The 112,869-nt window shown below is 60.7% G+C and carries 108 protein-coding genes (1 of these 108 only partly in view); 69 read left to right on the top strand and 39 right to left on the bottom strand.

The annotated features are described in order from the left end of the window. Positions 1–275: 275 nt before the first annotated feature. A complete protein-coding gene (locus tag ACSHXH_RS06680) occupies positions 276–1,412 on the bottom strand; it encodes a hypothetical protein (RefSeq protein WP_435671006.1) in 1,137 nt (378 codons plus the stop codon). Then, the gene (locus tag ACSHXH_RS06685) at positions 1,400–2,470 is read right to left on the bottom strand and encodes a hypothetical protein (RefSeq protein ID WP_435671007.1); all 1,071 of its coding nucleotides are present in this window, start codon (positions 2,468–2,470) and stop codon (positions 1,400–1,402) included. Before ACSHXH_RS06685 ends, ACSHXH_RS06680 begins: the two co-directional genes overlap by 13 nt. A gap of 1,071 nt (positions 2,471–3,541) precedes the next feature. Here ACSHXH_RS06685 and ACSHXH_RS06690 point away from each other — a divergent pair. Further along, the gene (locus ACSHXH_RS06690) at positions 3,542–6,334 is read left to right on the top strand and encodes a glutamine-synthetase adenylyltransferase (protein ID WP_435671008.1); all 2,793 of its coding nucleotides are present in this window, start codon (positions 3,542–3,544) and stop codon (positions 6,332–6,334) included. A 3-nt stretch (positions 6,335–6,337) separates the two neighbouring features. Continuing rightward, positions 6,338–6,601 (top strand): hypothetical protein, encoded by a 264-nt coding sequence (locus ACSHXH_RS06695; RefSeq protein WP_435671009.1) that lies wholly within the window; start codon positions 6,338–6,340, stop codon positions 6,599–6,601. Between the two features lie 25 nt (positions 6,602–6,626). On the opposite strand, the gene ACSHXH_RS06700 is transcribed toward ACSHXH_RS06695, so the two are convergent. From ACSHXH_RS06700 to ACSHXH_RS06735, 8 genes are all read right to left on the bottom strand, one after another. Next, the gene (locus tag ACSHXH_RS06700; protein WP_435671010.1) at positions 6,627–7,040 is read right to left on the bottom strand and encodes a universal stress protein; all 414 of its coding nucleotides are present in this window, start codon (positions 7,038–7,040) and stop codon (positions 6,627–6,629) included. A 37-nt stretch (positions 7,041–7,077) separates the two neighbouring features. Then, a complete protein-coding gene (locus tag ACSHXH_RS06705; RefSeq protein WP_435671011.1) occupies positions 7,078–8,058 on the bottom strand; it encodes a zinc-dependent alcohol dehydrogenase in 981 nt (326 codons plus the stop codon). Beyond that, positions 8,055–8,816, bottom strand: coding sequence for an SDR family NAD(P)-dependent oxidoreductase (locus ACSHXH_RS06710; protein ID WP_435671012.1), 762 nt, complete (start codon positions 8,814–8,816; stop codon positions 8,055–8,057). The genes ACSHXH_RS06705 and ACSHXH_RS06710 overlap by 4 nt, the downstream gene beginning before the upstream one ends. Continuing rightward, the gene (gene hisD, locus ACSHXH_RS06715) at positions 8,809–10,116 is read right to left on the bottom strand and encodes a histidinol dehydrogenase (RefSeq protein ID WP_435671013.1); all 1,308 of its coding nucleotides are present in this window, start codon (positions 10,114–10,116) and stop codon (positions 8,809–8,811) included. The genes ACSHXH_RS06710 and hisD overlap by 8 nt, the downstream gene beginning before the upstream one ends. A gap of 12 nt (positions 10,117–10,128) precedes the next feature. Further along, on the bottom strand, positions 10,129–11,457 hold the full coding sequence (locus ACSHXH_RS06720; protein ID WP_435671014.1) for a TRAP transporter large permease: 1,329 nt from the start codon (positions 11,455–11,457) through the stop codon (positions 10,129–10,131). A gap of 12 nt (positions 11,458–11,469) precedes the next feature. Continuing rightward, entirely contained in the window at positions 11,470–11,982 is a 513-nt protein-coding gene (locus ACSHXH_RS06725; protein ID WP_435671015.1) for a TRAP transporter small permease, read from the bottom strand. Between the two features lie 110 nt (positions 11,983–12,092). Continuing rightward, complete coding sequence (locus ACSHXH_RS06730) at positions 12,093–13,241, bottom strand: TRAP transporter substrate-binding protein (protein WP_435671016.1); 1,149 nt, start codon at positions 13,239–13,241, stop codon at positions 12,093–12,095. A 21-nt stretch (positions 13,242–13,262) separates the two neighbouring features. Next, positions 13,263–13,448, bottom strand: coding sequence for a hypothetical protein (locus ACSHXH_RS06735; protein WP_435671017.1), 186 nt, complete (start codon positions 13,446–13,448; stop codon positions 13,263–13,265). 157 nt (positions 13,449–13,605) lie between these two features. On the opposite strand from ACSHXH_RS06735, the gene ACSHXH_RS06740 reads away from it, so the two are divergent. Next, the gene (locus tag ACSHXH_RS06740) at positions 13,606–14,634 is read left to right on the top strand and encodes a LacI family DNA-binding transcriptional regulator (protein WP_435671018.1); all 1,029 of its coding nucleotides are present in this window, start codon (positions 13,606–13,608) and stop codon (positions 14,632–14,634) included. 5 nt (positions 14,635–14,639) lie between these two features. On the opposite strand, the gene ACSHXH_RS06745 is transcribed toward ACSHXH_RS06740, so the two are convergent. Continuing rightward, complete coding sequence (locus ACSHXH_RS06745; RefSeq protein WP_435671019.1) at positions 14,640–15,401, bottom strand: DeoR/GlpR family DNA-binding transcription regulator; 762 nt, start codon at positions 15,399–15,401, stop codon at positions 14,640–14,642. Positions 15,402–15,641: 240 nt separating this feature from the next. Here ACSHXH_RS06745 and glpD point away from each other — a divergent pair, with 240 nt between their 5' ends. The 8 genes from glpD to glpK all read left to right on the top strand — a co-directional run bounded on the left by glpD (position 15,642) and on the right by glpK (position 24,993). Beyond that, positions 15,642–17,237 carry a glycerol-3-phosphate dehydrogenase gene (gene glpD / locus ACSHXH_RS06750; RefSeq protein ID WP_435671020.1) on the top strand — a complete coding sequence of 532 codons (1,596 nt, stop codon included), beginning with the start codon at positions 15,642–15,644 and terminating at the stop codon, positions 17,235–17,237. A 10-nt stretch (positions 17,238–17,247) separates the two neighbouring features. Then, positions 17,248–18,336 carry an ABC transporter ATP-binding protein gene (locus ACSHXH_RS06755; RefSeq protein WP_435671021.1) on the top strand — a complete coding sequence of 363 codons (1,089 nt, stop codon included), beginning with the start codon at positions 17,248–17,250 and terminating at the stop codon, positions 18,334–18,336. A 10-nt stretch (positions 18,337–18,346) separates the two neighbouring features. Then, positions 18,347–19,444, top strand: coding sequence for an ABC transporter ATP-binding protein (locus ACSHXH_RS06760; protein WP_435671022.1), 1,098 nt, complete (start codon positions 18,347–18,349; stop codon positions 19,442–19,444). Beyond that, complete coding sequence (locus ACSHXH_RS06765) at positions 19,444–20,313, top strand: carbohydrate ABC transporter permease (protein ID WP_435671023.1); 870 nt, start codon at positions 19,444–19,446, stop codon at positions 20,311–20,313. The genes ACSHXH_RS06760 and ACSHXH_RS06765 overlap by 1 nt, the downstream gene beginning before the upstream one ends. Before the next feature lie 4 nt (positions 20,314–20,317). Continuing rightward, positions 20,318–21,184, top strand: a complete 867-nt coding sequence (locus ACSHXH_RS06770; protein WP_435671024.1) for a carbohydrate ABC transporter permease — start codon at positions 20,318–20,320, stop codon at positions 21,182–21,184. Positions 21,185–21,305: 121 nt separating this feature from the next. Beyond that, a complete protein-coding gene (locus ACSHXH_RS06775; protein ID WP_435671025.1) occupies positions 21,306–21,587 on the top strand; it encodes a DUF2160 domain-containing protein in 282 nt (93 codons plus the stop codon). A gap of 75 nt (positions 21,588–21,662) precedes the next feature. Then, positions 21,663–23,375 carry an ABC transporter substrate-binding protein gene (locus ACSHXH_RS06780; protein WP_435671026.1) on the top strand — a complete coding sequence of 571 codons (1,713 nt, stop codon included), beginning with the start codon at positions 21,663–21,665 and terminating at the stop codon, positions 23,373–23,375. A 127-nt stretch (positions 23,376–23,502) separates the two neighbouring features. Further along, positions 23,503–24,993: a glycerol kinase GlpK gene (gene glpK / locus ACSHXH_RS06785; protein WP_435671027.1), complete on the top strand. Its 1,491-nt coding sequence runs from the start codon at positions 23,503–23,505 to the stop codon at positions 24,991–24,993. A gap of 60 nt (positions 24,994–25,053) precedes the next feature. On the opposite strand, the gene ACSHXH_RS06790 is transcribed toward glpK, so the two are convergent. Next, the gene (locus tag ACSHXH_RS06790) at positions 25,054–26,043 is read right to left on the bottom strand and encodes an NAD(P)H-quinone oxidoreductase (RefSeq protein ID WP_435671028.1); all 990 of its coding nucleotides are present in this window, start codon (positions 26,041–26,043) and stop codon (positions 25,054–25,056) included. Positions 26,044–26,270: 227 nt separating this feature from the next. On the opposite strand from ACSHXH_RS06790, the gene ACSHXH_RS06795 reads away from it, so the two are divergent. Next, a complete protein-coding gene (locus tag ACSHXH_RS06795) occupies positions 26,271–27,560 on the top strand; it encodes an O-acetylhomoserine aminocarboxypropyltransferase/cysteine synthase family protein (RefSeq protein ID WP_435671029.1) in 1,290 nt (429 codons plus the stop codon). Between the two features lie 75 nt (positions 27,561–27,635). Here ACSHXH_RS06795 and ACSHXH_RS06800 read toward each other — a convergent pair whose 3' ends face one another. Continuing rightward, the gene (locus tag ACSHXH_RS06800; protein ID WP_435671030.1) at positions 27,636–28,328 is read right to left on the bottom strand and encodes a metal-dependent hydrolase; all 693 of its coding nucleotides are present in this window, start codon (positions 28,326–28,328) and stop codon (positions 27,636–27,638) included. 138 nt (positions 28,329–28,466) lie between these two features. Here ACSHXH_RS06800 and bchE point away from each other — a divergent pair, with 138 nt between their 5' ends. After that, positions 28,467–30,131 (top strand): magnesium-protoporphyrin IX monomethyl ester anaerobic oxidative cyclase, encoded by a 1,665-nt coding sequence (gene bchE / locus ACSHXH_RS06805; RefSeq protein ID WP_435671031.1) that lies wholly within the window; start codon positions 28,467–28,469, stop codon positions 30,129–30,131. A 4-nt stretch (positions 30,132–30,135) separates the two neighbouring features. Next, positions 30,136–30,714 carry a bacteriochlorophyll 4-vinyl reductase gene (gene bchJ, locus ACSHXH_RS06810; protein ID WP_435671032.1) on the top strand — a complete coding sequence of 193 codons (579 nt, stop codon included), beginning with the start codon at positions 30,136–30,138 and terminating at the stop codon, positions 30,712–30,714. 57 nt (positions 30,715–30,771) lie between these two features. Here bchJ and ACSHXH_RS06815 read toward each other — a convergent pair whose 3' ends face one another. The 6 genes from ACSHXH_RS06815 to ACSHXH_RS06840 form a co-directional block, all read right to left on the bottom strand. After that, positions 30,772–31,476 (bottom strand): aspartate/glutamate racemase family protein, encoded by a 705-nt coding sequence (locus ACSHXH_RS06815; RefSeq protein ID WP_435671033.1) that lies wholly within the window; start codon positions 31,474–31,476, stop codon positions 30,772–30,774. After that, positions 31,473–32,510 (bottom strand): ABC transporter ATP-binding protein, encoded by a 1,038-nt coding sequence (locus ACSHXH_RS06820; RefSeq protein WP_435671034.1) that lies wholly within the window; start codon positions 32,508–32,510, stop codon positions 31,473–31,475. Before ACSHXH_RS06820 ends, ACSHXH_RS06815 begins: the two co-directional genes overlap by 4 nt. Continuing rightward, entirely contained in the window at positions 32,507–33,481 is a 975-nt protein-coding gene (locus ACSHXH_RS06825; RefSeq protein ID WP_435671035.1) for an ABC transporter ATP-binding protein, read from the bottom strand. Before ACSHXH_RS06825 ends, ACSHXH_RS06820 begins: the two co-directional genes overlap by 4 nt. Then, complete coding sequence (locus ACSHXH_RS06830) at positions 33,478–34,365, bottom strand: ABC transporter permease (RefSeq protein ID WP_435671036.1); 888 nt, start codon at positions 34,363–34,365, stop codon at positions 33,478–33,480. The genes ACSHXH_RS06825 and ACSHXH_RS06830 overlap by 4 nt, the downstream gene beginning before the upstream one ends. A 2-nt stretch (positions 34,366–34,367) precedes the next feature. Further along, entirely contained in the window at positions 34,368–35,321 is a 954-nt protein-coding gene (locus tag ACSHXH_RS06835) for an ABC transporter permease (protein WP_435671037.1), read from the bottom strand. Between the two features lie 63 nt (positions 35,322–35,384). After that, positions 35,385–37,037: an ABC transporter substrate-binding protein gene (locus ACSHXH_RS06840; RefSeq protein WP_435671038.1), complete on the bottom strand. Its 1,653-nt coding sequence runs from the start codon at positions 37,035–37,037 to the stop codon at positions 35,385–35,387. A gap of 287 nt (positions 37,038–37,324) precedes the next feature. Here ACSHXH_RS06840 and ACSHXH_RS06845 point away from each other — a divergent pair, with 287 nt between their 5' ends. Next, positions 37,325–38,035, top strand: a complete 711-nt coding sequence (locus tag ACSHXH_RS06845; protein ID WP_435671039.1) for a GntR family transcriptional regulator — start codon at positions 37,325–37,327, stop codon at positions 38,033–38,035. A gap of 119 nt (positions 38,036–38,154) precedes the next feature. Here the strand turns inward: ACSHXH_RS06845 and ACSHXH_RS06850 are convergent, their stop codons facing one another. Next, entirely contained in the window at positions 38,155–39,381 is a 1,227-nt protein-coding gene (locus ACSHXH_RS06850) for a Hint domain-containing protein (protein WP_435671040.1), read from the bottom strand. A 203-nt stretch (positions 39,382–39,584) separates the two neighbouring features. Here ACSHXH_RS06850 and gatC point away from each other — a divergent pair, with 203 nt between their 5' ends. Genes gatC through ACSHXH_RS06870 form a run of 4 tightly spaced genes read left to right on the top strand, consistent with a single transcriptional unit; the run spans position 39,585 to position 42,751 of the window. Next, positions 39,585–39,872: an Asp-tRNA(Asn)/Glu-tRNA(Gln) amidotransferase subunit GatC gene (gene gatC, locus ACSHXH_RS06855; protein ID WP_435671041.1), complete on the top strand. Its 288-nt coding sequence runs from the start codon at positions 39,585–39,587 to the stop codon at positions 39,870–39,872. Continuing rightward, positions 39,872–41,356: an Asp-tRNA(Asn)/Glu-tRNA(Gln) amidotransferase subunit GatA gene (gene gatA / locus ACSHXH_RS06860; RefSeq protein WP_435671042.1), complete on the top strand. Its 1,485-nt coding sequence runs from the start codon at positions 39,872–39,874 to the stop codon at positions 41,354–41,356. Before gatC ends, gatA begins: the two co-directional genes overlap by 1 nt. Positions 41,357–41,378: 22 nt before the next feature. Beyond that, positions 41,379–42,092, top strand: coding sequence for a hypothetical protein (locus tag ACSHXH_RS06865; RefSeq protein WP_435671043.1), 714 nt, complete (start codon positions 41,379–41,381; stop codon positions 42,090–42,092). Then, positions 42,056–42,751: an N-acetylmuramoyl-L-alanine amidase gene (locus ACSHXH_RS06870; RefSeq protein ID WP_435671044.1), complete on the top strand. Its 696-nt coding sequence runs from the start codon at positions 42,056–42,058 to the stop codon at positions 42,749–42,751. The genes ACSHXH_RS06865 and ACSHXH_RS06870 overlap by 37 nt, the downstream gene beginning before the upstream one ends. A gap of 95 nt (positions 42,752–42,846) precedes the next feature. Here ACSHXH_RS06870 and ACSHXH_RS06875 read toward each other — a convergent pair whose 3' ends face one another. Together ACSHXH_RS06875 and ACSHXH_RS06880 are read right to left on the bottom strand one after the other, a co-directional pair. Further along, positions 42,847–44,244 (bottom strand): helix-turn-helix domain-containing protein, encoded by a 1,398-nt coding sequence (locus tag ACSHXH_RS06875; protein ID WP_435671045.1) that lies wholly within the window; start codon positions 44,242–44,244, stop codon positions 42,847–42,849. Between the two features lie 53 nt (positions 44,245–44,297). Further along, the gene (locus ACSHXH_RS06880; RefSeq protein ID WP_435671046.1) at positions 44,298–45,527 is read right to left on the bottom strand and encodes a multidrug effflux MFS transporter; all 1,230 of its coding nucleotides are present in this window, start codon (positions 45,525–45,527) and stop codon (positions 44,298–44,300) included. 184 nt (positions 45,528–45,711) lie between these two features. Between ACSHXH_RS06880 and ACSHXH_RS06885 the strand changes: the two genes are divergently transcribed. The 7 genes from ACSHXH_RS06885 to ACSHXH_RS06915 all read left to right on the top strand — a co-directional run bounded on the left by ACSHXH_RS06885 (position 45,712) and on the right by ACSHXH_RS06915 (position 52,077). Then, the gene (locus ACSHXH_RS06885) at positions 45,712–47,244 is read left to right on the top strand and encodes an acyl-CoA carboxylase subunit beta (protein WP_435671047.1); all 1,533 of its coding nucleotides are present in this window, start codon (positions 45,712–45,714) and stop codon (positions 47,242–47,244) included. 48 nt (positions 47,245–47,292) lie between these two features. Then, the gene (locus ACSHXH_RS06890; protein ID WP_435671048.1) at positions 47,293–47,700 is read left to right on the top strand and encodes a DUF6497 family protein; all 408 of its coding nucleotides are present in this window, start codon (positions 47,293–47,295) and stop codon (positions 47,698–47,700) included. A 220-nt stretch (positions 47,701–47,920) separates the two neighbouring features. After that, positions 47,921–48,067, top strand: coding sequence for a hypothetical protein (locus ACSHXH_RS06895; RefSeq protein WP_435671049.1), 147 nt, complete (start codon positions 47,921–47,923; stop codon positions 48,065–48,067). Between the two features lie 63 nt (positions 48,068–48,130). Further along, a complete protein-coding gene (locus ACSHXH_RS06900) occupies positions 48,131–48,490 on the top strand; it encodes a hypothetical protein (protein WP_435671050.1) in 360 nt (119 codons plus the stop codon). Positions 48,491–48,827: 337 nt separating this feature from the next. Continuing rightward, on the top strand, positions 48,828–49,043 hold the full coding sequence (locus tag ACSHXH_RS06905; protein WP_435671051.1) for a hypothetical protein: 216 nt from the start codon (positions 48,828–48,830) through the stop codon (positions 49,041–49,043). 126 nt (positions 49,044–49,169) lie between these two features. Further along, a complete protein-coding gene (locus ACSHXH_RS06910; protein ID WP_435671052.1) occupies positions 49,170–51,170 on the top strand; it encodes an acetyl-CoA carboxylase biotin carboxylase subunit in 2,001 nt (666 codons plus the stop codon). Between the two features lie 28 nt (positions 51,171–51,198). Further along, the gene (locus ACSHXH_RS06915) at positions 51,199–52,077 is read left to right on the top strand and encodes a restriction endonuclease (RefSeq protein ID WP_435671053.1); all 879 of its coding nucleotides are present in this window, start codon (positions 51,199–51,201) and stop codon (positions 52,075–52,077) included. 37 nt (positions 52,078–52,114) lie between these two features. On the opposite strand, the gene ACSHXH_RS06920 is transcribed toward ACSHXH_RS06915, so the two are convergent. After that, positions 52,115–52,588, bottom strand: coding sequence for a DUF4174 domain-containing protein (locus tag ACSHXH_RS06920; RefSeq protein ID WP_435671054.1), 474 nt, complete (start codon positions 52,586–52,588; stop codon positions 52,115–52,117). A gap of 195 nt (positions 52,589–52,783) precedes the next feature. Between ACSHXH_RS06920 and scpA the strand changes: the two genes are divergently transcribed. The 6 genes from scpA to ACSHXH_RS06950 all read left to right on the top strand — a co-directional run bounded on the left by scpA (position 52,784) and on the right by ACSHXH_RS06950 (position 58,269). Further along, on the top strand, positions 52,784–54,913 hold the full coding sequence (scpA, locus tag ACSHXH_RS06925; protein WP_435671055.1) for a methylmalonyl-CoA mutase: 2,130 nt from the start codon (positions 52,784–52,786) through the stop codon (positions 54,911–54,913). Between the two features lie 74 nt (positions 54,914–54,987). Continuing rightward, positions 54,988–55,602: a VOC family protein gene (locus ACSHXH_RS06930; RefSeq protein WP_435671056.1), complete on the top strand. Its 615-nt coding sequence runs from the start codon at positions 54,988–54,990 to the stop codon at positions 55,600–55,602. Continuing rightward, on the top strand, positions 55,599–56,078 hold the full coding sequence (locus ACSHXH_RS06935) for an N-acetyltransferase family protein (RefSeq protein WP_435671057.1): 480 nt from the start codon (positions 55,599–55,601) through the stop codon (positions 56,076–56,078). Before ACSHXH_RS06930 ends, ACSHXH_RS06935 begins: the two co-directional genes overlap by 4 nt. A gap of 42 nt (positions 56,079–56,120) precedes the next feature. Beyond that, entirely contained in the window at positions 56,121–56,804 is a 684-nt protein-coding gene (locus ACSHXH_RS06940) for a TerB family tellurite resistance protein (RefSeq protein ID WP_435671058.1), read from the top strand. A 20-nt stretch (positions 56,805–56,824) separates the two neighbouring features. Beyond that, a complete protein-coding gene (locus ACSHXH_RS06945; RefSeq protein WP_435671313.1) occupies positions 56,825–57,856 on the top strand; it encodes an endonuclease/exonuclease/phosphatase family protein in 1,032 nt (343 codons plus the stop codon). A gap of 35 nt (positions 57,857–57,891) precedes the next feature. Continuing rightward, positions 57,892–58,269 carry a hypothetical protein gene (locus ACSHXH_RS06950; RefSeq protein WP_435671059.1) on the top strand — a complete coding sequence of 126 codons (378 nt, stop codon included), beginning with the start codon at positions 57,892–57,894 and terminating at the stop codon, positions 58,267–58,269. A gap of 3 nt (positions 58,270–58,272) precedes the next feature. On the opposite strand, the gene ACSHXH_RS06955 is transcribed toward ACSHXH_RS06950, so the two are convergent. The 4 genes from ACSHXH_RS06955 to ACSHXH_RS06970 all read right to left on the bottom strand — a co-directional run bounded on the left by ACSHXH_RS06955 (position 58,273) and on the right by ACSHXH_RS06970 (position 63,378). Further along, the gene (locus ACSHXH_RS06955; protein ID WP_435671060.1) at positions 58,273–59,325 is read right to left on the bottom strand and encodes a YeeE/YedE family protein; all 1,053 of its coding nucleotides are present in this window, start codon (positions 59,323–59,325) and stop codon (positions 58,273–58,275) included. A 226-nt stretch (positions 59,326–59,551) separates the two neighbouring features. Further along, positions 59,552–60,526: an ABC transporter permease gene (locus ACSHXH_RS06960; RefSeq protein WP_435671061.1), complete on the bottom strand. Its 975-nt coding sequence runs from the start codon at positions 60,524–60,526 to the stop codon at positions 59,552–59,554. Then, positions 60,519–61,556, bottom strand: coding sequence for an ABC transporter permease (locus ACSHXH_RS06965; RefSeq protein WP_435671062.1), 1,038 nt, complete (start codon positions 61,554–61,556; stop codon positions 60,519–60,521). Before ACSHXH_RS06965 ends, ACSHXH_RS06960 begins: the two co-directional genes overlap by 8 nt. A gap of 115 nt (positions 61,557–61,671) precedes the next feature. Then, positions 61,672–63,378, bottom strand: a complete 1,707-nt coding sequence (locus ACSHXH_RS06970; RefSeq protein ID WP_435671063.1) for a peptide ABC transporter substrate-binding protein — start codon at positions 63,376–63,378, stop codon at positions 61,672–61,674. A 269-nt stretch (positions 63,379–63,647) separates the two neighbouring features. On the opposite strand from ACSHXH_RS06970, the gene ACSHXH_RS06975 reads away from it, so the two are divergent. The 4 genes from ACSHXH_RS06975 to ACSHXH_RS06990 all read left to right on the top strand — a co-directional run bounded on the left by ACSHXH_RS06975 (position 63,648) and on the right by ACSHXH_RS06990 (position 68,859). After that, positions 63,648–65,468, top strand: a complete 1,821-nt coding sequence (locus ACSHXH_RS06975) for an ABC transporter ATP-binding protein (protein WP_435671064.1) — start codon at positions 63,648–63,650, stop codon at positions 65,466–65,468. A gap of 8 nt (positions 65,469–65,476) precedes the next feature. Continuing rightward, complete coding sequence (locus tag ACSHXH_RS06980) at positions 65,477–66,412, top strand: endonuclease/exonuclease/phosphatase family protein (RefSeq protein ID WP_435671065.1); 936 nt, start codon at positions 65,477–65,479, stop codon at positions 66,410–66,412. Between the two features lie 4 nt (positions 66,413–66,416). Further along, the gene (gene argE / locus ACSHXH_RS06985) at positions 66,417–67,583 is read left to right on the top strand and encodes an acetylornithine deacetylase (RefSeq protein ID WP_435671066.1); all 1,167 of its coding nucleotides are present in this window, start codon (positions 66,417–66,419) and stop codon (positions 67,581–67,583) included. Between the two features lie 112 nt (positions 67,584–67,695). Then, positions 67,696–68,859 (top strand): M20 aminoacylase family protein, encoded by a 1,164-nt coding sequence (locus ACSHXH_RS06990; RefSeq protein ID WP_435671067.1) that lies wholly within the window; start codon positions 67,696–67,698, stop codon positions 68,857–68,859. Between the two features lie 59 nt (positions 68,860–68,918). On the opposite strand, the gene rsgA is transcribed toward ACSHXH_RS06990, so the two are convergent. Then, on the bottom strand, positions 68,919–69,956 hold the full coding sequence (rsgA, locus tag ACSHXH_RS06995) for a ribosome small subunit-dependent GTPase A (protein ID WP_435671068.1): 1,038 nt from the start codon (positions 69,954–69,956) through the stop codon (positions 68,919–68,921). 217 nt (positions 69,957–70,173) lie between these two features. Between rsgA and ACSHXH_RS07000 the strand changes: the two genes are divergently transcribed. The 23 genes from ACSHXH_RS07000 (at position 70,174) to cysE (ending at position 89,964) form a co-directional block, all read left to right on the top strand. After that, the gene (locus ACSHXH_RS07000; RefSeq protein WP_435671069.1) at positions 70,174–70,992 is read left to right on the top strand and encodes a glycosyl transferase; all 819 of its coding nucleotides are present in this window, start codon (positions 70,174–70,176) and stop codon (positions 70,990–70,992) included. Between the two features lie 194 nt (positions 70,993–71,186). Then, complete coding sequence (fabF, locus tag ACSHXH_RS07005) at positions 71,187–72,449, top strand: beta-ketoacyl-ACP synthase II (protein ID WP_435671070.1); 1,263 nt, start codon at positions 71,187–71,189, stop codon at positions 72,447–72,449. A 3-nt stretch (positions 72,450–72,452) separates the two neighbouring features. Continuing rightward, complete coding sequence (gene mltG, locus ACSHXH_RS07010) at positions 72,453–73,613, top strand: endolytic transglycosylase MltG (RefSeq protein ID WP_435671071.1); 1,161 nt, start codon at positions 72,453–72,455, stop codon at positions 73,611–73,613. A 37-nt stretch (positions 73,614–73,650) separates the two neighbouring features. After that, entirely contained in the window at positions 73,651–74,388 is a 738-nt protein-coding gene (locus ACSHXH_RS07015) for a sulfite exporter TauE/SafE family protein (protein ID WP_435671072.1), read from the top strand. Between the two features lie 249 nt (positions 74,389–74,637). Then, positions 74,638–74,985 (top strand): hypothetical protein, encoded by a 348-nt coding sequence (locus ACSHXH_RS07020; RefSeq protein WP_435671073.1) that lies wholly within the window; start codon positions 74,638–74,640, stop codon positions 74,983–74,985. After that, positions 74,903–76,270, top strand: coding sequence for a DNA-packaging protein (locus tag ACSHXH_RS07025; protein WP_435671074.1), 1,368 nt, complete (start codon positions 74,903–74,905; stop codon positions 76,268–76,270). Before ACSHXH_RS07020 ends, ACSHXH_RS07025 begins: the two co-directional genes overlap by 83 nt. Before the next feature lie 262 nt (positions 76,271–76,532). Continuing rightward, positions 76,533–77,708 carry a phage portal protein gene (locus ACSHXH_RS07030; protein WP_435671314.1) on the top strand — a complete coding sequence of 392 codons (1,176 nt, stop codon included), beginning with the start codon at positions 76,533–76,535 and terminating at the stop codon, positions 77,706–77,708. Next, a complete protein-coding gene (locus ACSHXH_RS07035; protein WP_435671075.1) occupies positions 77,701–77,928 on the top strand; it encodes a GTA head formation protein, RCAP_rcc01685 family in 228 nt (75 codons plus the stop codon). Before ACSHXH_RS07030 ends, ACSHXH_RS07035 begins: the two co-directional genes overlap by 8 nt. 11 nt (positions 77,929–77,939) lie before the next feature. Beyond that, the gene (locus ACSHXH_RS07040) at positions 77,940–78,482 is read left to right on the top strand and encodes an HK97 family phage prohead protease (protein ID WP_435671076.1); all 543 of its coding nucleotides are present in this window, start codon (positions 77,940–77,942) and stop codon (positions 78,480–78,482) included. Positions 78,483–78,511: 29 nt separating this feature from the next. Beyond that, entirely contained in the window at positions 78,512–79,693 is a 1,182-nt protein-coding gene (locus ACSHXH_RS07045) for a phage major capsid protein (RefSeq protein ID WP_435671077.1), read from the top strand. Between the two features lie 166 nt (positions 79,694–79,859). Then, positions 79,860–80,453 (top strand): head-tail connector protein, encoded by a 594-nt coding sequence (locus ACSHXH_RS07050; protein ID WP_435671078.1) that lies wholly within the window; start codon positions 79,860–79,862, stop codon positions 80,451–80,453. Next, positions 80,450–80,785, top strand: coding sequence for a head-tail adaptor protein (locus ACSHXH_RS07055; RefSeq protein ID WP_435671079.1), 336 nt, complete (start codon positions 80,450–80,452; stop codon positions 80,783–80,785). The genes ACSHXH_RS07050 and ACSHXH_RS07055 overlap by 4 nt, the downstream gene beginning before the upstream one ends. After that, positions 80,782–81,192: a DUF3168 domain-containing protein gene (locus ACSHXH_RS07060; RefSeq protein ID WP_435671080.1), complete on the top strand. Its 411-nt coding sequence runs from the start codon at positions 80,782–80,784 to the stop codon at positions 81,190–81,192. The genes ACSHXH_RS07055 and ACSHXH_RS07060 overlap by 4 nt, the downstream gene beginning before the upstream one ends. A gap of 34 nt (positions 81,193–81,226) precedes the next feature. Further along, on the top strand, positions 81,227–81,643 hold the full coding sequence (locus ACSHXH_RS07065; RefSeq protein ID WP_435671081.1) for a phage major tail protein, TP901-1 family: 417 nt from the start codon (positions 81,227–81,229) through the stop codon (positions 81,641–81,643). Positions 81,644–81,646: 3 nt separating this feature from the next. Continuing rightward, a complete protein-coding gene (locus tag ACSHXH_RS07070; protein WP_435671082.1) occupies positions 81,647–81,967 on the top strand; it encodes a gene transfer agent family protein in 321 nt (106 codons plus the stop codon). Further along, on the top strand, positions 81,964–82,173 hold the full coding sequence (locus ACSHXH_RS07075; RefSeq protein WP_435671083.1) for a rcc01693 family protein: 210 nt from the start codon (positions 81,964–81,966) through the stop codon (positions 82,171–82,173). Before ACSHXH_RS07070 ends, ACSHXH_RS07075 begins: the two co-directional genes overlap by 4 nt. Continuing rightward, entirely contained in the window at positions 82,166–82,816 is a 651-nt protein-coding gene (locus ACSHXH_RS07080) for a phage tail tape measure protein (protein WP_435671084.1), read from the top strand. Before ACSHXH_RS07075 ends, ACSHXH_RS07080 begins: the two co-directional genes overlap by 8 nt. A gap of 12 nt (positions 82,817–82,828) precedes the next feature. Continuing rightward, complete coding sequence (locus ACSHXH_RS07085; RefSeq protein WP_435671085.1) at positions 82,829–83,461, top strand: phage distal tail protein, Rcc01695 family; 633 nt, start codon at positions 82,829–82,831, stop codon at positions 83,459–83,461. Further along, a complete protein-coding gene (locus ACSHXH_RS07090; protein ID WP_435671086.1) occupies positions 83,461–84,348 on the top strand; it encodes a DUF2163 domain-containing protein in 888 nt (295 codons plus the stop codon). The genes ACSHXH_RS07085 and ACSHXH_RS07090 overlap by 1 nt, the downstream gene beginning before the upstream one ends. Further along, positions 84,345–84,788 (top strand): peptidase, encoded by a 444-nt coding sequence (locus ACSHXH_RS07095; protein WP_435671087.1) that lies wholly within the window; start codon positions 84,345–84,347, stop codon positions 84,786–84,788. Before ACSHXH_RS07090 ends, ACSHXH_RS07095 begins: the two co-directional genes overlap by 4 nt. 5 nt (positions 84,789–84,793) lie before the next feature. Beyond that, on the top strand, positions 84,794–88,750 hold the full coding sequence (locus tag ACSHXH_RS07100) for a baseplate multidomain protein megatron (protein WP_435671088.1): 3,957 nt from the start codon (positions 84,794–84,796) through the stop codon (positions 88,748–88,750). Continuing rightward, entirely contained in the window at positions 88,747–89,142 is a 396-nt protein-coding gene (locus tag ACSHXH_RS07105; RefSeq protein ID WP_435671089.1) for a DUF7742 family protein, read from the top strand. The genes ACSHXH_RS07100 and ACSHXH_RS07105 overlap by 4 nt, the downstream gene beginning before the upstream one ends. A 12-nt stretch (positions 89,143–89,154) precedes the next feature. Then, positions 89,155–89,964, top strand: coding sequence for a serine O-acetyltransferase (gene cysE / locus ACSHXH_RS07110; RefSeq protein ID WP_435671090.1), 810 nt, complete (start codon positions 89,155–89,157; stop codon positions 89,962–89,964). Positions 89,965–90,084: 120 nt separating this feature from the next. Here the strand turns inward: cysE and ACSHXH_RS07115 are convergent, their stop codons facing one another. The 3 genes from ACSHXH_RS07115 to pdhA all read right to left on the bottom strand — a co-directional run bounded on the left by ACSHXH_RS07115 (position 90,085) and on the right by pdhA (position 93,827). After that, positions 90,085–91,365, bottom strand: coding sequence for a pyruvate dehydrogenase complex dihydrolipoamide acetyltransferase (locus ACSHXH_RS07115; protein WP_435671091.1), 1,281 nt, complete (start codon positions 91,363–91,365; stop codon positions 90,085–90,087). An 84-nt stretch (positions 91,366–91,449) separates the two neighbouring features. Then, positions 91,450–92,814 carry a pyruvate dehydrogenase complex E1 component subunit beta gene (locus ACSHXH_RS07120; protein ID WP_435671092.1) on the bottom strand — a complete coding sequence of 455 codons (1,365 nt, stop codon included), beginning with the start codon at positions 92,812–92,814 and terminating at the stop codon, positions 91,450–91,452. Continuing rightward, entirely contained in the window at positions 92,814–93,827 is a 1,014-nt protein-coding gene (pdhA, locus tag ACSHXH_RS07125) for a pyruvate dehydrogenase (acetyl-transferring) E1 component subunit alpha (RefSeq protein WP_435671093.1), read from the bottom strand. The genes ACSHXH_RS07120 and pdhA overlap by 1 nt, the downstream gene beginning before the upstream one ends. Before the next feature lie 300 nt (positions 93,828–94,127). Between pdhA and ACSHXH_RS07130 the strand changes: the two genes are divergently transcribed. Further along, positions 94,128–95,915: a type I secretion protein gene (locus ACSHXH_RS07130; protein ID WP_435671094.1), complete on the top strand. Its 1,788-nt coding sequence runs from the start codon at positions 94,128–94,130 to the stop codon at positions 95,913–95,915. A 28-nt stretch (positions 95,916–95,943) separates the two neighbouring features. Here the strand turns inward: ACSHXH_RS07130 and ACSHXH_RS07135 are convergent, their stop codons facing one another. Beyond that, complete coding sequence (locus ACSHXH_RS07135) at positions 95,944–96,246, bottom strand: FtsB family cell division protein (RefSeq protein ID WP_435671095.1); 303 nt, start codon at positions 96,244–96,246, stop codon at positions 95,944–95,946. A gap of 145 nt (positions 96,247–96,391) precedes the next feature. Continuing rightward, positions 96,392–97,567, bottom strand: coding sequence for a phosphoglycerate kinase (locus tag ACSHXH_RS07140; RefSeq protein ID WP_435671096.1), 1,176 nt, complete (start codon positions 97,565–97,567; stop codon positions 96,392–96,394). 124 nt (positions 97,568–97,691) lie between these two features. Here ACSHXH_RS07140 and ACSHXH_RS07145 point away from each other — a divergent pair, with 124 nt between their 5' ends. The 3 genes from ACSHXH_RS07145 (at position 97,692) to ACSHXH_RS07155 (ending at position 99,949) form a co-directional block, all read left to right on the top strand. Continuing rightward, positions 97,692–98,198 (top strand): peptidylprolyl isomerase, encoded by a 507-nt coding sequence (locus ACSHXH_RS07145; RefSeq protein ID WP_435671097.1) that lies wholly within the window; start codon positions 97,692–97,694, stop codon positions 98,196–98,198. After that, positions 98,191–98,739: a peptidylprolyl isomerase gene (locus ACSHXH_RS07150; RefSeq protein WP_435671098.1), complete on the top strand. Its 549-nt coding sequence runs from the start codon at positions 98,191–98,193 to the stop codon at positions 98,737–98,739. Before ACSHXH_RS07145 ends, ACSHXH_RS07150 begins: the two co-directional genes overlap by 8 nt. A 238-nt stretch (positions 98,740–98,977) precedes the next feature. Continuing rightward, positions 98,978–99,949: a DUF3179 domain-containing protein gene (locus ACSHXH_RS07155; RefSeq protein ID WP_435671099.1), complete on the top strand. Its 972-nt coding sequence runs from the start codon at positions 98,978–98,980 to the stop codon at positions 99,947–99,949. Here ACSHXH_RS07155 and ACSHXH_RS07160 read toward each other — a convergent pair. Together ACSHXH_RS07160 and tyrS are read right to left on the bottom strand one after the other, a co-directional pair. Next, positions 99,907–100,770, bottom strand: coding sequence for a GNAT family N-acetyltransferase (locus ACSHXH_RS07160; protein ID WP_435671100.1), 864 nt, complete (start codon positions 100,768–100,770; stop codon positions 99,907–99,909). The genes ACSHXH_RS07155 and ACSHXH_RS07160 overlap by 43 nt on opposite strands. Positions 100,771–100,852: 82 nt before the next feature. Beyond that, complete coding sequence (gene tyrS, locus ACSHXH_RS07165) at positions 100,853–102,103, bottom strand: tyrosine--tRNA ligase (protein ID WP_435671101.1); 1,251 nt, start codon at positions 102,101–102,103, stop codon at positions 100,853–100,855. Between the two features lie 97 nt (positions 102,104–102,200). Between tyrS and ACSHXH_RS07170 the strand changes: the two genes are divergently transcribed. Next, a complete protein-coding gene (locus ACSHXH_RS07170; protein ID WP_435671315.1) occupies positions 102,201–103,253 on the top strand; it encodes an anhydro-N-acetylmuramic acid kinase in 1,053 nt (350 codons plus the stop codon). 309 nt (positions 103,254–103,562) lie between these two features. Here ACSHXH_RS07170 and moaA read toward each other — a convergent pair whose 3' ends face one another. Further along, positions 103,563–104,567: a GTP 3',8-cyclase MoaA gene (gene moaA / locus ACSHXH_RS07175; RefSeq protein ID WP_435671102.1), complete on the bottom strand. Its 1,005-nt coding sequence runs from the start codon at positions 104,565–104,567 to the stop codon at positions 103,563–103,565. Between the two features lie 80 nt (positions 104,568–104,647). Between moaA and ACSHXH_RS07180 the strand changes: the two genes are divergently transcribed. Next, positions 104,648–105,133 (top strand): hypothetical protein, encoded by a 486-nt coding sequence (locus tag ACSHXH_RS07180; RefSeq protein ID WP_435671103.1) that lies wholly within the window; start codon positions 104,648–104,650, stop codon positions 105,131–105,133. On the opposite strand, the gene ACSHXH_RS07185 is transcribed toward ACSHXH_RS07180, so the two are convergent. The 3 genes from ACSHXH_RS07185 to glmU are packed head-to-tail and all read right to left on the bottom strand — an operon-like array spanning position 105,122 to position 108,973. After that, a complete protein-coding gene (locus tag ACSHXH_RS07185; protein ID WP_435671104.1) occupies positions 105,122–105,805 on the bottom strand; it encodes a DNA alkylation repair protein in 684 nt (227 codons plus the stop codon). The two genes, ACSHXH_RS07180 and ACSHXH_RS07185, sit on opposite strands and share 12 nt — an antisense overlap. Then, positions 105,802–107,619 carry a glutamine--fructose-6-phosphate transaminase (isomerizing) gene (gene glmS / locus ACSHXH_RS07190; RefSeq protein ID WP_435671105.1) on the bottom strand — a complete coding sequence of 606 codons (1,818 nt, stop codon included), beginning with the start codon at positions 107,617–107,619 and terminating at the stop codon, positions 105,802–105,804. The genes ACSHXH_RS07185 and glmS overlap by 4 nt, the downstream gene beginning before the upstream one ends. Before the next feature lie 4 nt (positions 107,620–107,623). Next, positions 107,624–108,973: a bifunctional UDP-N-acetylglucosamine diphosphorylase/glucosamine-1-phosphate N-acetyltransferase GlmU gene (gene glmU, locus ACSHXH_RS07195; RefSeq protein WP_435671106.1), complete on the bottom strand. Its 1,350-nt coding sequence runs from the start codon at positions 108,971–108,973 to the stop codon at positions 107,624–107,626. Between the two features lie 105 nt (positions 108,974–109,078). On the opposite strand from glmU, the gene ACSHXH_RS07200 reads away from it, so the two are divergent. The 4 genes from ACSHXH_RS07200 to ACSHXH_RS07215 all read left to right on the top strand — a co-directional run. Next, entirely contained in the window at positions 109,079–109,741 is a 663-nt protein-coding gene (locus ACSHXH_RS07200) for an HAD-IA family hydrolase (RefSeq protein ID WP_435671107.1), read from the top strand. Between the two features lie 178 nt (positions 109,742–109,919). After that, entirely contained in the window at positions 109,920–111,083 is a 1,164-nt protein-coding gene (locus ACSHXH_RS07205) for an isovaleryl-CoA dehydrogenase (protein WP_435671108.1), read from the top strand. Between the two features lie 101 nt (positions 111,084–111,184). Next, a complete protein-coding gene (locus tag ACSHXH_RS07210) occupies positions 111,185–111,484 on the top strand; it encodes a hypothetical protein (protein WP_435671109.1) in 300 nt (99 codons plus the stop codon). Then, positions 111,481–112,869 carry the 5' portion of an AMP-binding protein gene (locus tag ACSHXH_RS07215; RefSeq protein ID WP_435671110.1) on the top strand. 174 nt of this gene lie beyond the right edge of the window, so 1,389 of the gene's 1,563 nt are visible here — the first part of the coding sequence; its start codon is at positions 111,481–111,483; the stop codon falls past the right edge of the window. Before ACSHXH_RS07210 ends, ACSHXH_RS07215 begins: the two co-directional genes overlap by 4 nt.

The raw sequence follows: 112,869 nt of genomic DNA on the forward strand, positions 1-112,869 counted from the left end.
GCGTTACTTGGGCGTGGAACTTGAAGATGCGTTGAGTATCGCTGAACGGATCGACATCTAAACCAAGGTGGCGGGCGGCTTGTGCCGTTCGCCATCCAGAAGCGGCCCTACAGAAACGATAATCGTTCGGCGGCACAGAGCCCATTGTACCGAATGCTGCGTGTGGCATGAATGTCCGCTTCGGCGACCGACGCACACGCCAGTTGATCCCGGCCTCACGCGTCGTCGGTGTTGTTGGACTAGAGGCTTGAGGCGACTTCGAACAGGATTGTAATCTACTCAATTTCCGAGCTTGAGGTGGTTTGATCTACATCTTCGAGTCTTGGTTGAACGTAATCGCTCTTTCGTATTGTTAGCACGCCTGCAACGGGTGTGGTCGGGTCTCCCCAATAATCTACACCCCTGTCATTCGCGGAACGAATAGCGATTGCGGTCGGATCAAAAGCATGAACAGATACCGCCCAGAGTTCGCAACTTAAAGAACGAAATCCGCTTGTCCGGGTCTCAGGGAAAGCGCAAGCTTCGCTATCGTAATACTCATCTGAGCTCAAAAGGCGTCCAAAGTCATAGAGGAATGTTGCTTCGCTAGACTTGACGAAATTCAAATATCCAAAGCGATCATACAACATAACGATACGCTGGAATGGCCGCTCAGCTGAGAGCGTTGCCCGTCCGTTTGAAATACGGCCTTCGGAGTCTGAATCTGTTTCCACTAGTCTAGGTTCAATCACACGGTAGCCCACCTGAACCATGTCATTGCAACTATCAAATGTCTCAGCGAACCTAGTCGGATTGGCGCCGGATGCCAAATCCACAAAGTCCAATCCTTCTTGGTACCGGTAGTTTGCGCTTTGTTGATACGTTATTGTAAAAAGAAATGGGATTTGACCATTGTAGGGGCCCCATCCACGCCCAGTCCTCTTTCGGTGTTCATCGATATCGTCAAAACAAAAAACTGCATTTAGGTTAGGGGCAGCAAAAACACCTTGTGTCATCTGCCCATCCTCCTTGCGTAAACCAGCTAATCGAGCCTCACCTGCTACCTCGGAAAAGCCAAATGGGATTAAGGCAATCACGTCGGGATCGCTACTGAGGAACTGCCAAGCTTCCTCAATACTTGGCGTCACAACGCGGCTCTGCTCCGTGCCTGCATCAAGGGTTACATAATCTGGTGAAAGGTCTTCATAGGCATCCCGTAATATGTCATCCATCTCATGAATTTGATATACAAAGTTCTCCCGGTTAAAACGCAAAGCTGAATAGTCGAATGCTCTTTCCGTGTCTTCGGGTACGTCAGCAAACCTGCTATGTTTTACCCAAAACGAGTTCAGCCCCATGTGCTCGGACCAGCTTTCAGCCAGACCAACAACTGGCATCAATAACAGAAAGATAGAAACACTTATTGCACGCATTCTGCTCCGCCTTTTCTAGCCGTGATGACGATCTCCAACTCATATCCACCTTCGGGTATCACACCGGAGTCCGTGTTTGCTCGTAGAAGTACAAAACCAGCCTCGCGCCCACGAAGCGCCTCCTGAACAACACAAGTTACGTTCTCGACAAAACCTCCTTGCGGGATTGGTATCTTATGAGAGGCCCCGACCACAAGAAATAAGGCCACCTCGCCGCTGGTGAAAGCTTCCCTGAAAAGACCAGAGCTATTCGGGATCAACTCGATTTCAATGTTCTGGTTTCTGTTTGCATAAAACCGATTCCGAATATTCGAGTCCTCAGCATATACTGTTGATCCGTCACTGTCTTTGACAACTATGCCATCTCGTATCAGTTGCCGGCGTTGATAGGAAAGTTGAAGTGTGTAGAGGGCGTCAACCTGCTGAGTTACGGTTCCCGAAAGCGCAGAAACCGACGGAGGGTCGAGCAAAACCTCCAAGAGTTTCTCATCTGAAAAGCGGTCTAGAATTTCCTGAGCCCTAGTATCATCGCGATTAAGCAAACCTAGGATTACTTCCTTTTGAAATCTCTCTTGGAAATCGCTACGTGCAAACAATGTATCCAATTCAGCATTGTCGAATGGGTTGAGCGCGCCGTCCAGTATAGGTTTGTTCTGAAAGGCACTAATGATGTTATCGGCGACCTGTTGGCGATCATCTGCGAGAGATAAGACCACCTGTTCACGGAACCATGCATCGTTCTCGGGTAACTCAATCCGATCTTGCATTCTGGAGAATAGCCAGGGTTCAATCCTCGCCTCCCAAAGCAACAGCCCGATAAAACCACTGACCACCCAAACAAAAGCGATTGCAGCAAGAAGATCCTTGCCGGTGTCCATGAAGTCTTTGAACCGATTGGATGAGCTCGGTGCTAGATCCAGGGCGGGTTCAGGGCTTGATTGGACCGGGGCAGGCTCATTCGAAACGTTACCAGAAGTTTCCTCTGAGCCATCTGTCAACTGTTCGTCTAAATTTTCTCCTTGGTGCCTTTCACCGTTTTGAACACCATCGTTTTTCACTGGAGTTTGCGCCATTGGACAAATCACCTCAACAATAATCTAAGATTTAGTCGTGTACCCAAATGGGTGCGTTTAGTCTACGACCCGACCGCCTGAAATTCGAAACCAATAGAATTCAGTATAACCTACACCTGCTAGTTGTAAATTGGCCGCAAAACCCTTTGCCAACATCATTGTCCTTTCTCGCCTATCCGTCAATGAATGGGTCAGTTGCAGACAAGGAGTGGCATCCTGCGCTCTCATGAGAGTTTTAAATCTTCTCGACACGACTGGACTACACCGCTGGCGCGGGAGGATCAAAATTTGTAGCCTGCACAGGTGCTGGAGTTGGTCCGCCGAACCGAACATTTGAACCCAGATTGCATAGAGAAACGGTCATTAGGTCATCCGCAGCGAACGGCAGTTTTGTCCCGCGTCTTGTTTGTCTGAATGGAATGCAGCGAAAGGACGGTCTCGGTTCCAGCCAGAACAACGCCCATGAATGACCGCATTGGCGACACTCGCTGCGTTGCAACAACACATGTGCCGCGACAGCGAGAAAATGCTGCTTCAGCGACGTCCGAAAAATGAATGTCTCAAAAGTCCCGCACATCTGCCATCTGCACCGGATGTGACCGCACGCATGGTTTCACACTTGTTAACGCGGGGTACGACATACCCCCGCCCACGATGCGCATCGAGCGGGAAGGGTCACTCCCATGCCGCGACACATGAACTGATTGTCTCTTGTGCCCCGCAACGGGGCGACCGCGAGAAACCGGTTTCACAAAGGCCCAAACGGGCACAGGTCACGGGGGACACCCCGGCAGATAAGCAGACGGTCAGGCCCACAAGGGCGGCGCCGCTTTTTCGAACGTTATCCGGTCATCTTCGGGCTTGACCTGAGGACCTCCAGCCAGACAGATCCTCGGGTCAAGCCCGAGGATGATGGTGCTGCATGCCGACCATCTCCCCTGTCACCCCAAAAGGATACCGCGTGGCCAGATGCGCCACACCCGACCGGGTCCACCGGCGCGGGATAAACGCGCATTCCCATTGCACTTTCCGCAAACACATGGCCATCATCCGGCCATGACGTTCGCCACTCGCATCACCCGCCTACCGCACGCCTATGACCCTGATCAGGGGGCCGACGCGCTGTCCGCAGCGCCTTGGGCCACCGCCGATGTTGCGCGGCTGATCGGTGGGGCAGGCGGGTGCAGCCCGTACCTCAAGACATTGGTCGAAAAAGAGGGCGCGTGGCTCGAAACCGCGTTGGACGGCCCCGAGGCCGCCTTGCTGAGTGAACATGTCGCCCTGCGCGGCACCGCAGCGGATGTGTTGCCGTCGCGGTTGCGGCAGGCCAAGCGGCGTGTGGCGCTGCTGACGGGGCTCGCTGATCTGGCCGGGGTCTGGCCGCTGGAAACCGTCACGCAAGCGCTGACCGATTTTGCCGATCTGTCGGTGCATCTGGCCCTGCGCGCCACCATCGGTGCCGAGATCAAACGCGGCAAGCTGCCCGGCCAGACCGAGGCCGATGCAGAACAGGCGGGCGGCATGGTGGCACTGGCGATGGGCAAGATGGGCGCGGGCGAGCTGAATTACAGCTCGGATGTGGACCTGATCTGCCTGTTTGACGAAACCCGCTTTGATCCCGACGACTATCACGATGCCCGCGCCAGCCTGGTCCGGGCCACCCGCAAGATGTGCGCGATGCTGAGCGATCTAACCGGCGAAGGCTATGTGTTTCGCACCGATCTGCGCCTGCGTCCCGATCCGTCGGTGACGCCTGTGTGCCTCGCCATGGAAGCGGCGGAACGGTATTACGAAAGCCTTGGGCGCACATGGGAACGTGCCGCCTATATCAAGGCACGCGCCTGTGCGGGCGACATCAAGGCGGGTGAGCGGTTCCTCAAGACGCTTACGCCATTTGTCTGGCGCAAGCATCTGGATTTCGCCGCCATCCAGGACGCGCATGACATGGTGCAGCGCATCCGCGATCACAAAGGTCTGGGCGGTGCGATCACCTTGCCGGGCCACAACATGAAGCTTGGGCGCGGTGGCATCCGCGAGATCGAGTTCTTCACCCAGACCCGACAGATAATAGCGGGTGGGCGCGATCCTGACCTGCGGGTGCGCGGCACGGTGCCGGGGCTGGCAGTGCTCGCCGACAAGGGCTGGGTGCCGCAGGACGTGGCCCAAACGCTGACAGATCACTACCGCGCCCACCGCGAGGTTGAACACCGGGTGCAGATGCTCCGCGATGCGCAGACCCATGACCTGCCGCAATCCGAAGACGGGTTTGACCGGCTGGCGGCATTCATGGGCACCGATCGCGCTGCGCTTCAGCGGACCTTGCGGGACCGGCTCGAAGAGGTGCACACCCTGACCGAAGGTTTCTTTGGCGGGGACACGGGCCGCGACGGCGGGGCACAGGTGCCGGACGAATTGACCCATTCCGAGATTGTAAGCCGCTGGCGTACCTATCCCGCGCTGCGGTCGGCGCGGGGCAGCGGGATCTTTGAACGCTTGCAGCCCGAGATCCTCGGGCGGTTGGCCAAAACCTCGCACCCGATGGATGCGCTGGGCGCGTTTGACGGGTTCCTCAGCGGCCTGCCCGCCGGGGTGCAGGTGTTTTCGCTGTTCGAGGCCAATCCGCAATTGATTGATCTGCTGATCGACATTGTCGGCGTGTCGCCAGAGCTTGCACGCTACCTGTCGCGCAATGCATCGGTGTTTGACGCGGTGATCGGCGGTGATTTCTTTGCGGATTGGCCAGGGCAAGACGCCTTGCGCGCCGCGCTGGCAGACCTGCTCGCCCGCGAAGGCGACTATGAGAACAAGCTCAACACCGCGCGGCGCTGGGGCAAGGAATGGCATTTCCGTATTGGCGTGCATCTGCTGCGCGGGTTGATCGGCGCGGAAGAGGCAGGCGCGCAATATGCCGATCTGGCCGATGCCACGTTGGGCGCGCTCGCCCCAGAGGTGCAGGCCGAATTCGCGCACAAGCATGGCCCCTGTCCGGGGCGTGGCGCGGTTGTGGTGGGCATGGGCAGCCTAGGGTCGCGGCGGTTGCATTCGCAATCCGATCTGGACCTGATCGTGATCTACGATCCGGGCGACGCCGAGATGTCCGAAGGCCGCCGCCCCTTGCCGACGCGCCCCTATTACGCGCGACTGACCCAAGCGCTGATCACCGCGGTGACCGCCCCGATGGCCGAGGGCCGCATCTACGAGATCGACATGCGCCTGCGCCCCTCGGGCAATCAGGGGCCGGTGGCGACAAGCCTGACCGCATTCCAAAGCTACCAACAGTCTGATGCGTGGGTGTGGGAACATCTGGCCCTGACCCGCGCGCGCTGTGTTGCGGGGCCGGGCGGCTTGATGCGCGACATGACACAGGTGCAGGCGGATGTGCTGGCCATGCCGCGCGAACGGGATACGGTGTTGCGCGAAGTGGCGGTGATGCGCAGCCGCATCGCCGCTGCCAAGGGCGAAGGCAACCCGTGGGATGCCAAGCTGGGGCAGGGGCGCTTGCAGGACATCGAACTGGTGGCGCAGGCGGCTGCGGTGCTGGCGGGGCAAAAGCTGGGAACCGTGCCGGACGCGTTGGCCCATGGGGCGGCGTGTGGATGGTTGTCAGACGCAGAGGCCGAGGTGCTGACCGAGGCGTACCGCCTGTGCTGGTCGCTTCAGATCGGATCACGGTTGATTTCGGAAACCACCATCACGCCCGAGCGTGACACCAGTGCGGCATCGGAATTCCTGTGCCGGATCACCGGCACGGCCAGCATTGACGCGCTGAAAGACAAGCTTGAGGCGCGGACCACCCACGCCGCCAAAGTGATCACGGCGGTGTTGCCGGATGTGACAGAAAAGGACTGAGCCATGCGCAAAGGGGATGCCACCGACCCAAAGGGCCTGATCGCGGAAGCCTACAAGATCGACGGGATCACTTATGAAGAATGTCGGTCAATCTTTCTGGACTGGGCGCTGGCGGTGCCAGTGGATGCCGACAGCATCGCGCTGATCAACGTGTTGCTGGCGCGTCACCCGGTTGCGGACCACCCCATGACCCAAGTGCTGACCGAAGGGCTGACCGCCGCATCTGCGCCGAAACGCCGAGGCGGATGGAAAGGGCGGCGCAGCTAGCGCCGGTCCTCAGTACCGGCAGACCTCAGTCCGCGTTGCGATGGACATGCACGGCGCAGGGGGCGTGACGCACCACCCGCGCAGCCGTTGACCCCAGAAAGAAATCCCGCAGGCCCGGTTTGTGCGACCCGATCACGATACATTCAACCCCGTGATCCTTGGCATAATCAAGGATGGTGCGTGATGAGTGGCCTTTGACCAGCGCGGGCGTCACCCCCTCCATCCCGTCCAGCTTTTCATGCAAGCGTTTTTGGGCGGTCTCATAGCCCGCCCTGACAACGTCCTCGTCCAGATAGGCGCTCACCGTGCCTTGCGGGGCCTCGTAGACATGCAGCGCGATGATCTCTCCGCCGGGAGAACACAGGGTTCGTGCAACGCCCAGCGTTTGCGGCGAGATGTCATGGTCAAGCGCCATCGGGACAAGGATTTTTGCGTACATCAGGGGGCTCCGTTCGAGGGGGCGGCGCGTGCGTATCCTAGGTCCATGGGGTCAGGATGATCTTGGGTGTGGCCACCTTGCCGCCGCGCAGATCGACAAAGGCCTCCGCCCCGTCGGCCAATGCCCGCGTCTGGAACCAGTCCAAAGGCCCAAGCCGTCCGTCATAGATGGCCTGTGCGGTATCGCGGAAATCCTGCGCGGTATAGGTATAGGTGCCGATAAAGGTGATCTCTTGCAGCGTCATGCGCCGCACATCCAGCCCGCCCATGTCTTCGCCCAAGCCCACATGGCCGATCACCCCGCCGGGCAGGGTATGCGCGGAGGCGGTGGCACGGGTCGCAGCATAGCCGACTGCGTCGATCACCATCGGAAAGGCCCCGCTGGCGTCGGCCACGGCGTCTTCGCCGCAGGCATCGGTCAGGAAGGCACGGCGCGCCGGGTTGGGTTCGACAATCGTCACCTCGGCCACGCCCATCGCCTTGAGAGCGAGCGACGCCGCAAGTCCTATGGCCCCGCCGCCTAGCACAAGCGCGCGGCGCTCCATCGACGGGTGCAGGGCAGCAAGCACCAACCGCGCTGTGTGCCAACTCACAGCCAGCGGTTCGGCCAGCGACGCCTTGTCAAGCGGGACACCGTCCGGAACGGCCACAAGGTTTGCTGCGGGCATCGACACGAATTGCGCAAACGCCCCTTCGCGGGGGGGCAGGGAAATGATCTGCCGCTCGGGACACAAGTTTTCGCGGCCGCTGGTACAGGCGTGGCAGGTGCCGCAGGGCACCAGTGGATTGATCGTCACGCGTTGCCCGTCCATCGGGCCGCCCTGAACCACGCCAGCCGCCTCGTGCCCAAGGATCAGCGGCGCGGGGCGGCGCGCGTCATGGCCGAGATAGGCATGCATGTCTGACCCGCAGATGCCCACTGCCTCGATACGGACCAGATGTTCGCCGTCACGTGCGCGGATGTCGGGCAAATCCCGATACACAAGCGTTTCGACACCTTCGTAAACCAAAGCCTTCATTTCGCGGTAAATCCTCCATCCACCATGAGAACCTGACCTGTCACATAAGTTGATGCATTCGAACACAGAAAAAGGATCGGCCCGTCGATATCTTCCACCGTTCCGTTGCGCCCGATGCAGGTCTGGGCGGCGTTGCGTGCCGCGCGGTCAGGATCGGCAAACACCGCCTGCGTCAGTTCGGTGGGAAAGAACCCCGGACCGATCGCGTTGGCGGTGATCCCGTCGCGCGACCAGGCTTCGGCCATGGCACGGGTGACTTGCGCGATCCCGGCTTTTGTCGCGCCATAAGCGATGCCGCCGGGAAAGGCGCGGGTGGTTTGCAGCGACGCAAAGCTGACGATGCGGCCCCAGCCTTTGGCTTTCATCGCAGGCACCAGCGCCTGCGACAGGAAAAACGGTGCTGACAGGTTAAGCGCAAGCGTCGCGTCCCAGCCCTCGGGTGTCACGTCATCCGCCGCTTGCCGCGTGTTGATCCCTGCCGCGTGGACCACGATGTCCGGTGCGCCGAACGGGGTTGAGACCGCCGCAACCAATGCAGGCAATGCGTCACGGTCGGCCACGTCGCCCACCACATAGGCTGATCCCGCGCCGATCTCGGCACACAGGTCGCACAGTGGGTCTTGTCGACGCGCAAGACCCACAACTTGCGCGCCGGCGGCAGCAAGGGTGATGGCCGCGCGGCGGCCAAGACCCGAACTGGCCCCGGTCACCAAGGCGACCCGACCTGTCAGGTCGAACATTCCTTTCGTGTCAGCCATCTGCGGTCAGGTCGAAATTCACACCCGGAAAGTATTTGGCCAGACGCACATCCGCCGAACGGGCGTGGCCTTCCATGCCTTCGAGCCGCGAAATTCGCGCCGTGGCCTCGGCAACCGCCTTTGACCCTTCGCGTGTGGCGCGCTGCCATGTGACAATCTTCATGTATTTGTGCACCGACAGCCCGCCCGTATAGCTGGCCGCGCCCGAGGTGGGCAGGACGTGGTTCGTGCCCGTTGCCTTGTCACCATAAGACACGGTGGTTTCCTCGCCCAGAAACAGCGAGCCGTAGCAGGTCAAGCGGTCCAGCCACCATTCCAGATCCTCTGCCTGAACGGTCAGGTGTTCGGGGGCGTATGCGTCGGAACAGGCGGCCATTTCCTCGCGGTCGGAACAGATGATCACCTCGGCATAGTCGCGCCATGCGGCGGCGGCGTTTTGGCTGTTCAGCTCGGGCAGATCGTCGATCAGGCCGGGGACCATGTCCATCACCTTGACCGCAAGATCGCGGTCATCGGTCACCAGCCACACGGGCGAATTATAGCCGTGCTCGGCTTGGCTCACGAGGTCGGTGGCCACGATGAACGGATCGGCGCTGCTGTCGGCGAGGATCAAGCTGTCGGTGGGACCGGCGATCATGTCGATGCCGACGCGGCCAAACAGGATGCGCTTGGCCTCGGCAACGAATTGATTGCCGGGGCCGACAAGGATGTTGGCCTTGGGCAGATCGAACAGACCAAAGGTCATCGCGGCCACACCCTGCACCCCGCCCATCGCCATGATCTTGTCCGCCCCGCAGATATGCGCGGCATAGACAATTGCCGGGGCCACGCCGACATCCGGGCGGGGCGGCGAACAGGCGGTGATGTGACGGCATCCTGCTACCTTGGCGGTTGTCACGGTCATGATGGCAGAGGCGATATGGCTGTAACGCCCGCCGGGCACATAGCAGCCCGCCGCATCCACCGGGATCGCCTTTTGGCCGGCAATCATGCCCGGCACGATCTCGATCTCGACATCTGACACGGTGGCCTTTTGCGCCTCGGCAAAGCGTTTGACGTTGTCATGGGCAAATTCGATATCGCGCTTGAGCTTTTCGGGCACAAGCGCGCTGGCCGCCGCGATGTCTTCGGCGGTCAGCATCACATTGCCGTCGTACTTGTCGAACTTCCGGGCGTACTCCATCGCTGTGGCATCACCACCTGCCTCGATATCGGCAAGGATGGTCTTGACCGTCTCATGTACTTCGGAGGCGTCCGATTTCGCGGTCAAGGTCGCTTTCTTGAGGTATTCACGTGTCATCTTCAGGAAGTCCTACTTGTAGATGTCGGGCAAGAGCGTGGTGGACACCGCTGGCACATAGGCAATCAGCAGAACCACAACGAACATGCCAAGAACAAAGGGTATGGCGCGGGCGGCGATCTTGAGGATGGACTCTCCGGTGATGCCGGAGACCACGAACAGGTTAAGCCCAAGTGGTGGTGTGATAAAACCCACACCAAGTGCTGTGATCATCATGATGCAAAACTGGATCTCATTCATACCGATATTGTCGGCGAGTGGCTTAAGAATAGGCGCTAGGATAACGATATTGGGCGTTGTTTCCATCACGCAACCTGCGGCGATCAGAATGGCGATCATCAACAGGATCAGCACCCACGGCTCGTCCGTCAGGCCGGTCACGGCGGTGACAAACCCTTGGGGCACGCCCATGATTGCCAGCGCTTCGGCCAAGGGGGCGGAAAACGCGATAATGGGCAGGATCACACCGTTGACCTTGGCCGAGCTGACCAGCATCGCCGGAAAATCTGCAAAGCTCAGCGTGCGCATCAAAAAGCCCATGATGATGGTCACGACAACGGCTGTGGCACCGGCTTCGGTCGGGGTCAGACGGCCCGAAAAGATGCCGTAAAAGATGATCCCCGGTACGATGAACGCGTACCAGCCGGACTTGAGCGCTGCCGCCAGATTTGAGACATATTCGCCCATCGAAATGTTGCCGCCGCCTTCGTAGCCGTGGATGCGGTTGACGATGATGTTTGTCACAAGGATCGACACCAGAATGGCCAGACCGGGGATCAGCGCCGCAAGAAACAGCGTTGAGGCGGAGATGCCCAGCACAAGGCCGATGATGATATAGGCGATCGAGGGCGGGATCAGGATGCCCGTGCAGGCTCCCGCCGCGACCAATGCGCAGGCATAGGGGCGCGGATAGCCCGATTCGACCAGCCGTGCGATGGTCATACGGCCCACCGCAGCGGCGCCTGCCGCGTCAGAGCCCGAGATGGCCGCGAACATGCCGCAGACCAGCACCGTGGCCGATCCGAACCCGCCCTTGGCAAATTGGGTGAGGGCCTCTGCCACGTCCAGAAACTTGCGCGACAGCCCGGTGCGCACCAGCACGTCACCCGTCAGAATAAACAGCGGCACCGCCGTCAGCGCAAACGCGTCGATCCCGGTGAACAGCTTTTCGCCCACAAGGCTGAGTGGCAGGTCGCCGGACATCACCAGCATGGTGATTGCAGAGGTGCCAATCGCGGCCCAGACGGGCACTGCAAGCGCGATAAGCCCGACGAAGATCAGAACCGGAAGGTAGAAATCCCACCCAAGTTCGACCGTTTGGTTCATGGTTTGCCAAAGCATTCGACCGGCTCCTTAATCAAACAGCTTGTCGCCTTCGTAGACGGGGGTGCCGTCTCGAAGAGAGCGCAGGTCGCGCAGCAAAGATTGTGTCAGTCGCCACATCATCAGGGCAAAGCCCAAGGGCACTGCCATCAGAAACCAGACGTTCGAGATGCGCAGACCGTGGGTCACAGACCCGAACTTCCACGACACATGGACCGTTTCAAGCGACCAGTAGAGCGCGATGATGGCCACGCCAAACATCACGATATCGCCGAAGATATACAGCAGTGCCTTGGCGCGCGGCCCAAGGTAATGCATCACCACGTCGATGCGGATATGGGCGCGATCCTTGACTGCGGCTGCCGCCCCGACCCAGGCCAGGTAGATGAACGAATAGCGCACGATTTCTTCGCCCCAGATCGACGAGTACGAAAAAATCTCGCGGCGCAGAACTTCGATGGCCATTGTGGCGACCAGCATCACGTAGAACACAAGCAGCAGCCAGCGCTCGGCATCTTGATCGATGCGCTTCCAGATGGACATGGCGCGTCCTTTCGAGGGGCACAGGTGGGGTCAGCCCGCAGGAATGCGCGCGACAGGTGCCGGAACGGTGGGAAAGGGGCGGGCGCCGGATGTGACGCCCGCCAATGACGTCACGCGTCGTGGACGTAGTATTTGCCCTGCGTGCCTGCGGCTTCTTCCATCTTGGCAAAGGCGTCCATTGACCCGGCAAGCTCGAGCTTGAACTCGTCCCATTCGGGGCGCTGGTAGCCACCGGCCTCTTGCCATTCGCCAAGTTGATCCTGGCTGAGCGAATGGAATTCGACACCGGCCTTGGCCAACTCGGCCATGGCATAGGCGCGGGCAGACGGAACCTTGGCAAGGTTCTGATGTGCGGTCATCTCGGAGCCCCACATGATGCCCTCCTGAACGTCGGCGGGCATGGAGTTGAACCATTCGAGGTTGCACGAGTAGACCTGGCTGTCTGGCACGGCCTGCGTGAAGGTGACGTGGCTCAGGATATCCTTGAAGCCAAACACATAGAGCGCGCCCACGGACGGATCGAGCGCATCTGCCACGCCCTGCTTGATCGCAGAGGGAGTTTCGCCCCATGCCACAGGCGTCGGGTTCGCGCCAACCATGCGGTAATATTGCTGAAGCATCTTCGAGCCCGGCACGCGGAATTTCACGCCGCTCAGGTCGCTTGGGCTGAGCACCGCACCGGCGCCGCCTTTGCGCACAGCCACGACGCGGGGGTCAATGTTGACGTAGAACAGCGGCTTGAACCCGTTTGCTTCGACCTTGGGGTGAACTTCGGTGTTCCAGAACTCGGACGTGACAAGGTTGGTGAAGCGTTGGTTCGATCCGCACAGATACGGCATGTTGATCAGGTCAACGGTTGCTGCAAACGGCGCGAAGTTGGCCAGAGAATGCTGCGCTGCCTGAATGGTGCCACCCTGAACCGCCTGAACAAGTGCGCCGCCCGCGCCAAGCTGCCCGCCGGGGGCCAGTTTGACATAGACTTTGCCATTGGTGGCGTTCTGGATGTTTTCCTTGAGATCGAGCTGCATGATCGGATAGCTGCGCGATGCCCCAAGAATGTAGGCCGTTGCGATCACCATCGTGTGCTCGGCGGCATTTTCGCGGTCACGCTCTTCGTTGGCGGTTTGGGCTGCGGCCTCGGAGGACCACAAAAGCCCACCGGCACCCGCCACCATCGCGGCGGTAAACCCGCCCGTGCTCATCAGTTTCAGAAAATTACGACGCGTCGCGGATGCGCGCTCCTTGTGTTCGTCAGTCATATTGTCTCCTCCCAATTGACCCTAGCTGCCGTCTTTGTTCTTTCGGTCAGCCTCTTTTCGCAGAATGGCAACGACGAACAGGATCGACGCCGCAAACAGAACCAACATCTCCCCGACATCAGACAGCACGGCCGCATTTGCAAAAGCCCCCAGCGCGACATTGGCGAAATAGACGACAAAGACGATGGCGGATGCTGCAAGAAACATGACGAACCCCTGAAATCATGCTGATTCTGATGTGAGTGTAAGCGCTTACATTCGAATCTTGCAAGCGCTTACATTTTGCGGCTTCATATTCTATATCTGCCGTACGACAGGCGGTCTTCAGTGGCGGCCATTCCGGTCGCGCAACGAAAGGGTGTCAATGTCTGACCTGCGATCCGTTCCAACCTTGGATGACGTGGCCCGCACGGCTGGCGTGTCCACGGCGACCGTGTCGCGCTGCCTGAATTCGCCCGAACGGGTTGTGGAACAGACCCGCAAGCGCGTGATGCGCGCGGTGGAGCAGCTTGGCTATACTCCGAATTTCGGGGCTCGGGTGATGGCGGCGAAACGCACCTTCACCATTGGCGCGATCATCCCGACGATGGAAAACGCGATTTTTGCGCGCGGCCTGCAAGCCTTTCAAGAGGCGCTGCACGCGCGGGGCTACACGCTGCTTGTGGCCAGTTCCGCCTACCAGCCGCAGATCGAGGAAGAGCAGATCAAGGCGCTTGTGGCGCGCGGGGCGGACGGGTTGTTGCTGATCGGGCAGGACCGCGATCCGGCGGTCTATGAGTACCTGCGCGCCCGTGCGATCCCGGTTTTGTCAGCATGGGTGTACATGGCTGACAGCGATCGTCCGACCGTGGGGTTCAACAACCGTCAGGCCATGCGCAGTCTCGCCCAGCACGTGATTGACTACGGCCATCGCAGGATTGGGGTGATCTCGGGGATCATGCAGGGCAATGATCGCGCGTCCGAGCGGGTGGCCGGTCTGCGCGACGCGATGCGCGACAACGGGCTGGATGCAGACAAGGCGCGCGTGATCGAAACACCGTACGCGGTAGAGGCGGGTGCTTTGGCGTTCCAAAGTCTGATGCAGGTGCCAACCCCGCCCAGCGTGATCATGTGCGGCAATGACGTGCTGGCGGTGGGGGCGTTGCGCGGGGCGCAGGATATGGGGGTGTCGGTGCCTCAGGACGTGTCGATCACCGGGTTTGACGATATCGAACTGGCGCGCATCGTGACGCCGCAGATCACCACCGTGCATGTGCCGCACCGCGAGATGGGTCGCCGGGCTGCCGCCGCGCTGATCGACATGGTGGAAAAGCGCAGCACCGGCGTGTCGGTGGAATTGGATGTCAGTGTGCAGATCAGGGGGTCGTTGAAAGACCTGACCGCCAAGCGTTAGCCGCGTTAGGGCGCGATCACCACTTCCGTGTCCCATGCTGCGCATTTGGCGGGCAGATCGGTGGGCAGGGATGCGTCTGTGAACAGGGTATCAATCGCCGACAACGACGCGATGCGTGCAGGTGCGTTGCGTTTGAGTTTGGACGCATCGGCCACCAAAAAGGTCTTGCGCGATTGCTGAAGGATCGCCTGACTGACCCCGACCTCCTGAATGTCGAAATCAAGCAGATCGCCGTCCCGGTCGAGCGCGGAACAGCCGATGATCGCCAGGTCGAACTTGAATTGCAGGATGGTTTCGGTGGCCAGCTTGCCCACCAGACCGCCATCCGCCCGGCGCAGGTTGCCGCCGGTGACCACAACTTCGCACTCCTGCGTTTCGGCCAGGATGTTGGCGATGTTCATATTGTTGGTGACCACAAGCATGTTGCGGTGTTTGCGCAGCTCGCGTGCCACCGCTTCGGTGCTGGTGCCGATATTGAGAAACAGCGAGATGTTGTTGGGGATGCGCGCGGCGCAGGCTTTGGCCATTGCCGCTTTGGCCCCGGCATTCAGGACGCGGCGTTCCTCGTAGCCGATATTGCTGGTGCTGGAGGGCAGCATCGCGCCGCCATGCACGCGTTCCAGCCGCCCGTCTTCGGCCAGTTCCGACAGATCGCGCCGAATGGTCTGAAGCGTGACACCAAAATGCTGCGCCAGACCTTCGACCGTGACCTTGCCGTCCTTGCGCGCGATTTCCAGGATGTCACGGTGGCGAAAGGCGTGGGACATGGGTGGTCTCGTCAGGTTTGGTGTCGGGATGTGCGACGGTGATTCCGCTGCGTCAACCGGGGCATTCCCCCGGTTCCAAGATCATAACGGTGACATGGTGTGAATTCCTACTGCCAATTTCCGTTTGAATTCATGTGGATAGGAAAAAGCGAATATTAACGAAAAAAATCGCCTTGCGCCAAACGCTGCTGATCCGCATACATTGCGCAGAGTTTCGTGACCAAGGGGAGGTGGTGCGCGGTGATCGACAGACCCGTCGAACCAGTAGATCTTTTCATCATCGGCGGCGGCATCAATGGATGTGGCATCGCCCGTGATGCGGCGGGCCGTGGCCTGTCTGTGACGTTGGCCGAAATGAACGATCTGGCGTCTGCGACGTCTTCGGCGTCAACCAAGCTGTTTCACGGCGGTCTGCGCTATCTTGAATATTTCGAATTCCGGTTGGTGCGCGAAGCGTTGGTGGAACGCGAAGTGCTATTGCGCGCAATGCCGCACATCAGCTGGCCGATGCGATTTGTTTTGCCTTATCATAAGGATATGCGTTTCGAATCCGACACGCCGACATCCCGCTTGCTCAGCTATGTGATGCCATGGATGAAGGGGCGCAGACCGGCATGGCTAATCCGCCTTGGGCTGTTTCTTTATGACAATCTGGGTGGTCGCAAGATCCTGCCCGGCACAACGACCCTTGATCTGGTCGGAACGCCCGAAGGTGCGCCGCTGGAGGACCGTTTTGCGCGGGCTTATGAATATTCCGATTGCTGGATCGAGGATTCCCGCCTCGTCATCCTGAACGCCCGCGACGCCGAGGCGCGCGGTGCCGCGATCCTGCCGCGCACGAAGGTGGTGTCTGCCGCGCGCGAGGGGGACCTGTGGCGCGTGGAAACGCACAATTCCGAAAATGGCGAGACGCGCATCCATCATGCCAAGATGCTGGTGAATGCTGGCGGACCGTGGGTTGGAGATATCATCCAGACCAAGGTGCGGCTCAATTCGACCGAGGGCGTGCGGCTGGTGCGTGGATCACATATCGTGACCCGCAAGATCTATGATCATGATAAATGCTACTTCTTTCAGGGCACCGATGGGCGGATCATCTTCGCAATTCCCTATGAAGGCGATTTCACCCTGATTGGTACAACTGATGCCGAACATGACGACCCGTCCAAACCGCCGGTCTGCACGCCGGAAGAGCAGTCCTATCTTTTGGACTTTGCAAACCAGTATTTCCGCGAAACGCTGAGCGATGCCGATGTGGTCTGGACCTATTCCGGCGTTCGGCCGCTGTATGATGACGGCGCCAGCAGTGCCACCGCTGCCACCCGCGATTACACCCTAAAGGTCGATGCCAATGGCGGCGCGCCGGTGCTCAATATCTTTGGCGGCAAGATCACCACCTACCGGCGCCTGGCCGAAAGCGCGCTTGAGCAGATCGCGGACCATCTTCCCAACGCCACAGGCCCGTGGACCGCGGGCGTCACGCTGCCCGGTGGGGATTTTGCAGTGGACGGGTTCGAGGCGCTGGTGTCCGATCTGCAAGACCAGTTTGCTTTCCTGAACGCGTTTTGGGCGCACCGGCTTGTGCGCGCCTACGGGACAGAAGCCGTGTCTGTCCTTGGTACCGCGCGCGAGGCCAAGGATCTGGGACAGGATTTCGGCGCGACTTTGACCGAGGCAGAGGTGCTTTGGTTGATGACACATGAATACGCCTACACTGCCGAAGATGTCGTGTGGCGCCGCAACAAGCTTGGCCTGCGGCTAAGCCCGGAACAAATCACGACGTTGGACACATGGATGGCTGCGCAACGGCAGGCCATGTCCAAGGCCGCAGAATAGGGGGCAGGGCATGACACTGGAACTCAAAGGTGTGTCCAAACTGGTCGAAGGGCAGACACATATCTACCCGACAGACCTGACACTTGAAAAGGGCACGATGAACGTGCTGTTGGGGCCGACCCAGTCGGGCAAGACGTCGCTCATGCGGTTGATGGCGGGGCTTGATGTGCCGGCAACGGGCCAGATCATCTGGCAGGGCAAGGATGTCACGGGCCAGCGCGTGCAGGATCGCAAGGTGGCGATGGTGTACCAGCAGTTCATCAACTATCCGTCGATGACAGTCTATGACAACATCGCATCGCCGATGAAACTTATGGGGATCGACCGGGCCGAGATTGACCGGCGCGTGCGCGAAACCGCCGATTTGATGAAGTTGTCGCCGATGCTCGATCGCAAGCCGCTGGAATTGTCCGGTGGTCAGCAACAGCGCTGCGCCCTGGCGCGGGCCCTGGTCAAGAATGCGGGGCTTGTCCTGCTGGATGAACCGCTGGCCAACCTTGATTACAAGCTGCGCGAAGAATTGCGGATCGAGATCCCCAAGATATTCGAAGAATCCGGGTCGATCTTTGTCTACGCCACAACCGAACCTGAAGAGGCGTTGCTGTTGGGCGGTAACACGGCCACGCTTTGGGAAGGTCGGGTGACGCAATTTGGCCTGACGCCCGAAGTGTATCGCCAGCCGGTCGATGCGACCACGGCGCGGGTGTTTAGTGATCCGCCGATGAATTTCCTGTCAGTGTCCAAGTCGGGCACCCTGCTGACCTTTGGGGATGGTCAAAGCATAACGGCCATTGGGCGTTTGGCGGACCTGCCGGATGGCAGCTACACTGCCGGGTTCCGCCCCAATCATCTTGAGATCGGCCAGCATGCCGCCGACGCCATGCCGTTCACGACGCGTCTGACGGTGACTGAATTGACCGGGTCCGAGACCTTTGTGCATCTGGACCATCACGGCCAGCGTTGGGTTGGTCTGATCCACGGGGTGCACAATCTGGCACTGGGCGAAGACCTGACCGTGTGGCTTGATCCACGGCATGTCTATGTCTTTGACGAACAGGGCAAAATGATCGCGCCCGCGCCTTACGCGCTGGCGGCTTGAGGGGGCGGATATGGCAAAGATCACACTCGACAATCTGGCACATTCCTATCTGCCCACGCCCAAATCCGAGGACGATTTCGCCCTCAAGGAACTGAACCACGATTGGGATGATGGCGCGGCCTATGCGCTTCTTGGCGCGTCGGGCTGTGGGAAATCCACGCTGCTCAACATCATTTCGGGGCTGTTGCACCCAAGCCAGGGCCGCATCCTGTTTGATGGGCAAGACGTGACCCACGCGCCCACGGCCGAACGCAACATCGCGCAGGTGTTCCAGTTCCCGGTGGTATACGACACGATGACGGTGCAGGACAATCTGGCCTTTCCGCTGCGCAATCGCGGCCATGACGAAGCCTATGTCGCCGCCCGCGTTCAGGAAATCGCCAAGATGATTGGCATGGAAGACATGCTGCGCAAAAAGGCGCGCGGTTTGACGGCGGATGCCAAGCAGAAGATTTCGTTGGGCCGCGGCATGGTGCGCAAGGACGTGAACGCGCTTTTGTTCGATGAGCCGCTGACCGTGATCGACCCGCATATGAAATGGGAATTGCGCACGCAGTTGAAATCGCTGCACCACGAATTTGGGCATACCATGATCTATGTGACCCATGACCAGACCGAAGCGCTGACCTTTGCCGACAAGGTGGTGGTGATGTATGACGGGCGCGTTGTGCAGATCGGCACCCCGGAAGAGCTGTTTGAGCGGCCAGAGCACACCTTTGTGGGCTATTTCATCGGCTCGCCGGGCATGAATGTGCTGCCGGTCGATGTGCAAGGAGCCATGGCCCATATCGGGGGCGCAGCCATTCCGTTGTCCGGTGGGTACGGCGCACCCAGTGGCAAGGTCGAGCTTGGTATCCGTCCAGAATTTGTGCGCTTGAGTGCAACAGACGGTCTGCCTGTCAAGGTCAAGCGGATCGAAGATGTGGGCCGTCACAAGATCATCCGTCTTGATTTTTTTGGTCATGATATCAATGCGATATCTGGCGAAGATGATGTGGTGACGGCGGATATGACCCATGTCAGTTTTGATCCGGCCCAAGCCAATATCTATGTCAACGACTGGCGCGTCGCACCCGATCAATCGCACCCGGTTGAGGAGGCCGCCTGATGGAAAAGACAGTCAATCAAAAGGCATGGTTCCTTGTCCTGCCGGTTCTGATCCTTGTCGCGTTCTCTGCGGTGATCCCGCTGATGACCGTGGTCAACTACTCGGTGCAGGACACGTTCGGCAACAACCAGTTCTTCTGGACTGGGCTCGAATGGTTCGAAGAAATGCTCAACGATGATCGCATCTGGGGTGCGTTTGGACGGCAATTGATGTTCTCGGGCATCATTCTGCTGATCCAGATCCCCTTGGGCGTGTTTGTCGCGCTCAACATGCCGAAAAGCGGGTTCTGGGCCAGCTTCTGCCTTGTCTTCATGTCGCTGCCGTTGCTGATCCCGTGGAACGTGGTGGGCACAATCTGGCAGGTGTTCGGGCGCGTCGATATCGGCCTTCTGGGCTACACGCTGGCGGCCTTGGGCATTGATTACAACTACACAAGCGATCCGTTTGCGGCGTGGGTGACGATCATTGTCATGGATGTCTGGCATTGGACGTCGCTGGTGGCGCTGCTGGCCTATGCCGGCCTGCAATCGATCCCGGACGCCTATTATCAGGCTGCCAAGATCGATCAGGCGTCGCGCTGGAAGGTGTTCCGTTTCATCGAGCTGCCAAAGATGATGGGCGTGCTGATGATCGCCATTCTGTTGCGTTTTATGGACAGTTTCATGATCTACACAGAGCCGTTTGTTGTCACCGGCGGTGGTCCCGGCAGCACCACGACGCTGTTGTCCATTGACCTTGTGAAGATGGCCTTGGGTCAGTTCGACCTCGGACCGGCGGCGGCGTTCTCGATCATGTATTTCCTCGTGATCCTGCTGATTTCGTGGGTGTTCTACACCGTTATGATCAACCTTGATAAGCGGGATGGCTGAACCGATGACAGACACAACCACCAGCAACCCTCCCGCCGCTATAACGGCAGGTACCACCAAGCGACGCATTAAGGTGAATGGGTCGGCCATCGTGATGGGCCTTTACCTGCTGTTCCTGATGCTGCCGATCTACTGGCTTCTGAACATGAGTCTGAAGACCAATACTGAGATCCTGAATTCGTTCACGCTGTGGCCGAATGATGTGACGCTGGACAATTACCGCACGATCCTGACGGACCCGAGCTGGTACATGGGTTACGTTAACTCGCTGATCTATGTGGTTATGAACACGGTGATTTCCTTGGCCGTGGCCTTGCCTGCGGCCTACGCGTTCAGCCGCTACAGCTTTATGGGTGACAAGCACCTGTTCTTTTGGTTGTTGACCAACCGCATGGCGCCGCCCGCCGTTTTCGCGCTGCCTTTCTTTCAACTGTATTCCTCGGTTGGGTTGTTCGACACCCATATCGCGGTCGCCTTGGCACACTGCCTGTTCAACGTGCCGCTGGCGGTGTGGATCCTCGAAGGCTTCATGCGCGGCGTGCCGAAAGAGATCGATGAGACCGCGTATCTGGACGGCTACAGCTTTGGCCGCTTTTTCACGCGGATTTTCATGCCACTGATTTCAAGCGGCATCGGGGTTGCGGCGTTCTTTTGCTTCATGTTCTCGTGGGTGGAACTGCTGCTTTCGCGGACGCTGACGACTGTTGACGCCAAGCCCATCGCGGCGATCATGACCCGTACCCAAGGCGCATCGGGAATCGACTGGGGCGTTCTGGCGGCAGCGGGTATCCTGACCATCGTGCCGGGCGCTTTGGTGATCTACTTTGTCCGCAACTACATCGCCAAGGGCTTTGCCCTGGGGAGGGTGTGATGCAAGGGCTTGTTAACCATCCCCACGTCATCCTTGGGCGCGACCCAAGAACCTCTGGCCGCCGAGATCCTTGGGTCGGGCCAGGTGATGGCGCACTCTTGACCAATCGGAGGACTGACTGATGGACCTTTCATGGATGGCATGGACATGGCCGACCGCGATTTTCTTCATGGTCATCGCCAGCTTGTTGATCACCTTTACGATCCTTGCGATCAAATTCCCCGAGACACCGCGCACCGGTATCTTGCGGATCGAGACGACACGCGGGGACCGGCTGTTCATCACGCTTTTGGGCAGTGCCTTTATCAACCTTGCGTGGCTTGGCCTCGTGGGGGCGGAATTCCAGCCTTATGCCCTGATTGTCTGCGCGATTTACGCCGCAGCGGTGTTTCGCTGGGTCTGACGACATACCCCGGTCGTGTCCCGTTTGCGGGGCAGGGCCATTTCATCCAAGTTCTCAATAATTGGGAGGAACCACATGAACTTGAACCTTAAATCCTCAACGGCGGCATTGCTGATCCTTGCGGGTCCGGCCTTTGCCGACATGGACGCAGCACGCGCGTTCCTGGATACGGAGATCGGCGACATGTCATCGATCGACCGTGCCGCGCAAGAAGCCGAAATGCAGTTCTTCATTGACGCAGCCACGCCATTCCAGGGCATGGAGATCAAGGTGGTCTCGGAAACGATCACCACGCATGAATACGAAAGCCAGGTGCTTGCGCCTGCATTCGAGGCCATCACCGGCATCAAGGTCACCCACGACCTGATCGGCGAAGGCGACGTTGTTGAAAAGCTGCAAACTCAGATGCAGTCGGGCGAAAACATCTATGACGCTTATATCAACGACTCGGACCTGATCGGCACCCATTGGCGCTATCAGCAGGTGCGCAACCTGACCGACTGGATGGCGGGCGAAGGCGCAGATGTGACCCTGCCGACGCTGGATCTGGCGGATTTCATCGGCCTCAGCTTCACCACGGGCCCTGATGGCAAGGTCTACCAGCTTCCGACGCAGCAGTTCGCAAACCTGTATTGGTTCCGCTACGATTGGTTCAACGACGAAAAGAACAAGGCCGATTTCGAAGCACAGTTCGGCTACGAGCTGGGTGTTCCGGTCAACTGGGCGGCATATGAAGATATTGCGGAGTTCTTTACCGGCCGTGACCTAAGCCATATGGGCGTCGATGGCGATGTCTTTGGCAACATGGACTACGGCAAGAAAGACCCAAGCCTTGGCTGGCGCTACACCGACGCGTGGATGTCCATGGCGGGGATGGGCGACGTGGGTGAACCCAACGGCCTTCCGGTCGATGAATGGGGCATCCGGGTGAACGAGAACTCGCAGCCAACCGGCTCTTGTGTGGCCCGTGGTGGTGCGACCAACGCGCCGGCCGCCGTCTATGCTGTGACCAAGGCGATCGAATGGCTTGAGAAATACACGCCCCCAGCCGCTGCGGGTATGACCTTCTCTGAGGCGGGCCCGATCCCGGCGCAGGGCAATATCGCCCAGCAGATGTTCTGGTACACCGCGTTTACAGCCGACACGGTCAAGCCCGGTCTGCCGGTGATGAACGAAGACGGCACACCAAAGTGGCGCATGGCCCCCAGCCCGCATGGCGTTTACTGGAAAGAAGGCCAGAAGGTCGGCTACCAGGATGCTGGCAGCTGGACGCTGATGGAAAGCACTCCGGTAGACCGCGCCAAGGCGGCGTGGCTCTATGCACAGTTCGTTACGTCCAAGACCGTGGATGTGAAGAAATCCCATGTGGGTCTGACCTTCATCCGCGAATCCACCGTGCAGCACGAAAGCTTCACAGAGCGTGCGGATAAACTGGGTGGTCTGGTCGAATTCTACCGTTCGCCCGCGCGCGTTCAGTGGTCGCCGACAGGCACGAACGTGCCGGATTACCCCAAGCTGGCGCAGCTGTGGTGGCAGAACATCGGTGATGCAATGTCCGGTGCAAAGACCCCGCAAGAAGCGCTGGATGCGCTTTGTGCCGATCAGGAACGCGTGCTTGAGCGTCTTGAGCGTGCAGGCGTTCAGGGTGATCTTGGCCCAGTTCTCAACGAAGAGCGGGATGCGCAGTACTGGTTCGACCAGCCCGGCGCGCCGTTTGCCAAGCTTGAGAATGAGGACGAAGAGCCCAAGACCGTCTCTTATGACGAGCTGATCAAGTCCTGGCAGTAAGCTGCCTTACGATCGGGGCGCGGTCACCGCGCCCCGGTATTCGTTTGCCCCTTTCCCATTTGATCCTTTTCCACCGTCCTGAAACAGTGGGCGGACAGAACACGTCACCACAGGAGGCCCGCCGCACATGACCCATATTCTTGCCATCGACCAAGGCACGACATCGACGCGCGCTATCCTGTTTGACGAAACCCTGACCGCCATCGCTTCGGCGCAGGAAGAATTCGACCAGCATTACCCCAACAGTGGTTGGGTTGAACACGATCCGTCAGACCTCTGGTCCACGACCGCTGAAACCTGTCGTGCCGCGATTGAAAAAGCGGGCGTTGGTGCTGACAGCATCGCCGCCATCGGCATCACCAATCAGCGCGAAACGACGCTGGTCTGGGATCGCAAGACCGGCAAGCCGGTCTTCAACGCGATTGTCTGGCAGGACCGCCGCACCTCGGATGTGTGCAAGGCGCTCAAGGCCGACGGGTTTGAAGAGGTTGTGACCGACCGCACCGGGCTTTTGCTCGACCCGTATTTCAGCAGCACCAAACTGGCGTGGATTCTTGACAATGTGGACGGCGTGCGTGCCCGTGCCGAGGCCGGAGAGCTGGCCTTTGGCACCGTCGACACATGGCTGGTGTGGAACCTCACAGGTGGGCGCGTGCATGTCACCGACGCCACCAATGCGGCGCGTACCATGCTGTATGACATTCGCAAGGGCCGCTGGTCCAAGACGATCTGCGACAAGCTGGGCATCCCGATGTCCTTGCTTCCGCAAGTCAAGGATTGCGCCGCCGATTTCGGCGAGACGCGTGCTGATCTTTTTGGCCGTGCCGTCCCGATCTGCGGCATTGCCGGGGATCAGCAGGCGGCAACCGTGGGTCAGGCGTGTTTTAAGCCGGGGATGATGAAATCCACCTATGGCACCGGGTGTTTCGCGCTGTTGAACACAGGCGACACGCCGGTGCGGTCCAACAACAGGTTGCTGACCACCATCGCCTATCAGCTTGATGGCAAACCGACCTACGCGCTGGAAGGGTCGATCTTCATTGCGGGGGCCGTGGTGCAGTGGTTGCGCGATGGGCTCAAGATCATCCGCGAGGCGAAAGAAACGCAACCGCTGGCGGAAAAGGCCGATCCGATGCAAGAGGTGGTGCTTGTTCCGGCCTTCACCGGGCTTGGCGCACCCTATTGGAACGCCGAATGTCGCGGCGCGATTTTTGGCCTGACCCGCAATTCGGGACCAGAGGAATTTGCCCGCGCGGCCTTGGAAAGCGTGGGCTACCAGACGCGCGATTTGCTTGAGGCGATGAAGGCGGATTGGTCCGGTCAGTCGGAAACCGCGCTGCGGGTTGATGGCGGGATGAGCGCGTCGGACTGGACGATGCAATTCCTGTCCGACATCATTGATGCCCCTGTTGAGCGGCCCCGCGTGCTGGAAACAACCGCAATGGGCGTGGCCTGGCTTGCGGGCTACAAGGCAGGTGTGCTGCCAGACATGGAGGCCTTTGCGGCGCAATGGGCCGCCGATGCGCGGTTCGAGCCGGACATGGCTGCCAATCTGCGGACGCGCAAATACGGCGCTTGGAACCGGGCGGTTGAGGCGACAATCGGGTTTGCAGGCTAACACGCCGCGTCGATACGGGTAACGGACGGGCAAGGACTTTCGAAAGCCCTTGCGCGCGCGTTACCCAACCTTCAGCACGATCTTTCCGATATGGGTGGACCCTTCCATCCGGGCATGTGCCTTGGCGGCGTCTACAAGCGCAAATTCGCTGTCCATCACCGGCGCGATGCGACCTGATGCCAGATGTGGCCAGACCTCGGCCTCGAGGTCGCTGGCGATGGCGGCTTTGGCGGCAACAGACTGGGGGCGCAGGGTTGATCCGGTCAGGGTCAGCCGCCGGGTCATCATCTGGGTGAAATTCATCTCGACCTTGGGGCCTTGCAGGAAGGCGATTTGCACCAGCCGCCCGTCATCGGCAAGCGTCTTGACGTTGCGCGGCAGGTAATCGCCACCCACCATGTCGAGGATCACATTGGCACCGCCCATCGCGCGCATCGCGTCCACGAAATCCACGTCGCGGTAGTTCCATGCCTTTTCCGCCCCGAGCCCAACACATGCCGCGCATTTGTCTTCGGACCCGGCTGTCGTGAACACCCGCGCCCCGCGCAAGGACGCCAGTTGGATCGCCGTCGTGCCAATGCCCGACGATCCACCATGCACCAAAAACCGCTCTCCGGCCTGCAAGCCACCGCGTTTGAAAACATTTGACCAAACGGTAAAATATGTCTCGCAGAGCGCCGCGGCCTGATCCATCGGCATGCCTGCGGGCACGGGCAAGGCATGGTCGGCAAAGGTGGTGACGTATTCCGCATAGCCGCCGCCGGGCAACAGCGCTGTGACCGCATCGCCCACCTGCCAGCGCGACACGCCGGGCCCCACTGCGGCCACGGTGCCAGCGGCCTCAAGGCCGGGCAGGGGCGACGCACCCGCAGGAGGGTTGTACATCCCGGCGCGTTGCAGCGCATCGGGGCGGTTGACGCCTGCATAGGCGACCTTGATCAGGATTTCCCCGGCCATCGGCGCGGGCACCGGAACGGTGACGGGCTGCAACACCTCGGGTCCGCCATGGGTGGTGATTTCGACAGCGGTCATTGAGGCGGGAAGGGTCATGGCGGTGCGGTCTCCTGTCTGTTTTCTACCCCATGTGGCGCAGAATGTTGCCCCGCTGCAAGCCTGCTGAAACAGAGTTTCGCCTGCGCGTCGGAAAACGGAAACCTGTTCCATATGGGGCGATGCGAGGCCAAGGCGCTGTTCTTTCCCACAGACGGCCTGTTGTGAGCGCCCCCGCGATGGCCTAATCCTGTACGCAATCAGACAGTCCAATGGGGGAGACAACCATGACAGACGGACCCGACTACGGTTTTGACACGCTCCAGATCCACGCAGGCGCACGGCCTGACCCGGCCACGGGCGCGCGGCAGGTGCCGATCTACCAGACCACCGCCTATGTGTTCCGCGATGCCGATCACGCGGCGGCTTTGTTCAATCTTCAGGAAGTGGGCTACATCTATTCGCGCCTGACCAACCCGACCGTCGCGGCCTTGCAGGAACGCATGGCGACGCTTGAGGGCGGTGTGGGGGCGGTCTGCTGTTCCTCGGGTCACGCAGCGCAGATCATGGCGCTGTTCCCGCTGATGGGGCCGGGCAAGAACGTGGTTGCGTCCACGCGGCTTTACGGCGGCACGGTCACTCAGTTCAGCCAGACGATCAAACGCTTTGGCTGGTCCGCGACCTTTGTCGATTTCGACGATCTTGACGCGGTCAAGGCGGCGATCAACGACGACACCCGCGCGGTGTTCTGCGAATCCATTGCCAACCCGGGCGGCTATATCACCGATCTGGACTCGATTTCTGCCATTTCCGATGCGGCGGGTATTCCGCTTATCGTGGACAACACATCGGCCACACCGTATCTGTGCCGCCCGATCGAACATGGTGCCACGTTGGTGGTGCATTCGATGACCAAGTACCTGACGGGCAATGGCACCGTCACGGGTGGCGTGGTGATCGACAGCGGCAAGTTCGACTGGACCGCGAACGACAAGTTCCCGTCGCTGAGCGCACCCGAACCTGCCTATCACGGTTTGAAATTTGCCGAGACCTTTGGGCCTTTGGCGTTCACCTTCCACGGCATCGCCATTGGTCTGCGCGACCTGGGCATGACGCTCAACCCGCAGGCGGCGCATTACACGCTGATGGGGATCGAGACGCTGAGCCTGCGGATGCAGAAGCATGTCGAGAACGCGATGGAGGTGTCGTCCTGGCTGCAAACCCATGATGCGGTTGAGGCAGTGACCTATGCCGGTCTGCCGTCCTCGCCCTATAACCACCGGGTCGAGAAAATCTGCCCCAAGGGGGCAGGCGGGTTGTTCACGGTCAAGCTCAAGGGCGGCTATGACGCCTGTGTGAAGTTCGTGGATTCGCTTGAGATTTTCAGCCATGTGGCCAACCTTGGAGACACGCGCAGCCTTGTGATCCACTCGGCCTCGACCACGCACCGTCAACTGACCCCCGAGCAGCAGGAAGCGGCAGGGGCCGGGCCCAGTGTTGTGCGCATTTCCATCGGGATCGAAGACCCCAAGGACCTGATCGCCGATCTGAACAAGGCGCTGAACGCGACGCTGTAACACGGTCCTTCGACGGACCGTCAGCGGTTTCGAAAACGCATCCCAAGCCCGGTCGAACGGGCTTGGGCACGGGCGTCAGAGAGTGATCGGCACCATCACCTGCGGTTCGATCACATCCACGCCCGGCACCCCCTCTGCCAAGACCTGCGCCGATTGCTCCAGCAGCGGAAACGTGCGGTAGTGACACGGGATCACAGTCGTGAAATTGAAATACCGCTTGGCCGCATAGGCCGCCCCGGCCATGTCCATCGTGAAATGGCCCCCCGCCGACAGGATGCCGATATCGGGTTTGTGGTAATCGCCGATCCACTCCATGTCGGCCATGATCGTGGTATCGCCAGACAGGTAGATCGTATGGCCGTCGCCTTTGACGATGTAGCCGATCTCGGCCCCCATATAGACAGGCGCCCCCTCCACCACGATCGACGAGGAGTGAGACGCGGGCACCATCGTGACTGACACGGAGCCCAAAGCCAGCGTGCCGCCCTTGTTAAAGGCCGCGCCCTCGACCGCGCCTTGGCTGAACAGGTATTGCGCCAGTTCATAGATCGCGCTGACCGGAGCACCGGTTTTCTGCGAAATGCCCACCACATCGGTGGTGTGGTCAAAATGGCCATGCGTCACGAGGATCTGTGTTGCCCCGGCGATGGCGGCGTCATGGTCCTGACCCTCCATCATGGGATTTCCGTTCAGCCATGGGTCAACCAGCAGCACCTGATCGCCAATTTCGATGCGGAACGATCCGTGTCCAAGCCAAATGATGTTCATCGGTAAACTCCCTTGTTGTTCGCTCAAAGGCTAGCACAGGCGGCGCGTGGAGAAAGGGGCGACAGTGTTTTGATCCATGTCAACAAACTCTGACACACTTAGTGTCAGGATGGGTTTACACATACGGAGAGAGTCGCCATGCGCATTTTGTTTGTCCACCCGAATTACCGCTCTGGCGGGGCCGAGATTGCTGGTACCTGGCCGCCGGCATGGGTGGCTTACCTGTCGGGCCATCTTCGGCAGGCGGGGTTTGACGACATCCACTTTATCGACGCGATGACTGACAACATTGACGATGCCGATCTGGCCCGCCGGATGGAAGAGATCAAGCCCGATGTGGTGGGCGTGACTGCGATCACCCCGTCAATCTATCGCGCCGAAGATGTGCTCAAGGTCGCAAGCGAGGTGGTGCCAGATGCGGTGCGAATGCTGGGCGGCGTGCACGCAACCTTCATGTTCAAGCAAGTTTTGTCCGAGGCCCCGTGGGTCGATGTGATCGTGCGAGGCGAGGGCGAAGAGATCTGCACCGCACTGATGCTTGCGATCGAGGATGGGCGCTGGCCTGCCGACAAACACAAGATCAAGGGTCTGGCGTTTCAGGACGGGGACCAGATCATCGCAACTCCGGCGGCAAGCACGGTCAAGGATCTGAGCAAGATCAAGCCGGACTGGACCGTGTTGGAATGGTCGAAATACATCTACATCCCGCTGGGCACACGGGTGGCGATCCCGAACCTTGCGCGTGGCTGTCCGTTCACCTGTTCGTTCTGTTCGCAGTGGAAATTCTGGCGCGATTATCGCGTGCGCGATCCGAAGGACGTGGTCGACGAGATCGAGGATCTGGTGAACAATCACGGGGTCGGGTTCTTCATTCTGGCCGACGAAGAACCCACCATCAACAAGAAGAAATTCGTGGCCTTCTGTCAGGAATTGATCGACCGGGGCCTGCCCGACAAGGTCAAGTGGGGCATCAACACCCGCGTGACCGACATCTACCGTGACCGCGATCTGCTGAAATTCTACCGCAAGGCGGGGCTGGTGCATGTGAGCCTTGGCACCGAGGCGGCGGCGCAGATGAAGCTGGATATCTTCAACAAGGAAACCCGCGTCGAGGAAAACAAGGAAGCGATCCGCCTTTTGCGCGAGGCTGACATTCTGGTCGAGGCGCAGTTCATTGTCGGGCTGGACAACGAAACCCCCGAGACGCTGGAAGAGACCTACCAGATGGCGTGGGATTGGCAGCCCGATCTGGCGAACTGGTCGATGTATACGCCGTGGCCGTTTACCCCCTTGTTCCAGGAGTTGAAAGACAAGGTCGAAGTCTTTGATTTCAGTCGCTATAATTTTGTGACCCCGATCATGAAGCCCGCCGCGATGGAGCGGGGGGAGCTGCTTGATGGCGTGATGAACAACTACCGGCGTTTCTACATGAAAAAGGCGTTGTTCCACTATCCGTGGCGCGGCACTGGCTTCCGGCGGCGGTATCTGCTCGGCTGTCTTTATGCCTTCCTTAAAGCAGGGGTGGGCCGGACGTTCTATGATTTGGGCAAGGTGGGCTATACTGGACCGCAATCCAAGAACAAGCTGGATTTCCATTTCGACGAGACCCGAACCATCGCCGAGGCGCAGATGGAGGATTGGGAAGGCTCTGCCGACAAGGCCGCAGCGGCCAAGGAACGCCGTGAGGCTGTGAAGGCGCAGATGAAGGAACGCTCGGCCACCCGGACGCAGGACTTCAAGATACCCAACGGGGCCGAAGTCAAAGCCTGCGGAGGCGGATCGCAGCAAATGGAGGACGTCTGAGGACGTGCAACAAGGGGCCGTCATCGGCCCCAATGCCATCCTGCAACTCTTGCCGCAGATTGCCCGGATCGGCGGGGAGGCACGGGTGGCGCAGATGCTTGCCGAGGCGGGTGTGTTCGAGGTGCCGGACGGCACACAGATGATCCCCGAGGGCGACGCAATGCGCCTGCATCAGGTCTTGCGCCGTGACGAACCCGACATGGCGCCGGAACTTGCTTCTGAGGCGGGGCGCGCGACGGCGGATTATATCCTCGCGCATCGCATCCCGAAACCGGCGCAACTGGTACTCAAGGCGTTGCCGGCACCTTTGGCGGCACGCGTGCTGTCCGGGGCCATCGCCAAACACGCCTGGACTTTTGCAGGATCAGGCGTGTTCCGCGTGCTCTCGCCCTGGTGCTTTGAAATCGCGCAGAACCCCATCGTGCGTGGCGAACACAGCGCGACACCGCTCTGCCATTGGCACGCCGCGGTTTTTGCACGGCTCTATCAGGTCTTGGTGCACAAACGGGTCACATGCTTTGAGGCAAGCTGTTGCGCGGTCTCAAACGCAGAGGCCTGTCGCTTTGTTCTGCGGATCAGCTGAGCCCGCCTGGATCGGAACACGTCGCGCACCCGCCCGCAAAGGGCCTGTTCAGTCATGTCATGGGCATTCTGCGTAGGCAGGCCGTTCAGTGGGACGTGCGCGCGCGGATACGACCATCAGACACATATGCGCTGCTGCTACAACCGGATCAATGACATGGGTCGGGACGGACGGTGTCAGCTGTGATGCAATGGCTGTCATGCCCCCACATCCCAGCACGATGCTTTGATGCGGATCTGTCTTCAGTACCGCGTCAATCGTGGTGAGCACGCGCGACACGCTGTCGGTTCCTGAGTTCAGATCAAGCACTGGCACACCGGAGGGATGAACGCCATTGCATCTGTTCCCAAAGCCCATGGCGCGGATGTTGTCAGCGATCACCGGCACCGACACGGCCAAGGTGGTGACAACGCTAAACCGCTCTGAGGCAAGGCTGGCAGCGATGCAGCCGGCTTCTCCAAGTCCAATCACCGGGGCCGCGTGGCGTGCGCGCAAGTCATTCAAGCCGGTGTCGTCAAAGCATCCGACAACAATCGCATCCGCGCCCTCGGACAGGGCTGTGTCAAACAGGCCAAACAGGCCGGGAAGACAGTCTGCTGCATCTTTGGGCCCTTGTATCGAGACAGGTCCACGCGTGTTTGTCAGCCCCTCGACCTTGGCCAAATGGCCCACGGCAATTTGCGCCGCAGTCACCATTTCATCGGTCATGCTTTGCGTGGCGTTTGGGTTGAGGATGGTGATCCTGATCGGGTGCTGGCTCACTCCAGTCCATCCTTTTTGTGCGTCTCGGTGCCCGCACGGGTGCCGCCCGTTCGAGTTGCATGAACGCAGCGCGCCCATCGGCGTCCACCATCGGACCACACAGGAACAGGACTAGCGGCGCAGAGGTCTTCGGCATGTGCGCAGCGCGGGGCAAAGGCACAGCCTTCGGGCAATGCGCTGAGCGCCGGGGGGGCGCCCGGAACGGCATCAAGCCGGGTGCCGGGAACGGCACCAACAAGGTTGGCGGCAAGCAATCCGCGCGAATAGGGGTGGCGCGCATCCCGAATGATATCCGCGACCGATCCAGTCTCAACAAAGCTGCCTGCATACATCACCGCCAGTCGGTCCGACACCTCGACCGCGACGCCGATATCATGGGTGACAAAGATGACGCCCATACCCATCTCTTGCTGCAATTCTCGCAGCAAAAGCAGGATCTGGATTTGCACCGTGGCATCCAGTGCCGTTGTTGGTTCATCAGCCAGCAACAGCTTGGGCCGACAGGCCAGCGCCAGTGCAATCATCGCGCGCTGACGCATGCCGCCGGACATTTCATGCGGATAGTTTGCCAACCGCCGCTTGGCCGAGGGAATGCGCACAAGCTCAAGCATTTCGAGCGCGCGCGCCATGGCATCGTGTTTGCTCGCACCTTCGTGGCGCATCACCGTTTCCGCAATCTGGTGACCAATGGTGTAGACCGGATCAAGCGCGAGTGACGGGTCCTGAAAGATCATCGAAACGACTCCGCCCCGATGATCCGCAAGCGCTCTGCCGCTAAGGCTCAGAACGTCCTGCCCATCGACGTCCACCGCGCCGGTGATGCGTGTCTTTCTCTCTGGTAAAAGGCGGAGCAATGTCTTGAGCGTGACGCTTTTGCCTGACCCGCTTTCCCCGAGGATGCCCAACACTTCGCCAGACGCGAGATCAAAGCTGACACTGTTGACCGCATGTACGGGCGGTGTGCCTGCAAAGCGCACGGATAGATCGCGGACACTGACCAGCGGTGCATTTTGCGCAGATTGGGACACGTTCATGCCACCCTCTCTTGGGCACGATTGAGGTGACAGGCCGCCATGTGATCTGATCCGATAGCATGCTGAAAGGGCACCTGCGCGGCGCAAGGGCCGAAGGCCTGCGCACATCTGGTATGAAACCGGCATCCCGGCGGTGGATCGATCGGATTGGGCGGGTCACCTGCAAGCGGGGCTTCCATCGTGCGTTTGTCCGGGTCAAGCGATGGCATCGCGGCCAAAAGGGCTTCGGTGTAGGGATGACGCGGAGCGGTGTAGAGACTTTCTGCCGGTCCGATCTCGGCCACTTCGCCCAGATACATGACCATCACCCGGTCCGAGATGTGCCGCACCACATTCAGATCATGGCTGATAAAGACATATGTCAGGCCGCGTTCGCGGCGCAGGTCCATCAGCAGGTTCAGCACTTGCGCCTCGACCGATTTGTCCAGCGCCGATACCGCCTCGTCCAGCACGATCACCTGTGGATCAAAGGCCAAAGCCCGCGCGATGTTGACCCGCTGGCGCTGGCCACCGGACAGCTCATGGGCATAGCGCCCACCGAAACGCGCCGGATCAAGGCCAACGCGCTCCAGCAGGTCTTGGGCTTTGCGGGTTGCATCCCGCCCCGACATGCCATGCACCGTTGGCCCAAAGGCGATGGCATCAATCATCGTCATACGCGGGTTGAGCGACGCAAAACTGTCCTGAAACACCATCTGTACTTGGCGGCGAAATTCCTTGAGCGACAGTTCGAAGCCAACCACCTTGCCATTGAACCGCACGCTGCCGGTGTCGGGCTTGAGCAACTGCACCAGCAAGCGGGCAGTGGTCGACTTGCCACAGCCGCTTTCCCCGACAACGCCAAGCGTCTCGCCCGCTGCCAACTCAAAGCTCACATCGTCCACGGCGCGCACGACCTTGCGTTTTGGGCCAAAACCACCAGCGTCGAAGTGTTTGACAAGGTTATGAGCAGACAGGATCGGGGCAGTCATTGTTTGACATCCATGGCAGAGCGCAGCCCGTCGCTGAGCATGTTGAAGGAAATCGAGGTCATGAAAATCATCACGCCGGGCAGTGCCGCCAGCCAAGGCTGTACGTAGATAGCATTGCGCAACGTATTGAGCATCAAGCCCCATTCGGCATTTGGCGGACTGACCCCAAGACCGAGGAAGGACAGGCCCGCAGCCAAAATCATCGACACCGAAATCAGGCTGGTGGCATAGACAAAGATCGGCCCCAGCACATTGCCCAGCACATGCTCGCGCACGATTTGCAGGCTTGATGCCCCGCTGGCCTGTGCAGCTTCGATGTATTCCAGCTTGCGCACTGACGTGGTGACGCTCTCTGCGACACGCGCAATCGGCGGAATGAACACCACCGTGAGCGACAGCAACCCGTTCAGGATACCCGCCCCCAAAGCGCCGGAAATCGCAATGGCGAGAAGCACCGAAGGAAAGGCATAGAGCACGTCGAGTGTGCGCATGGTGATCGTATTGACCCACCCGCCCAGGTAGCCTGCCGCGATCCCGATGGTCGATCCGATGGCAAAAGCGATCAACACAGGCACGACGCCCATGAACAGTGACAGGCGCGCGCCATAGATCAACCGGCTGAGCATATCGCGGCCCAGTTCGTCCGCGCCAAGCAGGTAGCCTTCGGTGCCGATGGGGGACAAGCGTTTGAGCATGGTGCCTTGAAGCGGATCGGCAGGTGCGACCCACGGCGCAAAGACTGCCATCAACACAAGGCCAGCCGCGACAAGCCCGGCGCAGACCGCAACCTTGTCGCGCAGGAACCGCCCCCAAACCGCACGCCAATAGCCGTGGGATTTTTCAATTGTTGCAAGCGGGACAATGGTTTCGGCAGTGACAGCCATGTTCAGCCCCTTTGCAGACGTGGGTCGAGGGACGTTTGCGCGACATCCACCATGAGATTCAGAATGACGAAGAACATGGCAAGCACGAGGATGGTGCCCTGCAACAAGGGCAGGTCGCGTTGAAAGATCGCCTGTCCCAACAGAAACCCGGTTCCCGGCCATGAAAACACCGTCTCGATCAAGATCGACCCACCGAGCAGGTAGCCCAGTTGCAGGCCCATCACGGCCAAAGCCGTCGGCGCGGCGTTCTTGACGACATGGGCCAGCACGCCGCGATCCAGAAGCCCTTTGGCCTGAAGGCCGGTCACAAATTCCTGTTGCAGGATGTCAGCCACAAGCGCGCGCACGGTACGGGCGACAATACCCATGGGAATGACTGACATCGTCACAGCGGGCAGGATTAGGTATTGCATGTGTTCCCAGTCCCAAACCCATTGGCTTGATCCTCCGGGGCCGGCACCTGTGGCAGGCAACCAGCCAAGTTCGACAGAGAAGATAATGACCATCACCATGCCCAGCCAGTAATGCGGGACCGAAACGCCGATGACGGCGATCGCGGTCGCCAGCTTGTCAATCCAGCTATCGCGGAAGTAACCCGCAACAAATCCAAAAAGACTGCCCAGAGTGAATCCGATGATCGTGGCTGTTATGGCAAGGACCAGAGTGTTGCCGACGGCATTAAAGACTTCGGCCACAACGGGGCGTCCGGTGGCAATGGAATTGCCCAGATCCCCCTGCAAGGCCAAACCAAGCCAGCGAAAAAATTGCTCGGGATAGGATTTGTCAAATCCATAGATCGCCATCATTTGTTCTTGCAATTCGACCGACGCATCCGGCGGCAGGATCGAGACAAGCGGATCACCCGGTGAGATATGCACCAGCGCAAAGCACACCAGCGATACGCCCAGCATGATCGGCAGCGTGTAAAGTATTCTGCGAAGAACAAAGAGAAGCATCAGGGATGTGCCTTTTGACGGTGAGGCCGCCGCTATGAGGCGACCTCATTGATGTGATGCAGGTCAGTCCGCAACAGTCATTGGCGCAATGTCGATGAACCAGTTCTTGGGCTGGGTGACATTGCCAACGCGTGATGCCATGGCACGTGGGCCGACATCGTGGGCGATCCAGACAAACGGGGCTTCCTCGACGATGCGAGTGTGCAACCGCGCCAGTGCCGCATCACGGTCCGCATCTGCAAACGACGTGCGGGCATCGGCGATCAGAGCATCGAATTCGTCATTGCCGAACAGGCCCCAGTTGTTGGACACAGGCGGGAAGGTTTCGGTCGATACGAAACGGACCATGGCAAAGAACGGGTCCATCGTTGCGAAAGAGACGTTGATCGCATGCGCGCCGCGCGCGCTTTCGTCTGCGGCACCCTTGCGCCAGTTTGTGAACACGGTGTTCCACTCCAGCACGTCCAGTTCGACGTCAAAGAAACAGTCCGCCAGTGATTGCTGCACATATTCGTTCATCGTGACTGGCTGCATCTGGCCAGAACCAGAGGCAGAGGTCTGAACCTTGACCTGCACGGGATTGTCTGAGGAAAAACCAGCCTCAAGCATGAGCGCGCGTGCGGTATCGGGATCATAGCGGATATCAAAGGACGGGTTGCCCCACCATGGGTGGCCCGGCTCGACCGAGCCTTTGGGGATGCCCATGTAGCCACCCAGCAGAACCTGAAGCTCTTCGCGGTTCACACACAGGTTGGCCGCGTGGCGGACGCGTTTGTCGAGCCAGGGCGATCCTTCATGGAACGACAATTGCCAAGGCCACACATGCGGCTGCGGGTTGGAATAGATCACGTTGCCTTCGGACTGAATGCGCGGGATTGCGTCGGGTGCTGGTGCTTCGATCCAATCGACCTGACCGGACAGCAATGCGGCTGTACGGGCATTCGCATCGGGCAGGGGCACCAGAACAACCCGGTCGATTGTCGGTGTGCGTGCAGGATCCCAATAGTCTTCGTTCTTGATCATCTCGAAGCGTTCGCGCGGAACCAGCAGATCGCCCTCGAACGGGCCTGTACCCGACGGATCGGCTGCGAAAGCTGTCCATGCTGCTGCGGCTCGCTCTTTGGGATCGGTGATCGAAGCATCGACAGCGTCGTAGAGCGCCTGCCAATGGGTTGGCGACGCCATGAACAGCATTGTCATGTTCAGTGGCAGAAAGCTGTCGGGTTGTGTGGTGGTCAGTTCGACTGTCAGATCGTCAATTGCACGGGCAGAGGCCAGAGTCGGCATGCGCGACTTGGTGGCACCCACCTGATCCGGTGCGAAATGCGGCGCGGCTTCGTCGAGAACTTTCTGCACGTTCCAGACCACTGCGTCAGCAGTAAAAGGCGATCCATCGTGGAAGGTCACGCCGTCACGCAGCGTGAAGGTCCATTTTGTTGTGTCGTCAGGGTTCACTTCCCACGAGGTCGCAAGGCCGGGAACAATTCCGCTGGCTTCGGTTTCAGATGACAGATCCCAATGGGTCAAAGCGTCGTACATCGGGATGCCCGTGAACCGGTTCCCTTCAAAGCCTTGGTCGGGTTGGCCCGAGGTGCGCGGGATATCCGCGGCTGTCATGCCGATGGTCAATTTTTTTTCTGCCCATGCAGGGCTTGCGGCCAGAAGCGCGGTCATCAATGCGACCGCTGTAGACCGGGATAGAGCTGTCTTTTTCATTCTCATTTCTCCTGTTGCACTTGTGGGTCCAGCTTGTTGGGCAGCGTAACCCTTGCTGTGAGGGTGCGATTTGGAGGGTTTTCGTCGATTGATTCGGGTAATTTTGTATACAATCTGGTCAATAAATGTTGACAAAAGCCTACTTTTTGGCCACAATGAAGGGGCTTAGTCTAATTTATTTGCAGATCGGTTGCTGGGCTTGCAGACCGCGCTGACAATTGCGATATCGCCTCGCCAATGTGGGCAAAGGGATTCAGTAGATTGTATGCAACTTTGAGCCGTTCAAAATGAGTATAGCGCGCAAACACACCGTCTCGCCCGAGAGTGCCAAATCTGATGGTTTGCAAAACCCCGTCTATATCGGCATCGAACAGGCCATTCTGGAACATCGCATCCCACCCGGTATGCGCCTTGCAGAAAACGACCTTGCGGATGTGTACGGCGTGTCGCGGACGATTGTTCGCGCAGGGCTTCAGGCGCTGGCACAGGCACATCTTGTGACCTTGCGCCCAAATCGGGGTGCCAGCGTTGCCAATCCGAGCCCCCGGCAAGCCCGCGAAGTCTTTGAAGCCCGCGAATTGCTAGAGCCACGATCGGCACGCGAAGCCGCGTTGAACGCAAAGCCAAAAGACATCGCCGACCTGCGTCTCCACACAAGGGCCGAGCATGACGCCATTCGTGACAACGCATCCGGTCGCGCGCTGCGTCTGTCTGGCCTGTTCCATGTGAAGGTTGCAGAGATCGCAAATCAGCAGACCATCGCCGAGTTTATTGAAAGCCTCGTCTCAAGGTCGTCGCTGATTATCGGGTTGTATTGGACAAGGACAAGCATGCGGTGCGACGAAGACTGCCACAAAGCGCTTGTTGATGCCATCGAACGCAATGATCCCGATGAGGCAGAAGAGTTGATGCGCAGCCACTTGGTAGAGATCCACGCTGGTTTGCATTTTGGCGCGACCGACAAAGACCATAAAACCTTGAAAGATATGCTTGGTTAGCAAGATGTCAGTTTTGGTTTTTCCAGCGTACCGTCGTCGCAGGGTTTGTCACGTTTGATGTGTACCGTGCGGAAGAACGCTCTGCTGTGATTTGAACCTGTCTCTTTGGTGGCTTCTGGTCAAAGACAGGCGGCGTCCTGTAGCGCCAGCCAATTGCGGGCACCGGCGAAAAGGCTCACTGTGCCCTGACCGTTCTTGGTCTTGCGAAACGCCAGTTTTCGCGCCTTCGCCCCGGCGACCAAAAGGCGGGCAGGCGCGGCTGCAATCAGACGCAGGCCGGAACAGAGTGCATCAGATGGCGCGTCGATTTTGTTTTGCGCCAACTCTTCCAACGTTTTGAGCGCCTCGTCACCGGGCAGCAGGCTTTCGGCCGCATAGCCGTTTGCGTTCAGAATGTGATGTGCCTCCAGCAGGATGTGAAAGTAACGTACAGGCTCGGACGGGAGCAGGCAGGTGGCGTCGGCGGTGTCCAAAATGTCCTTGGCGGGGATCAGCACCGCGTCGCAGCCAAACATCCGCGCGACGATCTTGCCTGACACCAACACCCGGTGTTGCCGCGACACGCAGAGCGGCGGATGCCCGTTGACCGGGCGCAGCCGGATTGGGCGCAGGTTGGGGTGGCTGTCCATGTCCTCGGGCGCGACAAGGGTCGAAAACACCCATGCGATGGGCTGCAACCCGCTGTCCAGCGTCTGCACAAGTTCCCCAGCGCGCAGGTTTTCGACCGCACGAAACCCCGATGCGGTTTCAATCAGCGTGCCTTCCGCAAAACAGATCAGCGATCCCGGTGTCGGTGTGGCGGAATTCGTAAATCCGGCCCCAAGGCGCTGAAGCGAAATCCCATCAATGTCATTGCCAAAATTCTCGCCGCTGCCCGACCGGGTTGCGGTTGACGAAAACCCGGAAAACCCCGACGCGGTGGTTGGGTCGAGCAACGGGTCACCATTATAGGTGGCTTGAATGTACTGGTCGTTGGAGGGATCGTAGATGACAACATTGTCACCGGGGTTGTTCAGAACGTTGCTGCCGTAATTGGCGTTAAATGCAAGATTGTTGCCTGTCACCGGGGGCAGGCTGCCACCGGGTTGCACATCGCGGACCACAACAGCAACCGCACCAGCCTGAAGGATCGTGCCCGGCGGAAAAGTAAACCAGTTGTCGCGCCCTTGATCCCAAAGCTCGAGCCCCGAAATGTCGATGGCGGACCCGGAAAAGTTGATCAATTCCACGAATTCATCACCGCCCGTCGCGGATCCGTTGCCGTCCGTGTCAAAGTTATGCGTGGCGCCGTTGGGATCGACCAGAAATTCGTTGATCGCAATACCGCCGAGGAGCGTGTCTGGCATGCTTTCAGTGCACCAATAAAACTATCATCACGGGTCGAGAATTAAGTTTGCGACAAAAATGTGGCGGATTTTGGGCAAAGCGCGTCGCCGATGTGCGTGGCCCCGCAGGACACCATGCTGTGACACCGCAATGACTTGCACGCTCTGGCCTGCCTCGGTAAACGCTGCCCAAAGATCAACGCGCATTTAGGGGACACCCAACCATGTCCATCGACATCGAAACCGCCGCCCGCGTGGCCAAACTTGCACGCATCCGCGTCGAAACGGATGCGCTGCCTGCGCTGGCTCAGGAATTCAGCACCATCCTCGGCTTTATCGAGCAGTTGAACGAGGTCGATGTGGACGGCGTAGAACCCATGGTCAGCGTTGAACCGATGCGGCTCAAGCGGCGTCAGGACGTGATCACCGATGGCGGCATGCAGGACAAGGTTCTGGCCAATGCGCCCGACGCCCGCGAGGGTTTTTTCGCTGTGCCGAAGGTGGTGGAATAATGACCGATCTGACCAAGCTTAAAATCTCCGAGGCCCGCGATGCGCTGCGCAAGGGCGATGTGACCAGCGTTGATCTGACCCAAGCCTGCCTGACCGCCATCGACGGCGCTGATGCGCTGGGGGCGTTTGTGCATAAGACACCGGATGTGGCGCTGGCGCAGGCCACAGCTGCCGATGCGCGGATCAAGGCGGGGGACGCACCGGATCTGTGCGGCATTCCGCTGGGTATCAAAGATCTGTTCTGCACCAAGGGCGTGCCGTCGCAGGCTGCCAGCGCGATCCTGAACGGGTTCAAGCCGGAATATGAAAGCACAGTCACCAGCCAGCTCTTTGGCGCGGGCGCGGTCATGCTCGGAAAGCTCAACATGGACGAGTTCGCCATGGGGTCGTCGAACGAGACCTCGACCTATGGCAACGCAATCAACCCTTGGAGGCGCGCGGCCGATGATACGGCGCTGACACCGGGCGGGTCGTCGGGCGGATCTGCGTCGGCTGTTGCGGCAGACCTGTGCCTCGCTGCCACTGGCACCGATACCGGCGGGTCCATCCGCCAGCCTGCGGCGTTCACTGGCATCACTGGGATCAAGCCGACCTACGGGCGCTGTTCGCGCTGGGGCATCGTGGCCTTCGCCTCCAGCCTCGATCAGGCGGGACCGATGACCAAAGACGTGCGCGACGCCGCCATCATGCTCGAAGCGATGTGCGGCCACGATCCCAAGGACAGCACCAGCGCCGATTTGGCCGTGCCGAATTTTGAGGCGATGCTGACCGGCGACATTCGTGGCAAGACCATCGGCATCCCGCGCGAATACCGCATGGACGGCATGCCCGACGCGATCGAGGCGCTTTGGGCCGAGGGTCGCCGCATGCTCGAAGACGCAGGCGCCGTGATCAAGGACATAAGCCTGCCGCATACCAAATACGCGCTGCCCGCCTATTATGTGATCGCCCCCGCCGAGGCGTCCAGCAACCTCGCGCGCTATGACGGCGTGCGCTACGGCCACCGCGCGAAACTGGCGCAGGGCGATGGCATCACCGAGATGTACGAGAAAACCCGCGCCGAAGGCTTCGGCCCCGAGGTGCAGCGCCGCGTGATGGTGGGCACCTATGTGCTGTCAGCAGGGTTCTACGACGCCTATTACAACCGCGCCCGCAAGGTGCGCACGCTGATCAAAAAAGACTTCGAAGATGTCTTTGCCCAAGGTATCGATGCGATCCTGACACCGGCCACGCCCTCGGCCGCGTTCGAACTGGGCAAGGACGTGTCTGATCCGGTGGAAATGTATCTTAATGATATCTTTACCGTGACGGTGAACCTGGCCGGGCTGCCGGGCATCTCGGTGCCCACCGGCGTTGATGCGCAGGGTTTGCCGCTGGGTCTGCAATTGATTGGACGTCCTTGGGAAGAGGGGGATTTGCTGAATACCGCTTATGCCCTTGAACAGGCCGCCGGGTTTGTGGCGAAACCGGCCCAATGGTGGTAAATCGCGCCAAATGAGGCAGGATATGACACAAAGACATTTGTATTTCCGCACACTGGCCGGGGGCGTTGCACTGCTTGCGCTGACCGCCTGCGCCAGCAACATTCCCGACAGCGCGCAAGGCGTCGGGTTCGACCGCTACGACACCTACCAGCAACGCCGCGATGCGGTGCTTGAAGGGCGCGCAGCCCCTGCCACGATAAGCGCTCCGCCCTCCGTTTCGGGTGCGCCTTTGTCCGCGACCGGTCCGCTGGATCAGGCCGCGCTTGACGCCCGTCTTAGCAATTCCGGCGTTGATCCGGTCAATGCCTCGCCCAGCAATCCCGCACCGCAGATCGTTGAAAACGCGGCCGGAATTTCTGCCGAGAACGACTTTGACGCGGTGTCCAACACGCGCTCCATCGAAGGCGATGCGGCGCTGATTGCGCAGAACCGCGCGCGCTACCAGATCATTCAACCCGAGGCGCTGCCAACGCGCCCCGGCAGCAATGCGCCCAATATCGTGGCCTATGCGTTGCAGACGACGAACCCCAAAGGTGCACCGATCTATCGCCGGTCGTCCTTTGCCTCCGAGAACCGCCACCTGCGCAACTGCGCGGCGTTCACCTCGGCGGATCTGGCGCAGGAAGAATTCCTTGCCAATGGCGGCCCAGAGCGGGACCGCCAGACCCTTGATCCCGATGGCGACGGGTTTGCCTGCGCGTGGGATCCGGCACCGTTCCGGGCGGTGCGCAACTGACGCCCCTTTGGCATCCGTCGCCCAATTGCGGACCGCGCCGGGATGGGGCGCGGCCTGACCTCATCGTCCTGCACTATACCGCAATGGACTGCGCCCTAAAGGCGCGCGACTGGCTGTGCGCCACGGAGGCACAGGTCTCTGCACATTATGTTCTGGGCCCCGATGGCACCGTTTGGCAACTGGTCGCGGAAGATGCCCGCGCATGGCATGCGGGGGCAGGGGCGTGGGGGCCGGTCACGGATGTGAACTCCCGCTCTATCGGAATCGAGATCGCCAATACCGGCAGCACACCTTTCGCCGCCAAACAGATGGACACGCTCGAAACGCTTGTCGCGGGTATCATGGACCGTCACACCATCCCGCCGGAACGAGTGATCGGCCATTCCGACATGGCTCCGGGTCGCAAGATTGACCCCGGCGCAAAGTTCGACTGGCAACGCCTTGCACGGCAGGGCCTTGCCATCTGGCCTGATGCCAAGGGCGACGGTGATTTTGAGGCAAACGCCAGGCTTTTCGGCTACACCGCAGCCGTCCCGCTAGACACTCTGCTGCACGCCGTTCGCCTCCGGTTCCGACCGGGCGCCAAAGGCCCGCTCGATAACACGGACCGCGCGATCATGGCCAACCTCGCGCACCGCTGGCCGGTCTCGCAGGTCTAGGTTTCTTTGGGCTTAAAATACCTCGGGGTCTGGGGCAGAGCCCCAGCGGTTCCGTCCACGGCAACACATGATGCGTCACCGCATCGTGACCGTACTCACGTCAATTCGTAGGGCAAGATTCCACGCCGATGCGTCTGGATCGTCAGCTTTCGCTCCAAAGGTGGAACCGACCGCTGGTGGCAGTTCGACCGCTCGCAGATGCGGCAGGAAATCCCGATTGGCTCAAACGCGCCGTCGCGGTTCAAATCCAACCCGTCCGCATACACCAGCGCGCCAGCGTGCTTCACCTCGCATCCCAGCGCAATCGCGTAACGCCGGACAGGCGCGCCGAAATGCCCGCCGGTTTTGGACACGTCCCGCGCCAGTGAAATATAGCGCACCCCGTCGGGTGTTTCAGCCAATTGCCGCAGGAACCGGCCCGGCGTCTCGAAGGCGCTGTGCACATTCCACAACGGACAGGCCCCGCCAAACCGCGCAAACTGAAGCCGTGTGGCCGAGTGGCGTTTGGTGATCGTGCCCGCCTGATCGACCCGTACAAAGAAAAACGGAATGCCCTTGGCCCCGGGGCGTTGCAGCGTCGACAGCCTGTGCGCGACCTGCTCAATCGACGCGCCAAAGCGCCGCGCCATCAGTTCAAGATCGTGCCGCGTGTCCTTGGCCGCTTGCAGGAATTGGCCATAGGGCATGACAGCGGCCCCGGCAAAGTAATTGGCCAGCCCCAGCCGCGCGATATCGCGGGCGGCGTCGGACTGAAACCGCGCCAGATCCAGCGTCGCGTCCAGCAGCTTGGCCTGCCGGGTCAGTGCCAGTTGCAGCATCATCTGAAAGGTCTGCGTCTCGGGGGCGGCCAGCGACGACAGGGTCAGTTCCTGACGCAATTCGTCAAAGCGGCGCAGGTCGGGCACATTGGCAAAGCGCACATGCAGCCCTTCGGCCTCCAGCCCGCGAATGGCGGCGCGGACGCGGTCGGTGCCGGTGAGCTTGGTGGCGACCCGTTCGGCGGCTTTGTCCACGGCGTCGATGTAATTGTCGCAATAATGGAAGAAATCGCGGACCTCTTCCCAGGGCGAGGGCTGCAATTGCGCGCCTTCGCGGCCCAACGCTTCGTCCAGAGAGGCCAGCCGCTCATGTGTCTGGCGGTACGCGCGGTGCAGTTCGAGAAACGCGCGTGCAAGGCCGGGCGCGTTTGATGCGGTCAGGCGCAGGTCCGCGACGGGCGGGGCGGCATCGGCAAAGACCGGATCGGCCAGCGCCTCGCGCATGTCCGAGATCATGCGTTCCGCGTCACCCTGACCCAGTTCGGTCACGTCAACGCCGAATTCCTGCGCCAACGCCAGAACAACGGTTGTGGACAGCGGGCGCTTGTTGTTTTCCATCTGGTTCAGATAAGGCAGGGACACGCCCATCTTGGTCGAGAAATCGCGCTGGGTGATGCCCAGCCGCGTGCGGATCTCGCGCAGCTTTGCACCGGCGTAAAGTTTCTGAGTGGGCATTGCATCCTCATTGCTTTGCAGCTTTGCAGCCGGTCAGCTTTGAGTTTGCAAATTCATCCGGCGCTGTCCAGCCCCGCAAGCCGCTCAGAGCGCCAGATCACCATCTGGATCGCAAGGATCGCGCAGACCGCCGTGGCCAGCATGATCCACAAAAGCGGCCACGCGCCCGTGCCGGGCACCAGCAACGCCCCCGCGAGCGCCGACAGGGCGGCACCGCCCCCCAGCATGATTGACCCGCCCAGCCCCGATGCGGTGCCTGCCAGATGCGGACGCACCGACAGCATACCAGCGGTGGCATTGGGGATGGTCATTCCGTTGCCAAGGCCCACGAATGTCATGAAGCCAAAGAAGGTCCATTCTGTGCCAAAGCCCAGCCAGAACACCAGCATCGACAGCACAATCCCGGTGCAGTTGATGAAGGTGCCGACCAGAACCATCCGGTTCACGCCGATCCGTGCGGAATAGCGTCCCGAGATGAAGTTGCCCAGGAAGTACCCGATGGCCGGAGCACCGAAGAAAAAGCCAAGCACCGCGGGTGACATGCCGAACACCTCGGTGCCGACATATGGCGCGCCGCCGAGATAGGCAAAGAACGCACCCGACGACATGGCCGAGGCGGTGGCATAGCCCCAAAAGCGCGGGCTGGTCAAAAGCTCGGGATATTGGGCGAATTGCTGGCGCAGTGTCAGGCCGCTCACCGCAGCGGTTTCGCCAAGATCGGACCAGGTGAGCCAGAACAGGCCAAAGCCAAGGATCAACAGCAGCCAGAAATTCGCCTGCCAGCCGAAATACTGATCCAGCACGCCGCCAAAAGCCGGGCCGATCATCGGCACCACGGCCATGCCCATCGTGACATAACCGATCATCGACGCGGCCTGATCTTGGGGGACGCAATCGCGCACCACCGCGCGGCTGAGCACCATCGCGGTCACGATCACCGCCTGTGCCATGCGAAAGCCAAGAAAGGTGTAGATGTCAGGCGCATAGATGCAGCCCAGCGTGGCCAGACAAAACCCCGCGATCCCCCACAGGATCACCGGGCGGCGCCCCATCTTGTCCGAGATCGGACCGATCACCAGTTGCAGCACCGCGTTCACCGCCAGATAGACCGCGACGGACAGTTGCATCAGCCAGTATTCGGTCTGGAAATAGGCCGTCATGTTTGGCAGAGACGGCAGGAAGATGTTCATCACCAATGCCGAAAGCCCTGCGAGCAGGATCAGTGTGACAATATGTGGCGGTGTTGAGCGGTCCAGAAATCGGACCTTGGAGGCATAACTCATTCTCAATCGCTACGCCTGTGGTTGAGGAATGTCCATATTCCGATATGTAGCGATACAATTTGCGGATTTGCAGGTTTGCAATTTGCAATCAAGCCGATTTTCATAGTTTGCAAATTTGCTGATTAAGGCTTGAGGTGACGCGGCGTCGCAGTATGTTCCGCGCAAAGCGATAAAGGGACGGTCCATGAAAGATATTCTGCAAGAGTTGGAAACCCGCCGCGCCGATGCCCGCTTGGGTGGCGGGCAGAAACGCATCGACGCGCAGCATTCGCGCGGCAAGCTGACCGCGCGCGAACGGGTTGAACTGCTTCTCGATGAGGGCAGCTTTGAAGAATATGACATGTTTGTGACCCATCGCTGCACCGATTTTGGGATGGAAAAGAACCGCCCGGCAGGCGACGGCGTTGTCACCGGGTGGGGCACGATCAATGGCCGCATGGTGTATGTGTTCAGCCAGGATTTCACCGTTCTGGGCGGGTCAGTGTCGGCCACCCACGCGATGAAAATCTGCAAGATCATGGATATGGCGATGCAGAACGGCGCGCCGGTGATCGGTATCAACGATTCCGGTGGTGCGCGCATTCAGGAAGGCGTCGACAGCCTTGCCGGTTACGGCGAGGTGTTCCAGCGCAATATCATGGCATCGGGTGTGGTTCCGCAGATCAGTGTGATCATGGGGCCGTGCGCGGGTGGCGCGGTGTATTCACCGGCGATGACCGACTTTATCTTCATGGTCAAAGATTCCAGCTACATGTTCGTGACTGGCCCGGACGTGGTCAAGACAGTGACCAATGAACAGGTCACCGCCGAGGAACTGGGCGGCGCCACAACCCACACGCGCAAGTCCTCTGTCGCCGATGGTGCGTTCGAGAACGACGTCGAAGCCCTGGCCGAAGTGCGCCGTCTGGTGGATTTCCTGCCGCTCAACAACCGTCAGAAACCGCCGGTACGGCCGTTCTTTGATGATGTGGACCGCGTGGAACATTCGCTCGACACGCTGGTGCCAGAGAACGCCAACACGCCCTATGACATGAAAGAGCTGATCTGGAAGCTTGCCGACGAAGGCGATTTCTACGAGATTCAGGAAGATTTCGCCAAGAATATCATCACCGGGTTTATCCGGCTTGAAGGCCAGACCGTGGGTGTCGTGGCGAACCAGCCGATGGTTCTGGCCGGCGTTCTGGATATCGACAGCGCCCGCAAGGCCGCGCGCTTTGTGCGGTTCTGCGATTGCTATGACATCCCGATCCTGACGCTGGTGGACGTGCCGGGCTTCCTGCCTGGAACGTCACAGGAATATAATGGCGTGATCAAGCACGGGGCAAAGCTGCTCTTTGCTTATGGTGAGGCGACGGTGCCGAAAGTGACGGTCATCACCCGCAAAAGCTATGGCGGGGCCTATGTGGTTATGGCGTCCAAACATCTGCGGGCGGATGTGAACTATGCTTGGCCCACCGCCGAGATTGCGGTGATGGGGGCCAAGGGTGCCACCGAGATCATCCACCGTGCCGATCTTGGGGATGCAGACAAGATCGCGGCCCATGCGGCGGAATATGAAGACCGGTTTGCCAACCCTTTCGTGGCGGCAGAGCGGGGCTTTATCGACGAAGTGATCCAGCCGCGCAGCACGCGCAAACGGGTCGCGCGGGCGTTCGCTGCGCTTCGTTCGAAGAAGCAGGAAATGCCGTGGAAGAAGCACGACAATATTCCGCTTTAACCACGGCAACGGTGCGTGCGAGCACGCACCTGACAGAGGAGGTCATCAGTGGCGACGGGAGGAGCAGGGCAGTTTGTCTGGATCGGCGCATGCGTGTTTCTGGCAAAGTCTGTGGGCGCTTCTGATGACCTTCTTTCCGTTCCTTCGGGCCAGCCTGTGACGTTTCAGGAAATGATCTGGGACCAGCCGGGGGATGGGTTGGTGTACCGGTTCCGTTTTGTTGCGCCCGAGATCGGGTCGGCGGGGCGGGAGTACGAGGATGTCGAGGCGGATATGCAGTATCTGTGCGAGCGTTTTGCAATACCGCGGGTTGCGGTGACAGGGCCTCAGCCGAACCAGATTGTCATTTCGCTTGGGCAAGAAGAGACCGAATTCGGCGTCGCCAATGACGGCGTCATCCAGTTTTTCGAGGCGTATCGCATCGAAGACGAGACCTGCATCTTGGAGTTTTTCTGATGCGTCCACAATATGTTGCGGCCTCTTGTTCACCTCGTGAACGGTTTGAGTCTTTTGCGTCACAGCGCGGGTATGTGTTGGGGTGTGGATATCTTTTTAATCCTGAGTTGGGGTATTCTGACGCCGACTGCACCCAAGCAGTCATTACCTCGAACCGAGGACAGGCAGGACCATCAACAGGTCTTGTTGGGTCCTTTTTTGAACCTGACAGGAGAACAAGATGTCCAAGAGCATCAAGCTTCTTGCCGCAGTCGGCCTTTTCGCAGTGCTTTCCGCATGTGCGCAAAAGCAGGCTGAAGAAGAGTTCGTCATTATCGACCCAGAGCCGATCAGTCACGAGCCCATGCATAGCGGCAAATACAAGTAAACTTGAAATGGGGCGGACCGAGGCGTCCGCCCCCTTTTCCCGCCTGCGTCGCGGGGCAGTCCCATGCTGAAGCATCGCGGCTTTCCGGGCCGTCTTCCGGGCACCGATTTCCAATTTGTCATTCGCAGGGCCAATCCCAAGGGCATCACGCCCCTGACCAAGCGCGAGCGCTACCGTGACCGGCGTCCGCCCGACAAGCGGGCCGATGTGGCATTCATGGCGGCGCTTTGGGTGCATTTCGGGGATGCCCCGTTCGAGCGGGGCAACCTGGATGCAGGGCGGCTCAGCTGGCTGTTTGGCCGCGAGGTGCTGCCCTATGACGATCCGTTTGATCCCGAAAGCTACGAGTCGCTGCTGATCATCAATGAGCAGGTGGCGCGGGCATCGTTCCCCGAAGCCTTTGACGACGGAGAATGGGCGTGATGCCGCTTGTTCCATGTCAAAATGCGCGGGAAAAAGCCGATACCATGGGTTGTGCTCTGGCTTTGATTGACAGGCCTGACGATTGTGAGACACTTGGAATGTTCCTAGTGACTTGGCGCTGGCAGATTGCGCCATTTGTTCACCGTTACCCTTCCCCTGCCGGACGTCTTGGTCACACCCCATGCCAAGCGTCCGGTTTTTTCTGTTCAGAATCAGAGTTTTACAAGAAGAAGCAAGGAATTGCTCAAACCGGTTCCCGTGCGGGCTCGGGCTGGCATCGTGGGGCAATTCGAGGTGTTACTCTTGGTCAGGCAATGACCCTTACAGGAGTAGACACATGGACATGCACAAAATCAAACCGGGTATCGCGGGGGCCTTTGTTGCGCTGCTTGGCCTGTCGGCCTGTGGGGACACGCTGGGCGAGCAAGCGCTTCTGGGCGGTGCGGCCGGCGCTGGTGCAGCCGTTGCAACCGGGGGCGATCCGCTCACCGGGGCGGCGGTTGGCGGCGCGGCCAACGTTGCCTATTGCCAGACCTACCCGGATCGCTGCTGACCTTTCAGCACGACCATTGACTGTTAAGATTTCGACCGTTCGGGCGTTGCGCCCGGGCGGTCTTTTTCATGCCATCGCTGCGGGATGTGTCCCCGGCCAAGATAAGAACGACGGAAAGGGACTGATATGTTCGACAAGATCCTGATTGCCAACCGGGGCGAAATCGCCTGCCGGGTCATCAAGACAGCCCGCAAGATGGGTATCAAGACCGTGGCAATCTATTCGGATGCCGACAAGAACGCCTTGCATGTCGAAATGGCGGACGAGGCGGTGCATATCGGTCCGCCGCCTGCCAACCAATCTTATATCGTCATCGACAAGGTGATGGACGCCGTGCGTCAGTCCGGCGCGCAGGCGGTGCATCCGGGGTATGGGTTCCTGTCCGAGAACCCGAAATTCGCACAGGCGCTTGAGGCGGAAGGCGTGGCATTTGTCGGCCCGCCTGTTGGCGCGATCGAAAAGATGGGGGACAAGATCACCTCAAAGAAGATCGCGCAGGAAGCGGGTGTTTCGACAGTGCCCGGCTATATGGGGTTGATCGAAGACGCTGACGAAGCGGTCAAGATCTCGCAACAGGTCGGCTATCCGGTGATGCTCAAGGCGTCCGCCGGGGGCGGCGGCAAGGGCATGCGGATTGCATGGAACGATGCCGAAGCGCGCGAAGGGTTCCAAAGCTCCAAGAACGAAGCGGCCAACAGCTTTGGGGATGACCGGATTTTCATCGAAAAATTCGTCACCCAACCGCGCCATATCGAAATTCAGGTGCTCTGCGATGCGCATGGCAACGGAATTTACCTGAACGAGCGGGAATGCTCGATCCAGCGCCGCAACCAGAAGGTTGTGGAAGAAGCACCAAGCCCGTTTCTGGATGAGGCGACCCGCAAGGCGATGGGCGAACAATCCGTCGCTTTGGCCAAAGCCGTTGGATACACCAGCGCGGGTACGGTGGAATTCATCGTCGATGGCGACCGGAATTTCTATTTCCTTGAGATGAACACCCGCTTGCAGGTGGAACACCCTGTGACCGAGCTGATCACCGGTGTTGACCTGGTGGAACAGATGATCCGCGTCGCCAATGGGGAGCCGCTGACGATCACGCAGGCGGATGTTAAGATCAATGGCTGGGCGATTGAAAACCGTTTGTATGCCGAAGACCCGTATCGCGGCTTCCTGCCGTCTATAGGCCGCCTGACGCGCTACCGTCCGCCTGCCGAAGGCCCCTTGGGCGCAGGCATCGTGCGCAACGACACCGGCGTGTTCGAAGGCGGTGAGATCAGCATGTATTACGACCCGATGATCGCCAAGCTGTGCACATGGGCGCCGACACGCGCCGAGGCGATCGAGGTGATGCGCAACGCGCTCGACAGTTTTGAGGTCGAAGGCATCGGTCACAATTTGCCCTTCGTGGCGGCAGTGATGGACCATCCCAAGTTCATCGCCGGTGAAATGACCACGGCGTTCATCGAAGAGGAATATCCCGACGGCTTTGAGGGCGTGACGCTGGGTGAAGAGGCGCTCAAGCGGGTGGCGGCGGCGGCGGCTGCGATGAACCGTGTGGCCGAGATCCGGCGTGCACGTATATCGGGCACGCTTGACAATCACGAACGCCATGTGGGCGATGTGTGGAACGTGGCGCTTCAGGGCCAGGATTTCGATGTCACCATCGCTGCTGACCATGACGGCTCTACCGTGCGGTTCGACGATGGATCGGACTTGCGTGTCAGCGGCAACTGGACGCCCGGTGACCAACTGGCGCATATGACGATCAACGGCGATCCACTGGTGATGAAGGTCGGCAAGGTGTCGGGCGGGTTCCAAATCCGCACACGCGGCGCGGCGCTCAAGGTGCATGTCCGCACCCCGCGTCAGGCCGAGCTGGCCCGCAAGATGCCCGAGAAAGTCCCTGCCGATACCTCCAAGCTGCTGCTGTGTCCGATGCCGGGTCTGATCGTGAAGGTCGATGTGGCCGAGGGCGACGAAGTGCAGGAAGGGCAGGCGCTGTGCACTGTCGAGGCGATGAAAATGGAAAACATCCTGCGCGCCGAACGCAAAGGCACCGTATCCAAGATCAATGCTGCCGCAGGCGACAGCCTTGCCGTGGACGACGTGATCATGGAGTTCGAATAGGGCGATGGTCCCAGACTTCCAATCCTTGATGCGGCCAGTTCTTGAACTGGCCGCATGCGGCGAGACAAAGGTGTCGGACGCTGTCAAAGAGCTGTCCGATGCGTTTGAACTCACGGAGTCGGAAAGAGAAGAACTCTTGCCAAGCGGCAAACAGACCAAAATGGCGAACCGCGTGCATTGGGCGCGGACCTACCTCAAGCAGGCTGGGTTACTGAAAAGTCCACGCAGAGGGCACTTCGAAATTACGCCCGTGGGCAAAGATGTGCTCGCAACCGCAAAAGAAGACATCAACACGAAATTTCTTCACCAGTTTTCTGAATTTCAGGACTTCCAGAACCGGAGTTCCCAGACGCGTGAACCATCCGCCGACGACAGCACTGAAACTGACATGACTACTCCTGATGAAGTTCTCAGGTCAGCACACACAAAGATCACCGCTGCTTTGGCGGATGATCTGCTGGATCGCCTGCGCGAAAGTGAGCCAAAGTTCTTTGAAGACGTGATTGTACGTCTTCTTTTGGCAATGGGTTACGGCTATGGTTCCGGGTCGGGTGAAGTCATTGGCATGTCGGGCGACGACGGTGTCGATGGTGTCATCAATCTCGACCGTCTGGGTGTTGATCAGGTCTATATTCAAGCCAAACGCTACGCAGCGCAGAATACTGTCGGGAGTGGAGCGATCCGCGATTTCTACGGTGCTTTGGGCATGAAGGACGTCACGAAGGGCATTTTCGTGACGACATCCAGCTTTTCACCGTCCGCGAGACAAACGGCCGAAAAACTGGGCGCGCGAATTGTTCTTGTGGACGGTGTTCAACTGGCAAACCTGATGATCGCTCATGAGATTGGCTGCCGGGTCACCGAGACCTTCAAGATTGCTACATTGGAAGAGAGTTTCTTCGAATGAATGTGGCTCTATCCCATATCAGTCATATCGAAATGGCCTATCCCCGTGGCAACCCGTCTGTCCGGTCTTCGATCTCTTGTTGCCGGGTGGGCATCTTGTCGATGACGCGGCTGATTTCGCGGACGCTCCAGGGTAGCGGTTTGCGTTGCTTGATGCCACCGTCCTTGTCGATCACGGCCAGCATGAACCCGCGTGGGCGCAGGGCAAGCCGGGCCGCAGAGCGTGCGGCGGGGTCGGTGTCGGTGATGATCACCACATCGCGCAGGTCCAGCGCGTTGAGATCGCCCAGCAAGTACTGCATCTGTTGCACGTATCGCGGATCAGCCGGGCTATCGGCAAACACGAGGATCGGACGCTTGATCCAGAGGAACTCCTCAAGCGTCACGTCTTGCGCGGACCGGATCATGTCGATTGACAGATCGTCTACGGTTGCGCCGCTGTCTTGTGCCAGTCCCGAAACGGGAGAGCTGAGCATCAGGGCGGCCAACATCACGGGTAAAAGTTTGTTCATGCTACGAAACATAGGGCGCGCGATGCCCAATGCGAAGGTGCGAAACGGACTGACTTGCAAAAAAGTGACTGCTGCATTTTTGCCGGGGGGGCCTGCGCCGCAGAACATCCCGGTTTGCGGCACCAGACCCTCACCGCTGGTGGGTGCGTTCCGACAGGGCGCGACACGGGCGAAGACAAAAGGATACCAGATACAATGACAGCCAAGAAAGACACATGGCGCGCTTTGGCCGAGAAGGAACTTCGGGGCAAACCGCTGGATGCGCTGACATGGAAGACCCTTGAGGGGATCGAGGTGCAGCCGCTTTACACCGAAGAGGATGTGAAAGACCTGCCGCATCTGGGCACCATCCCCGGTGAGGCGCCATTCACGCGCGGGGTGAAGGCGACGATGTATGCGGGGCGTCCCTGGACGATCCGGCAATATGCCGGCTTCTCAACCGCCGAGGATTCGAACGCGTTTTACCGCAAGAACCTTGCTGCTGGTCAGCAGGGGGTGTCGGTTGCCTTCGATCTGGCGACGCATCGCGGTTATGACAGCGATCACGAGCGCGTGGTGGGCGATGTTGGCAAGGCGGGTGTGGCGATTGACAGCGTCGAGGACATGAAGATCCTTTTCGACGGTATCCCTTTGGACAAGGTGTCGGTGTCCATGACGATGAACGGCGCAGTCATTCCGATCTTGGCCAGTTTTATTGTCGCGGGCGAAGAGCAGGGCGTCGATCGCGCGCTGCTGTCGGGGACGATTCAGAACGACATCCTCAAGGAATTCATGGTGCGCAATACCTATGTGTACCCACCCGAGCCGTCGATGCGGATCATCGCCGATATCATTGAATACACATCGGACCAGATGCCGAAATTCAACTCGATTTCGATCTCCGGCTACCACATGCAAGAGGCAGGCGCGAACCTTGTGCAAGAGCTGGCCTACACGCTGGCGGACGGCAAGGAATACGTCAAAACTGCGATGGATCGCGGGATGGATGTGGACAAATTTGCTGGGCGCTTGTCGTTTTTCTTTGCCATCGGCAAGAACTTCTTCATGGAAGCGGCCAAGCTGCGTGCGGCACGGATGCTGTGGCACCGGATCATGACCGAAGTGGGCGCAAAGGATCCCAAGTCCAAGATGCTGCGCACCCATTGCCAGACCTCTGGTGTGAGCCTTGCGGAGCAAGACCCCTATAACAACGTGATCCGCACTGCCTATGAGGCGATGTCGGCGGTTCTGGGCGGCACGCAATCGCTGCACACCAACGCGCTGGACGAAGCGATTGCCTTGCCAACCGAGTTTTCGGCCCGGATCGCACGCAACACACAGTTGATTTTGCAGGAAGAAACCGGCGTGACCAAGGTGGTCGATCCATTGGCCGGGTCGTATTATGTGGAAAAGCTGACCCATGATCTGGCCGAAGAGGCATGGAAACTTATCGTCGAAGTTGACGAAATGGGTGGCATGACCAAGGCGGTGGCCTCTGGCATGCCCAAGCTGCGGATCGAGGAAACAGCGGCCATGCGGCAAGCCCTGATCGACCGGGGCGAAGATGTGATTGTCGGGGTCAACAAGTACCGTCTGGCCAAGGAAGACCCGATCGACATTCTGGATGTGGACAACGTCAAGGTGCGTCTGTCGCAGATTGCCCGGCTCGAAAGCATCCGCGCGACCCGTGATCAGGCGGCGTGTGATGCCGCTTTGGCGGAACTGGAACGACGGGCCGCAGAGGGTGGCAATCTCTTGGAGGCTGCGGTTGAAGCCTCGCGCGCACGGGCCTCAGTGGGGGAAATCAGCATGGCGATGGAAAAAGTGTTTGGCCGTCACCGGGCCGAAGTGAAAACCCTGGCAGGTGTTTACGGTGCCGCATACGAGGGCGATGAAGGCTTCGCCGCCATTCAGCGCTCGGTCGAGGCGTTTGCCGAAGACGAAGGCCGCCGTCCGCGCATGTTGGTGGTCAAGATGGGGCAGGACGGCCATGATCGGGGAGCCAAGGTCATCGCCACGGCCTTTGCCGATATCGGCTTTGACGTGGATGTCGGCCCGCTGTTCCAGACCCCGGCTGAAGCGGCGCAGGACGCCATCGACAATGATGTGCATGTGATCGGGATCTCGTCACAGGCGGCGGGTCACAAAACGCTGGCCCCGCAACTGGTGCAAGAGCTCAAGGCGCAGGGGGCGGGCGATATTCTGGTGATCTGCGGCGGGGTGATCCCGCAGCAGGATTATCAGTTCCTTTATGATGCAGGGGTCAAGGCGATCTTTGGTCCAGGCACCAATATCCCCGAAGCGGCGCAGGATATCTTGCGCCTTATCCGCGAAGCGCGCAGTTAAGGGCTGCGGATGCGTCACCGCATCCGCGATTTTCCGGTGACGGATAATCCTCCGCGCCTTGCAAGGAGACTGAGATGTTCGAACTGGATCACATCGCGGTGGCGGGCCAGACGCTCGAGGACGCGGTTGCCCATAGTGAGGCGGCCTTCGGTGTGCCTTTGGGCACAGGCGGGCAGCACACGCATTATGCCACGCATAATCGACTTCTGGGGCTGGCGGACGGGCTTTACTTTGAAGCCATCGCGCCTGATCCGTCGCAGCCGAAACCAGCCTATCCGCGTTGGTTTGGCTTGGATGATTTCGCCGGTCCTGCACGGCTGAACAAATGGATTTTGCGTTGTGACGACATTGCCGCAGCACACGCCATGTTCCCCGAAGCGGGCGTGCCGGTCCATCTGACGCGGGGCGCGATCAGCTGGAGCATGCTGGTGCCCGAAGACGGGCGTTTGCCGTTTGGCGGGCAATTCCCGGCGATCATCCAGTGGCACACCGACACGCCTCCGGGGCATACGTTGGCCGGGGCGGGTCTGCGGCTCGAGGCGCTGACGCTCTCTGGCCCGGATATGACCGACCTGCGTGCGCGGTTATTGCCGGTGTTCCAAGACGCCCGTGTGCAGTTTGACACGGCCCCCGATAGGGGAATGCAGGCGGTGTTGCGGTCGGATCGCGGCGTGCATGTCCTGAAATGATCCTCCGCCAAGCCTGCGCTGCGGATGCCGAGCCGCTGGGGGGGATCATGAACGAGGTGATCGACCACACCACGATCACCTTTACGACGGAGCGTAAAACCGTTGATGGCGTGCGCACCGATATCATGTCGCGGGGGCCTGCATTTCAGGTGGTCGAGATACAGGGCGTTGCCGCGGGATACGCAAGCTATGCCCCGTTCCGTTCTGGTCCGGGGTATGCGCGCACCATGGAACATTCCATCGCGCTGGCCGCCTCTGCGCGGGGCAGCGGTGTCGGACGGGCGCTGATGCACGCCTTGGAATCCGAGGCGCGCAAGGCAGGGGTGCATGCGCTGTGGGCTGGGGTGAGTGGTGAAAATCCGGCGGGCCGGTCGTTTCATGCGGCGCTTGGCTTTGTCGAGATTGCAACTCTGCCCGAGGTGGGTTTCAAGTTCGATCGTTGGATCGACCTTGTTTTAATGCAGAAAAAGCTCTGATGCCGCACTGACAAAATTCAGGTTTTGCGGTAACATGCACCCATGTCGATTTGGTCACGCATCGCGGACGCTGTCTCGGCCCTTGCCTCGGGGGAAGGGCTGGCAGCGGTGTTCGACAGGTTGCGTACGCCGCCTGAACGCACAGTGGCCTTTACCATCGCGGTCATCGCGCTGTCGGCCAAGATGGCCAAGGCGGATGGCTTGGTGACGCGGGACGAGGTCATGGCCTTTCGTGAGGTGTTCCACATTCCGCCCGAAGACGAGGCCGGTGCGGCACGGGTGTTCAACCTCGCACGGCAGGATGTCGCCGGGTTCGAGGACTACGCCAAGCGCATCCACACGATGTTCGGGCCGGATCAGGGTACGTTGTGCGACCTGATGGAGGGGCTGTTCCACATTGCGATGGCGGATGGCACCTATCATCCGGGCGAAGACGCGTTTCTGCTGCGCGTGGCCGAGATTTTTGATCTGCCGGATGGATCGTTCCGCCGGTTGAAATCGCGCTTTGTGCCGGATGCGGACCGCGATCCGTTTGAGGTTCTGGGCGTTGATCCCGGCATGTCCCTGACCGAGATACGCGCGGCCTGGCGGCAATTGGTGCGCGAAAGCCACCCGGACCGGATGATTGCGCGGGGTGTGCCCGAAGAAGCGGTCAAACTGTCGGAGCGCAGGCTTATCGACATCAACCGCGCGTGGGACGAGATCGCGGCGCGCGAACACGCCTGATGCCGGGAAACGCGGCCCCGATGAGGATTGCCACCTACAATGTCGAATGGTTCGACGCGTTGTTTGATGACACGGGGCGGCTCGTGTCTGACGGGTCGTGGTCGGCGCGCCATGACGTGACCAAAGCCATGCAGACCGACGCCTTGGGCATCGTGTTCACGGCGCTGGATGCCGATGTGGTCATGGTGATCGAAGCGCCGGACACCAGCCGCAACCGCGATACGGTGCGCGCGCTGGAAAGCTTTGCAGCGGCGTTCGGTCTGCGGACGCGTCGCGCGGTCATGGGCTTTGCCAACGACACCCAGCAGGAAATCGCGTTGATGTACGACCCCGATCTGGTGTCGGCGGTGCATGATCCCAAAGGGCAGGCCCCGGTGCCTGGTGCGCCCAAACTGGCCGGAGCGCCGCGCTTTGACGGAACCTTTCGGATTGATCTGGATATCGACGCGACCGAGGATCGCGTGGTGTTCTCCAAGCCGCCTCTTGAGGTGGCTTTGACGGTGCGTGCGACCGGGCAGGTGATCCGCCTCATCGGGGCGCATCTGAAATCCAAAGCGCCGCATGGCGCGACGAACCGTGACGCGGTGATGCGTCTGTCCATCGCCAACCGGCGCAAGCAATTGGCCCAGGCGATCTGGCTGCGCGCGCGGGTTGAGGACCATCTCATTGCGGGTGATCCGGTCATCGTGATGGGCGATCTGAACGATGGTCCCGGTCTGGACGAATATGAAAACCTGTTCGGGCGCAGTTCGGTCGAGATCATTCTGGGCGAGGGCGACCGCGTGCTTTACGATCCTCACGCGTCGCAGGCCCTGTTGCGGCGGATTGGACCACAGCCCAGCACGGCGCGGTTCTATATCCCACAGCAGGAACGGTTTTTGCAGGCGCTGCTGGATTATGTGATGATGTCACCCGATCTGCGGTCCAAGGCACAGAAATGGCGGATTTGGCATCCGTTCGATGATCCGGTCTGTTGGCGCACACCCGAATTGCGCGAGGCGCTGTTGACCGCCTCGGATCATTTTCCGGTGACGCTTGAGATTGGTCTCTAGGTGAAATCTCCGGCGCGACTTCTTATGTTGACGGCATGAAACAGATAACCACACTCGCACCGGCGACGGTGCTGGCCCTGGTCCTGACCACGTCTGGCGCATGGGCGCAGGAGGATCGGGGCACGCGCCTTATGGAAGAGGGCGCAAAGCTGTTCTTTCGCGGGCTCATGGACGAGATGGAACCCGCGCTTCGGGAATTGGAAGGCTTGGCGCAGGACCTTGAGCCTGCGCTGCGCAGCTTTGCTGACGAGATGGGCCCGGCGTTGCGCGATCTGATGGAGCAGGTGGACGATTGGTCGGCCTTTGAACCGCCCGTTGTGTTGCCGAACGGGGATATCCTGCTCAGGCGTAAACCGGACTCTGCCGCCCCCGACGCGTTGCCCGCGCCGGAAGACGGCGAGATTGATCTTTGACGGTTACTCGGCCGGTTGGGCGTAGGCGCTTTGGCGTGACGGCTTGAGCGCTGCATTGGTCAAAAGCGCACCACCTGCAATGGACAGGATCGTCAACAGGGCTGCGATGGACAGGGTGGGCATACCCGCCAGACCGGCCCCCACGGTGCAGCCGCCCGCCAGCACGCCGCCAATGCCCATCAGTACCGCCCCACCTGCATAGCGCCCGGTTTCGGACGGGGCGTGGAATGACTGCCATTGGAAGCTGCCAAAGACGAGGGATGACACCAGCGCGCCGATCAGCACCCCGCCAATCAAGCCAACGCCGAAATTGGCGGGGATCGAGGTGGACGCCACTGTCCAGAACAATGTGTCGGCATAGGGCGATGTGAAGGACAGGCTTTGCAGCGCGACAGGGTCAAAATCGTCAAACAGGACAAACCCTGTTCCGATCCAGCCCGCCGGGACCAAAGCGCCCAAAAGAGCCGCCAGGATCAGCGTCGATGCGCGGTTGCCTGACCGAACCGCGATGGCGAACGCGGCCAGCGCAATCACCAGCGACCAGACCAGCGCGCCGCCGGGCAGGGCGGCCAGTGAGACGGTGTCGCCAAGCGGCACTGTGACCGATCCAAGCGATGTGCGCAAAGGGGCCAGCACACCCTTGAGCGTCGCATGGGCGGTGATCGCAAACACCATCAGCACAAACACAGCTCGCAGGTTGCCGCTGGCCGACAGAACGGTCAGGCGGGATACACAGCCGCGCGTCAGCACCATGCCCGCGCCGAACATCAGGCCGCCTGCGACGATGGCAAGGATGGGAAGGTCGGACGCCCAAAACCGGTGATCGTCAAAGCTGATGAGACCGGACATGACGCCTGCCTGCGTGCCAAGGACAGCAACGGCCAATGCTGTCAGCCAGACGCCCATGGCCTGTTTGCGGTCGTCTCCGACAAGGCCGCGACGAAAGCAGAATTTGGTGCGCTCGGCCAAAAGACCGAAGGCTGCGCCCAGGATCAGCGCAAGACCAACTGCCACTTGTGGTGCGGTGTAGGTGTCAAAGCCAAGGGATTCGAACATGGGGCGCTCCTTCCGTCTGTTGTGGGTCAGATGGAGGGAAAGTGTTCCTCAGGCAAGGCTTAGTCAGGTGCTTTGGCGTGGTTTTTCCGGGAAGGTTTCCACGGTTGGCGCTCTTTCACGGAACGATGTTCTTGATTGGCGAGGATTGCTGTTTGTGCGTTCGGGCATGGCCCATCCGGCCATGCCAATCGGTCTTATTTCGCAAACCTGCACCCGGACAGGTGGTTCAACGCCCGCGGATGCGCGGATCAAGCGCGTCGCGCAGGCCGTCGCCGAGATAGTTCACCGACAGCACCGTCAGCGATATCGCGATCCCCGGCAGCAGCACCCGTTCCGGGAATTGCTGCATCCGCTGCACCGCATCGGCGAGCATCTTGCCCCATGTCGGGAAATCCGACGGAAACCCGACACCCAGAAAGCTCAGCGCGCTTTCGGTGATGATCGCGGTGGCAAGGCCCAGCGTGGCCGACACCATGATCGGCGACAGCACGTTGGGCAGCAGGTGGCGCTGAATGATGCGGAAGGGCGTGGTGCCGATGGACCGCGCGGCAAGGATGAATTCGCGTTCCTTGAGCGCCAGGATATCGCCGCGCACGATGCGGGCGGTGGGCATCCAGCTTGTGATGGCGATGATGCCGACGATCAGGACGAACATGCCGCCCTCGGGGCCGAACGCTTCGCGCAGGGGTTGGCGGAACAGGGTTACGGCAACCAGCAGCAGGGGCAGGATCGGCAGCGACAGGAACAGGTCCGTCAGGCGCATGAGCAGTCCGTCAAGTTTACGGGCGAACCCGGCCAGCACGCCAACGGTGGTGCCGATCACAAGGCTGAGCACCATCGCGGCCCAGCCCACAGCCATAGAGGCACGCCCGCCGGACAGGATTTGCGCCAGCTGGTCGCGTCCAAGCTGGTCGGTGCCAAAGGGGCGGTTCCACGCGGTTTTGGCGCTTGCATCCCAAAGGGCGGTCCAGATCGGGCGCATGTCCTTGTTTCGGATATCGAGCTTTTGCGGATCGACCTGCCAGATCCACGGACCAACGATCACGGCCAGCGTGATAAAGAGCAAGAAGCCTCCGCCGAACATCGCGCCTTTGTGTTTGCGGAACTGGTCCCACACGTCGCGCCATTGGCTGCGCGGGGGCTCAAGCGGGCCTGTATCGGCCAACGCGGCGATTGGGGTGGCTTGTACGGGCTCAGTCATAGCGGATCCTCGGGTCGAGAAGGCCGTAGAGGATATCGGCGATCAGGTTAAAGAGGACGATCAAAACAGCGAAGATGAAGGTCAGGGTCATCACCATCGGCAGGTCATTGGCAAACAGCGCCGTGATCAGCAATTGTCCGATCCCGTTCACCTTGAACACGTTCTCGGTGATGATGGCCCCGCCAAAGATCGATGGCACGTTGAGCGCGATCACGGTGATGACCGGGATCATGGAATTTCGCAGGACGTGGACGGACACCACGACGGCTTCGCTTAACCCCTTGGCGCGTGCGGTGCGGACGTAATCCTGATTGAGGTTGTCCAGCATGGAGGCGCGCATGTAGCGGCTGATTTGTGCGGTGGTCTGTAGCGCCAGAACCATCACTGGCAGGATCATCTGTTGCAGCTGGAGTTTGAAGTTGGCCCAGGAATCGACGACAAGCGTGGTGTCATAGATCGACGGGAACCAGCCAAGCTGTACCGAGAAGATCACGATCAAAAGCGGGCCGGTGAAGAACGGCGGGATCGAAAAGCCGATCATCGTGATAAACGTACCGGACTGGTCGAAGATCGAATACTGACGGTAGGCGGAATAAATGCCGATGGGCAACGCGATCAGGATGCCCACGATATAGGCCATACCCACCACCCAAAGCGTCTGCGGAATCCGCTGGATGACGATGTCCATCACCGGCGAGCGGGTCTGCCACGAGATTACGCGCAATTCGCCTTGGTAAAGCTGTGTGTCGGGCAACCAGCCCAGCAGGCTGCTGGACGTGGTCAGCCAGTCGATGAACACTTTGGGTTCAAGCCAGAAGACCTGAACCAGCCATTTCCAGTATTGCACCAGGGGCGGTTCGCCCACGCCAAGCGCTTGGCGCATCTTTTCCTTGACCTCGGGTGGGACGGTCAGGGGCACCTGCGCCATCGGATCTCCGGGGGCGAGTTGCAGCAGCATGAAAATGACAAAACTGATGAACAAAAGCGTCGGAACGGCAAGCACAAGTCGTCGGACGGCGAAGGTCAGCATCGTGTGGCGCCTCGGGTCATGAGTTTCGGTGAAACAGGGATGCGGGCCGTTTTGCCCACCCTAAAAAACCGCTTGGAAAGGGTGGGCATTGCTGCCCACCCCAAGTCTGTCCAGATCAGTTGGACGCGGTGCGGTGCCAGTCAGCGACGTTCCACAATTCGCTGTCCCAAACGTTCAGGACCACCCCGCCAAGCGTGTTGGCATGTGCCGACAGACGACCCCGGTGCACCAGCGGGATCATACCGCCGTTGTCGGTGATCATCGCGCTGAGTTCGCGGCCAATACGCTGACGATCCGCCATATCAGCGGTTGCGCTCAGCTCTGCGTGCAGGGCATCGAACTCGGGCATGCAGAAGCGCGAGATGTTTTCGCCCTGCCACTGGGTTTCAGGACGCGGAGCCTTGTCGCACAGACCGTTGCCCAGATAAGATTGCGGGTCCGTGCCGTTGAAGGTGTTGGCGTACATCTGCACGTCGGCATAGAATTTCTGGAACGTGTCCGGGCTGCCCGCATCGCCGCCAAAGAACACCGACGAATCCACGTTGCGCAGTTCGACTTCCATGCCGATCTGTTCCCACCATTCCTTGATCAGCGCTTGGAAATCCTGACGGACGGCGTTGGTCGAGGATTGGTAGAGGATCGAAAGCGGCATACCGTTATGTTCGCGCACGCCGTCGCCGTCCGTGTCAACGATGCCAGCCGCATCCAGCATCGCCTTGGCACCTTCGATGTCTTGGGTTTCACAGCCTTCGAATGTGGACGCAAACGCCTCGGGGGCAGGGACCCAGGAACAGCCGACTTTGCCCGCCTGGCCATAGCCGATTTCCACCAGAAGCGGACGGTCGATGGCCATGGACATGGCTTTGTAGACCGCCGGTTCTTTCAGGAACGGATGCGGATGCAGCGCCGTGGACCGTTCGCCTTCGGGCAGGCTTGGGTCGGCATAGGTCTGGTTGATCATGATGCGCTCAAGCAGCGGGCCAAAGCCTGCAACGGCCACGCCTTTGCCGCCCGCTTCCATTGCTGCAATCACGTCGGGCGCAAGCTGAAGGTTCCAGGCGTAGTCGAATTCGCCTGTTTCCATTACCGCCTGACCGGCTGCACGCGCATCGCCGCCCCCTTTGAATGTCACAGATGCAAAGGCGGGTTTCGCCGGGTCGCGGTAGTTCGGGTTCGCCGACATGGTGATCACGTCGTTCGGTTTGAATTCATCGACCACAAACGGGCCGGTGCCGATGGGGTTGAAGTTCTGTTCGGTGCATGTGGACGCCGCCGCGCCAAGGCAATCGGCGAACTGGGCGGCCTGAAGGATCGGGCTTTCACCGCCCACAAACGGGCCATACGGGTTCGGGGTCGGGCCTGCAAAGGTCACGACGACGGTCAGGTCGTCGGGCGTTTCAACGCTGGTGACGCCTTCGAACTTTGTGACCTGCGCGCAGCCGCCTTCGGGGTGGGTGCAATATTCATGAGTGAACGCCACATCAGCCGATGTGAACGGCGTGCCATCGGACCATGTCAGGCCGGGCGTGATGTTCCAGGTGATGGTTGTCAGGTCTTCGCTGACGCCACCATTGGCAACGGTCGGTATCTCGGTGACAAGCCACGGAACAAGATCGCCTTGCTCGTTGTAGCGCGCCAGAGGCTCGATGATCATCGAGGCCGCTTCCACGTCCTTCGTGCCGCCCGACAAAAAGGCGTTCAGGATTGAGGGCGCTTGCCAATAGATGATTTTGACTTCGCCGTCCGCGCCGCGCTCTGCAAAGGCGGCAGGCGCAAGGGCCACGGCCGCGGCTGCACCCATCAATAGGGTTGTAAGTTTCATAACTCTCTCCTTGTTGGACACAGTTTTTCTGTGTCGTCTTTGTTGGCAGGAAATAGGAGCATTCGGTCTCTGTCTTGTTCAAGCATGGTCGCCAGACGTTCGGAAATGACAAAACGCAAGTAGTTTTCCCCCTAATATGCGCATCGAAACAGCTTTTGCGCAAAATGCAAGTCCCGTGGGAGCGTTGGTAGGGCTAACGTCCAGTCAGCGTTTGACTCTGGCCCAACTGTGGTTAGCGTTTCATCAACGCCAGCAAAAGGACAGCGCCTATGCCCGATGGGAGCATCGCCAAAATCGAAAACCTGCGGGTCGAATTCCAGACCAAGTCGGGGACCGTGGTGGGGGTCGAGGATGTGTCGTTCGACATCAATCCGGGCGAGACCGTGTGCGTGGTTGGCGAATCCGGATCTGGCAAATCAGTGTCGTCGCTCGCGTTGATGCGGCTGATCGAATATGGCGGTGGCGACATCGCCGGGGGACGGTTGATCTTTGATCGCAAGGACGAGGGCAAAATTGATCTGACCACGACTGATCAGGATCTGATGCGCACGATTCGCGGCAATGAGATCGGGATGATTTTTCAGGAACCGATGACCGCGCTCAATCCGGTGTTTACCGTGGGCAAGCAGCTTACCGAAGGGTTGCGCCTGCATAAGGGCATGACACGCGCACAGGCCGAAGTGCGCGCGCTTGAGCTGATGACGCAGGTGCGCATTCCGGAACCCGAACGGCGTCTCAAGCAGTATCCGCATGAATTGTCCGGTGGGATGCGGCAGCGCGTGGTGATTGCGATGGCCTTGGCCTGTGAGCCACGCCTGTTGATCGCGGACGAACCCACGACCGCCCTCGATGTGACCATTCAGGCGGAAATTCTCGCACTGATGGACCGGCTCAAGCGCGAAACCGGCACTGCGGTGATGTTCATCACCCACGACATGGCGGTGGTGGCGCAAATGGCCGACCGTGTGGTCGTGATGTTCCGGGGCAACAAGGTCGAGGAAGGCACGGTCGAGGAGATCTTTGAGAACCCGCAGCACCCCTACACCAAGGCGCTGTTGGCGGCGGTGCCCAAGCTGGGCGAGATGACGGGCACTGACCTGCCACGCCCCATGCGACTTTTGGGCAAGGACGGCTCCGACGTGCCGCCGATCACCGGATCGGATGAGGTGCTGCTTGAGGTCAAACACCTGACCACGCGGTTCGAGGTCAAGGGCGGGTTCTTTCGCCGCACGGTGGCCAATGTGCATGCGGTCGAGGACCTGTCCTTCACCGTAAACAAGGGCCAGACCCTGAGTCTGGTGGGCGAATCCGGCTGTGGCAAATCCACGGCGGGCCGGTCGATCCTGCGGCTGGTGGAACCGATGCAAGGCAGCATTTTCCTTGGTGGCAAAGATATCATGGCACTCAGTCAGAGCGAGCTGCGCGAGGCGCGGCGCGACATGCAGATGGTGTTCCAAGACCCGTTTGCATCGCTCAATCCGCAGATGCAGTTGTCGGATCAGGTGTCTGAACCGATGCGCAATTTCGGCATGGGATCAAATGCCGACATGCAGAAACGCGTCGAGATGCTGTTTGACCGGGTGGAACTGCCGCGCAGCTTCATGCAGCGCTATCCGCACGAACTGTCAGGGGGACAGCGGCAGCGGATCGCGATTGCGCGTGCGCTCGCACTGAACCCCAAGCTGATCGTGTCGGACGAGGCGGTGTCGGCGCTCGATGTGTCGGTGCAGGCGCAGGTGCTTAACCTGATGCTCGAATTGCAGGCAGAGCTGGGGATTTCGTTCCTGTTTATCAGCCATGACATGGCGGTGGTGGAACGGGTCAGCCATCATGTGGGAGTGATGTATCTGGGCCGAATCGTTGAGCTGGGTCCACGCCGCGCGGTGTTCGAAAACCCGCAGCATCCCTATACGCAGGCGCTCATGAAGGCGGTGCCGATTGCCGATCCAAGGCGGCGCAAATCCGAGAAGGATCTGAACTTCAAACCGATTCCATCGCCGATCCACGGGCTTGAGTATGAGGCTGCCCCGTCGGAATACCGCGAGGTGTCGCCCGGTCACAAAGTGCTGATCACCGACAGCGGCTACTGATCCGTGTCATGAGGCGCGTGTTCCTCTGGCTGCTGCGTGGGTCGATGACCCTTTTGGCACTGCTGACCTTGGTGGCCTGCGCGCTGCATGTGACCAACAGCGACAGCACGGCAGAGGTGCCCGCGCCGGACGCGACCGCCCTTCGGATTGCCACCTACAACGTGCACTACATTGTCCTGAGCGCGCAAACCGGTGCGTGGTCGGTTGGGGATTGGGAGCGGCGCAAGGGGCCTTTGGACAGCGCGTTCAGGGCGTTACAGGCCGACATTGTCGCGTTTCAGGAAATGGAAAGCTGGTCGCGCGGATCGGACGGGTCGGTGAACCTCGCGCGGGATCATCTTGCGGATCAGAACCCGGAGTATGGGATCGCGGCCACCGGGGATTGGCGTGTGTTTCCGACGACGCAGCCCTTGTTCTATCTGAAGGATCGGCTGCAACCACTTGATCAGGGATGGTTTTTCTTTTCCAACACGCCGGATGTGATCTATTCGCGCACCTTTAACGGGTCGTTTTCGGCGTTTGCCTCTTGGGTCCAGTTTGAAGATCGCAGAACGGGCGACAGGTTCCGTGTGGCGAATGTGCATTTTGAATATTCCAGCCGGTCGAACCGGCTAAAATCCGCCGCGCTTGTGCGGGATCGTATCAAACCGTGGATCGACGCAGGCGAGACGGTGTTTCTGGTGGGCGATCTGAATGCGCTGCACGGGGCGCAGACGATGGACATCCTGGAAGAAAGTGGTGTCACCTTTGACCGTATTCCGGGCGCGACCTATCACTTGAACAGAGGCGTGCATCTTATTGGCGCGATTGACCATTTGGGCCGCTCACCCAGCGTGACGCTGAAGGGCGGGCCGGTGGTGGTGCAACAGAGGTTTGACGGCGCGTGGCCGTCGGACCATCATCCTGTCTATGCCGATTACCGTCTGCCCTCAGCTGCAAAGTGAACCCATGCAAAATCGCCTGACCCCGCGCGCCATTCTTGACCACTTGGTAAAATTTCCGACGGTCAGCCATGACACCAACCTGCCTTTGATCGACTGGGTCGCGGGGTATCTGGCCGAACATGGCGTGCACAGCCACCGGCATATCAAAGCGGATGATCCGACGAAGGCGGGGCTGTTTGCCCATGTCGGGCCTTTGGCCGATGGTGGCGTGGTGTTGTCGGGTCACACGGATGTGGTGCCGGTCGAGGGGCAGCCCTGGACCAGTGATCCCTTCACTGTGACCGAACGGGACGGCAGGTTATACGGGCGTGGCACCACCGACATGAAAGGGTTTGATGCGCTGGCCATCTGGGCGCTGGTCGAGGCGCACCATCGCGGCGTGACCCGGCCCATGCAGATCGCGCTAAGCTATGACGAAGAAATCGGTTGCACCGGCGCGCCGCCGTTGATCGAGGCGATGCAGGGGGTGGTGCCGCGCGCCGACACGGTGATCGTGGGGGAACCGACCATGCTGAAGGCGGTGACCGGACACAAGGGCAGCGTCAGCTACACCCTTCACGTTCATGGGTTTGAGGTGCATTCTTCGGTTCTTCACACTGGCGTCAGCGCGATCATGTATGGGGCCAAACTGATCGAATGGGCCAACAGGGTGAATGACGAAAGTGCCGCCGCGACGCCCGCGCCGGTCGCTGCGATGTTTGATCCGCCCTATACAAATGTGCATGTCGGCGTGATCCAAGGCAGCACCGCGCATAACATCACGGCAAAGGATTGCGAGCTGGTCATGACGATCCGCGTCGTTCCCGGTGAATCGCTGGAGGACTGGGACACCAGCCTGCGCGCCGCTGTGGCCGAGGTCGAGGCGCAAATGCAGGCCGTTCGTCCAGAGACATGGATTGAGGTCACGCCGAACTCTGCCTTGCCTCCGTTCAAGTCAGACGATGCAGGCAGCGCCGAGACGCTTGTACGCCAGTTGACCGGGGATAACGGCACGCAATACGTGTCCTACGGCACCGAGGCGAGCCATTTCCAAATCGCGGGCTACTCCGTTGTGGTTTGCGGCCCCGGTGACATTGCGGTGGCGCATCAGCCCGATGAATACATCACCGTGGCGCAGTTCACCGAAGGACAGGCGTTTATGGAGCGTCTTCTGACGCACCTTTCGGCGTAGGTGGCCTGTGCGCAAAAGGCGCGATGCGCTTTGATCGCCCCTTGAAGCCTGCGGCGCTCTGCGCCACGTTCGAGGCCAGAGACATCATGACATCAACACGAGGATGACCCCCATGCCGGTCAAGAACCGCTTTGCAGAATTGCAGGATGAAATCACCGCCTGGCGACGGGACATGCACGAAAACCCCGAGATCCTGTTCGAGACCCACCGCACCAGCGCGCTTGTGGCCGAGCGGCTTGCGGAATTTGGCTGTGATGAGGTGGTCACCGGCATCGGGCGCACCGGCGTTGTGGGGGTGATCAAGGGCAAGACCGACACAGCCGGCAAGGTGGTAGGGTTGCGCGCCGATATGGACGCGTTGCCGATCCACGAACAGACGGGGTTGGCGTATGCGTCCAAGACGGCCGGAGCGATGCATGCCTGCGGGCATGACGGGCACACCGCGATGCTTTTGGGGGCGGCCAAGTACCTGTCGGAGACACGCAATTTCGATGGCACGGTCGTGGTGATCTTTCAGCCTGCCGAAGAAGGCGGCGGCGGCGGGCGCGAGATGTGCGAAGACGGCATGATGGACCGTTGGGGCATCCAAGAGGTGTACGGGATGCACAATTGGCCGGGCAAACCTGTTGGCAGTTTCTCGATCCGGGCGGGGGCGTTTTTTGCCGCAACCGACCAGTTCGACATCACGTTCGAGGGCCGGGGCGGCCATGCGGCGAAACCGCAAGAGACCGTGGACACAACCGTGATGGCGTCGCAGGCTGTGTTGGCGCTTCAGACGATTGCCAGCCGCAACGCCGATCCGACCGATCAGGTGGTGGTGTCCGTCACCTCGTTCGAGACATCATCAAAGGCGTTCAACGTGATCCCGCAGCGGGTGCATCTCAAGGGCACAGTCCGCACCATGTCGACGGGGATGCGCGATCTGGCCGAAGCCCGGATCAAAAGCATTTGTTCCGGGGTGGCCAACACCTTTGGCGGCACGGTGGATGTGACATATCATCGGGGCTATCCGGTCATGGTGAACCACGACGACCAGACCGCGTTTGCAGCCGAGGTGGCCAAATCCGTGTCGGGTGCCTGCGAAGACGCGCCGCTGGTCATGGGGGGTGAGGATTTCGCGTTCATGCTGGAGGAACGTCCGGGGGCCTATATCCTGGTTGGTAATGGTGACAGCGCGTCGGTGCACCACCCCGAATACAATTTCAACGATGATGCGATCCCGGCAGGCTGTTCCTGGTGGGCCGAGATTGTTGAGCGACGGATGCCTGCGGCGTAAGCGCTCGGTTGTCGTAAGGGGGCCAGGCGGTGGGCAGTGGTCGCCCGCCGTTTTCCTGTTCAGTCCTCGTAGCCGCGTTTGTTTTGGTTTTTTGACGATGTTGCGTCTTTGACACTGCGGCCAAAGGATTTCTGGCGCGCACGGGCGGCGGCGATCGATTCGGAATTGTGCTGGTCCTCGCGCCGCAGTTTTTCCCACCGGTCAAAGCGTGCCTGTTCAAGCGATCCGTCTTGCAACGCGGTTTTGACGGCGCAGCCGGGTTCTGAGGCGTGTTTGCAGTTCGAGAATTTGCATTGGCTGGAGAGGGTCTCGATATCGTCGAACAGCTCTTCCAGCCCTTCGCTGGTGCCAGTGAGCTGCAATTCTCGCATGCCGGGCGTGTCAATAAGCCAACCCCCTGCAAGGGTGGGCCGCAACGCGCGGTGTGTGGTGGTGTGACGGCCTTTGCCGTCATCCTCGCGCACGCCCTGGGTTGCCTCGGATTCGCCTGTCAGGGCGTTGCGCAGGGTGGTTTTGCCAACACCGGACGAGCCCAAAAGCGCAAGCGTCTGGGCCTTGGTGCACCACGGGTTGAGGCGGGTCACATCCTGCGGGTCTTTGGCATTGACGGTGATGGCGATCACCAGCGGTGACAGGGCTTCGGCCTTGCGTTGAAAGCGGTCGGGATCGTCGCAGAGATCTGCCTTGGTCAGGATCACCAGCGGCAGCGCGTTCGAGGCAAGCGCCAGCGCAAGATAGCGTTCCAGCCGCGCCACGTTGAAGTCGGCGTTGCAGCTTGTGACAAGGCCCACCGTGTCGACATTGGCCGCAATGCGCTGGTTGCCGACGGCATGGCCTGCGGCGCGGCGGTTCAGGTCGGTGATCGGATCCAGCCGGTGCAGGGCCGTGATGCCATCGGTCAGCACCCAATCGCCGACGGCGTAGGCTCCGGCGCTGTCGGTTGGGATCAGACGGTGTTCGCCCGTGTCAGACAGCGCAACAAGCTGGCTGCGATGCACCTCGGAGATGCGGGCGGGGATCAGGGCGGCGGTGTCATCGGTGATTTGCCGCGCGAAATGGTCCGACCAGCCGAGGTCGGTTTGAGTATACGAAGTCAAGTCGTTCTTCCTGTCGCAGAGGGGCGCAGCCCGGTGGGGCCTGTTTGGGGGCCAGCGTTCTGGCACAGTGCGGCGATCAGCCTGCTACCCGGAGGGCGCATCCGGTGTTCATGATGTCCTCCGTCAACTCAGCTTGCGATACGTCCAGTATACGGTGCGTGCGGTGCAGCGCCAAGCGGCATCTGGTCATTTGACCGATCCGTTGCTAAGCGGGCGAATGAATTTGCCATCCCCTCCTTCGTCCCGCGCAACTGTGGCCTGCATCAAATGGGGCACCTTGTTTGGCCCTGACTATGTAAACCGGCTTTATTCCGGCGTGCGGCGCAACCTGTCCTGTCCGGTGCGGTTCGTCTGTATGACCGAACATGCCGAAGGGCTGCACCCCGATATCGAGGTGTTGGACCTGCCGGTTGAGCCTTTTGCCGCGCCGATGGCGGCCGCGCTCAAGGTTGCCAATCGGCAGGGCGCGATGCGCAAGGTTTCGCTGTTTCGGCCCGGATTGATCCCCGATCTGGATGGGCCGGTGCTGGGGTTTGATCTGGATGTGGTGATCACTGGATCGCTGGATGATCTGCTGGCGCTGGCACCGGGCGATGTGGTCATGCGGCACGATTGGACCGAGGCGCGCAAAGGGCGGCCCACCGGGCACGGGTCGGTGTTTCGCTATGATCCGGCACTGCATGGGTTTCTCTATGCGGATTTGGCGGCAGACGCCTATGCCGAGGTTGAGGCCGCGCGTGGATCAGAGCAGCGCTATACCTCTCATAAGGCGATGGATAACGGGGTTTTCACCTATATTCCAGAAGATTGGGTGGTGAGCTTTAAGTATGACTGTAACCCGTTTCCGGGCAATTACCTGCACCCGGCGCATCTGCCAACGACCGCGCGGGTGGTGTGTTTTCACGGGCGTCCCAAGATGCCGGAGGCGATTGACGGCTATCGTGGGTCGGTCATTCGCTATGCCAAGCCGACAGGCTGGTTGCAGGAACATTGGGTCGACCGGGCCAAAGCTGATCTTGGCGATCGCTGGGGATAACGCGAAAGCGATGCGTTGACGCATCGTGCGTTTCCGTTGACGGAAACTCTGGGGCGCTACCCCGGACCCCGGGATATTTGGAAATCAAAGACGTCAGGGCGGACAAGAATCTCCTACCTGTGGGCTGAAGTCTTGCGGGTGCTTGCGCGAACGGGGTAAGAGCGGGCAAGTGCAGTCAAGGGAAGGGCACCACAATGCGTCGAGTAGTTGTGACAGGCTTGGGTTTGGTGACACCGCTTGCGGACGGTGTCGAGGAAAGTTGGTCGCGCATTCTGGACGGGCAGTCCGGTGCAGGCACAATTGCCAAGTTCGATGCGAGCCATCTCGCCACCACCTATGCCTGTGAGGTTCCTTACGGGGACGGCACAAACGGCACGTTCAATCCCGATACCTACCTGGACAAGAAAGAGCAGCGCAAAGTCGATGAGTTCATTCTTTTCGGTATGGCAGCTGCGCATCAGGCGGTGCGGGATGCAGATTGGATGCCCGAGGACGAAGGCAGCCGTTTGCGCACAGGTGTGATGATCGGGTCTGGCATTGGCGGGTTGAGTTCGATTGCAGACACTGCGCTGTTGATCCGCGACAAGGGTCCGCGCCGGGTGTCTCCGTTCTTTATTCCGGGCGCGTTGATCAACCTGATTTCGGGCAATGTGTCGATCAAATACGGCTTTAAGGGCCCAAACCATGCAGTTGTGACGGCGTGCTCAACGGGGGCGCATGCGATTGGCGATGCGGCGCGGCTGATCATGTTCGGCGATGCCGATGTGATGGTTGCCGGTGGCGCCGAGGCCGCGATCTGCGAGATCGGGATTGCCGGGTTCAATGCCTGCAAGGCGCTGAGCACCAAGCGCGGCGATGATCCCAAGGCGGCAAGCCGTCCCTATGATGCAGACCGCGACGGTTTTGTCATGGGCGAAGGCGCGGGTGTGGTTGTGCTTGAGGAATACGAGCATGCCAAGGCGCGTGGCGCTAAGATTTATGCCGAGGTGTGTGGCTACGGGCTTTCGGGCGACGCGTATCACATCACGGCCCCCTCCGAGGACGGCGAAGGCGGGGAGCGGTCGATGCGCGCCGCGCTCAGGCATGCGGGGATTGAGCCTGCGGATATTGATTACATCAACGCGCATGGCACCTCGACCATGGCGGATGTGATCGAGCTTGGGGCGGTTGAGCGGATGATGGGCGATGCGGCAGGCAAAGTGACGATGTCGTCAACAAAATCCGCGACCGGGCATCTTTTGGGGGCGGCAGGCGCGATCGAGGCGATCTTCTCGATCCTTGCGATCCGTGATCAGGTGGCGCCGCCGACGCTCAATCTTGACACGCCCGCGGTCGAGACCGCGGTGGACCTTGCGCCCAATGTAAAGCGAGTGCGCAAGATCACCTATGCGCTTTCCAACAGTTTTGGCTTTGGCGGGACCAATGCCAGTGTCGTGTTCGGCAAGGTGGATCGCTAGGTCATGTGGCGTCACATAGCCTCCAATGCGCTGAGTTTCCTTGTCGTTCTGGTGTTCCTGTTCGGCGGTGTGCTGATCTGGGCGCAGAATTCCTACGTGTCGGATGGGCCGCTGGATCGGGCCATCTGTGTGCAGGTGGAGCGTGGGACGACGTTTCGGCGGGTATCTGAGACGCTGGCCGAGGACGGGGCTGTGGCAAGTGCTGCGATGCTGCGGATCGGTGCGGATTATGCGGGCAAGACGTCAGAGCTTAAGGCTGGGTCGTTTCTTGTGCCTGAGGGCGCGTCGATGGAGCAGATCGTCGATATCGTGACCCGTGGTGGGGCGAGCACCTGTGGCACCGAAGTGGTGTACCGGGTGAGCATCAACCGGGCGACCGTTCAGGTGCGCGAGCTTGATCCCGAGACCGGGCGTTTTGTCGAGGTGGCAGAGTTCAACCCGGCAGAGGATGCGGTGCCGGAGGCCTATGCGCGCGTGAAGGCCGAGGTGGACACGCGCTATCGCGTGGCATTGGCCGAAGGTGTCACAAGCTGGCAGATCGTGCAGGAATTGGGCCAGATCGACATTCTGGAGGGTGAGATCGACGAGATCCCGGCCGAGGGGTCTTTGGCGCCAGACAGCTATGAGATCGCGCCCGGAGCCAATCGGTCGGAGTTGTTGGCGCGGATGGCCTCAGCGCAGGAGCGTATTCTGGCCGAGGCCTGGGCGAACCGTCAGGACGGGTTGCCTTTGCAGACGCCGGAGGAGGCGCTGATCCTTGCGTCGATCATCGAGAAGGAAACCGGCACGCCGGATGAACGCTTCCTCGTGTCGAGCGTGTTCAACAACCGGCTAGAGCAGGGCATGCGGCTTCAGACCGATCCCACGGTGATCTACGGGATCACGCGCGGGCAGGGTATCTTGGGGCGGGGTATCCGGCAGAGCGAGTTGCGGGCAGAGACGCCGTGGAACACCTATGTGATCGATGGATTGCCGCCGACCCCGATCGCGAATCCGGGACGGGCGAGCATCGAGGCCGCGCTGAACCCGGATGAAACAGGCTATATCTTCTTTGTTGCCAAGACGTTGGACCCGTCGGACGGGCATAATTTTGCTGTCACTTTGGCCGAGCATAACGCAAACGTGGCAACCTACCGGGCGCTTGAAGCGCAGAGGGACAATTGAGGCGCGTGTCCTCTGACCGGGTAACTTTGCCATGGGTGTGACCGAGCTTGTGTTGATCGGGGCGGTGGTGTTTCTGATCGCGGGATCGGTCAAGGGCGTTGTCGGGATTGGTTTGCCCACAGCGGCGATCAGTATGCTGACCCTGTTCATCGATCCGCGCACGGCGATTGCCGTTGGGCTGGGCCCGGTTGTGGTGTCGAATGCCTGGCAGATCTGGACCATGGGGGACATTCGCGGCACGTTCAAACGCTATTGGCTGTTTGCTGTGGCGCTGGGCGCAAGCGTTTTCCTGACGGTGACCGTGTCTGCGGACGTGTCTGAACGGGTGATCTTTCTGGCGATTGGGATTTCGATCGTTACGTTTTCGGTGCTGCATCTGAATTTCGCCATGCCGCCGATGCCTGATCGGTATGACCGGGCGGCACAGGTTGGGTTCGGGACGGTCGCGGGAATTCTTGGGGGATTGTCGGGTGTCTGGATCGCGCCAATCATCATGTATTTAAGCGCCCGAAACCTGACAAAAGACGAGTTCGTTCGCGCGTCCGGGATGCTGTTGTTCATTGGCAGCGTGCCATTGGTGACCGCCTACGTGCAGCAAGGGTTCCTGACAGCGGAGCTGGGTGGGGTATCCTTGCTGCTGGTGATTCCGACATTGATCGGATTTGCGCTGGGAGCGCGGTTGCGACAGCGGATTTCGAACGAGAAATTCCGAAAAGTGCTGCTTTATGTGTTCCTGCTTTTGGGTCTGAACCTGTTGCGGCGGGGCCTTTTTTGAGGCCAGCGCCCTGTGCCTAACAAAAGCTGAATCACTTCAATTTGTGGTCTGAACATGGGTTTTGCGCCTGTGTGCGGTATACCTTTCCAACTTCTTACCCGGTCGCGCGGCGCGTTAGGCGCTTGTTTGCGACTTTCCTGTCATCTGCTTCGTGCCTGCTAGGCATCAACAGATCACGAGGAACCCCTTTGTGACCTGCCGGTGCGTCGATGGACGGAGATCCATTTAGCACAGGAGGCAGGGATCGAGATGATACTCATCACTGCACAAGAAGAGCGCAGCGCGCTTGAGACCGAGCGCGAGGCGATTGCGCAGGAAATGCGGACCATTCGCAAGATGGTCGCGGACCTGCGGGAAAAGGTGGAGGCCGGAGAGATCGGCACGGCAGTTGAGGCCGCGAAAGCGTTGGCTGATCTGCGTGCGTGGCTGAAACATGCCAAGGAAACGGAGGTTCAGATTGAAAGACATCGCCGAGAACATGCCAGCATTGCGGGGGCTTACGGGCTCGACCTTGATGCGGCGCGGGATGCGGTCGGGTGCCGACTTGATCGCCTCCGTCAGTGTTGCCGAGAGGCACGCGTTTCTGACCAGTCTTGAAGAGGTGGACGGGGCGCTTTTGGCGTTGCCCTACCTGTTCGAGTTCTGGGCCCATCCGCACCAGTTGCCCCCCGAGGGGGATTGGCGCGCGTGGGTGATCCTTGGTGGGCGCGGCGCGGGGAAAACCCGCGCCGGTGCCGAATGGGTGCGGTCCATGGTGGAGGGGGCGCGGCCTTTGGACAGGGGGGCTGCCCGGCGCGTGGCGCTGGTGGGCGAGACATTGGATCAGGTGCGGGAGGTGATGATCTTTGGTGATAGCGGGATCCTGGCCTGTTCGCCGCCCGACCGGAGGCCTGAGTGGCTGGCGACACGCCGGATGCTGCGCTGGCCCAACGGGGCTGAGGCGGTCGCCTGTTCGGCGCATGACCCGGAGTCGTTGCGCGGGCCGCAGTTTGACGCGGCTTGGGTTGACGAGCTGGCCAAGTGGAAGCGCGCGCAAGAGGCGTGGGACATGTTGCAATTCACGCTGCGGCTTGGGGTGCATCCACGGGTGTGCGTGACGACAACGCCACGGAATGTGCGCGTGTTGAAGGATTTATTGGCTGCGCCGTCGACGGCGGTGTCGCGTGCGCCGACCGAGGCGAACCGGGCCTATCTGGCGTCGTCGTTTCTGGACGAGGTGCGCGAGCGCTATGCCGGGACGCGATTGGGGCGGCAGGAATTGGACGGCGATCTGTTGGACCAGGTGGACGGGGCGTTGTGGTCTTTGGACGTTTTGGAACAGGCGCGCTGTTCCGAGGTGCCGGTGTTTGACCGGATCGTTGTGGCGGTCGATCCGCCTGCGGGCAGCACCACGCGGTCGGATGCCTGCGGGATCGTGGTGGCCGGAGTGGTCACGGACGGGCCACCGCAGGATTGGCGCGCTGTGGTGCTGGAGGATGCGTCGGTACAGGGGGTGTCGCCGCTTGTCTGGGCGCGCCGCGCGATCACGGCGATGGAACGCTGGGGCGCGCACGCGCTTGTGGCCGAGGTCAACCAGGGTGGGGACATGGTCGAGGCCGTGTTGCGGCAGGTTGATCCGATGGTGCCGGTGGTGCGGGTGCATGCGTCGAAATCCAAGGGTGCGCGGGCGGAACCTGTGGCGGCTTTGTACGAGCAGGGGCGCGTGACGCATCACGGAGTATTTGACGCGCTGGAAGATGAGATGTGCCGGATGACGCGGCTTGGGTTTCAGGGGGCCGGGTCGCCGGACCGGCTGGATGCTTTGGTTTGGGCGTTGACCGATCTGGTGATTGCGCGGGCGGCAGAATGGCGTGTCCCGCGCGTGCGCACGCTGATGCGCTAAGCGTACGGTATAGTTTCCAGCCGTTAACCTTTGATCGGTAGGTTGGTTTCATCAAGACGGCGCAGAGTGGGACGCGCCTTGGATTTTGACAGAGCGGTGGTTTGGGAGCGTGGCCTGTGCGGGTCACGGACGGGGGCGCTGTGTCTGGTGTGCCAGGGGTCTTTGGGGGCTTGGGCCTTTGGCAAATGGCCGGTCGGGGTGGTTCGAGAGACCGTCCCGACCGTGCCGGTAACGAAATGGATTTGCGAGGAGCATGGGCAGCATGGTGTGGGATGTCTTTCGGCGGGGACGCAAGGAAGTGGCCGAGGTCGAGGCCAAGGCAAGTGCCACCGGGCCGGTCGTGGCCTGGCAGAACATGGGGCGCGTGGCGTGGTCGGCGCGGGACACCGCGTCTTTGACGCGGACGGGGTTTGTCGGCAACCCGGTGGGGTTTCGGGCGGTCAAGCTGATCGCAGAGGCGTCGGCAGCGGTGCCGTTGGTGTTGCAGGATCATGCGCAGCGCTATGAGGTGCATCCGGTGCTGGACCTTTTGCGCAGGCCGAACCCGGCGCAGGGTCAGGCCGAATTGTTCGAGGCGTTTTACGGCCAGCTTTTGTTGTCCGGGGACGGGTATTTCGAGGCCGTGGGCACGGGTGGTGTTCCCGGCGAGCTGCATGTGTTGCGGTCGGACCGGATGAAGCTGGTGCCTGGGCCGGATGGCTGGCCGGTGGCCTATGAGTACGGCGTCGGTGGCAAGGCGCATCGTTTCGAGATGGGCGAGGGTGCCGCGCCTGTGTGCCATGTGAAGGCGTTTCATCCGCAGGACGATCACTATGGGCTGAGCCCGATGGTGGCTGCGGCGCAGGCTTTGGACGTGCACAATGCGGCGTCGCGGTGGTCGAAGGGATTGCTGGACAATGCGGCGCGGCCGTCGGGAGCGATTGTCTATCACGGCACGGATGGTGTGTCGGGGATGGCGACGGATCAATACGACCGATTGGTCGAGGAGATCGAGAGCCATCACATGGGTGCGCGCAATGCGGGGCGGCCGATGTTGCTGGAAGGCGGCTTGGACTGGAAACCGATGGGGTTCTCGCCCTCGGACATGGAGTTCCAGAAGACCAAGGAAGCCGCAGCGCGCGAGATCGCGGTGGCGTTCGGGGTGCCTCCGATGTTGCTGGGGATTCCCGGTGAGGCGACGTTTGCCAATTACGCCGAGGCGCACCGCGCGTTTTACCGCCTGACGGTGTTGCCTTTGGTGTGGCGGGTGTCAGCGGCGGTGAGCGTGTGGTTGTCGGGGCATATCGGGGCGGATGTGGTGCTCAAGCCCGATCTGGATCAGGTGCCCGCTTTGGCGGCGGAGCGCGATGCGCAGTGGGCGCGCGTTGCGCGTGCGGAATTCCTGACCGACGCGGAAAAGCGGGCGCTGTTGGGCTTGCCGGTGTTGGCCGATGAGTGAGCCGCGCGGGGGGTATGAGCCGTTCGATTGTGCGCCTGCGTTGCGGCTGGAGGCGCATGAGCGGGTGACGCAATTGCGGTTCGAGGGGATCTCGGAGCGGTTGGACCGGATCGAGGCGTTGATCGAGCGGCTGGAGCGTCGGGTTTGGATTGCGGTTTACGGCGTTGCGGCGGCGGTGTTGGCGGATGTGTTCCTGAAGTTTGTTCAGGTGGCACCTTGAGGGAGTTTGGGATGGATTTGGAACGGAAGTTTTGCCGGTTCGATGCGGATGTGACGGTGACGGATGGATGCGTGATCGAAGGTTACGCGTCGCGGTTCGGTCAGTGCGATCAGGGCAATGATGTTGTGGCGGTTGGTGCTTATGCCGGGTCGCTGGCGCGGCTGGCAGAGCAGGGGCGCGCGGTGAAGATGCTGTGGCAGCATGATCCGGCGCAGCCCATCGGCATCTGGGACGAGGTGCGCGAGGACGGCACGGGGCTGTATGTCAAAGGACGGTTGCTGGACAGCGTGGCGCGGGGGCGCGAGGCGGCGGCCTTGGTGGCGGCGGGGGCGATTGACGGGTTGTCGATTGGATACCACACCAAGGCCGCCACGAAGGACAAGCAGGGCCGCAGGGTTCTGACGGAACTGGAGCTGTGGGAGGTGTCGCTTGTGACCTTTCCGATGCTGCCCAGTGCGCGGGTGGCGGCCAAGGGGGACGACCCTGAGGCAGAGGGCCTGCGGGAGATGGTGCGCCTCATTGAAGACGCGCGCCGGACATTGGTGGACGGCTAGAGCCGCCCTCTGACTAAGGGAAAATCGGGATGAGTGAGACCGGGACAAGTTCGCGGAGCGGGGAAGATGTGTCTCCGATCACCCAAGTGGGTGCCGCGTTGGCAGGGTTGGTGGGCGATCTGCGCCGCCAGCGGGATGATTTCGACAAAAAGCTACAGGAACAGGAAGAGCGGATGACCAAGATCGATACAAAAGCGGGCTTTGCGGGACGCCCTGCGCTGGCAGGTGGCGTGCCCCTTGAGGATGTGCACTACAAGGCGTTTGACGCCTATCTGCGCACCGGTGATGATGATGCGCTGCGTGGGTTGGAACTGGGTGTGAAATCCATGTCCACGGTGGTGAACGGCGATGGTGGATACCTTGTGGACCCGGTGACGTCCGAGACCATTCAAGGCGTTTTGAACAGCTCGGCATCGCTGCGCGCGGTGGCGTCGGTCGTGAATGTTGAGGCGTCGAGCTATGACGTCCTGATCGACCAGGGCGATACTGGGGCGGGTTGGGCTGACGAGATCGGGGCACGCACCGAGACAGGTACGCCGACGATTGATCGCATTTCGATCAAGCTGCACGAGCTGAGCGCGATGCCCAAGGCGTCTCAACGTCTGCTGGACGACACAGCGTTTGACATCGAGACCTGGCTGGCGGGACGCATTGCCGACACGTTTGCGCGTGCCGAGGCAGGGGCATTCATCACTGGCGATGGCAATGACAAACCGCGCGGCATTCTGAATCATGGGGCGGTGGACAATGATGTCTGGACGTGGGGCAACCTTGGCTATGTGCCGACCGGCGTGGATGGCGATATCGGCAATGGTGATGCGCTGATCGAGCTGGTCTATGCGCTGGGGGCTGAATACCGCGCCAATGCGGCCTTTGTGATGAATTCAAAGACGGCCGGTGCGCTGCGCAAGCTTAAGGACGCGGATGGGCGTCATCTGTGGTCGGACGGGTTCACGTCCGGAGAGCCTGCGCGTCTGCTGGGTTATCCGGTGCTGGTGGCCGAGGACATGCCAGATATCGCGTCGAATGCGGATGCAATTGCCTTTGGTGACTTCCGCGCGGGCTACACCATTGCGGAACGTCCAGATCTGCGCGTGCTGCGCGATCCGTTCAGCGCCAAACCGCATGTCCTGTTTTACGCGACCAAGCGTGTGGGCGGTGATGTGAGCGATTTCGCTGCGATCAAGCTGCTGCGCTTCGCCACTGCCTAAGCGGTGATGGCGGACATGGGGAAGGCGGTGCGGGCCGTCTTCCTCATGGGGCGCGCGCCGGAGTGCCGGCGTTGTCTAGCCGCTCCCTCCGTCCGAGCAACGGCGGCGGCGCGCGTCCGACAACAGGTCGGCCCCGACTGAGGGACAGGTTTGCGGAGAACACGAGATGTATTTGATTGAAGAGAGCCAGATACCCGAAGCGGCTTTGCCGGTGGCGCGTTTGCGAGACCATTTGCGCCTCGGCAGCGGCTTTGTCGAAGACGGGCTTCAGGACGGGTTGTTGGGCGGGTTTCTGCGGGCAGCGATTGCAGCGGTGGAGGCGCGGACGGGCAAGGCGTTGTTGGTGCGCGATTTCCTGTGCAGCCTGCATCGCTGGCGCGATGTGACCGGGCAGGTCGTGCCGATTGCGCCGGTGCGGGCGGTGACGCTGGTCACGCTGGTCGATGCGTTTGGCGCGGGCACGGTTGTCGATCCGGCGCGTTATGGTGTGGTCGCGGATGGTGATGCGCCCAAGCTGTTGCCGATGGGGGGGTGTCTCCCGTCGATCCCGGAGCATGGGAGCGCCGAATTGCGGTTTCAGGCTGGGATGGCTGAGGCGTTTGGCGATCTGCCTGCCGATCTCGCGCAGGCGGTGATGCTGCTGGCGGCGCATTACTACGAATACCGCGACGAAACTGCGTTGGGCCAGGGGTGCATGCCATTTGGGGTGACCAGCCTGATCGCGCGCTATCGCCCGGTGCGGCTGGGGTTCGGGACATGAGTCGCTGTTTGACATCGAAGCTGGTGCTGGAGCGGTTGGACGCCGTGCCGGATGGCGCGGGCGGGATGCACGAGAGCTGGGTCGCGTTGGGCGTGATCTGGGGCGAGGTGACGCCGCGTTCCGGGCGTGAGGGTGTTGGCGAGGCCGGGCAGGTGTCGGTGACCGGGTTTCGGATTGTCGTGCGCGGTGCGCCGCAGGGGTATTCGGCGCGGCCTTTGCCCGACCAGCGGTTTCGTGACGGGGCGCGGGTGTTTCGGATCAATTCGGTGACCGAGGCCGATCCCGGTGGGCGGTTCCTGACCTGCCTGTGTGACGAGGAGGTGGCGACATGAGCTATGCGGTGGCGGCAGCGTTGCAGGGCGCGGTGTACCGGGAATTGCAGAACGACGGGGGTGTGTCGGTTCTTGTCGGCAACCGGGTCTATGACGCGGTGCCCAAGGGGCGATTGCCGGATTTGTACGTCGCGCTGGGCCCGGAGCGGGCGGTGGATGCGAGCGACAAGACCGGGCGTGGGGCTTGGCACGAATTCGTCGTCTCGGTGATCTTGGACGATGCGGGGTTCCAGACGGCCAAGGAGGTGTCCGCGGCGATATGTGACGCGTTGATCGACGCGGATATGGCGTTGGAACGGGGTCGGTTGGTGGCGCTGAATTTCAAGCGGGCGGCGGCGCAGCGGGAAAAGGCGGGTCGGCGCAGGATCGATCTGATCTTCCGGGCGCGGGTTGAGGATGACGCCTAAGGCGCATCGAGTTTTCTAGACAGGAGTGTGGGCGATGGGTGCTCAGAACGGGAAAGACCTTTTGATCAAGGTCGATTTGGACGGCAATGGCACGTTCGAGACATTGGCGGGCTTGCGCGCCACGCGGATCAGTTTCAATGCCGAGGCGGTGGATGTGACCTCGCTTGAGAGCGATGGGGGCTGGCGCGAATTGCTGGCTGGGGCTGGCGTGCGCAGCGTGGCGATTTCAGGCGCGGGCGTTTTCAAGGATGCGGCCACGGATGCCCGCGCGCGGCAGATCTTCTTCGACAGCCAGACGCCTGCGTTTCAGGTGATCATCCCCGATTTTGGGATTGTTCAGGCACCGTTTCAGGTGACCGGGCTGGAATATTCGGGGTCGCATAACGGGGAGGCGACGTATGAGCTGTCTCTGGCGTCTGCGGGCGCGGTTGTCTTTACGGCGGCGGTGTAGGCGGTGGCGAACCCCTGGCGCGGAGAGGTGACGCTGGTGATCGACGGCGAGCCGCATGTTCTGCGGCTCACGCTGGGGGCGCTGGCAGAGCTGGAGGCGGGTCTTGGCGTGGATACGCTGGTCGATCTGGTGGCGCGGTTCGAAGGCAGTGGGTGTTCGAGCCGGGATGTGCTTGCGCTGATCGTGGCCGGGCTGCGCGGCGGGGGCTGGCGCGGGACGGCGGCGGATTTGCTGGCCGCAGAGATCGAGGGTGGGCCGCTCGCGGCGGCGCGGGTGGCGGCAGAATTGCTGGCGCGGGCGTTCACGCCGGTGGGTGAGGCGTGAGCCGGTTTGACTGGCCAACGCTGATGCGGGCGGGGATGCGCGGATTGGGGCTGTGCCCGGCAGAGTTCTGGGCGCTGACCCCGGCAGAGTTGCATCTGCTGTTGGGCGGTCGGGGGGCGGCCCCTTTGCGGCGGAGCGGGCTGGAGGCGCTGATGGCAGCGTATCCGGACAATCGGTCAGAGGACGGGGAGGAACAGAATGGTTGAATTGGACGGGATCGACGGGTTCGAGGCGCAGGTGAGCGCGTTGGAAGAGGCGATGGTCGGCGCAACCGCCATGGCGGGTGGATTTCAGGCCGAAATGGCCAAGGTGCGGGACTCGTTGTCCGAAACCGGCAAAGGCGCGTCCAAGCTGGAAGGCGCGCTGAACCGGGGGCTAAGCCACGCGATTGACGGGGTGGTGTTCGACGGGATGAAGTTGTCGGATGCGCTGGGCACGATTGCGCAGTCTATGATCGGTGCGACGTACAAGGCTGCGGTCAGCCCGGTGACGCAACATCTGAGCGGGATGGTGATGCAGGGGATTGGCAACTTGCTGCCCTTTGCCAACGGAGCGAGCTTTAGTCAGGGGCGCGTGATGCCCTTTGCGGATGGCGGTGTGGTGCATGGGCCAACGACTTTTCCGATGCGTGGTGGCGTTGGCCTGATGGGCGAGGCAGGGCCGGAGGCGATCATGCCGCTGGCGCGGGGTGCTGATGGCAAGTTGGGTGTGCGCGGGGGCGGCGGCGGGCGTCCGGTGAATGTGGTCATGAACATCACGACGCCCGATGTGCAGGGGTTCCGGCGGTCACAAAGCCAGATCGCGGCACAGATGGGCCGGGTGTTGGGCTCGGGCCAGCGGAACCTGTGAGGAGGGACATCTATGCAGTTTCATGAGGTGCGGTTTCCCACGGCGCTGAGCTTTGGGTCCATTGGCGGGCCAGAGCGGCGGACCGATGTGGTGACGCTGGCAAGTGGGTTCGAGGAACGCAACACGCCATGGGCGCATTCGCGCAGGCGCTATGATGCGGGGATCGGGCTGCGGTCGATGGATGATATCGACACGCTGATTGCGTTTTTCGAGGCGCGGCGCGGGCAAATGTATGGTTTTCGCTGGAAGGACTGGTCGGATTTCAAATCCTGCAAGCCGTCGGCGCAGGTGTCTGCAACGGATCAGGTGATCGGAACCGGGGATGGTGTCGGGACCGAGTTTGTCTTGCGCAAGGCTTATGTGTCAGGCGGGGCTGCCTATGCGCGGCCGATCGCAAAGTCGGTGGCGGGCAGTGTGGTGGTGGCCGTGGACGGTGTGGCGCAAGCCGAGGGCACCGACTTCACGGTTGATCCGGCGACGGGTGTGGTTGCGTTCTTTGCCGCCCCGGCTGCGGGGGTGTCCGTCACAGCGGGGTTTGAATTTGACGTGCCTGTGCGGTTCGACACGGATCGTATCCACACAAGTGCGGCGACGTTTCAGGCGGGCGAGGTGCCGGACGTGCCGGTTGTGGAGCTTCGGGTTTGATGCCGGGCGCTGAGGCGCTGGCCGCGCATCTGGCCGAAGGGGTGACCACTGTGGCGCGGGCCTGGGAGGTGACGCGCCGGGATGGACGGCGGTTCGGGTTCACCGATCACGATCTGGATTTGCGCTTTGCAGATCTCGTGTTTCGTGCCGATACGGGCATGAGCGCAGCGGCGGTGCAGCAGGGCACCGGTTTGTCGGTAGACAATAGCGAGGCGGTTGGTGCGTTGAGCGATGCCAGCGTGACCGAGGCGGATATTGCCGCTGGGCGCTTTGACGGGGCCGAGGTGACTGCGTGGTTGGTCAACTGGGCAGATGTCAGCGCGCGCAAGGTATTGTTTCGCGGGTCACTGGGTGACATCACGCGCAGTGGTGGCGCATTTTCGGCAGAGCTGCGCGGGCTGACCGAGTGGCTTAACCGTCCTGTAGGACGCGTGTTTCAAGCGCCTTGTCTTGCTGTGCTTGGAGATGCCACGTGCCGGGTCGATACCGATGTTGCGGGCATGTGGGCCGAGGCCACTGTGACCCTGATCGGCGACAAGGGAGAGCTGACGCTTGCAGGGGCGTCCGGCTTTGAAGCGGAATGGTTTCAACGGGGACGGCTGAGCGTGCTGAGCGGCGCGGCCAGCGGGTTATGGGGCGCGATCAAGCGGGATGTGCTTTACGACGATGGCGCGCGCCGGATTGACCTGTGGGAGCCGCTTCGGGCGCGCATGTCGGTTGGGGATCAAGTGAAGCTGATTGTCGGTTGTGACAAGCGGTTCGAGACTTGCCGAAGCAAGTTTGACAACCTCATCAACTTTCAGGGCTTCCCGGATATTCCTCAGGAGGAATGGATTTTGATCCATCCCACGATGGCGCGGTCGCGCAGCGGCGGGAGCCTGCGATGAGTGGGACTGTTGTTGTGGCAGCAGCCCGCGGCTGGATTGGGACACCTTATGTGCATCAAGCCAGCCTGCGCGGGGCCGGGGCGGATTGCCTTGGCCTGTTGCGCGGCCTTTGGCGCGACTTGCTTGGGGGTGAGCCGGGGGTTGTGCCGCCTTACACGCCGGACTGGGGTACGCCGCAGGGGGACGAGGCCTTGTGGCGCGGCTTGGCCGAAAAGATGGACGGCAAGGGCCTTGAGGACGAGGCACCGGGGGATGTCATCCTGTTTCGGATGCGGGACCGCTGCGTGGCAAAGCATCTTGGGATTCAGGCCGTGATCGGCGAGCGGGCCAGTTTTGTGCATTCCTATTCGGGGCATGGGGTGCTGGAAACCTCGCTCAGTGCGCCGTGGCGGCGGCGTATCGTGGCGCGCTTTGCGTTCCCGGACATTCAACAGGGGTAAGACAGATGGCAACACTGGTTCTTTCGGCAGCAGGTGCAGCGCTGGGCAGCAGCCTTGGCGGTTCGGTTCTTGGGCTGTCCATGACGGCGGTGGGCCGGTTTGCGGGGGCCACGCTGGGGCGCGCCATTGACCAGCGGATTCTGGGCGGAGGTGGGCGCACGATCGAGACTGGCCGGTTGGGCCGGTTGCGTCTGAGCACGGCAGGTGAGGGCCAGCCGATTCCGCAGATTTACGGACGGATGCGGGTTGGTGGGCACATCATCTGGGCGACGCAGTTCAAGGAAAACACCTCGACGTCCGGAGGTGGCAAGGGGGTGTCGCAACAGCCGAGCATCAAGGAATACAGCTATTCGGTGAGCCTTGCCGTTGCGCTTTGTGAGGGGGAAATCACCAGTGTGAACCGGATCTGGGCGGATGGGGCTGAAATCTCGATCTATGATGTGACGATGCGGGTTTATCCCGGGTCGCGCGATCAGGTGCCCGATCCCAAGATGGAGGCGGTCGAGGGCGTGGGCGCTGTGCCTGCCTATCGTGGTACGGCCTATGTGGTGTTCGAGGATCTTGATCTGGGGCGGTTCGGCAACCGGGTGCCGCAGTTCAGTTTTGAGGTGACGCGCCCTGTGCAGGACACGCCGGACGATGTGCCGTTCAACATCCGGGGCGTGGCAATGATCCCCGGAACGGGTGAATATGCGCTGGCAACAGATCCGGTGGCGCTGGATGGTGGCGCGGGCCAGGCGGATGTCATCAACGTCAACAGCCCTTCGGATCAGCCGGATTTTGTCACATCGCTCAAGCATTTGCAGGACGAAGTGCCCGATTGCGGGTCTGTGTCCTTGGTTGTGAGCTGGTTTGGCAGCGATCTGCGTTGCGGTGAATGTGTGATCCAGCCGAAAGTTGAGCAAAACCAAGCGGACAGTGCCGAAATGCCATGGACCGTGAGCGGGATTGCGCGCGAGATGGCGGGGCTTGTTCCGCGCGATGAGGGGCGCCCGGTGTATGGTGGCACGCCATGTGATGCGTCCGTGGTGCAATCGATCCGGGACATGACTGCTAAGGGATTGGAGGTGCTCTATTACCCGTTCATCCTGATGGAGCAGATGCCGGGCAATCGCCTGCCTGACCCTTGGACGGGAACAGTCGGACAGCCCAAGCTGCCGTGGCGCGGGCGGATCACTGCCAGTGTCGCTCCGGGTCAGGTTGGAGACCTGACAGGGACAGTCACGATTGACGAAGAGGTGGCCGCATTCTTTGGGGCGGCTCAGGTCGATGACTTCCGTGTGATTGAGGGGGCTGTCGTCTATGCGCCCGAGGTTGTGGATCTGAGCGAAGAGGATGACGAGACCGAAGAAGATCAAGCGGTTGTGCAGGATTGGGGGTATCGTCGGTTCATTCTGCATCAGGCCCATCTGTGTGCGCAGGCCGGTGGAGTGACGGGGTTTTGCATTGGGTCCGAGATGCGGAGCCTGACACAATTGCGGGGCGCGTCGGGGTTTCCGGCGGTTGAGGCGCTTCGGGTATTGGCGGCGGAGTGCCGGAGCATACTCGGGCCGGGGGTGAAGATCGGCTATGCGGCGGATTGGTCGGAATATTTTGGCTATCATCCGCAGGATGGCAGCGGCGATGTGTATTTTCATCTGGACCCGCTTTGGGCCGATCCGAACATAGATTTCATCGGCATCGACAATTACATGCGTCTGTCGGATTGGCGTGAGGGCGCGGCCCATGCCGATGCCGATTGGGGGGCGATTTACAACCTTGATTACTTGCGGGCCAATGTTGCGGGCGGTGAGGGGTATGACTGGTATTACCCGTCACAAGAGGCGCGCGACGTCCAGCAGCGTGTGGCGATCACTGATGGTGCCTATGGAGAGCCTTGGGTCTATCGCTACAAGGATATTCGCAATTGGTGGTCGCAGCCGCATCACAACCGTATCGGTGGTGTCCGGCAGGCGACCCCAACTGCGTGGGTGCCGCAATCCAAGCCGGTTTGGTTTCCCGAAATCGGCTGCGCTGCGGTGGACAAGGCCACCAACGAGCCGAACAAGTTTCTTGATCCCAAAAGCTCGGAAAGCACTTTGCCGGCCTATTCGAACGGGATGCGGGATGAATTGATCCAGCACCAGTATTTGCGCGCGATTTTGGGATTCTGGGGCGATCCGCAGAACAACCCGGTGTCGGCCCTGTACGGCGAACCGATGATCGATATGGGGCGGGTCTATGTCTGGGCCTGGGACGCGCGGCCCTATCCGTGGTTTCCCAATGTCGAAGAGATGTGGTCGGATGGGCCAAACTACCGACGCGGGCATTGGATCAATGGGCGGGTGTCTGGCCGGACGCTCTCATCTGTTGTCGCCGAGATTTGCGAGCGCGCCGGGCTGCATGACTACGATGTGAGCAGGCTCTATGGGTTTGTCCGGGGGTATCTTGCGCCGGATGTGGCGGATGCGCGGCGGGCGTTGCAACCGCTGATGATGGCTTATGGCTTTGACGCGATTGAGCGCGACGGCGTGGTAGTGTTCCGCAACCGCGACGGCGCACGCGCGTTTGATTTGAACATGACCCAGCTTGCCTTGCATGACGAGATCGGCACCGAAGTGGCGCAGACGCGCAGTTCGGAGGCCGAAATGTCGGGTCGTGTGCGGCTCAACTTTGTGGAGGCGGACGGCGATTATCGCAATATCGCCGAGGAATCCATTCTGCCGGACGCGCAAACCCATGCGGTCGCCGAAAGCGAGGTGCCTATATTGCTCACCCGTCCCGAGGGGCGGCAAGCAGTCGAGCGGTGGCTGAGCGAGGCGCGGGTTTCGCGGGATGCGGTGCGGTTTGCTTTGCCCTTGTCGCAGCAGGCGCTGGGCGCGGGCGATGTGGTGCGGCTTCCTGTCGAGGCGGGGGTCATGACGTTGCGCATCGACCGGGTGGACCAGACCACGCACCAGTTGATCGACGCGGTGCGGATCGAACCCGAGGTTTATCATCCGGCGGATTTCCCGGATGACCCGACGCCGACCCGACGCTTTGTGACCACCGGGCCGGTTTTGCCGCTGTTCCTTGATTTGCCGCTGATCCGTGGCGATGAGGTGCCGCATGCGCCACATATCGCGGTGACCTCTGATCCGTGGCCGGGAAACGTTGCTGTGTATGATGCAGCCGAGGATGTGGGCTACCGGTTGAACACGCTTGTGGGGACAGCGTCGGCTGTTGGGGTCACGCGCAACATGATACCTGCGGCCCCGTCCGGGCTTTGGGATTTGGGCACCCGGATCGAGGTTGTGTTGACCACGGGCACCTTGTCTTCGGTGTCCGAGACGGCACTTTTGGGAGGTGGCAATCTGGCAGCGATTGGGACTGGCGACCCGGATGCGTGGGAGGTGATCCAGTTCCAGACCGCCGAGTTGATCGGGGAGCGGGTTTGGCGATTGCGCAGGTTGTTGCGGGGGCAGATAGGCACGGATGCATTGATGCCAAACGTTTTGGCTGCCGGGGCGTATTTCGTGGCGCTGGATGGCACGCCGCAACAGATCGGGTTGCCGATTGCGCTGCGTGGTCAGGCGCGGCATTACCGGGTTGGTCCGGCAGACAAACCCTATGATCACGCGGCCTACCGTCAAAGCGTGCAGGCGTTTTCGGGCAATGGGCTGCGGCCCTACAGCCCGGTGCATCTGGGCATTCAACGGGACGGTGCCGATCTGCATGTGACCTGGATACGCCGGGCCCGGATCGAGGGCGATGGATGGGACCTGCCGGATATCCCATTGGGTGAGGAGGCCGAGCGCTACCGGGTAAAGGTGCTGTCTCAGGGCGGTGTTGTACGCGAAGCGGAGGTAAGCGTACCAAGCTGGACCTACAGTGCGGCAATGCAGGCCGAGGATGGGTTCGCCGGTGTTGGGCAGGTTGAGGTGGCACAGCTGTCCGCACGCTTTGGTCCGGGGCCTGTGGCTCGGTGGGCGATACCTGCATGAGTCCTGTGATCTACAATGACGTTCTGGCCGCTGTGTCGGTCGTGGCCGGGGTGCCGCCAACACAGCGCGAGGCGATGATCGCAACGATGCTGGACCAGGCTGACGCAGCCTGTGCCTATCGGCATGTTCATCGCCGGGCGCATCCGACCTTTGGCGATGGCAGCCTGATGGCAAGTGCGCTGCGCCATGAGGCGCGCGGGGATGTGTCGTTCCAGTCGCGGGACAGCCTGTTGGCGTGGCTGTGTGTGGTGTCAGCTTTGTTGGCGCGATGTGACGCGCCCAAGGGCAGGCTTGGGGCGCCTACGCGGCGGGGTCATTTGATCGGTCGATTTGTGAAATCACAGCTTTGCGTTTTCGCTCTGCGGTCCTATCTGCTATGTCTGACGCGTTAGAGGAGAGATGGCATGGCCGAAACCCGCACCAAACTCGCATCGGTTGATCCTGTCTGGGGTCGTATCGTCAAGGAAGCGGACGAAGCCGTTGCGCAGGAGCCGCTTTTGGGGGGCATGATCCATTATTCGGTTCTGCACCATCCCAGCCTTGAGCGCGCGCTGAGCTACCGGATTTCGCTCAAGCTCGCCAATGGCGAGATGACCGAGCAGATTCTGCGCGAGATTTGCGATGAGGCGTTTGCGTCGGACCCGAGCCTTGCCATGGCGGCGCGGGCGGACATCGTGGCGGTTTATGAGCGTGACCCGGCCTGCCACCGGTTCTTGCAGCCGTTGTTGTTCTTCAAGGGCTTTCAGGCGATCCAGTGTTACCGACTGGGCAATTGGTTGTGGCGTCAGGGGCGGCATGATCTGGCCTATTTCGTCCAGATGCGCTGTTCCGAGGCGTTTGGCGTCGACATTCATCCCGCAGCCCGGATCGGGCAGGGGATCATGATCGATCACGCTCACTCCATTGTCATTGGGGAGACGGCTGTGGTGGGCGACAACGTGTCGATGCTGCATTCCGTGACGCTGGGGGGCACCGGCAAGGAAGAGGAAGACCGCCATCCCAAGATTGGCGATGGTGTGCTGATCGGGGCCGGGGCCAAGGTGTTGGGCAATATCCGTGTGGGCAATTGTTCGCGCGTTGCGGCGGGATCGGTCGTGCTGGAGGAAGTGCCGCCGTGCAAGACTGTGGCCGGTGTGCCGGCGCGGATCGTCGGTGAGGCAGGTTGTTCGCAGCCGTCCATCAGTATGGATCAGATTTTGCACTCTGGCGCGTGATGTGGGCGCGGCGATGCGATGACGCATCGCCTGTTTCCATAGGCGGAAAGGTTTGGGGGCTCTGCCCCCGTCGCCCGTTGGGCGACTCCCCCGAGGTATTTTGAGCCCAAAGAAACCTGATCAGGCGAGCATGGCCATCGGGCTTTCCAGATTGTCGGAGATGGCTTGCATCAGTTCTGCCCCGAGCGCACCGTCGATGACCCTGTGATCGACCGACAGGGTCATGGACATCAGTGTTGCTACGCTGACCATGCCGTCTTCGCCGACGACCGGCTTTTTCATCCCCGCGCCTACGGCCAGTATCGCGCCGTGGGGTGGATTGATGACAGCGTCGAAGTTTTCGATCCCGAACATCCCGAGGTTGGAAATCGCAAAGCTGCCGCCCTGGTATTCATGTGGCGCGAGTTTGCGGTCACGGGCGCGGGTGGCGAGGTCTTTCATCTCGGCTGACAGGGTGGATAGGGATTTCTGGTGTGCGTCCTTGAGCACGGGCGTAAACAGCCCGCCGTCGATGGCGACAGCCACCGCAACATCCGAGGGGGTCAGTTGCAGGATGCGGTCACCGGCCCAGACGGCATTGGCTGTGGGCACCTGTTGCAGGGCCAGCGCGCAGGCTTTGATGATGAAGTCATTCACGCTCAGTTTTACACCGCGCTTTTCGAGTTGCGCATTGAGCTGGGACCGGAAGGCCAGCAGCGGGTCGAGATTGACCGACCGGCGCAGGTAGAAATGCGGGATGGTTTGTTTGGCCTCGGTCAGGCGCGCCGCGATCGTCTTGCGCATACCGTCCAGCGGCACCTCTGTGTAGATTCGGTCCGCATATATGCGTGCAACAGCGCCCGCGTCCGCGGGCTGTGATGCGGGGGGGGCGGTCTTGGATGGGGCTGTGGTTGCGGTTTGGGGCGATGCGCCGTCGACATCGGCTTTGACGATCCGCCCACGGGGGCCTGTGCCGGTGATCTGGCTTAGGTCGAGTCCCTTGTCCGCGGCGATCCGGCGCGCGAGGGGGGAGGCAAAGACACGGGTGCCGGGTGCAGCATCCATCGGGGCAGGGGCGGTTTGCGCTTTGGCCTCGGAGGGTGCGTCAGCAGGCGTAGGCGGCGTAGGCGGCGTAGCGGCGACGGGGGTCTGCGCTGTCCCGATATCCTCCGCGCTTTCGCCGTCTTCCAGAAGCAGTGCGATGGGGGTGTTGACCTTCACCTCTGTGGTGCCTTCGCTGATCAGCAGCTTGCCGATCACACCCTCATCCACGGCTTCGAATTCCATCGTCGCCTTGTCGGTTTCGATCTCGGCGAGGATGTCGCCCGAGGACACGGTGTCGCCTTCTTTGACCAGCCATTTCGCCAGCGTACCGTCTTCCATCGTTGGCGAGAGGGCGGGCATGAGGATTTCTATCGGCATGTCAGGTCTCGTCTGTCAGCAAGGTGAGATCATGGGTCGCGTTTGCGGGGCAGGATGCGCGTGCCAAAGCGAGGGTGCGACAGGTCATCGATAACACACCTTTTTCGCCGCCTCGACCACTTCTCCGGTGGTGACCAGCGCGTGCTTTTCGAGGTTCGCCGCGTAGGGCATTGGTACGTCTTTGCCTGTCAGGTTCAGCACCGGTGCGTCCAGATAGTCGAAAGCGCGTTCCATGATCACCGCCGACAGGTGGTTGCCGATGGCCCCGACGGGGAAGCCTTCCTCTACGGTGATGCAGCGGTTGGTTTTCTGCACGCTGGCGATCACCGTGTCATAGTCAAGCGGACGCAGGGTGCGCAGGTCTATGACTTCGGCGCTGATCCCGTCTTTTGCAAGCAAATCAGCAGCTTCGAGCGCATACGTCATGCCGATGCCGAAGCTGACGATGGTCACGTCCGACCCTTCGCGCCAGATGCGGGCTTTGCCGAAGGGGACGGTGTAATCCTCGATCTCGGGCACCTCGAAACTTTTGCCGTAGAGGATTTCGTTCTCAAGAAAGATGATCGGGTTTGGATCGCGGATCGCGGTCTTGAGCAGGCCTTTGGCGTCGGAGGCCGAATAGGGCATCACCACCTTCAGCCCCGGGATATGCGCGTACCATGCCGCGTAGTCCTGAGAGTGCTGGGCGCCAACGCGGGCAGCGGCGCCATTTGGGCCCCGGAACACCATCGGGGCGCCCATCTGACCGCCCGACATATAAAGCGTCTTTGCGGCGGAATTGATAATCTGGTCAATGGCTTGCATGGCGAAGTTGAACGTCATGAATTCGACGATCGGGCGCAAGCCGCCAAAGGCCGCACCGACTGCGATGCCGGTGAACCCATGTTCGGTGATCGGCGTGTCCATCACCCGGCGCGCGCCAAATTCGTCCAGCAGGCCCTGGCTGATTTTGTAGGCGCCTTGATATTCGCCGACCTCTTCGCCCATGAGGAATACGGTCTCATCCCGGCGCATTTCTTCGGCCATCGCGTCGCGCAGCGCTTCGCGGACGGTGGTCTGGCGGGTCTTGGTGCCTTCGGGCCAAGGCGCTTCGGCTGTGACCACCGGGTCCGCAGGCGCTTTGGCTTCTGGGGCCGCAGCAGCCGGGGCCGGGGCGGCTGCGGCTGGTGTCGGGGCAGAGGATGGGGCGCTGGTGTCTGCGCTTTCGCCGTCTTCGAGCAGCACCGCGATGGGTGTGTTCACGCGCACGCCTTCGGTCCCTTCGGCCACAAGGATCTTGCCGATGATGCCTTCGTCCACGGCTTCGAATTCCATCGTCGCCTTGTCGGTTTCGATCTCGGCCATGATGTCACCGGCAGACACGACGTCGCCTTCCTTGACCAGCCATTTGGCCAGCGTGCCCTCTTCCATGGTCGGAGACAGGGCAGGCATAAGAACTTCGGTCGCCATTACACGGTCTCCTCGGCATAGATATCGGTCCACAGCTCGTCCAGAGGCGGTTCCGGGCTTTCGCGGGCGAACTCGGCGCTGTCGTTGACCACGGCTTTGATCTCTTTGTCGATAGCTTTCAGATCGTCTTCGGTGGCGTGTTTGCCGGTCAGCAACATCTCGCGCACATGTTCAATCGCGTCACGTTCTTCGCGCATCTTTTGCACCTCTTCGCGGGTGCGATACTTGGCCGGGTCCGACATCGAGTGGCCGCGATAACGGTAGGTCTTGACCTCAAGGATATACGGTCCTTTGCCAGAGCGGCAGTGCTTGACGGCCTTGTCGCCTGCGGCCTTGACCGCCAGCACATCCATGCCGTCCACCGCTTCGCCCGGAATGCCGAACGCCGCGCCGCGGGTGTGCAGATCCGGGGTCGAGGTCGAGCGTTGTTGCGCCGTGCCCATGGCGTATTGGTTGTTTTCAATGACGAAAATCACCGGCAAAGCCCAGAGTGCGGCCATGTTGAACGTCTCGTAGACCTGACCCTGGTTGGCAGCGCCATCGCCGAAATAGGTGAACGTCACGCGGTCGGTGCCTTTGTATTTGTCGGCAAAGGCCAATCCGGCACCCAATGGCACCTGCGCGCCGACGATGCCATGCCCGCCGTAGAAATCCTTTTCCTTGGAAAACATGTGCATGGAGCCACCCTTGCCCTTGGAATAGCCCCCGATCCGTCCGGTGAGTTCGGCCATGACCCCGTTCGGGTCCATGCCACACGCGAGCATATGCCCGTGATCGCGGTAGGATGTGATGCGCTTGTCGCCCTCTTCGGCGGATGCTTCCAGCCCGACGACAACCGCCTCCTGTCCGATATAAAGGTGGCAAAACCCACCAATCAGGCCCATGCCGTAAAGTTGGCCTGCCTTTTCCTCGAACCGGCGAATAAGCAGCATGTCGCGGTAATAGGCGGTCAGTTCCCCTGCCGAGACATTCGGCAGGCCTGCCGCCTTGCCCGTGGTTTTCCGTGCCGCCATGGGCGCCTCCCCGTGAAACTGTTTAGTGCTAAACCTTTTCCAAAGCCTACGATCATCATTTGGCGAAAGGCAAGACCCGATCTTTCGGGGCTGTGCCGCATGGCTGATGATTCGGACACAAAAGTGTCCTCGTGGGATCTGATAAGTCACTAGTCAGTGGACAATCCCAAGGCTGTCACAAGGACTGTTTTTCACGCAGGATCAATTATGGCCCAATTTGGGCATGTTTAACAGAATCTACAGACATGATGGCACAAATAAGGAGAGATTGCGGCAGCAGCCTTTCCGGGGATCACCTTTATGCCAGACATCGCAGCCTATGGATTTATGGGAACCGCAGCCTCTCAGGGGTTGTTTGGGGCCAACGTGCTTGCGACGCGGTCAACCTTGGTGCAGGGCGGTGATTACGACCGCCTGATCGAAGAATTGGGGGTCGGATCGTTCCGCTATCCGGGCGGGTCATTGACCGAACGGTATTTCGATATCACCGATCCGAACGCCACTGTGGTCACGGACCGTGACACTGGCGAAATGCGGGATTTCATTCCGTTGGACGACGCGCTGGCCTATGCCGGTGACGAAGGGTTGGCGGTCACAATCGTGATCCCCACGCGTAACCTGCTGTCTGACACGACTGACGACAATGGCGATCGCTTTGCCGCGATCGACGAAGACGCTCTGCGCGGGTTTGTACGCGATGTGGTCAGTGGTGTGCATGGCGAGGCCGAGATCGAAGCGTTCGAGCTGGGCAATGAATACTGGGGCAGCGGGCAAATGTCGTCCGTCGAATACGGACGCCTCGCCAGTGAAATGGCGGTGATTGTCGATGACGAACTCAACACCCTCAACGCGGACACGGATATCATCGTGCAATCGGGCACGAATTTCGATTTCGCGCGCCTGTCCGACCAATATTCCGAGGACATGAGCAGCGCGGACATCCTTGCCGATCTGAACGCCACTTACGGGCTGACCCTGGACGAAGGCAGCGTTTTCAGCTCGGGTGCGATCAACTGGACCAATGTGGCCAATGAAATGATCCTGTCGGAGTTCGACACACAAGCCGAACAAGAGGCGGTTGATCAGGTTGCTGTGCATGTCTATTCGCGCGGCCAGGTGAACGAAGGCCAGCGCAGTTTTTTTCTCAACAACACAGAAGAAACCTGGGGCGAAGATATCCCCGATGCGCGGATCGCGGTGACCGAATGGAACACGGCTGGCAATTCGGGCGCGTTGGACCGCAATACCGATTTCGGCCTCTTCCAGTCGCATGAAATGCTCAACATGATGGAAGAATTCCTGCGCTATGACGTGGAAACCGCCCATGTCTGGCCACTGATCCAGAACACCCCCAACACGCTGAGCGTGGATGACGGACAAGCAGACCTGACGCCGGGTGGTGCGATGTTCAGCATGATGCAAGACGCGCTGCCGGGCAAAACCGCGCTTGACCTGACACCTGAAGCCGGGGCCGATACCGAGGTTGAGGAAGATGGCGTGTCGGTACACGGCTTTTGGGAGCCGGACGAATTGCTATTCTATATTGCTGCGACGGATGTTGGCGGGGCGGACACGAATGTCGATTTTTCGGGCCTCGTGACCGATGCTGGACGGGTAGAGATTTCGGTGCTTGGCGTGGCCGAAGGGGACGCTGTTGGATCAAACACCTCGGATGCAGTGGTCGAAGACCTTGATCCGGCGGCGTTCATGGATGGCACCACGCTGTCCGTTCTGATGGAGCAGGGCGAAATCATGCAGGTCCGCATGTTCGGCTTTACCCCGTCGCAGGATTTTCAGGACGTCATTTCAGACGAAGCGCCCGAAGCACTGCCAGACCCGCTGATCGATCCGTTTGTTGAGGGCACCGCAGGCGAACCCTCGGCTGAAACCGGGACTCAGACCGAGGCCGATGCGCCAGACGCCAACTTCCCCACCGTCGCGGTCACACAAAGTGCGCGTGAATTTCTGGCCGCCGAAGAAGCCGCGGCAACAGACGCCGAACAGGAAGACGACGATGATGGCATGGACGGGTTGGGCGATTTGATCGCAGTTCTGCCGTTTCTGGGGCTGCTGGCCTTGTTCATGTGAGGTCCGCGCGTGATCCCAGTGGCAGGCGTCAGCGAACGACGATCTCGTCGGTGCGGACCATGCCAAGCATGTCGCGGGTGCGTTCGTCCAGCAGGTCCAGATCAAGATAGGTGTCCGACAACCGCCGTGTCAGGTTTTCCATTCGCGCCAGTTCAATCTTGAGGTCAGATAGCTCTGCCGCAAGGTTGCGGGTCTCGACTTCGATTTCAGCGCGGCGAAAAACGCCGTAATCGCCTTGAACGGCGGCAAAGATGAAATAGGCACCCACGCAGAACGATCCTGCGAAATACACCAAGGCCCCAAGGGCAGGTCGTGCGCTGTTCTGGTTCATCTGGTCGTGTTACCTCAAACGGGCCTCTTTGGCGGGCGCGTTGATGTAAGATGCCACAGGGCGCGGCCAGATGGAATTCCCTCATTTTTGAATTTTTGCCGCAGTCGTGCCAGTGTTGCTTTCAAGACTCGCCACTGTGATGGGATCAGCCCAACGCAGCGACACCCGGCAAGGTTTTGCCTTCCATCCACTCCAAAAATGCGCCCCCGGCGGTCGAAATGTAGGTGAAGCTTTCGGCGGCATCCGCCTTGTTCAACGCGGCGACCGTATCTCCGCCACCGGCCACCGAGACCAGTTTGCCTGCCCGGCTCAGACCCGCTGCATAAGCCGCTGCTGCGTTGGTGGCCGCATCAAAGGGGGGGATTTCAAACGCGCCCAAAGGCCCATTCCAGATCAGCGTTTTGGCTTGGCCGAAGGCCTGACAGATATGGGCGACGCTGTCGGGACCGGCATCTAAAATCATGGCATCAGCCGGGCAGTTTTCGGCTGCGACCACCTCGGACGCCGCGCCTTCCTTGAAGGCGCGCGCCACGACAACATCCCGCGGCAACAGGATGGCGCAGCCGGTGGTCGCGGCTTTTTCGGCAATCGCGCGCGCGGTGTCTGCCAGTTCATGCTCGCACAGCGATTTGCCCACGTCGATGCCTTGCGCCGCAAGGAACGTGTTGGCCATGCCCCCACCAATGATGAGGATGTCCACCTTTTCGACAAGGTTCGACAACAGGTCGAGCTTGGTCGACACTTTCGCGCCGCCGACCACCGCAACCACGGGGCGTTCCGGCGCACCCAGTGCTTTTTCCAACGCGCGCAGCTCCGCCTCCATCAACCGGCCCGCGCAGGACGGCAAAAGCTGTGCCACGCCGGTGGTCGAGGCATGGGCGCGGTGTGCGGCGGAAAAGGCATCGTTGCAGAACACATCGCCCAAGGAGGCCAGAAATTCGGCCATTTTGGGATCGTTGGCTTCCTCCATTGCAGAAAAGCGCGTGTTTTCCACCAGCACTACCGTATCTGCGGGCAGGGCATCAATATCGGCGCGGCTGGGCCGTTCGAAAAAGACCACATCGCGTCCAAGCGCTGCTTCCAGGGCGGGCTGGATCAGCGACAGGCTCATCTCGGGATTGGGGTTGCCCTTGGGGCGCCCGAAATGTGCCAGAAGAATCGGTGTGCCGCCTTTGGCCAGAATATCGGTGATCGTGGGGACAATCCGGGTGATCCGGGTCGCATCGGTGACGCGGCCATTTTCCATCGGCACGTTGATATCGACGCGCGTGAGGACGCGTTTGCCGGCAAGTTCCATGTCGTCGAGCGTTTTCCAGGCCATCTGCCCCTCCTGATCCAAGTACCCCTGTGATGGCGGCGCGCGACACAGAGGTCAATGCGGTCCTTGGCAATTGGCGGGTCGCGCTTTAAGTCATTGCGCAACCATTCATATGAAGGAGCCCGGCATGGCCGAGATCAAAGACCCCGAGAACACAATCCTGATGGAACTCAAGGACGGCACTGTCACCATTGAACTGCTTGCCGATATTGCCCCGAAACATGCCGAACGCATGAAGGAACTGGCGCGATCAGGTGCCTATGACAATGTCTGTTTCCACCGGGTGATCGACGGGTTCATGGCCCAGACCGGCGATGTCGAACATGGCGATATGGAAGACGGATTCAACATCCGTCGTGCGGGCACGGGTGGGTCGGACCTGCCGGACCTGCCAGCCGAGTTTTCCAAACTGCCGCATGATCGCGGCACATTGGGTGCGGCGCGGTCACAGAACCCGAATTCCGCCAATTCGCAGTTTTTCATCAACTTTTCCGACAACCATTTCCTCAACGGTCAATACACGGTCTATGGCCGCGTGATTTCGGGTATGGAGCATGTTGACGCGATTGTGCGCGGTGAGCCGCCTGCAAGCCCGGACCGCATGGTGTCGGTCAAGGTGGCCGCAGATGCGTAAGCTGGTTGTTGCGCTGACGCTGCTGGCGTCCCCGGCGCTGGCGACCGGATTGCAGATCGAGGTGGCCGGTGTCGCCAATGGCACCGTGACCATCGATCTGTTCGAAGACGTCGCTCCACAGCACGTCGCCCAGATCACGGCGCTGGCCGCTGACGGGGCGTATAATGGCGTTGTCTTTCACCGGGTGATTGACGGGTTTATGGCGCAGACGGGCGATGTGGAATTCGGCAAGATTGACGGTGGCAACATGTCCATGGCCGGGCGCGGTGGGTCGGACCTGCCGGACCTTCGGGCCGAGTTTTCCGACAAACCCTTTGATCGGGGCATCGTTGGAATGGCACGGTCGCAAAGCCCGAATTCGGCCAATTCGCAGTTCTTCATCATGTTTCAGGAAGGTTATTTCCTGAACGGCCAATACACGGTTGTGGGCGAAGTGACCGGCGGCATGGACGTGGTCGACGCAATCAAGCGCGGTGAAGGCCAAAGTGGCGCGGTGGTCGGTCAGCCCGATGTGATGGCGGACGTGACGGTCACTGAGTGATTTTGATGTGCGTGGCCCTTCGGGGCCACGCGCCGTATGTGCCGTCGCCGCCTTTGGCGTCAACGGCGTTTGGTGCAGTTTGCAAACTTTGGGCCTGTTGAGGAGGGTTTGCAGATTTACACTTTTGTGTTTGCATATTTTCAAAAAGAAGAAGTTCAGGTCGCGCACGGTCACACCTGCGTGTTGCGGGCTGTGCAGACGGCCTTGTTTCCGGCAAGCTCCCTTCAATTAAAGGAGTATGCCAATGCGATTGGGTTTGGTGTCTGCGGTGCTTGCGATTGTCATGACCACGTCTGTCGTCGCCAGTCCGGAGTTTTGGCGCAACGAATGGCCGGATACGAATTTCGAAAAGACCACGGTGCCCAACTGGGTCGAGATCCTGTCCGGTGGGCCACCCAAGGATGGCATTCCCGCGCTCAGTGATCCGGCCTTCGTGCGTGCTTCGGGTAAGACGGGGATCGCCCCGACCGAGCCTGTGATCACGCTTGAAATGGGCGGACAGGCGCGGGCCTATCCGATCCGCTATCTCACGTGGCATGAGATCGTGAACGATGTGGTGGGCGGTGTGCCTGTGGCGGTGACGTTCTGCCCGTTGTGTAATTCGGCGATGACGTTTGACCGGCGGGTGCAGGACCGCGTGCTGAGCTTTGGCGTGTCAGGCAAGCTGCGCCATTCGGATATGATCATGTATGACCGTGAGACGGAAAGCTGGTGGCAGCAGGCGATTGGCGAGGGCATTGTCGGCGACCTGACCGGGGTGGAATTGACGACGCTGCCAAGCTGGATGGAAAGCTGGGCCGAGTTCACCGCGCGCCACCCGGATGGGTTGGTGATGGCGGAGCCGGAATATAACCGCGACTACGGGCGCAACCCTTATCAGGGCTATGATACTTCTTACAAACCGTTCCTCTATTCCGGCGAGATGCCACCGCATGGCATCGACGCCTTGGCGCGGGTTATTCGGGTGGGGGATCGGGCCTGGCCAATGGCGCGTTTGGCGCGCGACAGCGAAGTGCGCGAGGCTGGTGTGGTGATCACGTGGCGGGCCGGTCAGGTGTCGGCATTGGACAGCGCGCGGATCAGCGAGGGCCGCGATGTCGGGTCGATCCGGGTGCGCGACGGGCAGGGCCGGGACGTGCCGCATGATGTGATGTTCGCCTTTGCCTATCACGCCTTTTGGCCGGATGGGGCGTGGATGCTGGGCAACTGACGCCTGAACGGGCGCGGGAGTCGCAGCCATGTGCCACCAAGCGGATGTCGCGCTGCCCCGGTGCGCAGTTTGAAACGATCAAGCCCGGGTGAACCGTTCAGCAGGCCAAGGTCCAGCACAGAATAGTCGCGTGCCGCCAGCCAGAGCATCATGTGCCAAAGCGTCAAGGTATGGGCGTTTGCGCGACGGCCTTGCGCTGTGGTGACGCCAAGATGGTAGGTGGCCCAAGGCTGGTGACACAGATACAGCATCGCGGCGATTGGGGTGGTGCCATCATGCGCGGTGATGACCCGGGCGTGTCCGGGGTTTTCTTGCGCAAAACAGTTCAGAAAAGGCACAGGCCAGTTCCGGTAGTGATTGGCTTTTTGCTGCGCCCGGTCCGCGTCTGTGATCCAGCGGTGTTGGTCCGGGCAATAGGGTGTGTTGCTGATCCGAAGCTGCGCGCGCTTGGCGCGGATCAACGCATTGCGCCAGTTCTGATGCAAGGCGGTGTGCATTTGGTCGGGTGGGCCAAGGGTCAGACGCGCGTGGTGCTTTGGCGCAACAAGTCGGAGATATCCCCGCATCGGGAGATCGCTGCTGGCGGTGTTGACAATCAGTGGGCCTGTGATGTCAAGCGCGTGCAGATAGTCGGACGCTGCGTCCAGGGGCAGGCCCAACGGGCCCTGCGAGATCAGGTTGACCGCGCCGATCAGGGGCAGGCGACGCGTCTGGATCAGGCAGCGGCCTTGGTCGCCAATCCTGTCAAAGCGCACATGCGTGCCAAGGGCGCGCAAGGTGCGGGTATAGGCGTCGGATTGAGAAAGCGGGTTGGGAACCATTCGCGCAGTTTGGCGCGGAGGGATTTCCGTTTGGTTAACGCGTGCGCCCGGTTGGGAAGCTAACCGGGCGCAGCGTTGGGTGTCAGCCCAGTTTCACCAAAGCGTGGCGCTTTTTGCCCGCGCTGAGTTTGATCGGATTGGCCAGCGCCGCTGCGTCGATCATCAGGCCCGCATCTGTCAGCGGCGCATCGTCGATCCGCGCACCGTTTTCGGAGATCAGGCGCTTGGCCTCTTTGCCGGTTTTGGCCAAACCGCTGCGCACGATCAGCTGCACGATGGAAATGCCCTCCGCCACCTCGGACGCATCCAGCGTCACGGTGGGCAGATCATCGCCGACCCCGCCTTTTTCGAACACTTCGCGGGCCGTGGCCTCTGCTGCCGCTGCCGCCTCGGCCCCGTGGCACAGGGTTGTGACCTCGTTGGCGAGGATGATCTTGGCGTCGTTGATCTCGGATCCTTCGAGCGCGCCGAGGCGGTTGCATTCGTCCAGCGGCAGCTCTGTGTAGAGCTTGAGGAAGCGACCCACATCGGCGTCGGTGGTATTGCGCCAGAACTGCCAGAATTCGTACGGGCTGCGCATGTCGGCATTGAGCCAGACCGCGCCATCCGCCGATTTGCCCATCTTCTTGCCGTCGCTGGTGGTCAGGAGCGGCGAGGTCAGGCCAAAGATCTGGTGATCCAGCACCCGGCGCGTCAGGTCGATACCGTTGACGATATTGCCCCACTGGTCGGAGCCGCCCATCTGCAAGAGACAGCCGTAGCGCCGGTTCAGCTCAAGGAAATCATAGGCTTGCAGGATCATGTAGTTGAATTCGAGAAAGCTGAGGCTTTGTTCGCGGTCAAGCCGTGACTTGACGGATTCGAACGACAGCATGCGGTTGACGCTGAAATGCCGCCCGATGTCGCGCAGGAAATCTAGATAGTTCAGCTGATCCAGCCATTCGGCATTGTTGAGCATGATGGCATCGGTCGCACCGTCGCCATAGGTCAGGTACTTGGCAAAGACCTGCTTCATGCCATCGATATTGTCGTCGATCTGGGCAGGCGTCAGCAGCGGGCGTTCATCGGCGCGAAAGCTGGGGTCACCCACCTTGGTGGTACCGCCACCCATCAGGGTGATCGGCTTGTGCCCGGTCTTTTGCAGCCAGCGCAGCATCATGATGTTCAGCAGATGCCCCACATGCAGTGATTTTGCGGTGGCATCATAGCCGATATAGGTTGGCACCACCCCTTTGACCAAAGCCTCGTCAAGGCCCTGATAATCGGTGCAATCGGCCAGAAAGCCACGCTCTATCATGACGCGCATGAAGTCCGATTTGGGATGGTAGGTCATGGGGTTGCCTCGTTATAGATTGGTGGAGGCAGCTATACGCAGGGCAGGGCAAAAGGTGAAGGGCAAGTTGGCAGAACCGATCTGGGCCTTGGGCGCGATGTCGGGCACGTCATTGGACGGGGTCGATGCGGCTCTGGTGCTGACAGACGGTGTGACGATTTCCGAGTTTGGCGCGTCGGGCTATCGTGGGTATTCAGACGCAGAGCAGGCGGTGCTGCGTGCGGCACTTGGCAAATGGCCGGGCGACGATCTGGCGGATGCTGCTGCTATTGTTTTGGAGTCCCACGTCGCGGCGTTGCAGGGGTTTGACGCCGAGGTGGTCGGGTTTCATGGCCAAACGCTTGCGCATGACCCGCAGGGGCGAGGAACACACCAATTGGGTGACGGCGCGGCTTTGGCCGAGGCGCTGGGGCGCACGGTGGTTTGGGACTTCCGGTCCACGGATGTGGAGATGGGCGGCGAAGGCGCGCCGCTAGCGCCGTTTTTTCACTGGGCCTGCGCCAAGCGGATCGGGGCGGAGGCACCCATGGCGTTCCTGAACCTTGGGGGCGTCGGGAACCTGACTTGGGTTGACCCCAGATCGGACAAACCCGATGCGCCGGGGGCGTTGCTGGCCTTTGACACTGGGCCTGCGAATGCGCCGATCAACGACCTTATGATGGAGCGGCGCGGGCTGGCCTATGACAAGGGCGGCGCGCTGGCAGCACAAGGCCAAGTGGTGGACGGCGCGCTGGAGCTGTTTCTGGACGAAGGTTATTTCCGCAAGATGCCGCCCAAGTCATTGGACCGAAATGATTTTTCTCTGATGCTTGATCTGGTGCGCGAACTGGATGATGCTGATGCGGCCGCCACAATGACAGCAATGGCCGCCGCCGCAGTGATGCAAGGGATGGAGCATTGTCCGGTCGCGCCAGACCGGCTTTTGGTGACGGGCGGCGGGCGGCACAATCCGGTGATGATGGCGATGCTGGCATCGGCGCTGGAATGTTCTGTGCAGCCCGTTGAGGCTGTGGGGCTGGATGGCGACATGCTTGAGGCGCAGGCCTTTGCCTTTCTGGCGGTTCGCGTGATGCGGGGGTTGCCGACATCGGCACCTGGCACCACGGGGGTGCGTGCGCCCGTCGGCGGTGGGCAGATTTCGCGCGTTTGATCGAACGCGCGCCTGCGGCGCGCCGGTTTCGCTTGCCACGCCTTAGGCGCGACACGCGATTGGGGCTCTGCCCCAAACCCCGAGGTATTTTGAGCCCAAAGAAACCAATTGTTAAGGGTAGCGCGGCACTGTGGACCTACGGTACAGGCCGAGGGGCCGATGACCGTGCCCGAAGAAGCCATTGGTTCATGTCAATTCGCTTCAGTGCCCGTCACGTCATTGGCGTGGCGGGCATCTTGGTTTTAGGTTTCTTTGGGCTGAAAATACCTCGGGGAGCGCGAGGGGCTGGCCCCTCGCAAGTCAGACCGCTCAGCCGCCAGTATGGCTCATGTGGCGCGAAACGCGGCCATCAACGGTCTGGCGGGAATAGTCGAAATCATGGCCTTTGGGTTTCAGGGTGATCGCATCACGGATCGCCTGTTCCAATGGGGCATTGCTGACGGGGTGGTTGCGCAGCGCAGACCGCAGGTCGGCATTGTCTTCCTGACCCAGACACATGAACAGTTCACCTGTGCACGTGAGACGCACGCGGTTGCAGCTTTCGCAGAAATTATGCGTGAGCGGCGTGATAAAGCCAATCTTCTGGCCGGTTTCCTCAACCCGCACATAGCGCGCGGGTCCGCCGGTGCGTTCGGGCAAATCGGTCAGGGTGAATTCTTTGCGCAGCTCATCCCGCAGGTCGCTGAGTTTCCAATATTGGCCAAGCCGGTCTTCATTGCCAATATCGCCCATGGGCATCACTTCGATAAAGGTGATGTCCATGTCGCGGCTTTTGCACCACTCGATGAGGGTGAAAAGCTCGTCCTCGTTGAAATCCTTGAGTGCCACGGTGTTGATCTTGACCCGAAGCCCGGCTTTCTGGGCGGCGTCGATGCCTTTGATCACTTGTGGCAGGCGACCCCAGCGGGTGATGTCGGCAAATTTCTTGTCGTCCAGCGTATCGAGCGAGATATTGATGCGGCGCACGCCGGCGTCATACAGGTCACCCGCAAAACGGTCGAGCTGTGAGCCGTTGGTCGTCAGCGTCAGTTCCTTGAGCGATCCTGCGTCCAGGTGGCGGGTCATGGACCGGAAGAAGGTCATGATATCCCGGCGCACCAGCGGTTCCCCGCCGGTGATCCGCAGTTTTTCCACACCCAGACCCACGAAGGTCGAACACATGCGGTCCAGCTCTTCCAGCGTCAACAGCTCTTTTTTGGGCAGAAAGGTCATGTTTTCCGACATGCAATACACACAGCGGAAATCGCAGCGGTCGGTGACGGAGACGCGCAGATAGGTGATCGCGCGCTGGAAAGGATCAATAAGTGGTGTCATAGGACAGAGCCTAGCCTTTCATTGGGGAGTGGGCAAGTATGGCCATCGAATGATTTACAGGACGAAAGTCGGAGGTGCCGGTGCAAAAGAAACTTGGAATTCTGGGTGTTTGCCTGTTGGTGGCGGGTTGTGGACCCTTGGCCCTGACCCCGTCTGCACCCGCCATAGATGGCGGCAGTCAAGTGCGGCCACAATCGCGCCCTGACATTTTGGACAATGCTTTGCGTCCGCCGTCTGACACAGCGCGCACGGCGGAGGAGTTCGATACCACCACCGCCGACGAACGCCGAGTCGCGGCTAGCGCCACACCTGTCAGTGCCGAGCGCGCGCTTGGGGCGACGATTGTGTCCTTGGGGGATCCGACGCGACCGGGGTTTTGGCTCGAAACGTCGCTTGTGTCATCGCCTTCGTCCGGGCGTGTTGTCTACCCCGCGACCGGGCAATCCGCTCAGGTTGAGTTGATTCCGAGTGACGGTGGTGGCGGTAGAATGTCCTTGCCCGCCATGCGTCTGATTGGCGTGCCATTGACCGGGTTGGTCGAGGTGCAGGTGTTTTCAGGCGGGTAGCAGACGTCCGGCTTCTTTGCGGGCAAAGGGTTTCATCGTGTCGCCATACTCGGCAAGGAACGCGCGGGTGCGGTCGGGGTCGTGGCGCGACAGATCGCGCAGCCACCACGCTACGGATTTCTGGATGAACCAGTCCGGGGCGGTGACATAGGTTGCGGCCCAGCCCAGAATGCGATCCCGCGCGGCGGCTTCGGCATCCGTCGGGTGGTTCTGTTTGGTCCAGGGCAGGGTGATGACAAGTGCGGCCCGACGGGTCCAGATGTGGTCATCGGTCGTCCACGCCTCGACCGTATCAAGCCGGGACGGATCGGCGACCAGACGTTTTTGTCCTGCAATGCAAGCGTGATCTGCGATCGCCCAGCTGTCGAAATCGGGCACCCAGGATTGGATCAGCTCCCAGACGGCACTGTCATCGGGTTTGATCCGCGCCTGTGTCAGTAGTTTCGCCGCCGCAACGCGGGCTTCAAAGATGTTGCTGTCCCACAGGTCGCGCGCCAGCGCGACACGCGTATCTAAGTCGAGAGTTCTACGCCAGTCGCGCACAAGGATATCCGTGTCGGGGTTGGCCACCCCCAGATAGCGGCGATCCACCTTGTGATAGGCGGCCATTTGGTCGGCACGGGCCGGGTCCGCCTGGGCCGTGAGCGCGGCAATTGCGTCGTCAAAAGTCATTCTACGGTGACGGATTTGGCAAGGTTGCGTGGCTGGTCGACATCGGTGCCTTTTGCAATCGCCGCGTGATAAGCCAAAAGCTGCGCCGGAAGCGCGTAGAGCAGCGGTGACAGGATCGGGTCAACCTCGGGCAGGATGATTGTGCGCCACACGTCTTCGCCCGCCGCTTCGGCCCCGGCGGCGTCAGTGATAAGGCACACCTTGCCACCGCGTGCCATAACCTCGTGCATGTTCGACACTGTCTTTTCGAACAAGGCATCGCGCGGGGCCATGACAATGACAGGAACGGATTTGTCGATCAGTGCAATTGGCCCGTGCTTTAGTTCACCTGATGCATAAGCTTCGGCGTGTATATAACTTATTTCCTTAAGTTTTAATGCGCCTTCAAGCGCCAGGGGATACATCAGTCCACGCCCCAGAAACAGCACGTCGCGCGCTTCGGCGATCTTGTGGGCGGCGTCGGCCATGGCAGGATCGCGGTCCAGCGTTGCGTTGAGCAGGCCCGGCAGGGCGCGCAGATGGCCAAGCTTTTCGGCCAGTTGGTCTGCGCTCATCACGCCGCGCTGGGTGGCAGCGTGCAGGGCCAGAAGCAGCAACGTGTTGAGCTGGCAGGTGAACGCTTTGGTGGACGCGACCCCGACCTCGACACCGGCATGGATCGGCAAGGCCACATCGCTTTCCCGTGCAATCGAGCTTTCGGCGACGTTGACCACCGACACGATGCTGTCGGCGCGGCCCTTGCAGTAGCGCAGCGCGGCCAGCGTATCGGCGGTTTCCCCCGATTGCGACACGAAAAGCGCCACGGTGCCGGGAGTGATGGGCGGTTCGCGGTAGCGGAATTCCGACGCGATATCGACCTCGACGGGCAATTGGGCGAGTTGTTCAAACCAGTATTTCGCAGTCAGGCAGGCATAAAATGCCGTGCCGCACGCGACCAGCGTAAGGCGTTCAACCTTGCTGAAATCAGGCAGGGCGTGGGGAAACACGATGGTGTTGCCATCCAGATAAGCGCGCAGGGCGTCGGCCAGAACGGTGGGTTGTTCGGCGATTTCCTTGGCCATGAAATGCTTGTACCCGGCTTTGTCGACGCGGGTGGCATCGGTGTTGATCCTGCGGCTTTCGCGGGTCACGCGTGCACCGCTTTCATCAAAGATTTCAAGCGTCTTTCGAGTGATGATCGCGCAATCTCCCTCTTCGAGGTAGGTGATCGTGTCGGTCATGGGCGACAGCGCTATCGCATCTGATCCGACAAACATTTCGCCGTCTCCGTGGCCAATGGCCAGCGGGCTGCCTTTGCGGGCGGCAATGATCAGATCGTCTTCGCCGTCAAACAGGAAGGCCAGCGCAAAGGCCCCCTCCAGCCGGGCAAGACAGGCGCGGGCTGCGTCAACATGGGACATGCCCTGATGAATCAGGTGATGCGTCAACAGTGCGATGGTTTCGGTGTCCGTGTCGGTTTGCGGTGTGATCTGGTGTTGGGCCAGTTCGGCGCGCAGGTCTTTATAATTCTCGATGATGCCGTTGTGCACCACGGCCACGGGCCCGGATTGATGCGGGTGCGCGTTTTTGGTGTTCGGCTCACCGTGGGTGGCCCAACGGGTGTGGCCGATGCCGGATTTGCCGGGCAGCGGCTCGTGCACCAACAGGTCCGACAGGTTCACGAGTTTGCCGACCGCGCGGCGGCGGTCGAGCTTGCCATCATTCACCGTCGCGATCCCGGCGCTGTCATAGCCGCGATATTCCAATCGCTTGAGCGCCTCAACCAGAAGCGGGGCTGCTTCGTGCGCGCCCAGAACGCCGACAATTCCACACATGACTTTAACCCTTTACCTGTTTGGCCTTCTTGGCGCGCAGCATCGAAAACAGTTTGCGTGCAAAGCCATCTTTGTTGGTCTGCTCGGTCCGGGCGATGGCCATGGCCCCGTCCGGCACATTTTTGGTCACAACCGTTGCCGTGGCCGTCATGGACTCATGCCCCACGGTGACGGGTGCGACCAGCATGGTGTTCGACCCGATAAAGCTGTCACGGCCGATGATCGTGCGGTGCTTCATCACGCCGTCATAGTTGCAGGTGATCGTGCCCGCGCCGATATTGCTGCGCGCGCCGATTTCAGCGTCGCCGACATAGCTGAGGTGATTGACCTTGGCGCCTTCGTCGATCTGTGCGTTTTTGATTTCCACAAAATTGCCGATATGCACGTGTTCGGCCAGCTCTGCTCCGGGGCGCAGGCGGGCAAAGGGGCCAACGGTGGACCCTCGGCTGACATGGGCGCCTTCAAGATGGCAGAATGCACGAATGCGAGCGCCGGATTCGATGGTCACACCGGGGGCGAAGATTACGTTCGGTTCTATCTCGGCGTCGCGGCCAATGATCGTGTCAAAGGACAGAAACACGGTGTCGGGGGCCTGCATCATCACCCCGTCTTCGATCAGTGCGCGGCGCTTGTTGGTCTGGAACGTGGCTTCGGCAGAGGCAAGTTCCAGCCGCGAATTGATGCCCAACGTCTCGGCTTCGTCGCAGGTGACTGCGGTTGCTTTCAGGCCGCGTGCATTGGCAAGGCCGATGATATCCGTCAGGTAGTATTCGCCAGCGGCGTTGTCGTTGCCCACCTCTGCGAGCAGGCTCAGAAGTGTAGAGGAAGCAGCACATATAACCCCAGAATTACAAAGTTTTACAGCGCGATCTTCATCTTTCGCATCCTTGTATTCCACGATCCGCAACAGCGCGGTGCCGTCCATGATCAAGCGGCCATAGCGGCCCGGGTCTGCGGCGTCAAAGCCAAGCACAACAACATCATGCGATGCGCGCGCAGCCAGCATTGCCTCAAGCGTTTCGGTGCTGATGAAAGGCGTGTCGCCATAAAGCACGATCACATCGCCATTGAACTCGTCCAGCGCGTCTTGCGCCTGAAGAACCGCATGGGCCGTGCCCAGTTGTTCGTCCTGGCGCACCGCGATCACATCGGCGTCGAAATCCAGTGCGGCAGCCTCGACCAACTCTGCGCCATGGCCTGTGACCACAATCGTGCGGTCGGGCTCCAAGGCAGAGGCCGAGAGCATCGCATGGTGCAACAGGGGCGCGCCCCCGATCTTGTGGAGGACTTTGGGAATGTCCGATTCCATGCGGGTGCCCTTGCCAGCAGCAAGGATGACCAAGGCTATGCTCATTAGGTTTCTCTTTGTGTTTTGCCTACGGTCCTTTTATCGGTCTGGTGCAGTGCCGCAAGGCACCTAATTTCACACATGATTGCGAGTTGTGACAGGAGAGACCCCGTGCGGACAGTGATTTTCGACCTTGATGGCACTTTGGCCGACACCAGTGGCGACCTGATCGCAGCGGCCAACCAGTGCTTTGATCGTATGGGTTTTGACGCACGGCTGGACCCAGCGACAGACGCGGGCACGGCCCTGCGCGGCGGGCGGGCGATGCTGACGCTGGGGCTGGAGCGGTCTGGGCAGTATTCCGCCGAACTTGTGGATCGCTGGTATCCCGAGTTGCTCAGCGCCTATGCCGACGCGCTGGATGTGCACACGGTGCTCTATCCCGGTGCAATGGCGGCGGTCGAGGCGCTCAAGAGCCACGGCATGGCGGTTGGCATCTGCACCAACAAACCCGAAGGTCTGGCCGAGGCGCTGATGACCCGTTTGGGGGTGCGCGGTGCGTTTGGATCACTGATTGGCGCAGACACGCTGCCAACGCGCAAACCCGACGCAGCCCCCTATATCGCAGCCGTCGAACAGGCGGGCGGCAGGGTCGCGCAAAGCTGCTTGATCGGAGATACAAAGACTGACCGTGACACAGCGCGCGCCGCGGGCGTCGCCTGTGTTCTGGTGGGTTTTGGCCCGTCAGGCGGCGACATGGCCGCGCTTGAGCCGGACGCGATCATCCAGCACTTCGACGAATTGCCGCCCTTGGCCCTGCGCTTGTTGGGGTAGGGCGGCCGGTGGCTCAGTGTGATCCCCGGCCTGTCCCGGTGGCGTGGTATTTCTTGCCGACATAACTTGCCCACATAGCCTGATGATGGTTCCGACACATTGTGACGCTTGACCTGACGCGGAGACTTCCTCTAGGATTTGAACAAGTGTTCAATAAATCCGCTTTGGGGAGAGGCGAATGTTCAACGCGACCATGCAGTTCGATCTGGGTGAAGACGTCAATTCGTTGCGCGAAATGGTGCATCGCTGGGCGCAGGAACGCGTCAAGCCGATGGCGGCAGAGATTGACCGCTCCAACGTGTTCCCGCCTGAGCTTTGGACCGAAATGGGTGAATTGGGCCTGCACGGCATCACCGTAGACGAAGAATATGGCGGCGCTGGCATGGGCTATCTGGCGCATACCGTGGCCGTCGAAGAAGTGGCGCGCGCCTCGGCTTCGGTGTCGTTGTCTTACGGCGCTCATTCCAATCTGTGCATCAACCAGATCAAGCTGAATGGCTCTGAGGCGCAAAAGTCGAAATACCTTCCGGGGCTGATTTCTGGCGCTCATGTCGGTGCCTTGGCGATGTCGGAACCCGGTGCCGGGTCTGACGTGGTGTCGATGAAACTGCGCGCCGAAAAGCGCAACGATCATTACCGCCTGACTGGCAACAAGTACTGGATCACCAATGCGCCGGATGCCGACACTCTGGTCGTCTATGCCAAGACGGACCCTGAGGCTGGTAGCAAGGGCATCACCGCGTTTCTGATCGAAAAGGCCATGACCGGTTTCAGCACGTCGCCCCATTTTGACAAGCTGGGGATGCGCGGGTCAAACACCGCAGAGCTGATCTTTGAGGATGTCGAAGTCCCGTTCGACAACGTGCTGGGTGAGGAAGGCAAGGGCGTGCGCGTTCTGATGTCGGGCCTCGACTACGAACGGGTGGTGCTGGCGGGGATCGGTCTTGGCATCATGGCGGCCTGTCTGGACGAAATCATGCCCTACATGGCCGAGCGCAAGCAGTTTGGCCAGCCGATTGGCAGCTTCCAGCTGATGCAGGGCAAGATGGCGGATATGTATACGGCGATGAATTCGGCCCGCGCTTATGTCTACGAAGTGGCCAAGGCCTGTGACCGGGGCGATGTGACCCGTCAGGACGCCGCCGCCTGTTGTCTTTACGCCAGCGAACAGGCGATGGTGCAGGCGCATCAGGCGGTGCAGGCGATGGGCGGCGCGGGGTTCCTTGCCGACGCGCCCGTCGCGCGCATCTTCCGCGATGCCAAGCTGATGGAGATCGGCGCGGGCACCTCTGAAATCCGCCGCATGCTGGTGGGCCGCGAAATGATGGCGGCGATGGGCTAAGGCGCAATCGTGAAACGGAGCACCGGTTTTCGGAATGAAGTGCGCGCTGCTGGAAATGCGAAAAGGATCGTGTTGATGACCTTTGAAAAGTCGATGCTCTGATGCCACGCTGGGTCTGGTTCGCCCCCTTGGGTCTGGCCACGCTTGTGGGCGCGTTGCTCGCCTTTCGCTATGGTTGGATCGCGGCAACAATAACAGAGACGGATGTGATCACCGCATTTGCCCAACGTTATGTGACGCAAGACGGCAGCGCGGATGCAAGGATCGTCGATTGCGTCGGGCTGGCGGGGCAAATGGACGGCGCTTGGATCACGGTGCGCTGCGCTGATATTCTTTACCATGTGAACCGGTTTGGGGCGCTCATCACCACTGGCACTGTTTCGGAAAGGCCATCGACATGACCTCTCGCCCGATGCTGCAACCGTCCCCGTATGACGCCCTTACCAAGCGGTTCGACTGGGATTTGCCCGGCTCCTTGAACATGGCGCATCAGGTGTGCGACGGCTGGGCTGCGACAGAGCCGGACCGCGTGGCCCTGATCGAGGTTACCCCCGACGTCACCCGCCGGATCACCTACGGGGATCTCTGGTATAGGTCGCGGCAGGTAGAGACCGCGCTCATCGAACGCGGTGTGATGCGGGGCGACCGGGTTGGTGTGCTGCTGTCGCAATCGCCGCTCTGTGCCGCCGCCCATATCGCGGCATGGCGGCTGGGAGCGATCTCGGTGCCGCTGTTCAAACTGTTTCGCCGCGATGCTTTGAAGGCCCGGATTGACGATGCCGGACTGGGTGTCGTGGTCACGGACCTTGATGGGGTTGTGCATCTGACCGGGCTGGGCGTCGGCACCATCACCCGCAGTGATCTGGGCGCATCCGCAGGCACCCGTGCCGGGGTCGAGACCGGCCCCGAGGATGCGGCCACCCTGATCTACACCAGCGGCACAACCGGTGCCCCCAAAGGTGCACTGCACGGGCACCGTGTGCTGACTGGGCACCTACCGGGGGTCGAGATGAGCCATGATTTTCTGGGCCAAGAGGGCGATGTGATCTGGACGCCCGCGGATTGGGCATGGATCGGCGGGTTGTTTGATGTGCTGATGCCGGGATTGGCTCTTGGTGTGCCGGTTGTTGCTGCGCGGATGCCGAAGTTTTCGGTGGCAGACTGCCTGAGAATTTGCGCCGAAGGCTCTGTCCGTAATGTTTTTTTTCCGCCCACCGCTTTGCGCATGCTCAAGGCGCAGGATGCGCGGATCGACGGTCTGCGCTCGGTCGCGTCGGGGGGGGAATCGCTGGGCGCCGAAATGCTGTCTTGGGGGCGTGAGGCCTTCGGCGTGTCGATCAACGAATTCTATGGCCAGACTGAATGCAACATGATCGTGTCGTCGTGCGGCGCGTCGTTCGATCCCATACCGGGGGCAATCGGACGCGCTGTGCCGGGTCATCAGGTGGCGGTCATCGGACCGGACGGTCTGCCCTGCGAGGGCGAAGGCGACATCGCGGTGCGGCGCGGATCGGCGTCGATGATGCTGGAATACTGGCGCAAACCGGACGAGACGGCGGCGAAGTTCCGGGGCGATTGGATGCTGACCGGGGACCGCGGTGTGCAGGAGGGCGACACGATCCGTTTTGTGGGCCGCGAGGATGACGTGATCACTTCGTCCGGTTATCGTATCGGTCCCGCCGAGATCGAGGATTGCCTGCTCACCCATCCCGGCGTGGTGACCTGTGGCGTGGTCGGCAAGCCCGATACGCTGCGGACCGAGATCGTCAAGGCCTATGTGGTCTTG

It is taken from the genome of Marivita sp. (assembly GCF_051251565.1).
Classification (GTDB): Bacteria; Pseudomonadota; Alphaproteobacteria; order Rhodobacterales; family Rhodobacteraceae; genus Marivita.

What these genes read in the sequence shown, in the direction of transcription:
- ACSHXH_RS06980 (WP_435671065.1), top strand. Translation starts at nt 65,477, where the DNA reads ATGAGGCGCGTGTTCCTCTGGCTGCTGCGTGGGTCGATGACCCTTTTG.
- ACSHXH_RS06800 (WP_435671030.1), bottom strand. Translation starts at nt 28,328, where the DNA reads ATGAACATCATTTGGCTTGGACACGGATCGTTCCGCATCGAAATTGGC.
- ACSHXH_RS07055 (WP_435671079.1), top strand. Translation starts at nt 80,450, where the DNA reads ATGAGTCGCTGTTTGACATCGAAGCTGGTGCTGGAGCGGTTGGACGCC.
- glmS (WP_435671105.1), bottom strand. Translation starts at nt 107,619, where the DNA reads ATGTGTGGAATTGTCGGCGTTCTGGGCGCGCACGAAGCAGCCCCGCTT.
- cysE (WP_435671090.1), top strand. Translation starts at nt 89,155, where the DNA reads ATGGCCGAAACCCGCACCAAACTCGCATCGGTTGATCCTGTCTGGGGT.
- ACSHXH_RS06905 (WP_435671051.1), top strand. Translation starts at nt 48,828, where the DNA reads ATGGACATGCACAAAATCAAACCGGGTATCGCGGGGGCCTTTGTTGCG.
- ACSHXH_RS06690 (WP_435671008.1), top strand. Translation starts at nt 3,542, where the DNA reads ATGACGTTCGCCACTCGCATCACCCGCCTACCGCACGCCTATGACCCT.
- ACSHXH_RS06895 (WP_435671049.1), top strand. Translation starts at nt 47,921, where the DNA reads ATGTCCAAGAGCATCAAGCTTCTTGCCGCAGTCGGCCTTTTCGCAGTG.
- ACSHXH_RS07185 (WP_435671104.1), bottom strand. Translation starts at nt 105,805, where the DNA reads ATGACTTTTGACGACGCAATTGCCGCGCTCACGGCCCAGGCGGACCCG.
- ACSHXH_RS06825 (WP_435671035.1), bottom strand. Translation starts at nt 33,481, where the DNA reads ATGACTGCCCCGATCCTGTCTGCTCATAACCTTGTCAAACACTTCGAC.
- ACSHXH_RS07050 (WP_435671078.1), top strand. Translation starts at nt 79,860, where the DNA reads ATGTATTTGATTGAAGAGAGCCAGATACCCGAAGCGGCTTTGCCGGTG.
- fabF (WP_435671070.1), top strand. Translation starts at nt 71,187, where the DNA reads ATGCGTCGAGTAGTTGTGACAGGCTTGGGTTTGGTGACACCGCTTGCG.
- ACSHXH_RS07060 (WP_435671080.1), top strand. Translation starts at nt 80,782, where the DNA reads ATGAGCTATGCGGTGGCGGCAGCGTTGCAGGGCGCGGTGTACCGGGAA.
- ACSHXH_RS07105 (WP_435671089.1), top strand. Translation starts at nt 88,747, where the DNA reads ATGAGTCCTGTGATCTACAATGACGTTCTGGCCGCTGTGTCGGTCGTG.
- glmU (WP_435671106.1), bottom strand. Translation starts at nt 108,973, where the DNA reads ATGAGCATAGCCTTGGTCATCCTTGCTGCTGGCAAGGGCACCCGCATG.
- ACSHXH_RS06885 (WP_435671047.1), top strand. Translation starts at nt 45,712, where the DNA reads ATGAAAGATATTCTGCAAGAGTTGGAAACCCGCCGCGCCGATGCCCGC.
- tyrS (WP_435671101.1), bottom strand. Translation starts at nt 102,103, where the DNA reads ATGACCTACCATCCCAAATCGGACTTCATGCGCGTCATGATAGAGCGT.
- ACSHXH_RS07025 (WP_435671074.1), top strand. Translation starts at nt 74,903, where the DNA reads ATGCGGCGCGGGATGCGGTCGGGTGCCGACTTGATCGCCTCCGTCAGT.
- ACSHXH_RS07000 (WP_435671069.1), top strand. Translation starts at nt 70,174, where the DNA reads ATGAATTTGCCATCCCCTCCTTCGTCCCGCGCAACTGTGGCCTGCATC.
- bchE (WP_435671031.1), top strand. Translation starts at nt 28,467, where the DNA reads ATGCGCATTTTGTTTGTCCACCCGAATTACCGCTCTGGCGGGGCCGAG.
- ACSHXH_RS07080 (WP_435671084.1), top strand. Translation starts at nt 82,166, where the DNA reads ATGGTTGAATTGGACGGGATCGACGGGTTCGAGGCGCAGGTGAGCGCG.
- ACSHXH_RS07095 (WP_435671087.1), top strand. Translation starts at nt 84,345, where the DNA reads ATGAGTGGGACTGTTGTTGTGGCAGCAGCCCGCGGCTGGATTGGGACA.
- ACSHXH_RS06950 (WP_435671059.1), top strand. Translation starts at nt 57,892, where the DNA reads ATGAAACAGATAACCACACTCGCACCGGCGACGGTGCTGGCCCTGGTC.
- ACSHXH_RS06705 (WP_435671011.1), bottom strand. Translation starts at nt 8,058, where the DNA reads ATGAAGGCTTTGGTTTACGAAGGTGTCGAAACGCTTGTGTATCGGGAT.
- ACSHXH_RS07100 (WP_435671088.1), top strand. Translation starts at nt 84,794, where the DNA reads ATGGCAACACTGGTTCTTTCGGCAGCAGGTGCAGCGCTGGGCAGCAGC.
- ACSHXH_RS06775 (WP_435671025.1), top strand. Translation starts at nt 21,306, where the DNA reads ATGGACCTTTCATGGATGGCATGGACATGGCCGACCGCGATTTTCTTC.
- ACSHXH_RS07145 (WP_435671097.1), top strand. Translation starts at nt 97,692, where the DNA reads ATGGCCGAGATCAAAGACCCCGAGAACACAATCCTGATGGAACTCAAG.
- ACSHXH_RS07130 (WP_435671094.1), top strand. Translation starts at nt 94,128, where the DNA reads ATGCCAGACATCGCAGCCTATGGATTTATGGGAACCGCAGCCTCTCAG.
- ACSHXH_RS06880 (WP_435671046.1), bottom strand. Translation starts at nt 45,527, where the DNA reads ATGAGTTATGCCTCCAAGGTCCGATTTCTGGACCGCTCAACACCGCCA.
- ACSHXH_RS06960 (WP_435671061.1), bottom strand. Translation starts at nt 60,526, where the DNA reads ATGACTGAGCCCGTACAAGCCACCCCAATCGCCGCGTTGGCCGATACA.
- ACSHXH_RS07140 (WP_435671096.1), bottom strand. Translation starts at nt 97,567, where the DNA reads ATGGCCTGGAAAACGCTCGACGACATGGAACTTGCCGGCAAACGCGTC.
- ACSHXH_RS06765 (WP_435671023.1), top strand. Translation starts at nt 19,444, where the DNA reads ATGGAAAAGACAGTCAATCAAAAGGCATGGTTCCTTGTCCTGCCGGTT.
- ACSHXH_RS06755 (WP_435671021.1), top strand. Translation starts at nt 17,248, where the DNA reads ATGACACTGGAACTCAAAGGTGTGTCCAAACTGGTCGAAGGGCAGACA.
- ACSHXH_RS06760 (WP_435671022.1), top strand. Translation starts at nt 18,347, where the DNA reads ATGGCAAAGATCACACTCGACAATCTGGCACATTCCTATCTGCCCACG.
- ACSHXH_RS06835 (WP_435671037.1), bottom strand. Translation starts at nt 35,321, where the DNA reads ATGCTTCTCTTTGTTCTTCGCAGAATACTTTACACGCTGCCGATCATG.
- ACSHXH_RS06710 (WP_435671012.1), bottom strand. Translation starts at nt 8,816, where the DNA reads ATGGCTGACACGAAAGGAATGTTCGACCTGACAGGTCGGGTCGCCTTG.
- ACSHXH_RS06735 (WP_435671017.1), bottom strand. Translation starts at nt 13,448, where the DNA reads ATGTTTCTTGCAGCATCCGCCATCGTCTTTGTCGTCTATTTCGCCAAT.
- ACSHXH_RS07020 (WP_435671073.1), top strand. Translation starts at nt 74,638, where the DNA reads ATGATACTCATCACTGCACAAGAAGAGCGCAGCGCGCTTGAGACCGAG.
- ACSHXH_RS06970 (WP_435671063.1), bottom strand. Translation starts at nt 63,378, where the DNA reads ATGAAACTTACAACCCTATTGATGGGTGCAGCCGCGGCCGTGGCCCTT.
- ACSHXH_RS07160 (WP_435671100.1), bottom strand. Translation starts at nt 100,770, where the DNA reads ATGGTTCCCAACCCGCTTTCTCAATCCGACGCCTATACCCGCACCTTG.
- ACSHXH_RS07045 (WP_435671077.1), top strand. Translation starts at nt 78,512, where the DNA reads ATGAGTGAGACCGGGACAAGTTCGCGGAGCGGGGAAGATGTGTCTCCG.
- ACSHXH_RS06965 (WP_435671062.1), bottom strand. Translation starts at nt 61,556, where the DNA reads ATGCTGACCTTCGCCGTCCGACGACTTGTGCTTGCCGTTCCGACGCTT.
- ACSHXH_RS06850 (WP_435671040.1), bottom strand. Translation starts at nt 39,381, where the DNA reads ATGCCAGACACGCTCCTCGGCGGTATTGCGATCAACGAATTTCTGGTC.
- ACSHXH_RS07120 (WP_435671092.1), bottom strand. Translation starts at nt 92,814, where the DNA reads ATGGCGACCGAAGTTCTTATGCCTGCCCTGTCTCCGACCATGGAAGAG.
- ACSHXH_RS06845 (WP_435671039.1), top strand. Translation starts at nt 37,325, where the DNA reads ATGAGTATAGCGCGCAAACACACCGTCTCGCCCGAGAGTGCCAAATCT.
- glpK (WP_435671027.1), top strand. Translation starts at nt 23,503, where the DNA reads ATGACCCATATTCTTGCCATCGACCAAGGCACGACATCGACGCGCGCT.
- gatA (WP_435671042.1), top strand. Translation starts at nt 39,872, where the DNA reads ATGACCGATCTGACCAAGCTTAAAATCTCCGAGGCCCGCGATGCGCTG.
- ACSHXH_RS07030 (WP_435671314.1), top strand. Translation starts at nt 76,533, where the DNA reads ATGGTGTGGGATGTCTTTCGGCGGGGACGCAAGGAAGTGGCCGAGGTC.
- ACSHXH_RS07090 (WP_435671086.1), top strand. Translation starts at nt 83,461, where the DNA reads ATGCCGGGCGCTGAGGCGCTGGCCGCGCATCTGGCCGAAGGGGTGACC.
- moaA (WP_435671102.1), bottom strand. Translation starts at nt 104,567, where the DNA reads ATGACACCACTTATTGATCCTTTCCAGCGCGCGATCACCTATCTGCGC.
- ACSHXH_RS06770 (WP_435671024.1), top strand. Translation starts at nt 20,318, where the DNA reads ATGACAGACACAACCACCAGCAACCCTCCCGCCGCTATAACGGCAGGT.
- hisD (WP_435671013.1), bottom strand. Translation starts at nt 10,116, where the DNA reads ATGACACGTGAATACCTCAAGAAAGCGACCTTGACCGCGAAATCGGAC.
- ACSHXH_RS06730 (WP_435671016.1), bottom strand. Translation starts at nt 13,241, where the DNA reads ATGACTGACGAACACAAGGAGCGCGCATCCGCGACGCGTCGTAATTTT.
- ACSHXH_RS06700 (WP_435671010.1), bottom strand. Translation starts at nt 7,040, where the DNA reads ATGTACGCAAAAATCCTTGTCCCGATGGCGCTTGACCATGACATCTCG.
- ACSHXH_RS06990 (WP_435671067.1), top strand. Translation starts at nt 67,696, where the DNA reads ATGCCGGTCAAGAACCGCTTTGCAGAATTGCAGGATGAAATCACCGCC.
- gatC (WP_435671041.1), top strand. Translation starts at nt 39,585, where the DNA reads ATGTCCATCGACATCGAAACCGCCGCCCGCGTGGCCAAACTTGCACGC.
- ACSHXH_RS07035 (WP_435671075.1), top strand. Translation starts at nt 77,701, where the DNA reads ATGAGTGAGCCGCGCGGGGGGTATGAGCCGTTCGATTGTGCGCCTGCG.
- ACSHXH_RS07210 (WP_435671109.1), top strand. Translation starts at nt 111,185, where the DNA reads ATGCCACGCTGGGTCTGGTTCGCCCCCTTGGGTCTGGCCACGCTTGTG.
- ACSHXH_RS06745 (WP_435671019.1), bottom strand. Translation starts at nt 15,401, where the DNA reads ATGTCCCACGCCTTTCGCCACCGTGACATCCTGGAAATCGCGCGCAAG.
- ACSHXH_RS06930 (WP_435671056.1), top strand. Translation starts at nt 54,988, where the DNA reads ATGTTCGAACTGGATCACATCGCGGTGGCGGGCCAGACGCTCGAGGAC.
- ACSHXH_RS07170 (WP_435671315.1), top strand. Translation starts at nt 102,201, where the DNA reads ATGTCGGGCACGTCATTGGACGGGGTCGATGCGGCTCTGGTGCTGACA.
- ACSHXH_RS06935 (WP_435671057.1), top strand. Translation starts at nt 55,599, where the DNA reads ATGATCCTCCGCCAAGCCTGCGCTGCGGATGCCGAGCCGCTGGGGGGG.
- ACSHXH_RS06830 (WP_435671036.1), bottom strand. Translation starts at nt 34,365, where the DNA reads ATGGCTGTCACTGCCGAAACCATTGTCCCGCTTGCAACAATTGAAAAA.
- ACSHXH_RS06820 (WP_435671034.1), bottom strand. Translation starts at nt 32,510, where the DNA reads ATGAACGTGTCCCAATCTGCGCAAAATGCACCGCTGGTCAGTGTCCGC.
- ACSHXH_RS06680 (WP_435671006.1), bottom strand. Translation starts at nt 1,412, where the DNA reads ATGCGTGCAATAAGTGTTTCTATCTTTCTGTTATTGATGCCAGTTGTT.
- ACSHXH_RS06795 (WP_435671029.1), top strand. Translation starts at nt 26,271, where the DNA reads ATGACAGACGGACCCGACTACGGTTTTGACACGCTCCAGATCCACGCA.
- ACSHXH_RS06840 (WP_435671038.1), bottom strand. Translation starts at nt 37,037, where the DNA reads ATGAAAAAGACAGCTCTATCCCGGTCTACAGCGGTCGCATTGATGACC.
- ACSHXH_RS06695 (WP_435671009.1), top strand. Translation starts at nt 6,338, where the DNA reads ATGCGCAAAGGGGATGCCACCGACCCAAAGGGCCTGATCGCGGAAGCC.
- ACSHXH_RS06780 (WP_435671026.1), top strand. Translation starts at nt 21,663, where the DNA reads ATGAACTTGAACCTTAAATCCTCAACGGCGGCATTGCTGATCCTTGCG.
- ACSHXH_RS07040 (WP_435671076.1), top strand. Translation starts at nt 77,940, where the DNA reads ATGGATTTGGAACGGAAGTTTTGCCGGTTCGATGCGGATGTGACGGTG.
- ACSHXH_RS07085 (WP_435671085.1), top strand. Translation starts at nt 82,829, where the DNA reads ATGCAGTTTCATGAGGTGCGGTTTCCCACGGCGCTGAGCTTTGGGTCC.
- mltG (WP_435671071.1), top strand. Translation starts at nt 72,453, where the DNA reads ATGTGGCGTCACATAGCCTCCAATGCGCTGAGTTTCCTTGTCGTTCTG.
- ACSHXH_RS06720 (WP_435671014.1), bottom strand. Translation starts at nt 11,457, where the DNA reads ATGCTTTGGCAAACCATGAACCAAACGGTCGAACTTGGGTGGGATTTC.
- pdhA (WP_435671093.1), bottom strand. Translation starts at nt 93,827, where the DNA reads ATGGCGGCACGGAAAACCACGGGCAAGGCGGCAGGCCTGCCGAATGTC.
- ACSHXH_RS06910 (WP_435671052.1), top strand. Translation starts at nt 49,170, where the DNA reads ATGTTCGACAAGATCCTGATTGCCAACCGGGGCGAAATCGCCTGCCGG.
- ACSHXH_RS06865 (WP_435671043.1), top strand. Translation starts at nt 41,379, where the DNA reads ATGACACAAAGACATTTGTATTTCCGCACACTGGCCGGGGGCGTTGCA.
- ACSHXH_RS06790 (WP_435671028.1), bottom strand. Translation starts at nt 26,043, where the DNA reads ATGACCCTTCCCGCCTCAATGACCGCTGTCGAAATCACCACCCATGGC.
- ACSHXH_RS07115 (WP_435671091.1), bottom strand. Translation starts at nt 91,365, where the DNA reads ATGCCGATAGAAATCCTCATGCCCGCCCTCTCGCCAACGATGGAAGAC.
- ACSHXH_RS07205 (WP_435671108.1), top strand. Translation starts at nt 109,920, where the DNA reads ATGTTCAACGCGACCATGCAGTTCGATCTGGGTGAAGACGTCAATTCG.
- ACSHXH_RS06915 (WP_435671053.1), top strand. Translation starts at nt 51,199, where the DNA reads ATGCGGCCAGTTCTTGAACTGGCCGCATGCGGCGAGACAAAGGTGTCG.
- ACSHXH_RS06920 (WP_435671054.1), bottom strand. Translation starts at nt 52,588, where the DNA reads ATGAACAAACTTTTACCCGTGATGTTGGCCGCCCTGATGCTCAGCTCT.
- ACSHXH_RS06900 (WP_435671050.1), top strand. Translation starts at nt 48,131, where the DNA reads ATGCTGAAGCATCGCGGCTTTCCGGGCCGTCTTCCGGGCACCGATTTC.
- ACSHXH_RS06975 (WP_435671064.1), top strand. Translation starts at nt 63,648, where the DNA reads ATGCCCGATGGGAGCATCGCCAAAATCGAAAACCTGCGGGTCGAATTC.
- ACSHXH_RS07065 (WP_435671081.1), top strand. Translation starts at nt 81,227, where the DNA reads ATGGGTGCTCAGAACGGGAAAGACCTTTTGATCAAGGTCGATTTGGAC.
- ACSHXH_RS07135 (WP_435671095.1), bottom strand. Translation starts at nt 96,246, where the DNA reads ATGAACCAGAACAGCGCACGACCTGCCCTTGGGGCCTTGGTGTATTTC.
- ACSHXH_RS06725 (WP_435671015.1), bottom strand. Translation starts at nt 11,982, where the DNA reads ATGTCCATCTGGAAGCGCATCGATCAAGATGCCGAGCGCTGGCTGCTG.
- ACSHXH_RS06940 (WP_435671058.1), top strand. Translation starts at nt 56,121, where the DNA reads ATGTCGATTTGGTCACGCATCGCGGACGCTGTCTCGGCCCTTGCCTCG.
- ACSHXH_RS06740 (WP_435671018.1), top strand. Translation starts at nt 13,606, where the DNA reads ATGTCTGACCTGCGATCCGTTCCAACCTTGGATGACGTGGCCCGCACG.
- ACSHXH_RS06875 (WP_435671045.1), bottom strand. Translation starts at nt 44,244, where the DNA reads ATGCCCACTCAGAAACTTTACGCCGGTGCAAAGCTGCGCGAGATCCGC.
- argE (WP_435671066.1), top strand. Translation starts at nt 66,417, where the DNA reads ATGCAAAATCGCCTGACCCCGCGCGCCATTCTTGACCACTTGGTAAAA.
- ACSHXH_RS07155 (WP_435671099.1), top strand. Translation starts at nt 98,978, where the DNA reads ATGCCAATGCGATTGGGTTTGGTGTCTGCGGTGCTTGCGATTGTCATG.
- ACSHXH_RS06955 (WP_435671060.1), bottom strand. Translation starts at nt 59,325, where the DNA reads ATGTTCGAATCCCTTGGCTTTGACACCTACACCGCACCACAAGTGGCA.
- ACSHXH_RS07150 (WP_435671098.1), top strand. Translation starts at nt 98,191, where the DNA reads ATGCGTAAGCTGGTTGTTGCGCTGACGCTGCTGGCGTCCCCGGCGCTG.
- ACSHXH_RS06945 (WP_435671313.1), top strand. Translation starts at nt 56,825, where the DNA reads ATGAGGATTGCCACCTACAATGTCGAATGGTTCGACGCGTTGTTTGAT.
- scpA (WP_435671055.1), top strand. Translation starts at nt 52,784, where the DNA reads ATGACAGCCAAGAAAGACACATGGCGCGCTTTGGCCGAGAAGGAACTT.